We start from the raw sequence: 113,269 nt of genomic DNA on the forward strand, positions 1-113,269 counted from the left end.
GACGCAGGGCTCGATGTTCATCCGCGGCATCGTGGGGGAGCGCTTCCTCGTCCGCAACTCCGGCGCGACCGCCGTGGTCGAGGGCGTGGGCGACCACGCGCTCGAGTACATGACCGGCGGACTCGCCGTCATCCTCGGCGCGACCGGACGCAACCTCGGCGCCGGCATGTCCGGCGGCACGGCGTACGTGCACGCGCTGCAGGAGTCGAGCGTCAACCGCGAGGCCCTCGCCTCCGGCGAGCTCTCGCTCCTGCCACTCGGCGCGGGTGACGCCGAGATCCTCACCGACCTGCTCCAGCAGCACGTCCGTGAGACCGACTCCGAGCTCGCCAAGCGCATGCTCGACGACATCGACGAGACCCTCGCACGGTTCGTCAAGGTACTGCCCCGCGACTACGCGGCCGTGCTGGCCACCCGCCAGAACGCCGTGGAGGAGGGGCTCGACCCGGATGGCGACGTCGTGTGGACGCGCATCCTGGAGGTGACAGGTGGCTGATCCCAGGGGCTTCCTGAAGACGCGGGAGCGCGAGCTCCCCGCCCGTCGGCCCGTCTCGCTGCGGCTCATGGACTGGAAAGAGGTCTACGAGCAGCAGGAGAGCGGCGTGCTCCGCCGGCAGGCCGGGCGCTGCATGGACTGCGGCATCCCGTTCTGCCACTCCGGATGCCCGTTGGGCAACCTGATCCCGGAGTGGAACGACCTCATCCGCCGCGGCCACGACCGCGACGCGGTCGAGCGTCTGCACGCGACGAACAACTTCCCGGAGTTCACCGGCAAGCTGTGCCCGGCGCCGTGCGAGTCGTCGTGCGTGCTCGGCATCAACCAGCCGCCCGTCACGATCAAGCAGGTCGAGGCGTCGATCGCGGAGATCGCGTTCAACAACGGCTGGATCACGCCGCACCCGCCGGAGCGACTCACCGGCAAGACCGTCGCCGTCGTGGGCTCCGGCCCCGCCGGCCTCGCCGCCGCCCAGCAGCTCACCCGTGCGGGCCACACCGTGGCCGTGTACGAGCGCGACGACCGTATCGGCGGCCTGCTGCGCTACGGCATCCCGGACTTCAAGATGGAGAAGCGCCACATCGACGCGCGCATCGCGCAGATGACCGCGGAGGGCACCCGCTTCCGCGCCGGCGTCGACATCGGCACCGACATCACGTGGGACGACCTCAAGCAGCGCTACGACGCCGTGATCATCGCGACCGGTGCCCTGGTGCCGCGCGACCTGCCGATCCCCGGCCGCGACCTCGACGGCATCCATTTCGCGATGGACTACCTGACGCAGCAGAACCGCGTCGTCGCGGGCGGCACCGTCGACTCGCAGATCACCGCGGAGGGCAAGCACGTCGTCGTCATCGGCGGCGGTGACACCGGCGCCGACTGCATCGGCACCGCGCACCGCCAGAAGGCGCTCGGCGTCACGAACCTCGCGATCGGCAAGCAGCCGCCGCACGAGCGCCCGGAGCACCAGCCCTGGCCGATGACTCCGACGATCTTCGAGATCTCCTCGGCTCACGAGGAGGGCGGCGAGCGGATGTTCCTCGCCTCGACCGTCGAGTTCCTCGGCAACGAGGCCGGCGAGGTGCGCGCCATCCGTGTCGCGGAGACCGAGTTCGTCGACGGCCGCCGCGTACCGAAGGCGGGCACCGAGCGCGAGATCCCCGCCGACCTCGTGCTGCTCGCCCTCGGCTTCACCGGTCCGGAGCGCCACACGATCGACCCGCAGCTCGGCCTCCGCGCCGACGAGCGCGGCAACATCGCCCGCGACGGCGACTACCAGACCGACGAGCCCGGCGTCTTCGTCGCCGGCGACGCCGGCCGCGGCCAGTCGCTCATCGTGTGGGCGATCGCCGAGGGACGTGCCGCCGCTAGTGCGGTCGATCGGTATCTTGAGGGTGAAACCCAGCTGCCCTTCCCCGTCAAGCCGACGGACCGCGCGCTCGCGCTCTAGTCCGTTCCCGGCAGCAACAATCAACGTAAGGAACTCATGAGACGAGCCAAGATCGTCGCGACGCTCGGTCCTGCGACCGCGAGCTACGACAACATCCGGGCCATCATCGATGCCGGCGTCGACGTCACCCGCATGAACCTCAGCCACGGGTCGTACGAGGTGCACGAGGAGGTCTACGCCAACGTCCGCCGCGCCGCGGAGGACTCCGGCCGTGCCGTCGCGGTGCTCGTCGACCTGCAGGGCCCGAAGATCCGCCTCGGCAAGTTCGAGGACGGCCCGTACCAGCTCGCCGAGGGCGACGTCTTCAAGATCACGACCGAGGACGTGCTCGGCACGAAGGAGCTGTCGTCGACGACGTTCAAGGGCCTGCCCTTCGACGTCAAGCCCGGCGACCCGCTACTCATCGACGACGGCAAGGTCGCGCTCGTCGTGACCGACAGCGACGGCACCGTCGTCACGACGCGCGTCGTCGTGCCCGGCCCGATCAGCAACAACAAGGGCATCAACCTGCCCGGCGTCGCCGTCAACGTCCCCGCGCTCAGCGAGAAGGACGAGGCCGACCTGCGCTGGGGCCTCCGCCTCGGCGCCGACATCATCGCGCTGTCGTTCGTGCGCAACGCCTCCGACGTCGAGCGCGTGCACGCGATCATGGCGGAGGAGGGTCGCAAGGTCCCCGTCATCGCGAAGATCGAGAAGCCGCAGGCCGTCGACAACCTCGAGGAGATCATCGACGCCTTCGACGGCATCATGGTCGCCCGTGGCGACCTCGGCGTCGAGCTCCCGCTCGAGGCCGTGCCGATCGTGCAGAAGCGCGCCGTCGAGCTGTGCCGCCGCATGGCGAAGCCCGTCATCGTGGCGACGCAGGTGCTCGAGTCGATGATCTCGAGCCCGCGGCCGACCCGCGCCGAGGCATCCGACTGCGCCAACGCCGTGCTCGACGGCTGCGACGCCGTCATGCTCTCGGGCGAGACCAGCGTCGGCGAGTTCCCCGTCATCACCGTGCAGACGATGGCCCGCATCATCGAGTCGACCGAGGACCACGGCCTCAGCCGCATTCCTCCGCTCGGCACGAAGCCCCGCACCCAGGGCGGCGCCATCACGCTCGCGGCCGCCGAGGTCGCGGACTTCGTCGAGGCGAAGTACGTCTGCGTCTTCACCGAGTCGGGCGACTCGCTGCGCCGCATGTCGCGCCTGCGCTCGTCGATCCCGATGCTCGCGTTCACGCCGAACGAGGAGACGCGTCGCCGGATGTCGCTGACGTGGGGCTCGCGCACGTGGCTCGTCGACCGCGTCACCCACACCGACGCGATGTTCCACCAGGTCGACGAGGTGCTGCTGCGTGAGGGCCTCGCGAAGCCCGGCGACAAGGTCGTCGTGATCGCCGGTTCCCCTCCCGGGATCGCCGGCTCGACCAACGACCTGCGCGTGCACCGCGTGGGCGACGCCGTCGACGGCACGGTGCCCGGCTACACCAAGGTCTAGCCGCACCACGAGCAAGGGCCCGGTCTCCGCGAGGAGCCGGGCCCTTTCGGTCGTCCGGGGTCAGTCGACCTGGAACGCGACCGTCGAGGTGAAGTACACCGTCGGGGCCCCCTCGAGCCAGACGAGGGTCAGCACGTGCTCGCCGGTCTCGAAGTCGTCCTGCGGGATCGTGACCTCGAGCCGACCGTCGGCGCCGGTCGTCGCGTCGACCTCCGTCATCTCGTTCTGGTCGTCGACGTAGTACGAGATCGACTCGGGGTCCGCGGAGGAGTCGGCGGGGAAGCGCACCGAGACCGGCTCGGAGGCGTCGAACTCGCCCGTGCCCTCGGAGTCCTCGGTGCCTGCGTCCGGGTTCACCCATTCCACGCCCTCACCCTCGGCGGGCGGCTGGGGCGACTGCAGGAAGTAGTCGACGCCCTCCTGGATGACGGGCCACGCGTCGGCCTCGGTGCCCTCCTCGGTCGTCGCCGTGACGAGGGTGTAGTCGGCGGCCTCGGAGAGCGTGATCGTGTAGCTCAGCTCGGCATCCGTCTCGAGGAGCGCGGGGTTGATCACGGCGCCGGTCGTCGCGGCCTCGGCGAAGGTCTCCTCGTCGCCCCAGGTGGTGCGGGCATCACTCGTCAGCTGGGCGAACGCGGTGGCGTAGTCGCCCTCGCGCAGCAGCTCGATGTACTCGGCGACCGCCTCGCTGCCGGGGTCGCCGGGCGTCGCCTCGTCCGGCTGCGCGCCCGGGCCGTCGTTCGCCTCGTTGCGCACCTCGCCGAGCTGAGTGCGAGCGGGGTCGCAGGCCGTGAGGGTCAGGCCGAGACCGAGGGCGAGGACGGATGCGGTGATGCCGGTGCGCAGACGAGACGTGGTCATATCTCGACGCTAGGCCGCGATCCCCGTCCGACAGGCGATGTACACCGTCGGCTCAGGGCCCTCAGAGGGACGCTTCAGCGGAACCCCGAAGTACGACGCGCTCCCACAGCACCCCGACGAGCGCGAACACGAACGCGAGCACCGCGGCGGAGGCGGTGAGGAGGAACGCGCTGCGCGCCTCGCCGTGCTCGATCAGCAGGCCGGCGACCGCGCTGCCCACCGTGACGCCGAGCCCGAGGCCCGTGGCGGGCCAGGTGAGGAGCTCGGTCAGGCGCTCGCGCGGCGAGCGGGACTCGACGAGGGCGGTGCCGAGGATGAGCACGGGGCAGATGCTGAGCCCGGCGACGAGCGAGAGCCCGATGAGCGCCGGAATGGTGTCCGCGAGCAGCACGGTCGGCAGCAGCAGGGCGAACGCGGCCGCGGCGACGAGCAGCCGCAGCGAGGGCGTGCCGGGCAGCGTGAGCGAGCCGAGCACGACGCCCGCGATGACGCTGCCGACGGCGAAGATGCCGAGCGCGACGCCGGAGCCGGCGGCGAAGCCCCGCTCCTCGGCGAAGGCGACGACGCCGACGTCGAGCGAGCCGAACACGAGGCCGACGGCGAGGAAGACGGTGACGGGCGGGAGGATGCCGCGCACGCGCCCCCGCGGGCGCTGCTCGGCGGTCGCGGTACGCACCGGCGGCTCGGTGGCGCGCTGGGGGAGCAGCGCGAGCGCACCGGCGACCCCGATGCCGACGCCGGTCAGGAACCCGAGCGCGGGCCAGACGGCGGTCGCGAGCAGCGTGACGAGCGGGGGGCCGAGCACGAAGGCGAGCTCGTCGGCGACCGACTCGAGGGAGAACGCGGTGTGCCGGTCCCCGTCGTCGTCGAGCGTCGCGAGCCACCGGGCACGCGACAGCACGCCGAGATCCACCGCGGTCGCGCCGACGGCGAGGGCGAGCACGATCCAGGTCCAGGCAGGCGCGCCGAGCACGACGACGGCGACGAACGCGAGCGCGGCGGCCACCTGCACGGGCAGCGCGAGAGCGAGCACGCGCCGCTGACCGAGCCGGTCCACAGCACGCGACCACTGCGGCCCCGCCACCGCGACGGAGATCGCGATCGCGCCGGCGACCGCTCCCGCGATCGCGTAGTCGCCCGTCTCGCCGGCCACGAGCAGCACGGCGGCGATGGCCATCGTGGCCTTCGCGAAGCGGCCCACCCAGGCGGCGCCGGCGAACGAACGGGTGCCCGGGAGGGCGAGGATGCGACGGTACGGCCCGACGAGGGACGGCATGAAGCGCTGCTCCGAATTCCGGCCGCGCGAAAGCGGGGCTGCCCGGCTGGCGGATCGCACGACCCCGACAGAGTACCGCGGAGGTGTTTGAGCAGGGGGAGGGGGAGGGGACAGTAGGGAGCGCCGGATGCCGCGGGCATCCGGCATCCGATCGACGGAAGGACCAGCATGACGAGCGACGACGACAACCAGCCGCACGGCGAGAACCCCTCGGTCGGCGAGGCCTCGGGCGAGGGCATCGACAAGCCCTCCCAGGCCGAGGGCGAGGACTTCGACCAGGACAGCGCCGACGAGACGACCACCGACGGCAAGGGACCGGGCGACAAGCCCTCGCAGGCCGAAGGCTGACGACGACCGATCAGATCAGGGGCGGGATGCTGCGGCGTCCCGCCCCTCTTCTTCGAGCGCGAGCCGGTAGCGGTCGAGCACCTCGCCCCGTCGTTCCTCGCTCCCGTCGGGCTCGAACCCGAGCCGGGTGAGCAGCGAGACCGACCGCTCGTTGCCGGGCACCACGACGGCCAGCACGACCGCGACGCGCCACTCCCGCGCGAGCGCGAGCATCGCCCGGCACGCCTCGGACGCGACTCCCCGCCCCCACACGGCACGGGAGAACGCGAACCCGAGCTCGCTCGACGCGGCATCGCGCCTCAGCAGCACCTCGCCGACGACGTGGGCGGTGGCCGCCTCCTCGACGGCGAGCACGAGCCAGTCGCCGTCGCGCTCGGCGCGGTGCTGGGTGAGCTTGCCCCGGAGCGTCTCCTCGACGGCGGCGCGGTCCCGCACCGGCCAGGGCAGGAAGCGCACGACCTCCGGATCCGAGTGGGACTCGAGCAGGTCGTCGGCGTCCGTCCACTCGTGCGCCCGGAGCACCAGACGCTCCGTGCGCAGCGGCTCGGTCACGTGCCAGGGCTCGATCGTCACGAGGACATCGTGCCCGAAGACCGACGCCTGCCGACCCGCTGCACAAGACACGTCACCTCATCGCGACGTGCGCGCACGACCCTCCGGGTCGCACCCGCACGTCGCACTGGTGCCGGATGTGGGACTTGAACTCCGCCCCATCCGCACGGCCGTGCCGCAGCGCTGCGCGCCGCGCCCCGGAACCGGCGGACGGGGACCCCGGTGTGTGCCGGCGCCCACCTCTGTCGTCATCGCGACGTGCGCGCACGACCCTCCGGGTCGCACCCGCACGTCGCACTGGTGCCGGATGTGGGACTTGAACCCACACGCCCGAAGGCAAAGCATTTTGAGTGCTCCGCGTCTGCCATTCCGCCAATCCGGCGCACGAGGGTGACGATGAGGACGATACCTCAAGGCTAGGATTTATCCGTGAGTGACGTAGAAACCACCCCCGCCGCACCCCGTCGTGTCGTCGTCGCCGAGGACGAGTCGCTCATCCGTCTCGACATCGTCGAGACCCTGCGCGACAACGGCTTCGAGGTCGTCGGCGAGGCCGGCGACGGTGAGACGGCCGTCGCTCTCGCGACAGAGCTGCGCCCCGACCTGGTCGTCATGGACGTGAAGATGCCCCAGCTCGACGGTATCTCCGCCGCCGAGCGGCTGACCAAGGCGCACATCGCCCCCGTGGTGCTGCTCACGGCGTTCAGCCAGAAGGAGCTCGTCGAGCGCGCGAGCGAGGCCGGCGCCCTGGCCTACGTCGTCAAGCCGTTCACGCCGAACGACCTGCTGCCCGCGATCGAGATCGCGCTGAGCCGCTATCAGCAGATCATCACGCTCGAGGCCGAGGTCGCCGACCTCGTCGAGCGCTTCGAGACCCGCAAGCTCGTCGACCGCGCCAAGGGCCTGCTCAACGAGAAGATGGGCCTCACCGAGCCCGAGGCGTTCCGCTGGATCCAGAAGGCGTCGATGGACCGCCGCCTCACGATGCACGACGTCGCCCAGGCGATCATCGAGCAGCTCGCCCCCAAGAAGGGCTGATCGGCGCCGCCGCGTCCGGAGCGGCAGCGCATTCCGATCAGCGCTTCGGGTCAGTGCGAGCGCCGCTTGACGCCTCCCGCCGCGGCGGTCGCCCGCTCGAGCTCGCCGGGCGGGTGGGCGGATGCCGCGAGGCGCGCCCTCCGCGCGACGGCGTCCTCTCCGGTCGCGACGGCACTCGCGAGCAGCGCGGCGCGGGCCAGCCACACGGGACCGTCGACGGCCCACCGGTCGAGCACGCCCTCGGCGCGTTCCCGGTCCCGGCCGTCGAGCCGGGCGACGAGCGGACCGGTCACGTCGACCGCGAGCGGGTCGACGAGTTCGTCGATGCGCGCTTCGCGCACGAAGCCCTCGATCCGGGTCAGGTCGTGCGCGTCGAGCTCCTTCACCCTCGACTGCAGGAGCACGATCGCGGCGAGCCGTCGCTCGAACACGGGAAGCCCCCACAGCTCGGATGCGAGTGCGACGACCTCGTCGCGACCCAGCCCGCGGAACTTCCGCCCCGCGTCGCGCACGACGCCCCGCACCGCGCCCACGGACGCGCCGTAGTGCGCGAGGCCGGAGCCGAGGCGGCGGCGCTCGTCCTCCCCGCGCTCGGGCGACCCCTCGTACTGCAGGGTCTCGTTGATGAACCGGGCCGGCTCGGTCACGCGGCTCAGCGGTCGCGCAGCATGTTCGTCATCCGCACGGTCGAGAGCCGGCGGCCCTCCTCGTCGCGCATGACGATCTCGTGCGTCGCGAGCGTGCGCCCGAGCACGAGCGCCTCGCAGGTGCCGGTCACCCAGCCGGATGTCACGGAGCGGCTGTGCGTCGCGTTGATCTCGATGCCCACGGCGTACCGCCCGGGTCCGGCGTGGATCGCCGACGACACGCTGCCGAGGCTCTCGCCGAGCACGACGTGAGCGCCGCCGTGCAACAGCCCGATCACCTGTGTGTTCCCCTCGACCGGCATGCGGGCGACGCTGCGCTCGGCCGAGAGCTCGAGGAACTCGATCCCCATCTTCTTCGCGAGGGCACCGCCGCCGGAGGCGACGATCCTCTCGTACAGCTCCGGGTCGAGGTCGTCGGGGAAGACGGTCATCGCGCTCCTTGCGAGGCGGTCGGACGGCGGTGGCAGTCGGTCGGGCGACGTCGGAGGGCGCGGTTAGGCTGGCTCCGTGCCGGACAGCTCGAAGCCTACCCTCATGGTCATCGACGGGCATTCGCTCGCGTTCCGGGCGTTCTACGCCCTCCCCGTCGACAGCTTCGTCACCCGTGACGGGCAGCACACGAACGGCATCCACGGGTTCATCTCGATGCTGCTGCTCCTGCTGCAGAACGAGAAGCCGACCCACCTCGGCGTCGCGTTCGACATCTCGCGGTTCTCGTTCCGCACCCGGGACTACCCCGAGTACAAGGCCACCCGCAGCGAGACCCCGCCGGAGTTCTCGGGACAGGTGCCGCTCCTGCAGGAGGCGCTCAAGGCGCTCGGCGTCGCGACCCTCACCAAGGAGGACTACGAGGCCGACGACATCCTCGCGACGCTCGCGAAGAAGGGCGCAGACGAGGGCTACCGGGTGCTCCTCGTCTCCGGCGACCGCGACACGATCCAGCTCGTCAACGACGACGTGACGCTGCTGTACCCCAACGCGCGCGGGGTGTCCGAGCTCAAGCGCTACGACCGCGACGCGGTCATCGAGCGTTACGGCATCGAACCGCACCAGTACCCCGAGATCGCGGCCCTCGTCGGCGAGACGAGCGACAACCTCATCGGCATCGACAAGGTGGGCGAGAAGACCGCCGTCAAGTGGATCAAGCAGTACGGCTCGCTCGAGAACCTCCTCGAGCACGCCGACGAGATCAAGGGCGTCGTCGGGCAGAACCTGCGCGACCAGAAGGAGAACGCGGTCCGCAACCGCCGCCTCAACCGCCTGCTGACCGACGTCGAGCTGCCCTTCGGGCCGGACGACCTCGAGCGGCGCCCGATCGACGAGAACGCCGTGCGCGAGATCTTCGGCCGGCTGCAGTTCCGCACCCTGCTCGAGCGCGTGATGAAGCTCGAGGGCAACGGAGCGACCCCCGCCGGGGCGCCGCCGGTCGCCGACGAGCTCGCCCCCAAGGCCCCGGCCGTGCGCACCCTCGTCGACGAGGAGCTCGCGCACTGGCTGCAGACGGTGTCGAAGCAGGGCACGGAGCCGGTCGCGCTGCGCGTCGAGACCGGCATCAACGGAGTCACCGGCTTCGGCCTCGCGACCGAGCACGAGTCCGCCTACGTGCCGTGGGCACCCGGTCGCCCCGACTACACGGCTCTCGAGGAGTGGCTCGCGAGCGACGCCCCGAAGCTGCTCGTCGACGCGAAGGCGCAGTACAAGGCCCTCGCCCGCGCGGGCCTGCCGCTCCGCGGTATCGCCTTCGACACCGGCATCGCGGGCTGGCTGATCCGCCCGGGGCAGAAGGCTCCGGACCTCGCGACCCAGGTGTACGACCTGCTCGGTGAGAACCTGCCGCAGGGCGACCCGAACCAGCTCGTGCCCGAGACCGACGAGACGAGCATCGCGACCGAGGCCTGGTACGTCGTCCGCGTCGCCGAGCAGCTCTCGATCCAGCTCGAGGAGGGCACCCGACGGGTGCTCGACGAGATCGAGCTCCCGCTCGTCCCCGTGCTCGCCCGCATGGAGCTCGACGGGGTCGCCGTCGACCACGACCTGCTGAAGCGCCTCCTCACCGAGCTCGGCGACAAGGCCAACGACCTCGCCCAGCAGTCCTTCCAGGTGCTCGGTCACGAGCTCAACCTCGGCTCGCCCAAGCAACTGCAGCAGGTGCTCTTCGAGGAGCTCGGCATGCCGAAGACCCGCGCCAACAAGAGCGGGTACACGACGGATGCCGCAGCGCTGGCCGACCTGCAGGAGCAGCATCCGCACCCGTTCCTCGACCTCCTCCTGCAGCACCGCGACGCCTCGAAGCTCCGTCAGATCGTCGAGACGCTCGAGAAGAGCGTCGACCGCGACAGCCGGATCCACACGACGTACGACCAGACGGGCACGAGCACGGGCCGCATCTCGTCGAACGACCCGAACCTGCAGAACATCCCCGTGCGCACGGGCGTCGGTCGCGACATCCGCCAGGCGTTCGTCGCCGGGCCCGAGTTCGACACGATGCTCACCGCGGACTACTCGCAGATCGAGATGCGGATCATGGCGCACCTCTCCGGCGACGAAGGCCTCATCCGTGCCTTCAACGAAGGCGAGGACCTGCACCGCTTCGTCGGCGCCTACGTCTTCGACGTCGACCCCGCGGACGTCACGCCGCTCATGCGCACCAAGGTGAAGGCGATGTCCTACGGGCTCGCCTACGGCCTCAGCGCCTTCGGCCTATCGAAGCAGCTCCGCATCGACACGAGCGAGGCGAAGCAGCTCATGGCCTCGTACTTCGCGCGCTTCGGCGCGGTGCGCGACTACCTGCGCAACGTCGTCGAGCAGGCGAGGATCGACGGCTACACCGAGACGATCTTCGGCCGCCGCCGTCCGTTCGGCGACCTCACCTCCACGAACCGGGTGCTGCGCGAGAACGCCGAGCGCGCCGCATTGAACGCGCCCATCCAGGGCTCCGCCGCCGACATCCTGAAGCGCGCGATGCTCGACATCGCGGCCGACCTACGGCAGCGGGATCTCCGCTCGCGGATGCTGCTTCAGGTGCACGACGAGCTCGTGTTCGAGGTCGCCACCGGCGAGCTCGACGCGCTCACCGAGGTCGTGCGCAGCCGCATGGCCGGCGCCGCGGAGCTCAAGGTGCCGCTCGAGGTGCAGGTCGGCACGGGCGCGAACTGGGACGCCGCCGCGCACTGAGCCTCGCCCGACCGGAACGGCCGGCCGCTCGACTCCGGCTCGGGCTCTCGTTGCCGACTCCCGGCTCTCGCTGCCCTGCTCGCGCTCGAGCGGCCGGCGAACTGCAGAGCGCTTCGACGTAGAGGGCTCCCACCAAGCTCGGCGGACGATGGGTCGCACCGCGCCCGCTAACAGGACCGGGTGTCATCCGCAATCTCTTCCGTGCCGCCTCGCCGCGGCGAAGTGTGGGAAGCAACAGCAACGGAAGTTCGACTCGACCCACAAGTCCGCTCCGCTCACCGACGGACGCGGAAGTACGGGCAACACGCCGTTCCCAGGGAATTGACATACAGACACAAACGGACTTGCATAGGCGGGAACAGACACCGAAACGGACACGTCCGGTGACTGCCGCCGACCTGAGAACCAACGACAACGGAGTCCGCCCTTGTACGCGCCGGAGCGTCACCAGCAGATCCTCGACACCGCTCGCTCGCGCGGCCGTGTCGAGGTCGCGGGGCTCGCGCGCGAGCTCGCGGTCACTCCCGAGACCGTCCGCCGCGACCTGACCGCCCTCGAGCGCCGCGGCGTGCTGCGTCGCGTCCACGGCGGGGCGATCCCGGTCGAGCGGCTCGGCGTCGAGCCCGCCGTCGCCGAGCGTGAGGGCAAGGCCCCCGAGCAGAAGGACCGCATCGCCCGCGCCGCTCTCGACGAGCTGCCCGACGGCGGCTCGCTCATCCTCGATGCCGGCACGACGACGGTGCGGCTCGCGCACCTGCTGCCCAGCGACCGGGAGCTGTCGGTCGTCACCAACTCCATCGCCGTGGCATCCGCCCTCATCGCGAAGCCCAACGTGACGCTGCACATCCTCGGCGGCACGGTGCGCGGCCGCACAGAGGCCGCCGTGGGTGCGTGGACGCGCGCGCAGGTCGCCGAGCTCTTCGTCGACGTCGCCTTCATGGGCACGAACGGCATCAGCCTCGAGCGCGGGCTGACCACCCCCGACACCGCCGAGGCCGCCGTCAAGCGCACGCTCATGGACTCCGCCCGCCGGGTCGTCGTGCTCGCCGACTCCAGCAAGTTCGGCCGCGAGGACTTCGCGCGGGTCGCGCCGCTCTCGGCCGTCGACACGATCATCACCGACGACGGGCTCGACGCCGAGCTCGCCGGCGACGTCGAGAACGCCGGCCCGAGGCTGGTGATCGTGTGATCGTCACCGTCACGCTCAACCCCAGCCTCGACCGCACGCTCGAGATCGACAGCCTGGAGCCCGGCGGCGTCATGCGCACGGGGGCGCCCCGCCTCGAGGCCGGCGGCAAGGGCGTCAACGTGACCCGCGCCCTCGCCGTCAACCACGTGCCGAGCGTCGCGGTACTGCCGCTCGGCGGGGGAGAGGGCGCCGACATGATCCGGCTGCTCGAGCTCGACGGCATCGTCGCGCGCGTCGTGCCGATCGCCGGGCGCACCCGCTCGAACATCACGATCGCCGAGGCCGACGGCACCGTCACCAAGCTCAACGAACCGGGACCCGAACTCGGGATCGACGACGTCGCGGCCATCGCGGCGGCCATCACGGCCGCAGCCGGCGCCGGCGACTGGCTCGTCTTCTCCGGCAGCATGCCTCCGCACTGCACCGAGGCGGCCCTCGCCACCCTGCTCGACGCCGCTGCCGAGACCGGCGCGCACCTCGCCGTCGACACGAGCGGCCCCGCACTGCACTCCTGCGTCAAGGCACGGCCGCGCCTCGTGAAGCCCAACCGCGAAGAGCTCAGCGAGCTCGTCGGCGAGCCGCTCGACTGCCTCTCCGACGTCGTGTCGGCGGCCGAGCGGGTCCGCGCCCAGGGCGTCGAACGCGTGCTCGTCAGCCTCGGCTCCGACGGCGCCGTACTCGTCGGCCCGAGCGGCGTGCTCGTGGGGGAGTCGCGCGTCGACTTCGCCCGGAGCACCGTCGGCGCGGGCGACTGCTTCCTCGCGGGGTTCCTCGCGAGGTTCTCCCGCGACGAGGCCGACGAGCCCGCCGCGCTGCTCGAGGCCCTCGCCTGGGGCGCCGCCGCCGCGACCCTGCCGGGGAGCGCCGTGCCTGGCCCCGACGACCTCGACTACACGAACGTCCAGCTGGTGAGGCAACCAGACCTGGATCGGCCACTCGTGGCCGGCTGACCCACCCCACCCCGCACCATCCGCTGCATCGAAGGAGCACCTCAGAAATGTCCGAATACACGCCCACGGTCACCGGGACCGGCTGGCGCGCCCGAGTACAGAAGTTCGGCGCGTTCCTCGCCGGCATGATCATGCCGAACCTCGGCGCGTTCATCGCCTGGGGCCTCATCACCGCCCTGTTCATCCCCGACGGCTGGATCAACGAGATCGCGCGTCTCGTGAGCCAGAACCCCGACGCGACCGTGCCGTTCGCGACGACGACCGCGGCCCTCGTCGGGCCGATCATCGTCTTCCTCCTGCCGATCCTCATCGGCTACACCGGTGGACGCATCGTGCACGGCCAGCGCGGCGCCGTCGTCGGCGCGGTCGCGACGATCGGTGTCATCCTGACGCCGCTCGCCTACGGCCAGGCCGAGTCGATCGCCGACCTGGGACCGCAGTTCCTCGGCGCGCTCGTCATCGGTCCGCTCACCGCGTGGATCCTCAAGCAGTGGGACAAGCTCGTCGAGGGCAAGCTCCGCTCCGGCTTCGAGATGCTCGTCGACAACTTCTCGGCCGGCATCATCGGTGGCGCCATGGCGATCGTCGGTCTCTACGGCCTGGGCCCGATCGTCACGGCGATCAACAACGGCTTCGCCGCCGCCGTCGGGTTCCTGATCTCGAACAACCTGCTCCCGCTCGCCGCGATCATCATCGAGCCGGCGAAGGTGCTGTTCCTCAACAACGCGATCGGTAACGGCATCCTCGTTCCGCTGGGCGCCGACCAGGCCCAGGAGGCCGGCAAGAGCATCCTGTTCATGCTCGAGTCGAACCCCGGCCCCGGTCTCGGCATCCTCCTCGCGATGATGCTCTTCGGACCCCGCGCCGTCCGCCCGACCGTGCCCGCCGCGATCGTCGTGCAGTTCCTCGGCGGCATCCACGAGATCTACTTCCCGTACGTGCTGATGAAGCCGGTGCTGTTCGCCGCCGCGATCCTCGGTGGCGCCTCCGGCATCGCCGTCTTCGCCCTCACCGGCGTCGGCCTCCGCGGCCCGGCCTCGCCCGGCTCGATCATCGCCTACCTGCTGGTTTCCCCGCCGTCGGACATCGTCTTCATCCTGCTGGGTATCGTCGTTTCTGCGGCGGTCGCGTTCGGCGTCGGCGCCCTTCTCCTCGGCTTCGGCCGGAAGGAGCCGGCGATGGACCTCGACGAGGCGAAGGCGCAGAGCAAGCGCAACAAGAACAAGCCCGAGGCAGCGACCGCCTAGTCCTCGGACTCGACACAAGGAGACACCATGGCAACCATCGACGGTTCGAGCATCAAGAAGCTCATCGTGGCGTGCGACGCCGGTATGGGCTCGAGCGTGATGCTCGCCGGCACCCTGAAGAAGCAGCTCGCGAAGACGGGCGTCACGGTCGAGCACTCGCCCGTGGCCAACATCCCGGCCGACGCGGACGTCGTCGTGACGCAGGCCGGCCTCGCCGACCGCGCGCGCTCGACGGTGCCCGGCGTGCCCGTCGTGCCGTTCCAGCTGTTCATGGGCGACCCCGCCGTGACGAAGGTGGTCAAGGCCATCCAGTCCGGCGAGACCGTCGAGGTCTGAGGATGACGGACGGTAGCCCCGCAGCGCTGACGGACCTCATCGCGCCGGAGTCCATCCGGCTCGACGAGCGTGCCGCGAGCCGCGACGACGCGATCCGCCAGGTCGGGCAGGTCCTCCTCGAGGCCGGCGCGATCGAGGAGTCGTACGTCGACGCGATGCTCGAGCGCGAGAACAGCGTCTCCACGTTCGTCGGCGAGGGTGTCGCGATTCCGCACGGCACCCTCGCCGGCAAGGAGTCCGTCAAGAAGGACGCCCTCGTCGTGCTCCGGTACCCCGAGGGCATCGACTGGGACGGCAACGACGTGCGCGTCGCGATCGGCATCGCCGCGAAGGGCAACGGGCACATCGCTCTGCTCTCGCAGCTCGCCACCGTGCTCCTCGACCCCGAGAAGGCCGAGGCGCTGCGGAACGCGACGACGAACGACGAAGTCTACGCGCTCCTCGAGTCCTCCGACGAGGACGACGCGGAGTAGCGAGACGGACACGACCGACAGGTGAAAGCAGCGACGTTCTACGCGCCGGGAGACATCCGGCTCGAGGAGATCCCCGAGCCCGCCGTCTCGGCGGGCGAGGTGAAGCTCCGGGTACGCAACTGCTCCACCTGCGGTACCGACCTCAAGATCTACCGCTCCGGGCATCCGAACATGTCGGCGCCCCAGGTGATGGGTCACGAGGTCGCCGGCGAGATCGTCGAGATCGGCGCCGGGGTTGAGGGCTGGAACGTCGGGGACCGCGTGCAGATGATCGCCGCGGTCCCCGACGGGACCTGCGTCGAGTGCCTCTCGGGGCACCCGACCGTGTGCCTCAACCAGCGCTCGACGGGCTACCAGTTCCCCGGCGGCTTCGCCGAGTACCTCGTCGTGCCGGAGCAGGTGCTCCGCGTCGACGGGCTCACCCGCATCCCCGACACGCTCGGCTTCGCCGAGGCGTCCCTCGCCGAGCCGCTCGCGTGCGTGCTCAACGGCCAGGAGCTCGCCCGGGTGGGGGAGGGCGACACGGTCGTCGTGATCGGGGCTGGCCCGATCGGATGCCTGCACGTGCGCCTGGCCCGCGCCCGCGGCGCCGCCCGCGTGCTGCTGTTCGACATGAACGCGGAGCGACTCGCCGCGGCGACCGCCCTCGTCGCGCCCGACCTCGCCCTCGCCGCGGGCGACGACCCCGTCGAGGCCGTCCTCGAGGCGACCGGTGGCCGTGGCGCGGACGTCGTCATCACCGCCGCCGCCTCGGCCGCCGCCCAGGAGCAGGGACTTCGGATGCTCGCGCGCCGCGGCCGGCTCAGCCTCTTCGGCGGTCTGCCGAAGGACGCGTCGACGATCACGGTCGACGCGAACCTCGTGCACTACCGCGAGCTCACGATCGTCGGCGTCAACGGCTCGAGCCCCGCCCAGAACAAGGCCGCCCTCGAACTCATCGGCTCCGGCCGCGTGCCGGTGGCCGACCTCATCACCCACACGCTTCCCCTCGACCGCCTGCTCGACGCCTTCGCGATCGTCGAGCGCGGCGAGGCGATCAAGGTCACCATCGAGCCGTAGCGCTCACCATCAACGGAAGGAATCCCATGGCAGAACGCACCGTCACCGTCGCTTCGAGCGTCGGTCTGCACGCCCGCCCCGCCTCGCTCTTCTCGCAGGCGGCCGCGAAGACCGGCGTGCCGGTCACCCTGACCTCCGCCGCGGGCAAGAGCGTCAACGCCGCCAGCATCCTGGGCGTGCTCTCGCTCGGCATCGGCCACGGCGAAGAGGTCACCCTGAGCGCGGAGGGCGACGGCGCGGACGCCGCCCTCGACAGCCTCGTCGAGCTGCTGAACACCGACCTCGACAAGCAGTAGCACGACGGAGCCCACGGGCCCCGCGGCATCGGATTCCCAGTTCCGGATGCCGCGGGGCCCGTGCCGTTCGCGGGCACGGTGCTCGAGCGTGGTCAGGGCCCGTACGAGCGCTCGCTCGGCGCCGATCTCGATCGCCTCGGCCCCGCGCCCGCTACTCCCGCCGGATCCCGGCGGCCGCGGCGACTTCCGCTGCTGCCGCCCGCGCGGGCCGGTGTTCCGGACAGCCCTACTGTTGAGTCATGACCACTGACCGCACTCCCACGCCGATCGACGCCGTCGCGGAGCGGTGGGTCGACACCCTCGTCGACCTCGAGCCCACCGTCGGCACCTACATCGGCCGCCGTGAGAACGACCACCGCTTCGGCGACCTCTCGCCCGCCGGACACGAGACCTACATCAGCGCCGCGAAGGCGGCCCTCGCCGACCTCCGGGCGGAGCAGCCCGTCGACGACGTCGACCGCGTGACCCAGACCGACCTCGGCGCCGAGCTCGAACTGGCGATCGAGAAGTCCGACGCCCTCACCCACCTCTCCGACGTCAACGTCATCGCCTCGCCCGCGCAGGAGCTGCGCGACGTGTTCGACCTCATGCCGACGGCCACCGAGGAGGACTGGGGCACGATCGCGCGCCGCCTCTCCGCCGTGCCCGCCGCCGTCGAGGGCTGGATCGAGACCCTGCGGCTCGGCATCGAGAAGGGCTCGACGCCCGCCCGCCGTCAGGTCGGCGAGGTGCTCCAGCAGCTGCGCAAGAACGCCGCGTCCGACGGGTTCTTCGCGACCTTCGCCGCGGGCGCCGCGCCCGAGCAGGGCGAGCTGCCGGAGAGCCTCCGCGCCGACCTGGCGAAGGGCGCCGGCGCCGCGGCATCCGCCTACGGCACCCTCGCCGAGTTCTTCGAGACCGAGCTGCTGCCCGCCGGGCGCGAGCAGGACGGCGTGGGCCGCGAGCTGTACGCGCTGCACTCCCGCGGTTTCCTCGGCGCGACGATCGACCTCGACGAGACCTACGAGTGGGGCATCGAGGAGCTCGCGCGCATGGTCGCCGAGCAGGAGTCGATCGCGAACGAGATCAAGCCGGGCGCGAGCGTCGAGGAGGCCGTCGCGTACCTCGACGCCGACCCCGCGCGCAAGCTCGTCGGAACCGAGGCGCTGCAGCGCTGGATGCAGGAGACGAGCGACCGCGCCGTCGCCGAGCTCGGGGCCACCCACTTCGACATCCCCGAGGAGATCCGCACCCTCGAGTGCATGATCGCCCCCACCCAGGAGGGCGGGATCTACTACACCGGCCCGACCGACGACTTCTCGCGGCCCGGCCGCATGTGGTGGTCCGTCCCCGCCGGCGTCACGGAGTTCGCGACCTGGCGCGAGCTCACGACCGTGTACCACGAGGGCGTGCCCGGCCATCACCTGCAGATCGGCCAGGCCGTCTACAACCGCGCCAAGCTCAACACCTGGCGGCGCCAGCTCGCCGGCACCTCGGGTCACGCCGAGGGTTGGGCGCTCTACGCCGAGCGCTTGATGGAGCAGCTCGGCTACCTCGACGACCCGGCGGACCGGCTCGGCATGCTCGACGGGCAGCGGATGCGCGCCGCCCGCGTCGTCCTCGACATCGGCGTGCACCTCGGCAAGCCGCTGCCCGACGGCTCCGGCACCTGGACCGCCGAGTACGCCTTCGACTTCATGGGACGCAACGTCAACATGTCGAAGGAGTTCGTGCACTTCGAGGTCAACCGCTACCTCGGCTGGCCCGGACAGGCGCCGTCGTACAAGGTCGGCCAGCGCCTGTGGGAGCAGATCCGCGACGCCTATCGCGAGCGCGAGGGCGACGCCTTCGACATGAAGCGCTTCCACCGCAACGCCCTCGACCTCGGGGGAGTGGGCCTCGACACGCTCCGTCAGGCGCTGCTCGGCTGACCCGCCGCGACGGGGCGGGCGGAATACCGGTTCGGCCCGCCCCGTTGCATCGGTTGCCGTCTGTGTCACAGGCGGTTGTGACCGGCCGGATCCACCGGCTAGTCTGGGCTGTCGCTTGCTTAGCGACCCCTATCCGCCTGCCGTGCGGCAACAACAAGCACCACCGTCGTCACGGCCCGATCATGTCCATATCTGGAGCACCCACTACATGACCACCATTACGACCGAGAAGGCAGCCAAGCAGGTTGCGATCAACGACATCGGATCTGCTGAAGATTTCCTTGCCGCGGTCGAGAAGACTCTGAAGTTCTTCAACGACGGAGACCTCATCGAGGGCACCGTCGTGAAGATCGACCGCGACGAGGTCCTCCTCGACGTCGGTTACAAGACCGAGGGTGTCATCCCCTCGCGCGAACTTTCCATCAAGCACGACGTCGACCCGAGCGAGGTTGTTCAGGTCGGCGACAGCGTCGAGGCCCTCGTCCTCCAGAAGGAGGACAAGGAGGGTCGTCTCATCCTGTCGAAGAAGCGCGCTCAGTACGAGCGTGCCTGGGGCGACGTGGAGAAGATCAAGGAGGCCGACGGCGTCGTGACCGGTTCGGTCATCGAGGTCGTCAAGGGCGGCCTGATCGTCGACATCGGACTCCGCGGCTTCCTCCCGGCTTCGCTCATCGAGCTCCGCCGCGTGCGCGACCTCACGCCGTACCTCGGCCAGGAGATCGAGGCGAAGATCCTCGAGCTCGACAAGAACCGCAACAACGTCGTGCTGTCCCGCCGCGCCCTGCTCGAGCAGACGCAGTCGGAGAGCCGCACCACGTTCCTCAACAACCTGCACAAGGGTCAGGTTCGCAAGGGCGTCGTCTCGTCGATCGTCAACTTCGGTGCGTTCGTCGACCTCGGCGGCGTCGACGGTCTCGTCCACGTCTCCGAGCTCAGCTGGAAGCACATCGAGCACGCCAGCGAGGTCGTCGAGGTCGGCCAGGAGGTCACCGTCGAGATCCTCGAGGTCGACCTCGACCGCGAGCGCGTCTCCCTGTCGCTCAAGGCGACGCAGGAGGACCCGTGGCAGGTCTTCGCCCGCACCCACGCGATCGGTCAGGTCGCGCCGGGCAAGGTCACGAAGCTCGTGCCGTTCGGTGCGTTCGTCCGCGTGGCCGACGGCATCGAGGGCCTCGTGCACATCTCGGAGCTGTCGAGCAAGCACGTCGAGCTCGCCGAGCAGGTCGTGTCGGTCGGCGACGAGGTCTTCGTCAAGATCATCGACATCGACCTCGAGCGTCGCCGCATTTCGCTGAGCCTCAAGCAGGCCAACGAGGGCGTGGACCCCGAGGGCACCGAGTTCGACCCGGCGCTGTACGGCATGCTCACGGAGTACGACGAGCAGGGCAACTACAAGTACCCCGAGGGCTTCGACCCGGAGACCAACGAGTGGCGCGAGGGCTTCGAGGCCCAGCGCGAGAAGTGGGAGCAGGACTACGCTGCCGCCCAGGCTCGCTGGGAGGCGCACAAGCGCCAGGTCGCCGCGGCCAACGCCGAGGAGGCCCGCGACAGCGGCACCACCTCGTACTCCGCGGAGTCCAGCTCGGCCGGCACGCTCGCCGACGACGCGTCGCTCGCGGCGCTTCGCGAGCGGCTCTCGAGCAACTCCTAAGCAGTACCCCTGGAGGGCCCGGCGTTCCGACGCCGGGCCCTTCGGCGTTCCCGGACCACGAAGACCACGAGCACGACGAGTCCGGCGAGCAGCACGACCACGAGCAGGGGCAGCAGCACCGCGGATGCCGCCAGCGCGACGCTGCCCACGTCCTCCAGAGCGCTCACGGCGGGGGCCGCGAGGCCGCCCGTCATCGCGTTGAGCGCCGGTCGCGCCGCCGCCTTCACCAGGTGCACGACCAGCGCGAGCACGACGCCGGTGACGACCGGCACCCACGCGTTCGAGGAGAAGAACTCGGCGGGGTCGCTGACGGTCGTTGTCTGGGCCGCGGTTCCGGAGCCGAAGACGATGCCCCCGGATGCCGGGCGCACGACGGTCTGCAACAGGTCGTTGACGCTGTCGACGGCGGGCACCTTGTCGGCGACCACCTCGAACACGAGCAGCACACCCAGGATGACGAGCACCCACTCGTTCGACAGCCACGCCCAGGCGTCCGGCAGCGCGACGAGACCCGTGAAGCGGTCGAGCAGTCCGAGCAGCAGCATCGGCACGTAGGCGTTCAGGCCCGCCGCGGCGGCGAGCCCGGCTCCCGTGAGGAACTCCACCATGACCCGATGCTAGCCTCGGCCCTCGTGTACCTGATCGGGCTCACCGGCGGAATCGCCTCGGGCAAGTCGGTCGTCGCGGCCCGTCTCGCGTCGCACGGCGCCGTGCACATCGACGCCGACGTGATCGCCCGGCAGGTGGTCGAGCCCGGCACTCCGGGCCTCGAGGCCATCCGGCGCGAATTCGGCGAGGCCGTGATCACGGCCGAGGGCACGCTCGACCGTCCTGCACTCGGCGCGATCGTGTTCGCCGACGAGGAGCGCAGGCTCGCGCTCAACGCGATCACCCATCCCGCCGTGTGGCGGCGCGTGAAGGAGCTGATCGCCGACGCCGCCGCGGACGACCCGCACGCGGTGATCGTCTACGACGTGCCGCTGCTCGCCGAGGGCCGCGCGGAGCGACAGCTCGAGTTCGACCTCATCGCGGTCGTGCACGCGCCGGCACCGACGCGGGTCCAGCGCATGGTCGAGCTGCGCGGCATGGCGCGCGACGAGGCGGAGCGGCGCATCCGGGCTCAAATCGACGACGACGCGCGCCTCGCGATCGCCGACGTCGTGATCGACTCCTCCGGCACCCTCGAGCACACGCTCGAGCAGGCCGACGACCTGTGGCGGCGGGCGCGCGCCGCGGCGTGACGCGGCAGCGGGCACGCCCGCGTCATGACCTGGCCCGCGTCGCTCGTCCTGCGACCGGCACGGGGCCGCGCCGACTCAGCCGGGCTGGTCCGCGGGGATCAGACGGGCTCGCCCGTCGGGTCGTCCGCCCCGATGTCGGCGAGCTGCAGCCCGCCGATGGGGTCCTCGCTCCAGCTGCGCACGTCCCAGCCCGAGTCGGGGTCACCCTCGAGCACGACCATGCCGGTGTTGTCGAGCTCCCGTCCCAGGGCGTCCTCGAGGCCGAGGTTGCGTCCGCGCCCGGCGACCCACGCTCGGATCGCGGCGCCGTGGCTGAACACGGCGACCGCCTCGTGCCCGTCGACCGCCTCGGCGATGGCCCGGTCGTAGCGGGCGAAGAACTCGTGGCCGCTCGGGCCGCCCGGCATCCGGGGCGCCATGTCGTCGCGCCACGAGAGCACCGTGGAGATGTACAGCCATTGCGCCTCGCGGTCGGTGCGCATCTCGAGGTCGCCAGCCTCGATCTCCTCCAGCCCGGGCACGACCCGGGGCTCGAGTCCGCGCTCCTCGGCGAGCGGCGCGGCCGTGTGGTGCGTACGCACGAGCGGACTCACGGCGATCGCGTCGATGCGCTCTCCCTCGAGCGCGTAGGGGATCGCGGCGGCCTGGCGCTCACCGAGCTCGGTGAGGCCGGGGCCGGGCGCCGCGGTGTCGAGGGCGCCAAGGACATTGCTGGGGGTCTGGCCGTGCCGGATGAGGAGTAGTCGCATTCTCCTTCGACCATAGATCGTCCAGCCGGGCGGACGCCGGGCACGGACGGAAGGGGTTGACTCCTGCGTCATCCGTCCGCCTGCGGTGAACGCCCCGGCCGCTGTCGGTGGCCGTTCCTACACTGGGAGCCATGAAGACCACTCGTTCCGTGCGCCCGTTCGAGGTCGTGAGCGAGTACGCCCCGAGCGGCGACCAGCCCGCGGCGATCGAGGAGCTCGCGCAGCGCATCAACGCCGGTGAGACCGACGTCGTGCTGCTCGGCGCGACGGGTACCGGTAAGTCGGCGACGACCGCCTGGCTCATCGAGAAGGTGCAGCGGCCGACGCTCGTGCTCGCGCACAACAAGACGCTCGCGGCTCAGCTCGCCAACGAGTTCCGGGCCCTCATGCCCAACAACGCCGTCGAGTACTTCGTCAGCTACTACGACTACTACCAGCCAGAGGCCTACGTGCCGCAGACGGACACCTTCATCGAGAAGGACTCGTCGGTCAACGCGGAGGTCGAGCGGCTGCGGCACTCGACGACCAACTCCCTGCTCAGCCGGCGCGACGTGGTCGTCGTGTCGACGGTGTCCTGCATCTACGGCCTCGGCGCCGCGGAGGAGTACCTCGAGGCGATGGTCGCGCTGCAGGTCGGTCAGCGCATCGACCGCGACCGCCTCGTCCGCGCCTTCGTCGGCATGCAGTACCAGCGCAACGACATCGACTTCTCGCGCGGCAAGTTCCGCGTGCGCGGCGACACCATCGAGATCATCCCGATGTACGAGGAGCACGCGATCCGCATCGAGATGTTCGGTGACGAGATCGAGGCGCTGTACTCCCTGCACCCGCTGACGGGCGACGTGCTGAAGCAGATGGACGCCGTGTCCGTGTTCCCCGCAACGCACTACGCGGCGAGCCCCGAGACGATGCGCCGCGCGATCACAACGATCCAGGAGGAGCTGGGGGAGCGGCTGCGCGAGCTCGAGTCGCAGGGCAAGCTCCTCGAGGCGCAGCGCCTCCGCATGCGCACGCAGTTCGACATCGAGATGATGGAGCAGATCGGCTTCTGCAACGGCATCGAGAACTACTCTCGGCATATCGACGGCCGCGCGCCCGGTGAGGCGCCGCACTGCCTGCTCGACTACTTCCCCGACGACTTCCTCGTCGTGATCGACGAGTCGCACGTCACCGTGCCGCAGATCGGCGCGATGTACGAGGGCGACGCGTCGCGTAAGCGCACGCTCGTCGAACACGGCTTCCGCCTGCCGAGCGCGATGGACAACCGCCCGCTCAAGTGGGAGGAGTTCCTCGACCGCGTGGGCCAGAAGGTCTACCTGTCGGCGACCCCCGGCCGGTACGAGCTCGGCATCACCGACTCCGTCGTGGAGCAGATCATCCGTCCGACGGGCCTCGTCGACCCCGAGATCGTCATCAAGCCCACGAAGGGGCAGATCGACGACCTGCTCGAGGAGATCCGCCTGCGCGTCGAGCGCGACGAGCGCGTGCTCGTGACGACGCTGACCAAGAAGATGGCCGAGGAGCTCACCGACTTCCTCGGCGAGCACGGCGTCAGGGTGCGGTACCTGCACTCCGACGTCGACACGCTGCGCCGGGTCGAGCTGCTCACCGAGCTGCGCGCCGGCGTCTACGACGTCCTCGTCGGCATCAACCTGCTGCGCGAGGGCCTCGACCTGCCGGAGGTGTCGCTCGTCGCGATCCTCGACGCCGACAAGGAGGGCTTCCTCCGCTCGTCGACGTCGCTCATCCAGACGATCGGCCGCGCGGCGCGCAACGTGTCGGGCCAGGTGCACATGTACGCCGACACGCTGACCGACTCGATGGCGCTCGCGATCGACGAGACGAACCGGCGCCGGGCGAAGCAGATCGCGTACAACGAGGAGCGGGGCATCGACCCGCAGCCGCTGCGCAAGAAGATCGGCGACATCACCGAGTTGCTCGCCCGCGAGGGCGCCGACACGGCCGCCCTGCTCGCGGGGCGCGACGGCGGCAAGAAGAAGTCGCCGACGCCGAACCTCCGCACGACAGGGCTCGCCGCCCAGGGCGCGAACGAGCTCGAGTCCGTCATCGCCGACCTCAACGAGCAGATGCTGCAGGCGGCGGCCGAGCTCAAGTTCGAGCTCGCCGCGCGACTCCGCGACGAGGTCTCCGACCTCAAGAAGGAGCTGCGGCAGATGAGCGCGGCCGGCCACATCTAGCCGACGAGCGGATGCTGCGGAGCGCGTGCGCCGTGGCATCCGCCGCCCCGCTTCTCTCCAGCCCAGCGAATGGGGCGGAAACGGCCCGCCCGGAGTCCGGCACCAGCAACCGGATGCCGCCGAGGGCGAACGTCCGGCGGCGATGTCGGTGGTCTTCGTACAATTGACAGAGTGTCGATCTCGTCTGTCGAAGGCTCCCACAAGCTCTCCGTGAGGGGCGCTCGCGTCCACAACCTCAAGGACGTCGATCTCGAGATCCCGCGCGACTCTCTCGTCGTGTTCACGGGGCTCTCCGGATCGGGCAAGTCCTCGCTCGCCTTCGACACGATCTTCGCCGAGGGCCAGCGCCGCTACGTCGAGTCGCTCTCCGCGTACGCCCGCCAGTTCCTGGGCCAGGTCGACCGCCCCGACGTCGACTTCATCGAGGGCCTGAGCCCCGCCGTGTCGATCGACCAAAAGTCGACCAACCGCAATCCGCGGTCGACCGTCGGCACGATCACCGAGATCTACGACTACATGCGTCTGCTCTGGGCGCGCATCGGCGTACCGCACTGTCCGATCTGCGGCGAGCGGATCGAGAAGCAGTCGGTGCAGCAGATCGCCGACCAGCTCATGGCCCTGCCCGAGCGCACCCGCTACCAGGTGCTGAGCCCCGTCGTCTCGCAGAAGAAGGGCGAGTTCGTCGACCTCTTCAAGGAGCTCGCGGCATCCGGGTACTCCCGCGCGATCGTCGACGGCGAGATGGTGCAGCTCACGAACCCGCCGAAGCTGAAGAAGCAGATCAAGCACGACATCTCGGTCGTCGTCGACCGTCTCGTCGCCGGCCCCGACATCCTGACCCGCCTCACCGACTCCCTCGAGACCGCGCTGCGGCTCACCGACGGGCTCGTGACGATCAACTACGTCGACGAGGAGGGCGACAAGGCCTGGCGCACGTTCAGCGAGAAGCTGTCCTGCCCGAACGGGCACCCGCTCCAGCTCTCCGAGATCGAGCCGCGCACGTTCTCGTTCAACGCGCCGTTCGGCGCCTGCCCCGAGTGCTCCGGCCTCGGCACCCGCATGGCGGTCGACCCCGACCTGCTGCTCGGCGACGAGGAGCTGAGCCTCAACGACGGCGTGATCCTGCCGTGGACCAACTCCGGCAAGGGCCTGTTCAACTACTTCGGCAAGCTGCTCGACGGACTCGCCCGCGACCTGGGCTTCTCGCTCGACACCCCGTGGCGCGACCTCAACGAGGACGTGCAGGAGGCGGTGCTCAAGGGCAACGACTTCGAGGTCGTCGTCAAGTGGCGCAACCGCTACGGCCGCGAGATGAAGTACTCCACCGGCTTCGAGGGCGTCATTCCCTACATCGAGCGCAAGTACCTCGAGGCCGAGACCGACACGCAGCGCGCCCGCTTCGGCGAGTACCTGCGCGAGGTGCCGTGCCCCGTCTGCAAGGGCAAGCGGCTGAAGCCCGAGGTGCTGAGCGTGCTCGTGCACGAGCGCAGCATCGCGGACGTTGCCGAGCTGAGCCTCGCCGAGACGTACGACTTCATGCAGATGCTCCGCCTCACCGACCGCGAGGCGCACATCGCCGCGGCCGTGCTGCGCGAGATCCGCGCCCGCCTCGAGTTCCTCATCGAGGTCGGGCTCAACTACCTCACCCTGTCGCGGTCGGCCGGGTCGCTCTCGGGCGGCGAGGCGCAGCGCATCCGCCTGGCCACCCAGATCGGGTCGGGCCTGACCGGCGTGCTGTACGTGCTCGACGAGCCCTCGATCGGGCTGCACCAGCGCGACAACCGCCGCCTCATCGACACCCTCGTCAAGCTCAAGAACCTCGGCAACACGCTCATCGTCGTCGAGCACGACGAGGACACCATCCGCACCGCGGACTGGATCGTCGACATCGGCCCCGGGGCCGGGGAGCACGGCGGCGAGGTCATCCACTCGGGCGACTACGACGCGCTCATCGCCAACCGCAAGTCGGTCACGGGCGACTACATCGCCGGCCGGCGCGCGATCGAGGTGCCGAAGAAGCGCCGCAAGATCGACCGCAAGCGGCAGCTGACGGTCGAGGGCGCCCGGGCGAACAACCTCCAGAACGTCTCGGTCGACTTCCCGCTCGGCGCGTTCGTCGCGGTCACCGGGGTCAGCGGCTCGGGCAAGAGCACGCTCGTCAACGACATCCTCTACAAGGTGCTCGCCAACAACCTCAACGGCGCCCGCCAGATCCCGGGCAAGCACACCCGGGTGCGCGGACTCGACGACCTCGACAAGGTCGTGCACGTCGACCAGGCTCCGATCGGGCGCACGCCGCGCTCGAACCCGGCGACGTACACGGGCGTCTTCGACCGCATCCGCACCCTCTTCGCCGAGACCGTCGAGGCCAAGGCCCGCGGCTACCTGCCCGGCCGGTTCAGCTTCAACGTCAAGGGCGGCCGCTGCGAGAACTGCTCGGGCGACGGCACCATCAAGATCGAGATGAACTTCCTGCCCGACGTCTACGTCGCGTGCGAGGTGTGCGGGGGAGCGCGGTACAACCGCGACACCCTCCAGGTGCACTACAAGGGCAAGAACATCGCCGAGGTGCTCGACATGCCAATCGCCGAGGCCGCCGAGTTCTTCGAGCCGATCAGCGCGATCCACCGCTACCTGAAGACGCTCGTCGACGTCGGGCTCGGCTACGTGCGGCTCGGTCAGAGCGCCACGACCCTCTCGGGTGGCGAGGCGCAGCGCGTCAAGCTCGCGACCGAGCTGCAGCGCCGCTCGAACGGGCGCACCGTGTACGTGCTCGACGAGCCGACGACGGGCCTCCACTTCGAGGACGTGCGCAAGCTCCTGATGGTGCTCAACGGGCTCGTCGACAAGGGCAACACCGTGATCACGATCGAGCACAACCTCGACGTCATCAAGAGCGCCGACTGGATCATCGACCTCGGCCCCGAGGGCGGCGCCGGCGGCGGCACGATCCTCGCGACGGGCACTCCGGAGCAGATCGCGCGGGTTCCCGAGAGCCACACCGGCCGCTTCCTCGAGGAGATCCTCGGCACGGAGCCGGTGCGGGTGCACGGCGAGCGTCAGAAGGCGGGTACGGCCGCCTGACATGGCTCGTTACCCCTCCGCAACAACCCTCCCGCGCACCCAGACCGTCGACTACCGGCCCCGGCCGGGAGAGATTCCGACCGATCCGGGCGTGTACCGCTTCCTCGACCCCAACGGGCGAGTGCTCTACGTCGGGAAGGCGAAGAACCTCCGGCAGCGGCTGAACAACTACTTCGCGCCGCTGTACAGCCTGCACGAGCGCACGCGCCGCATGGTGCTCACCGCCGCGAAGGTCGAGTGGACCGTCGTCGGCAGCGACATCGAGGCGCTGCAGCTCGAATACACCTGGATCAAGGAGTTCAACCCGCCCTTCAACGTCAAGTTCCGGGACGACAAGTCGTACCCCTACATGGCGCTGACGATGGCGGACGAGGCTCCCCGGGTCATCGTCACCCGCAATCACCGCATCAAGGGCGCCCGCTACTTCGGGCCGTACCCGAAGATCTGGGCGGTGCGGGAGACGATCGACCTGATGATCAAGGCGTTCCCGATCCGCACGTGCTCGGACGCCAGTTACAAGCGCGCGATGCAGACCGGTCGCCCCTGCTTCCCCGGCCAGATCGGCCGCTGCGGGGGGCCGTGCTCCGGCCGCGTCACGATCGAGGAGCACCGCCGCATCGTCGAGGAGTTCGCTTCGTTCATGGCGGGCAACGACCGGCGCTTCATCACCGAGCAGGAGCGCCTGATGAAACAGGCGGCCGCGGAGTTCGACTACGAGACGGCGGCGAAGGCCCGCGACCGCATCGCGGCGATGACCGCCGTGCTCGAGCGGAGCGCCGTCGTGCTGCGCAACAACGTCGACGCCGACGTCTTCGGCATCGCGGAGGACGAGCTCGCCGCCTCGGTGCAGCAGTTCGTCGTGCGCGGCGGCCGCATCCGCGGAACGCGCAGCTGGGTCGTCGACAAGGAGCTCGACATCGACACCGGCGGTCTCGTCGACTCGATCCTGCAGAGCGCCTACGAGGAGGGCGACGAGCCTGCGCGGGAGATCATCGTGCCGGTGTACCCCGAGGACCGCGACCAGCTCGAGGAGTGGCTCACCGACCGGCGCGACCGCGGCCGGGTCGAACTGCTCGTCCCGCAGCGCGGCGACAAGGTCGGCGTGCTCGAGACCGCGACGCAGAACGCCGCGCAGGCCCTCACGCTCTACAAGATGCGCCGCAGCGCCGACTTCACCGCCCGCTCCGAGGCGCTGAGCGCCATCCAGGACGCCCTCGGCATGGACGACGCGCCCCTGCGGATGGAGTGCTACGACGTCTCCCACCTGCAGGGCACCAACATCGTGGCGTCGATGGTCGTGTTCGAGGACGGCCTCCCGCGCAAGGACCAGTACCGCCGCTTCTCCATCGCCGAGTCGACGGATGACACCGAGTCGCTGTACCAGGTGCTCACCCGACGCCTCGCCTACCTCCGCGACCCCGAGGAGGAGAACCGCGACGAGGCCGCCGACGAGGGCAAGCCGAAGAAGTTCTCCTACCCGCCGAACCTACTCATCGTCGACGGCGGCCAACCCCAGGTCGCCGCCGCGAAGCGCGCCCTCGACGAGAGCGGCGTCGAGGGGATCACCCTCTGCGGCATCGCGAAGCGCCTCGAGGAGATCTGGCTGCCCGACAGCGACTTCCCCGTCATCCTGCCGCGCAACAGCGACGCCCTGTTCCTGTTCCAGCGCATCCGCGACGAGGCCCACCGCTTCGCGATCAGCTACCAGCGGCAGAAGCGCGGACGCGACATCTCGAGCGTGCTCTCCGAGATCCCCGGCCTCGGACCGGCCAGGGTCAAGGAGCTGCTGAAGCACTTCGGCTCGGTCAAGCGGCTGAAGTCCGCGACCGAGAGCGAGATCGCCGAAGCCAAGGGCGTCGGCCCCACCACCGCGAGAGCGATCTACGAGCGGCTCAGGGCCTGAGGCGCGATGACTAGAGTTGCTGCACGGGACGCCGGGCGCCGTGGGACGGGCCGCCGAGGCATCCGTTCCCCCTTACCCACCCCGATCGGGTCGCGAGAGGATCTATGAGCGAGGCGAAGGCCCAGCAGGAAGTGCTGATCGTGACCGGGATGTCCGGTGCCGGTCGCTCCACCGTCGGCAACGCGCTCGAGGACCTCGGCTGGTACGTCGTCGACAACCTGCCGCCGCAGCTCATCAACACGCTCGTCGACCTCGCCGAGCACGCCGGCGACACGCTGCCGAAGATCGCCGCGGTCATCGACGTCCGCGGCGGCGCGCTCTTCTCCGAGGCGCACGCCGCCGTGCAGGCGCTGCGCACCGGCGGAGCGAACGTGCGTGTGCTCTTCCTCGACGCCACCGACGCCGTGCTCGTGCGTCGCTTCGAGCAGGTGCGCCGCCCGCACCCGCTGCAGGGCGGCGGCACTCTGCTCGACGGCATCCTCGCCGAGCGCGCCCGGATGAGCGAGCTGCGCGGCATGAGCGACCGCATCATCGACACGTCCGACATGAACATCCACCAGCTCGCGAACGCGATCACGGAGGCGTTCCGGGAGGACGACACGCCCGGGGTGCAGGTGACCGTGATGAGCTTCGGGTTCAAGTACGGCACCCCGACCGACGCGGATGCCGTGGCCGACGCGCGCTTCCTGCCGAACCCGTACTGGGTGCCGGAACTGCGCTCGTCCACCGGACTCGACGCGGAGGTGAGAGACTACGTGCTCGGTCAACCGGGCGCGACGGACTTCATCGAGGCCTACGCGAAGGCGCTGACGCCCGTTCTCGCGGGATACCAGCGCGAGAACAAGCGCCACGCGACGATCGCGATCGGCTGCACGGGCGGCAAGCACCGCTCGATCGCCATGGCGGAGCGCCTCGCTCGCGAGCTGCGTGCCCTGCCCGGCGTGGCCGTCAACGTGAAGCACCGCGACCTGGGACGTGAGTGAGCCCGGCCGCGGTTGAACCCCGACCGCAGCCCGGGGGGAGGAGAGGATCGGCATGGCGCTGACAGCGGACGTGAAGGACGAACTGACCCGCATCGAGGTCGGCAAGACGACGGTGCGCGCGGCGGAGCTCGCGACGGTGCTCCGGTTCGCCGGCGGCCTCCACCTGATCTCCGGCCGCATCGCGGTCGAGGCGGAGCTCGACACCGCCAACCTCGCCCGCCGCGTGCGGAAGGACCTCGCCGAGCTCTACGGCGTGCGCAGCGAGGTCTCGGTCATCTCGGCCTCCGGCATGCGCCGGTCCAGCCAGTACCTCGTCCGCGTCGTCGAGGCGGGGGAGACCCTCGCCCGTCAGACAGGCCTGCTCGATCAGCGCCGCCGTCCGATCCGCGGCCTGCCCAACCGGCTCACGACCGGCTCCCGCGAGGAGCTGGCTGCCGTCTGGCGCGGAGCCTTCCTCGCCCAGGGAACCCTCACCGACCCCGGCCGCTCGGCCGCGCTCGAGATCAGCTGCCCCGGCAACGAGGCCGCGATGGCGCTCGTCGGCGCCGCCGGCCGGCTCGGCATCGCCGCGAAGGCCCGCGAGGTGCGCGGCGTGCACCGCGTCGTCATCCGGGAGGGCGAGGCGATCAGCGCGATGCTCGTGCACATGGGTGCGCACGAGAGCGTCGCCGCGTGGGAGGAGATGCGTCAGCGCCGCGAGGTGCGGGCCACCGCCAACCGTCTCGTGAACTTCGACGACGCGAACCTCCGTCGTTCCGCGCAGGCCGCCGTCGCGGCGTGCGCCCGGGTCGAGCGGGCGCTCGAGATCCTCGGCGACGAGGTGCCGGAGCACCTGCGCTACGCCGGCGAGCTGCGCCTCGCCCACCGCGACGCGAGCCTCGACGAGCTCGGCCAGCACGCCGACCCGCCCATGACGAAGGACGCCGTGGCCGGTCGCGTGCGCCGCCTCCTCGCGATGGCCGACAAGCGCGCGAGCGAGCGCGGCATCCCCGGCACCGACGCGAACCTGCCGCCCGAGCTCCAGGACGTCTGACCCGATCACGGGCCGGACGTTCCCGCGTCAGGAAGCTTTCAGTCCGGGTTCGGGTTGCTCTCTCTAGACTCGAAGAGTCTCCCGGCGGACGGCCGTGTGCCGTGCCGGCCGGGCCGCTACGAGAAGGAGATCCTCTTGGCCGAGTACACGCTGCCGGACCTGCCGTACGACTACGCGGCGCTCGAGCCGCACATCAGTGCGCGCATCATGGAGCTGCACCACGACAAGCACCACGCCACCTACGTCGCCGGTGCGAACACGGCGATCGAGAAGCTCGCCGAGGCCCGCGAGAAGGGCGACTTCACCAACGTCAACAAGCTCGAGAAGGACCTCGCGTTCAACCTCGGCGGCCACGTGAACCACTCGGTCTTCTGGAACAACCTCTCGCCGGACGGCGGCGACAAGCCCACCGGCGAGCTCGCGGCCGCGATCGACGAGTACTTCGGCTCCTTCGACGGCTTCCGCGGCCACTTCACCGCCGCCGCGACCGGTCTGCAGGGCTCCGGCTGGGCGGTGCTCGCATGGGACGCCATCGGTCAGCGCCTCGTCATCCACCAGCTGTTCGACCAGCAGGGCAACACGGTGCTCGGCACCATCCCCGTGCTCCAGCTCGACATGTGGGAGCACGCCTTCTACCTCGACTACTTCAACGTCAAGGCCGACTACGTCAAGGCGTGGTGGAACATCGTGAACTGGGCGGACGCCCAGGCGCGGTTCGAGGCCGCCCGTTCGGGCGCTTCCGGGCTGCTGCTACTGTCGTAATCGATGGCACGCCCGGGGTCCATCGGATCCCGGGCGCCTGTCGTCCTCCCCTCAGAACAAGCGCCTGCCGGGGCGCATGACCCACAACCAGGAGTATTTGTGAGCGTCAAGATCGGTATCAACGGCTTCGGCCGCATCGGCCGGAACTACTTCCGCGCGGCTCTCGCCAAGGGCAGCGACCTCGAGATCGTCGCCGTCAACGACCTGACCGACAACAAGGCGCTCGCGCACCTGCTCAAGTACGACTCGATCACCGGCCGTCTCGACGCCGACGTGGAGCTCGCGGGCGACCAGATCATCGTGAACGGCAAGCCGATCACGGTGCTCGAGGAGCGCGACCCCGCCGCCCTCGGCTGGGGCGACCACGGCGTCGACATCGTCATCGAGTCGACGGGCCGCTTCACCAACGCCGAGGACGCGCGCAAGCACATCCAGGCCGGCGCCAAGAAGGTGCTCATCTCCGCGCCCGCCAAGGGCGAGGACGCGACCTTCGTCATGGGCGTCAACCACGAGTCGTACGACCCCGAGTCGCACCACATCATCTCCAACGCGTCCTGCACCACGAACTGCCTCGCGCCGCTCGCCAAGGTGTTCAACGACGAGTTCGGCATCGAGCGCGGTCTCATGACCACGGTCCACGCCTACACCGCCGACCAGAACCTCCAGGACGGCCCGCACTCCGACCTCCGTCGCGCCCGCGCTGCCGCAGTCAACATCGTCCCGACCTCGACGGGTGCCGCGAAGGCCATCGGCCTCGTGCTGCCCGAGCTGGTCGGCAAGCTCGATGGTTTCGCCCTCCGCGTCCCGGTCCCGACCGGCTCGATCACGGACCTCACCGTCACCGCGTCGAAGTCCGCCTCGGTCGACGACATCAAGGCCGTCTACCGGGAGGCCGCGAACGGCTACCTCAAGGGCATCCTGAAGTACACCGAGGACGAGATCGTCTCGAGCGACATCGTCACCGACCCGCACTCGTCGATCTTCGACGCGGGCCTGACCCGTGTGATCGGCAACCAGGTCAAGCTCTCGGCGTGGTACGACAACGAGTGGGGCTACTCGAACCGCCTCGTCGACCTCACCGAGTACGTCGCCGAGCGTCTCTGAGCCTCACCATGGCGCTCCGCACGCTCGACAGCCTCGGGTCGCTGCGCGGCAAGACGGTCGTCGTCCGGTGTGACCTCAACGTCCCTCTGAAGGACGGGGTCATCACCGACGACGGCCGTATCCGCGCGTCCCTGCCGACGCTCAACGCCCTGCTCAACGACGGCGCGTCCGTCGTGATCGTCTCGCACCTGGGTCGCCCCGACGGCGCCCCCGACGAGAAGTACTCGCTCCGCCCGGTCGCGGGCCGGCTCTCCGAGCTGCTGTCGAAGCCGGTCGCGTTCGCGGCCGACACCGTCGGCAGCGGCGCGCAGGAGACAGTCTCGTCGCTCGGTGAGGGCGAGGTCGCGCTGCTCGAGAACCTCCGGTTCAACCCGGGGGAGACGTCGAAGGATCCCGGTGAACGCCGGGCCTTCGCCGAGAAGCTCGCGGCCTTCGGCGACGCCTTCGTCTCCGACGGCTTCGGCGTCGTCCACCGTAAGCAGGCGAGCGTGTACGAGCTCGCGGAGCTGCTGCCGAGCGCGGCCGGCACCCTCATCGCCTCCGAGCTCGAGGTGCTGGAACGCCTCACCGAGTCGCCCGAGCGCCCCTACGCGGTCGTGCTCGGCGGCTCGAAGGTCTCCGACAAGCTCGGCGTGATCGAGCACCTGCTGCCCCGCGTAGACACGCTGCTGATCGGCGGCGGCATGCTGTTCACCTTCCTCGCGGCTCAGGGCCACAAGGTGGGCTCGAGCCTGCTCGAGGAGGATCAGCTCGACACCGTGCGCGGCTACCTCGCCGAGGCGGAGCAGCGGGGCATCAGCATCGTGCTGCCGACCGACGTCGTCGTGGCGTCGAAGTTCGGCGCCGACGCGGAGCACGTCGTGACCGCGGCCGACACGATCGAGGACACTCCGTTCGGCTCCGGCGGCCTCGGTCTCGACATCGGGCCCGACTCGGCGGCGCAGTTCGCCGAGATCGTCCGCGGCGCGAAGACCGTGTTCTGGAACGGCCCCATGGGCGTCTTCGAGCTCGAGCCGTTCGCGGCGGGCACGAAGGCCGTCGCGCAGGCGCTGACCGAGGTCGACGGTCTCGCCGTCGTCGGCGGTGGAGACTCCGCGGCCGCCGTGCGCGCGCTCGGCTTCTCCGACGACCAGTTCGGCCACATCTCGACCGGCGGCGGCGCGAGCCTCGAGTTCCTCGAGGGCAAGGAACTGCCCGGCCTCACGATCCTCGGATGGAACCAGTGACCACGCTCCGTACCCCGTTCATCGCCGGCAACTGGAAGATGAACCTCGACCACCTGCAGTCGATCGCGTTCGTGCAGAAGCTCGCCTGGGCTCTGAAGGACGCGCAGCACGACTACTCGGCCGTCGAGGTCGCCGTGTTCCCGCCGTTCACCGACCTGCGCAGCGTGCAGACGCTCGTGTCGGCGGACAAGCTCGAGCTCGGCTACGGCGCTCAGGACCTCTCGCAGCACGACTCCGGGGCCTACACCGGCGAGATCAGCGGTGCGTTCCTCGCGAAGCTCGAGTGCTCGTACGTGATCATCGGTCACAGCGAGCGGCGCACGCTGCACGACGAGACCGACGAGGTCGTCGCGGCCAAGACAGCCGCGGCCCTCCGCCACGGCATCGTGCCAGTGGTGTGCGTCGGCGAGACGGCCGAGGACCTCGAGAAGCACGGCGCGAGCGCCGTCCCCGTGGCGCAGCTCACGCGGGTGCTCGAGTCGGTTCCGGCGGACGCCGAGATCGTCGTCGCGTACGAGCCCGTCTGGGCGATCGGTTCCGGTCAGGCCGCAACGCCGGAGCAGGCGGAGACCGTCTGCGCCGCCCTGCGCGACACGCTGCGTCCCGCGCTCGGCGAGGAGTTCGCATCGAGGACGCGCATCCTCTACGGCGGTTCGGTCAAGGCGGCCAACATCGCGAGCTTCATGCGCCAGGCGAACGTCGACGGGGCTCTCGTCGGCGGGGCGAGCCTCGACGTCGACGAGTTCTCGAGCATCGCCCGTTTCCAGAAGCACGTCGGCATCTGACCCGCCGGAGGCGGTCTCTCGGCCGTCTTTCAGCGCTCCGTTATACTGACATCCGTTTCACTACGGTTCGAAAGGCTCTTCGTGGAGATTCTCGCAGTCGTCCTGCAGGTCATCCTGGGCATCACCAGCCTGCTGCTGACCCTGCTCATCCTGCTCCACCGCGGACGCGGTGGCGGCCTCTCCGACATGTTCGGCGGCGGCGTCACCTCCAGCCTCGGTGCGTCGGGGGTGGCCGAGCGCAACCTGAACCGGATCACCATCATCCTCGGGCTCGTCTGGATCACGTGCGTGATCGTGCTCGGGCTCATCACCAAGTTCAACGCGGGAGCGTAGCCATGGTCGCAGGAAGCAGCGCAATCCGGGGGTCGCGCGTCGGCGCCGGCCCGATGGGGGAGCAGGACCGCGGGTTCCACGCCGAGCGTGTCGCCGTGTCGTACTGGGACGCCCTCGGCAACGAGACGGTCCGCTACTTCGCGGCGAACCTGCCCACGGAGGAGATCCCCGACGTCATCGATTGCCCGCAGTCGGGTCTCCCGGCCGGTCGTGACAAGGAGAACCCTCCACTCATGCCGAAGACCGAGCCGTACAAGACGCACCTCGCCTACGTGAAGGAGCGCCGCACCGACGAGGAGGCCGCCCAGCTCCTCGAGGAGGCGCTGCAGCAGCTGCGCGCCCGTCGCGGCACGACGGCCCCGTAAGCGCTCGCAACGCAACGAAGAAGCCCCGCGGATGATTCATCCGCGGGGCTTTCTCGTCGTGTGCGCCGGTCAGTAGCTCGGCGCGATGAGGTTCTCGGGCACCTCGGCGGCTGCGTCCTTGTCGACGAAGAACACCGTGCGCTTGCGTCCCTGCGCACCCGCGGCAGGCACCTCGTGCACGCTCGCGCCGGCGAGGGCGAGGCCGAGTGCGCCCGCCTTGTCGCTGCCGGCGAGCACGAGCCAGATCCGGTCCGCCGAGTTGATGACGGGCAGGGTGAGGCTGAGCCGCTCCGGCGGCGGCTTGGGGGAGTTGCGCACCGAGATCACGCACTCCTCGGTCACCTTCGGTCCGCTCCGCTCCGGGAAGAGCGACGCGATGTGCCCGTCGGGTCCGACGCCGAGGAACAGGATGTCGAAGACAGGCGCCTTCTTGCCCTCGGGCGCCGCGGCACGGAGTTCGGCCGCATACTGCGCGGACGCCTCGTCGAGGCCGATGCCGGCGTCCGACGCCGCGAAGGGGTGGATCTGCTCCGGCGCGAGCGGCAGGTGGTCGAGCAGCGCTGCGCGCGCCTGCACCTCGTTGCGCTCGGGGTCGCCGGCGGGCAGCCAGCGCTCGTCACCCCACCAGAAGTGCACGCGCGACCAATCGAGGGTGTCCCGCGCGGCCGAGGCGTTGATCGCCTCGAGCACCGCGGAACCCATCGTGCCGCCGGTCAGGGCGACGTGCGCGAGTTCCTTCTCGTCGAGGATGTCGATCATCTTCGTCAGGAACCGCGCCGCCACCGACCCGGCCAGGGACGCCTTATCCGGGTGAACCAGCACCCGCCGTTCGTTCGTCATCGGGAGCCGACCTCGCCTCCCGCTAGAAAGCCACTCACCCTTCCGAGGCTACCGTGCTCGGAACCTCCAGTTGACCGACGCCCTGACGAACGACGGCACCGAAGAGGTCGTCCGGGCCCATGCGGCGCAGCTCCTCGGCGAGGCAGTCGCGGAGGCTGCGGCGCGGCAGGGAGATGTCGTGGGTCGGCTGGTTGGGCTGCGAGAGGGTCGCGACGTTCGGCACGGAGCGCTCGAGCTCGACGATCCCGGATGCCCGGTGCAGCCGCACCCCGTGGATGCCGCTCGACCCGGTCGCCCGGCTCGTGAACTCGAGGTGCACGGGCACCTGCAGCTGCAGCTGCAGCCACGCGGCGAGCAGGAGCGTCGAGGGGGAGTCGGCGGCGCCGCTCACCTCGACCGCGGTGATCTGCTCGTACGGCGGCTGGTCGAGCACCGCGGCGAGCTGGGCGCGCCACAGCGTGAGCCGCGTCCAGGCGAAGTCGGTGTCGCCCGGCGTGTACGAGGAGCCGAGAGCACGGATGGCCTCGTCCGGGTCGGGCGCGCTGGCGGCATCCGTGATCCGGCGCTGAGCGATGCGCCCGAGAGCGGACCGGCCGATGGACTGCGGCGCGGGGCCGGGCCACCAGGCGACGACGGGAGCGTCGGGCAGCAGCAGCGCCGTGACGAGCCCCTCCTCGTCGCTCGCGGTGTCCCCGTAGGCGCGGAGCACGATGACCTCGCTCGCGCCGGCGTCGCCACCGACGCGGATCTGGGCGTCGAGGCGCCCCTCCTCGTTCTTGGTGGCGCCGGTGCGGTCGGCGGAGACGACGATGACCCGCATGGGGTGCTCGCGGCTCGCGTCGTTCGCGGCCTCGATCGCCTCCTCCTCCTCACCGAGCGTCGCGGCGATGACGAGGGTCAGCACGCGACCGAGGGCGACGGCGCCGCCCTCCTCGCGGATCTTGACGAGGGTCTTCGAGACCGCGCTCGTCGTGGTGTCGGGCAGATCGACGATCACGGACGCCTCCAGACTCGGTTGTCCCGGGCGAGGAGCTCGTCGGCGGACGACGGGCCCCACGTACCGGGACGGTACTGCTCGGGCTGACCCTGGGTCGCCCAGAACTCCTCGATCGGGTCGAGGATCTTCCAGGAGAGCTCGACCTCCTCGTGGCGGGGGAACAGGGGCGGGTCGCCGAGGAGCACGTCGAGAATGAGTCGCTCGTACGCCTCGGGGCTCGCCTCGGTGAACGCGTGGCCGTAGCCGAAGTCCATCGTCACGTCGCGCACCTGCATGCCCGCGCCCGGTACCTTCGAGCCGAAGCGGATCGTGACGCCCTCGTCGGGCTGCACGCGGATGACGAGGGCGTTCTGCCCGAGCGCCGCCGTCTGCGCCTCGGCGAAGAGGTACTGCGGCGCGCGCTTGAAGACCACGGCGATCTCGGTCACGCGGCGACCGAGACGCTTGCCGGCACGCAGATAGAACGGCACGCCCGACCAGCGCCGGGTGCCGATGTCGAGTCGCATGGCCGCGAAGGTCTCCGTCGTGGACTCGGGGTTCATCCCCTCCTCCTCGAGGAAGCCGGGCACGCGCTCGCCACCCTGCCAGCCGCTGGAGTACTGGCCGCGGGCCGTCGCCGTGGCGAGGTCCTTCGGCAGCCGCACGGCCGAGAGCACCTTCTCCTTCTCGGCCCGCAGGTCGGCCGCGTCGAAGGAGACGGGCTCCTCCATCGCGGTCAGCGCGAGCAGCTGGAGCAGGTGGTTCTGGATGACGTCGCGCGCAGCGCCGATGCCGTCGTAGTAGCCGGCACGGCCGCCCACGCCGATGTCCTCGGCCATCGTGATCTGCACGTGGTCGACGTAGTTGGCGTTCCAGATCGGCTCGAACAGCTGGTTGGCGAACCGCAGCGCGAGGATGTTCTGGACCGTCTCCTTGCCGAGGTAGTGGTCGATGCGGAACACCGAGTCCGGCGGGAAGACGCTCTCGACGACCGCGTTGAGCTCGCGGGCGGTCTTGAGGTCGCTACCGAACGGCTTCTCGATGACGACGCGCCGCCACTTGCCCTCCACCTGGTCGGCGAGCCCCGACTTGCGCAGCTGCTCGGTGACGAGCGGGAACGCCTTCGGGGGGATCGACAGGTAGTAGGCGTGATTGCCCATCGTGCCGCGCTCGCGGTCGAGCTCGTCCACGACCTCGCGCAGGTGCTCGAACGCCTCGTCGGAGTCGAACTCGCCCTGCACGAAGCGGATGCCCTGTGCGAGCTGCCGCCACACGTCCTCGTCGAACGGGGTGCGGGCGTACTGCTTGACCGCCTCGTAGACGACCTTCTCGAAGTCCTGGTCCTCCCAGTCGCGCCGTGCGAAGCCGACGAGCGCGAAGCCCGGGGGCAGAAGCCCCCGGTTCGCGAGGTCGTACACGGCGGGCATCAGCTTCTTGCGCGACAGGTCGCCCGTCACGCCGAAGATGATGAGGGCGCTGGGCCCTGCGATGCGGTTCAGTCGGCGGTCGGAGGGCAACCGCAGCGGGTTGTACTCCGGCGTGATGTCCACCGGTGGCATGGAGTGTGGGTTCTTCTTTCTCTGGGGGATGTCAGAGCGCGCGTCAGAGCGCCGCGAGCAGGGCCCGGATGCCGCTCTCGGCGTCGGTCAGCGTCAGCGTGAGCACCGGACGACCGTGGTCCTCGAGCACCGACGCGTCACCCGAGGCCTGAGCCTGGATGAGCTGACCGAACGTGAACGGACGCTCCGGGATCTCGAGGTCCTCCGCCGGCGTGCCGGTGATCTGGAGGAAGACGCCGATCGCGGGGCCGCCCTTGTGGTACTGGCCGGTCGAGTGCAGGAAGCGGGGGCCCCACCCGAAGGTGACGGGACGCCCGGTCGCCGCGGCGAGCTTGTCGCGCAGCGCCTCGAGCTCCGGGTAGCGGAGCCGGTCGAGGTAGGCCTGGATCGAGACGTAGCCGTTCTCGGGCAGCTGCGCGAGCAGCGCCTTCACGGCGTCCTCGACGCTGTCCACGCCCGAGACGACGGACTCCGTGCCGCGCACCTCGATGCCGCTCGCAGCGAACGCCGGGGCGGCGGGCTCGGGGCGCGCGTCGAGCAGGCCGCGCGCGGCGACCTTGGCGGACTCCACGTCGGGCTGGTCGAACGGGTTGATGCCGAGGAGACGGCCCGCGACGGCGGTGGCGTACTCCCAGGTCAGCATGAGCGCGCCGAGCTGACCGGTCATCTCGACCTCGCCCTCGGCCACGTCCTCGGTCGCGCGCGGGTCGGCGACGAGGCGCACGACCTGCAGGTCGGCCGGGGGAGCGGCGAGCTCGGGGGCATCCGTGCCGAAGACGACCGGCAGCAGGCCGCGGCCGATCTTGCCCGTCGACTCGGCGATGAGCTGCTCGGCCCAGTCCGCGAAGCCGACGATGTGGGTGCCGTCGGCGACGATGGCGAGCTTGTCCTTGAGCGGCTGCGTGCCGGCGATCGCGGCGCCGAGGATGAGCCCCGGGTTCGAGGCGTCGTCCTGCGTGAGCGACGGCAGCGCCGACTCGGCGGCGTCGAGCAGCCCGCGGATGTCGGCACCCGCGAGCCCGCTCGGCACCAGGCCGAACGCGGTGAGCGCGGAGTAGCGTCCGCCGACGGTCGGGTCGGCGTTGAAGACGCGGTAGCCGGTCGCGCGGGCCGACTCGTCGAGCGGCGAGCCCGGGTCGGTCACGATGACGATGCGCTCGGTCGGGTCGATGCCGGCGTCGCTGAACGCCTTCTCGTACACCCGGCGCTGGCTGTCGGTCTCGACGGTCGAGCCCGACTTCGACGACACGACGAGCGCGGTGCGCTCGAGGCGGTCGTTCAGCGCGGAGAGCACCTGGCCGGGGTCGGTGGAGTCGAGCACCGTGAGCTCGACGCCCTCGGTGCGCGTGATGACCTCGGGCGCGAGCGACGAGCCGCCCATGCCCGCGAGCACGATGTGGTCGACGCCCTTGCCGGCGAGCTCCTCGCGCAGGGCGAGGATCTCGTCGACGAGGGGACGGCTCACGGCGACGGCCGACGTCCAGCCGAGGCGCTTCGACGCCTCGGACTCGGCGTCCGGACCCCACAGGGTCGCGTCGAGCGCGGTGATGCGGCTCGCGACCTCGTCCGCGATCAGCTGCGGGACGACCCGCTCGACGGCTTCACCGGCCGCGCCGGTGGCGTGGATCCAGACGGTCACTTGGCGGCCTCCAGGGCGGCGGTCACGGTGTCGAGCAGCTCGTTCCAGGAGACGACGAACTTCTCGACGCCCTCGCGCTCGAGCAGCTCGGTGACCTCGTCGTACGAGACGCCCTGGGCGGCGACGGCGTCGAGCACCTGGTTCGACTCCTCGTAGGTGCCGGAGATGGTGTCACCGGTGATCTCACCGTGGTCGAAGGTGGCCTCGAGGGTCTTCTCCGGCATGGTGTTCACGACGTCGGCGGCCACGAGGCTCGTCACGTACAGGGTGTCGGGCAGCGACGGGTCCTTGACACCGGTCGAGGCCCACAGCGGACGCTGCTTGTTCGCGCCGGCGGCGAGGAGGGCCTGCGCACGCTCGGTCGCGAAGCTCTGCTCGTAGACCTGGTAGGCGAGGCGGGCGTTCGCGACGCCGGCCTTGCTCTTGAGGGCCTTCGCCTCGTCGGTGCCGACCGCGTCGAGGCGCTTGTCGATCTCGCTGTCGACGCGCGACACGAAGAACGAGGCGACCGAGTGGATGGTCGACAGGTCGATGCCGGCCTCCTTGGCCCGCTCGAGACCCGTGAGGTAGGCGTTGATGACCGCGCGGTAGCGCTCGAGGCTGAAGATCAGGGTCACGTTGACGCTGATACCCGCCGCGATGGTGTCCGCGATCGCCTCGAGACCCTCGACCGTCGCCGGGATCTTGATCATGACGTTCGGGCGGTCGATCTTCTCCCACAGGCGCTTCGCCATGGCGGTGGTGCCGGCGGCGTCGTGGGCGAGACCCGGCTCGACCTCGATCGACACGCGGCCGTCGTAGCCGCCGGTCGAGTCGTAGATCGAGCGGAAGATGTCCGCCGCGTTGCCGACGTCGGCCGTCGTGATGTCGAAGACGGCCTGGTCGACGTCGGCGCCGGCCTGGGCCAGCTCGCGCACCTGCTCGTCGTAGGCCTCGCCCTTGGCGAGAGCCGACGCGAAGATCGTCGGGTTGGTCGTCACGCCGACGACGTTGCGACCCTCGATGAGCTTCTCGAGGCCGGCGGCCTTGATCCGCTCACGCGAGAGGTCGTCGAGCCAGATGCTGACGCCGGCGGCCGACAGAGCCGCGGTCGGGGTGTTCTGAGTGGTGTCCGTGTTGCTCATGATTCCTGCTCCCGGTCGCCCTGGGCGGCCGTCGTTCCGTGTCTTCTGGTTCTTCCGGAGGGCGGTCGCTCAGAGGGCGGCCAGCGAGTCCTTGGCGGCGGCGACGGCGGCTTCCGTCGTCATGCCGAACTCGCGGTACAGCGTCTTGTAGTCGGCGGAGGCACCGAAGTGCTCGATCGAGACGCTGCGGCCGGCGTCGCCGATCCACGGGCGCCACGACAGGCCGAGCCCGGCCTCGATCGAGACGCGTGCCTTGACCGACGAGGGCAGCACCTGCTCGCGGTACTCGTCGCTCTGCTCGGCGAACCACTCGAGGCTCGGCGCCGAGACGACGCGGGCGTTGATGCCCTCGCCCTTGAGCTGCTCGCGGGCGTCGACGGCGATCTGCACCTCGGAACCGGTCGCGATGAAGATCACGTCCGGGGTGCCGTTGGGGGCCTCGGCGAGCACGTACGCGCCCTTCGCGACGTTCTTCGCGCTCGCGAAGGTGTCGCCGGATGCCTCGCCGTCGCCACGCTCGAAGACGGGGATGTTCTGACGGGTGAGCGCCAGGCCGGCCGGGCCCTTGCGACGCTCGAGGATGGTCTTCCACGCCCAGGCGACCTCGTTGGCGTCGGCGGGACGCACGACGTCGAGACCCGGGATCGCGCGGAGCGCGGTCAGCTGCTCGATCGGCTGGTGCGTCGGCCCGTCCTCGCCGAGGGCGATGGAGTCGTGCGTCCAGACGTAGATCGTCGGCGCCTGCATGAGCGCGGCGAGACGGACGGCCGGGCGCATGTAGTCGCTGAAGATGAGGAAGGTGCCGCCAAACGGACGGGTGTTGCCGTGCAGCACGATGCCGTTGAGGATCGAGCCCATCGCGTGCTCGCGGATGCCGAAGTGCAGCACGCGGCCGTAGGGGTCGCCCTGCCACATCTTGGTGGAGCGGTCGGCGGGGACGAAGGACTTGGCGCCCTCGATGGTCGTGTTGTTCGACTCCGCGAGGTCTGCGGAGCCACCCCAGAGCTCGGGCACGACGCCGGCGAGGGCGTTGATGACCTTGCCGGAGGCGGCGCGGGTCGAGACGTCCTTGCCGGGGGCGAAGACGGGGAGGGCCTCCTCGATGCCCTCGGGCAGCTCGCCCGAGAGGAGCCGGTCGAGCAGCGCCTTGCGCTCGGGGTTGGCCTCGGCCCAGGCGTCGAAGTCCTTCTTCCACTCGGCGTGGGCGGCCTGACCGCGCTCGACGGCCTTGCGGGTGTGGGCGATGACCTCGTCGGAGACCTCGAAGGTCTTCTCGGGGTCGAAGCCGAGCACCTCCTTGACCGCGGCCAGCTCCTCGCCACCGAGGGCGGAGCCGTGGATCTTGCCGGTGTTCTGCTTGGTGGGGGAGGGCCAGCCGATGATCGTGTTGAGGATGATCACGCTGGGCTTGTCGGTCTCGGCCTTGGCGGCCTCGATCGCGTCGTAGAGGGCCTGGATGTCCTCGACGTACTCGCCCGTCTTCTTCCAGTCGACGTGCTGCACGTGCCAGTGGTTGGCCTCGTAGCGCTTGGCGACGTCGTCGGTGAAGGCGATGTCGGTGTCGTCCTCGATGGAGATCTGGTTCGCGTCGTAGATGACGACGAGGTTGCCGAGCTTCTGGTGACCGGCGAGGGAGGCCGCCTCGTTGGTCACGCCCTCCTGCATGTCACCGTCGCTCGCGATGACGTAGATGGTGTGGTCGAAGACGCTCTCACCCGGGGCGGCCTCGGGGTCGAACAGGCCGCGCTCGTAGCGGGCGGCGTAGGCGAAGCCGACGGCCGAGGCGAGGCCCTGGCCGAGCGGGCCGGTCGTGATCTCGACGCCGTCGGTGTGGCCGTACTCGGGGTGGCCCGGGGTCTTCGAGCCCCAGGTGCGCAGCGCCTGCAGGTCCTCGAGCTCGAGGCCGTAGCCGCCGAGGTAGAACTGCACGTACTGGGTCAGCGAGCTGTGGCCCGCCGAGAGGATGAAGCGGTCGCGCCCGATCCAGGTGCTGTCGCTGGGGTCACGGCGCATGACCTTCTGGAAGAGGAGGTATGCGGCGGGCGCGAGGCTCATCGCGGTGCCGGGGTGCCCGTTTCCGACCTTCTCCACCGCGTCGGCGGCGAGGATTCGAGCGGTGTCGACCGCCTTGTTGTCGATGGGTTCCCACTGGAGAGCAGTCACTGGTGCTGATGACCCTTCTTGATCGGGTCGCGTGGGATAAGACGCGACCGCTACGGCTCCTGCCTTCACGTCGTCGTCACGGCCGCGCGCGTAAGCGATCTCTCGGAAGCACGTGGGCGCGGCGGCAGGCATCTCTCAGCATAGTGAAGCCCGGGAGGCACCGGATGACACTCCCGGCACACTGTGCAACAAAGGGCCGATTAGACTGGCTGCGCTCCCCACCACCTTCGAAGGATCCATGGACGCCGCCATCACCACGACCTCGCGCGACGAGGGCACCCGCGGCACGGAACCCAGGTTCCGCCGCAAGGTGAAGGCCTACATCTCCCTGACGAAGCCCCGTGTGGTCGAGCTGCTGCTCGTCACGACCGCACCGGTCATGATCCTCGCGGCCCAGGGCATCCCGAACCCGTGGCTCGTCATCGCGACGCTCGTCGGCGGTGCCATGAGCGCCGGCTCGGCCGGAGCGTTCAACTGCTACATCGACCGCGACATCGACCGGCTGATGAAGCGCACGAAGAACCGTCCGCTCGTCACCGGCGAGCTGAGCGACCGCGAGGCCCTCGTATTCGCCTGGGTGCTCGGGCTCGCCTCGATCGCCTGGCTCGCGGTGTTCACCAACGTCGTCGCCGCGGCCCTGTCGCTCGCCGCGATCTTCTTCTACGTCGTGGTCTACACGCTCGTGCTCAAGCGCCGCACTGAGCAGAACATCATCTGGGGCGGCATCGCCGGCTGCTTCCCGGTGCTCATCGGCTGGTCGGCCGTGACCGGCTCGATCGACTGGGCGCCGCTCGTGCTCTTCGCGGTGGTCTTCCTCTGGACGCCCCCGCACTACTGGCCGCTGTCGATGAAGTACCGCGACGACTACCGCGCCGCCCACGTGCCGATGCTCGCCGCCGTGCGCGCGCGCACCGTCGTCGGCCTGCAGGTCGTGCTCTACACGTGGGCGACGGTCGCCTGCTCGCTGCTGCTCGTGCCGATCGCCGGGATGGGCCTCGTCTACACGGTGACCGCGCTCGCCTCGGGCGGCTGGTTCCTCTACGAGTCGCACCGCCTCTACGCGACCGCGATCCGCGACGAGGAGGTCAAGCCGATGCGCGTGTTCCACGCCTCGATCAGCTACCTGACCCTTCTCTTCGTCGCCGTCGGCGTCGACCCGCTGCTTCCCTTCTAGCCCGGCGGCTCGCCCGCAGCCGGGCACCGGGGATGCACTGCGTCCTCGTGACGTGCCGCTGCGAGCACGCCCAGACACGGACGAAGGACTCAGCGCGTCCGCTGATCCGCCGGGCCAAGGACCGCACGCCGTCGAGGCAGGATCGGGTCAACGGTCGAGCGCTAACCCGCGGCATCCGGATGTCACGCGCCGCCGCGTCTCGTTCTGCGCTTGTTCGGAGTGCGTGATCGGGATCCAGGCGGCGCGCGCAGGACCGTCGCTCGATGGCGCAGGGAGCGACGGCGGGGACGTCGCCCCGCAATTCACGGGCGAGCTACACCGGAGGGCCGAGAGAGGCCCCCGCTCGGCGACGGCGGGCGGCGTCCGCTACTGCGCGGTCGTCGTCTCGGGCAGCAGCTCGTCCTCGGTGGCCGCGGTGACCTTGCCCGCCGGCTCCTTGAGCGAGAGCACGACGGCGGTCATCGCTGATACGAGCACGCAGGCGAGCACCATGTGCACGCCGACCAGCAGCTCGGGCAGGCCGAGCCGCGCCTGCGTCACGCCGACCACGATCTGCACGACCTCGACGGCGAGCAGCAGCAGGGAGTAGCGGGCGAGGCTCGCGTTGCGGCCGGCCGGGCGGGTGCCCTCCTCGCGGGAGGGGAAGGTGCGCGACGCGACCACGAGCACGAGGGTGAGCGCGAGGGCGATGTAGGCGGGCCAGCTGTGCACGTGCTGCATCAGCTCGGGGTCGAGCCCGTTGCGCGCCGCGGCGTCGTCGCCCGCGTGCGGCCCGGACCCGGTCGTCAGGGCGCCGGCGAACACCGTCACCGCGACGAAGAAGCTCGTCACGTGCGCCGTGATCACGAGCCAGAGCGGCGCGGCGCGGTGCGACGAGCGCGGTCCGACGTAGACGCGGAAGACCAGCACCGTGGCGAGCACGACGAGCACGATCGAGACGAGGAAGTGGGCCTGCACGTAGTTGGGGTCGAGCGTCGTCAGCACCGTGATGCCGCCGATGACCGCCTGCAGGATGATGCCGAAGCCGAGTGCGAGACTCAGCCGGAACAGGTCGGGCCGGCGGTCGCGCACGCGCACGACGAGCAGGAACGTGACCGCCGCGATGACGATCAGCAGGAACGTGAGCAGGCGGTTGCCGAACTCGATCGCGCCGTGGATGCCCATCTCGGGCACCGCGACGAGCGAACCGGGCCGGCACTCGGGCCAGGTCGGGCAGCCGAGCCCGGAGCCCGTGAGGCGCACAGCACCGCCGGTTCCGACGATGAGCACGTGACTGATCAGCGAGAGCCAGGCGAAGACGCGGATGCCCTTGCCGAGCCGGTCCGGCAGTCGCCCGTAGAGGCGGGCGAAGGGTCCCTCGCGGCGGGCATCGGTCTCGGTCACTGTGCTGTCCCTCATCCTGTCCGCTCCTCCCAATTCCGGGCGGGGGACCTGTAGAATCATGCGGACCGTGCGTCGACCGCACGGCTCCGGCGCCACCGATCCGTCCCGTTGGGACGGCGAGGGGCGGGGGACCGCCGATCGGTGCCCGTCCAGTGTAGGCAGCGAGGCCCCGCGACATTCGTTCTCGACCACCGAAGAGTGGCCGATGATCACGCGCGCGGAATGCCCGTACCGACCCGACGGTTGTAATCGGCAGAAAGAGGTGCACATGTCAGACGTTCTGATCGACCGACCCGAACTCGAGAGCCTCGGGCAGTACGAATTCGGCTGGGCCGACTCCGATGAGGCCGGCGCTTCCGCGCGACGGGGGATCTCCGACGAGGTCGTCACCGACATCTCGCGCAAGAAGAACGAGCCCGAGTGGATGCTCAAGAACCGGCTCAAGGGCTACCAGCTCTTCCAGCGCAAGCCGATGCCGACGTGGGGCGCCGACCTCTCGGGCATCGACTTCGACAACATCAAGTACTTCGTGCGGTCCACGGAGAAGCAGGCCCAGAGCTGGGAGGACCTGCCCGAGGACATCCGCAACACCTACGACCGTCTCGGCATCCCCGAGGCCGAGCGCGCCCGCCTCGTGGCCGGCGTCGCGGCTCAGTACGAGTCCGAGGTCGTCTACCACCAGATCCAGGAGGACCTCGAGCGTCAGGGTGTCATCTTCATGGACACCGACACCGCGCTCAAGGAGCACCCGGAGTTCTTCGAGGAGTACTTCGGCACCGTCATCCCGGCCGGTGACAACAAGTTCGCCGCGCTGAACACCGCCGTCTGGTCGGGCGGCTCCTTCGTCTACGTGCCGAAGGGCGTGCACGTCGAGATCCCGCTGCAGGCCTACTTCCGCATCAACACGGAGAACATGGGCCAGTTCGAGCGGACGCTGATCATCGCCGACGAGGGCAGCTACGTCCACTACATCGAGGGCTGCACGGCGCCGATCTACAAGTCGGACTCCCTGCACTCGGCCGTCGTCGAGATCGTCGTCAAGAAGAACGCCCGCGTTCGCTACACGACGATCCAGAACTGGTCGAACAACGTCTACAACCTCGTCACCAAGCGTGCGGTCGCGCACGAGGGCGCGACGATGGAGTGGATCGACGGCAACATCGGCTCCAAGGTCACGATGAAGTACCCGTCCATCTACCTCACCGGCGAGCACGCCAAGGGCGAGACCCTCTCCGTCGCGTTCGCCGGCCCCGGCCAGCACCAGGACGCGGGCGCCAAGATGGTCCACCTCGCGCCGTACACGACCTCGTCGATCGTCTCGAAGTCGATCGCGCGCGGCGGCGGCCGCGCTGGCTACCGCGGCGAGATCCGCGTCGCCGAGAACGCGCACCACTCCGCCAACACGGTGCGGTGCGACGCGCTGCTCGTCGACACCATCTCGCGGTCCGACACCTACCCGGCCATCGACATCCGCGTCGACGACGTGCAGCTCGGTCACGAGGCCACCGTCTCCCGCGTCAGCGAGGAGCAGCTGTTCTACCTCATGTCCCGCGGACTCGAGGAGGACGAGGCCATGGCCATGATCGTGCGCGGCTTCATCGAGCCGATCGCCCGCGAGCTGCCCATGGAGTACGCGCTCGAGCTCAACAAGCTCATCGAGATGAGCATGGAAGGCAGCGTCGGCTGACCCCCGGCCGGCCACGGAAGGACCACACCGTTACATGACCACGGCAGAGACGACGCCCGCTCAGCACGGCTTGACCGAGCACAGCCACGGCGGCTGGGGGAAGGGCACCGTCCCGGTGCAGACCCGCTCCGAGCGCTTCACCTCCACCGACCCTTCTGCGTTCCCGGATGTCACGGGGCAGGAGTTCGAGTGGAAGTTCATGCCCGTCCGGCGGATCACCGAGCTCACCTCGGGATCCCCGGACGGCAGCCCGGCCGACATCGACGTGCAGGCTTCGGCCGGCGCCTCGGTCGAGTGGGTCGGCATGGACCACGCGCTCATCGGCACGGCGGGCATCCCCGAGGAGAAGGCGGCCGCGCTCGCGTGGTCGACCGCTCAGAAGGCGCTCTCCGTCGCGATCACCGGTGAGGAGGGCGAGCACGTCGTGCTCACCCGCTCGTCGCTGCCCAGCACCGCGACGAGCGCGCACACGGTGATCTCCGCCGCGCCGAACAGCCGCGGCACGGTCGTGCTGCAGAACCGCGGCAAGGCGCTCCTCACGGAGAACGTCGAGATCGTCGTGGGAGAGGGCGCCGACCTCACCGTGGTCTCGGTGCAGGAGTGGGACGACGAGGCGATTCACCTTTCGAGCCACTTCGCGCGCATCGGCCGCGACGCCAAGCTCAAGCACTTCGTCGTGTCCCTCGGCGGCAGCGTCGTCCGGGTCGTGCCGACCGCGCACCTCGCGGAGCAGGGCGGCGACGTCGAGCTCTACGGCGTGTACTTCGCCGACGCGGGGCAGCACCTCGAGCAGCGTCCGTACGTGAACCACGACGCCCCGCACACCCGCAGCCGCGTCAACTACAAGGGCGCGCTGCAGGGTGAGGGCGCCCGCACCGTGTGGGTGGGCGACGTGCTCATCGGGCGCGAGGCCACCGGCACCGACAGCTACGAGCAGAACCGCAACCTCGTGCTCTCCGACGGCACGCGTGCCGACTCGATCCCCAACCTCGAGATCGAGACCGGTGACATCGAGGGCGCGGGTCACGCGAGCGCGACCGGCCGCTTCGACGACGAGCACCTCTTCTACCTCGCCTCGCGCGGCATCCCGGAGGACGAGGCGCGCCGCATGGTCGTGCTCGGCTTCCTCGCCGAGATCGTGCAGCAGATCGGCGTCCCCGATCTCGAGGAGCGCCTGATCGAGGCGATCGTCGAGGAGCTCGCCCAGGGCGGTGCCCTGTGAGCGATCTCGTCAAGGTGTGCAGCGAGTCCGAGCTCGGCGAGAACGAGGCGCTCCGCGTCGACGTCGCCGGCACCGCGGTCGCGGTGGTGAAGGACGCCGCCGGCGCCATCTTCGCCATCGGCGACACCTGCACCCACGGCGACATCTCGCTGTCGGAGGGGTTCGTCGAGGGCGACACCCTCGAGTGCTGGGCGCACGGCTCGAAGTTCGAGCTGAAGACCGGCAAGCCCCTCAACTTCCCGGCCTACGAGCCGGTCCCCGTCTTCGCGGTGTCGGTGGTCGATGGCGACGTGTTCGTCGACCCCACCCCGCGCACCCCCGAAAGCCTGTAAGGAACGCAGAATGTCCACTCTCGAAATCAAGGACCTCCAGGTCAGCATCGACACCGACCAGGGCAGCAAGCCGATCCTGCGCGGCGTCGACCTCACCATCAACGAGGGCGAGATCCACGCGATCATGGGCCCCAACGGCTCGGGCAAATCGACCCTCGCGTACACGATCGCCGGTCACCCCCGCTACAACGTCGACGGCGGCTCGATCCTCTTCGACGGGCAGGACGTGCTCGAGATGAGCGTCGACGAGCGCGCCCGCGCGGGTCTCTTCCTCGCGATGCAGTACCCGGTCGAGATCCCCGGCGTCACCGTCGCGAACTTCCTCCGCACCGCCAAGACCGCGATCGACGGCGAGGCGCCGGCGATCCGCACGTGGGGCAAGGAGCTGCGCCAGCACATGACGGACCTCCGCATGGACCCGTCGTTCGCCGAGCGCAACGTCAACGAGGGCTTCTCCGGTGGTGAGAAGAAGCGTCACGAGATCATGCAGCTCGAGCTGCTCAAGCCGAAGTTCGCCGTGCTCGACGAGACAGACTCCGGTCTCGACGTCGACGCGCTGAAGATCGTGTCCGAGGGCGTCAACCGCGCCAAGGCGAACACCGGCCTCGGCGTGCTCCTCATCACGCACTACACGCGCATCCTCCGCTACATCAAGCCGGACTTCGTGCACGTGTTCGTCGCGGGCAAGGTCGCCGAGCAGGGTGGACCGGAGCTGGCCGAGCGCCTCGAGAACGAGGGCTACGACCGCTACGTGTCCGCGGCCGCGGCCGCGGCGGAGGCGTAGTCCCCATGGTCAGCGCGCTCGCTCCCGAGCTCTTCGACCAGGTCGAGGAGGCGCTCAAGGACGTCGTCGACCCCGAGCTCGGGGTCAACATCGTCGACCTCGGGCTGATCTACGACCTCACCTGGGACGACGAGAACAACGCCCTCATCATCTCGATGACGCTCACCTCGGCGGGCTGCCCGCTGACCGACGTCATCGAGGACCAGACGGCCCAGTCTCTCGACGGCGTCGTCGACGCCTTCCGCATCAACTGGGTGTGGATGCCGCCGTGGGGTCCCGAGCGGATCACCGAGGACGGCCGCGACATGATGCGCGCCCTCGGGTTCTCGATCTGACCCAGCCAACGAAGAAGGCCGGCCGAGCGTGATGCTCGAGCCGGCCTTCGTCGTTGTGGGGGCGGACGTCAGGCGCGACGGTCCCGACGGCCGAAGTAGGCCCAGCCGGCGCGCACGACGCCCGCGGCGATCGCGGCCTTGATCGCACCGCCGATCAGGAACGGCCAGAGACCCGCGGCGAGGGTCTGCTCGAGGTTCAGCTGGAGCGCCCAGGCGAGCCAGGGGAGACCGAAGGCGAAGGGCATGACCGTGCCCGCGGCGAAGGCGACGACGGCGCGGAGCACGGTGCGGTCCCAGGCGCGCTCGGCGAGCCATCCGGTGAGCGCCGCGGCGGCGACGAAGCCGATGATGTAGCCGCCCGTGGGGCCGGCGAGCACCTGGAAGCCGCTCGACGCGTCGCTGAAGACGGGGAGCCCGACGATGCCGAGCACGGCGTAGAGCGCCATCGAGAGGGCGCCGCGCTTCGCACCGAGCGTCGCGCCGACGAGCAGCACCGCGAGGGTCTGACCGGTGATCGGCACGGGCCACAGCGGCACGGCGACCTGAGCGGCGGCACCGGTGATGGCGGCTCCACCGGCGACGAGGAGGGCGTTGGTGGCGAGCGAGCGGGGGAAGACCCGGTCGGCGAGGACGGCGGCAGGGGCAGCCGGAGTGATCGTCGTCATAGCGCCTACAATAGGGCGTCCCTTTTTCCCGTTACGTCGGCCCGGCCGACGTACGCTCTCCCATGCGAGGAAGTCCCTGTGCTCGCCGTGCACGATCTCGAGATCCGCGTGGGCGCACGCCTGCTCATGGACGGGGTGGACTTCCGGGTCGACCGCGGCGACAAGGTCGGCCTCGTCGGCCGGAACGGCGCCGGCAAGACGACGCTGACGAAGGTGCTCGCGGGCGACCTGCCGCCGGCCGGAGGAAGCGTCGACCGCACCGGCGAGCTCGGTTATCTGCCGCAGGACCCCCGCTCCGGCAACCCGGAGGACCTCGCCCGCACCCGCATCCTCGACGCCCGTGGGCTCGGCCAGCTCGTACTCGGGATGTCCGAGGCGACGATGCAGATGGGCGACGCCGACCCCGCCGTCAGCGAGAAGGCGATGAAGCGGTACGCGAAGCTCGAGGACCGCTTCCTCGCGCTCGGCGGCTACGCGGCCGAGGCGGAGGCCGCCTCCATCGCGAGCAACCTCAACCTGCCGGACCGCATCCTCGACCAGCCGCTGAAGACGCTGTCGGGTGGTCAGCGCCGCCGCATCGAGCTCGCCCGCATCCTGTTCTCCGGCGCCGACACGATGATCCTCGACGAGCCGACGAACCACCTCGATGCCGACAGCGTCGTCTGGCTGCGCGAGTTCCTCAAGGCGTACAACGGCGGCGTCATCGTGATCAGTCACGACGTCGACCTCGTCGAGGAGACGGTGAACCGCGTCTTCTACCTCGACGCGAACCGCCAGGTCATCGACATCTACAACATGGGGTGGAAGAACTACCTCAAGCAGCGCGCCGCCGACGAGGAGCGCCGCAAGAAGGAGCGCGCGAACGTCGAGAAGAAGGCCGCTGCGCTCCAGCTGCAGGCTGCGAAGTTCGGCGCGAAGGCCACGAAGGCCGCAGCGGCGCACCAAATGGTCGCGCGCGCCGAGCGGATGCTCGCGGGCCTCGAGGAGGTGCGCGAGAGCGACCGGGTCGCGAAGCTGCGCTTCCCTGACCCGGCACCGTGCGGTCGCACGCCGCTCATGGCATCCGACCTCTCGAAGAGCTACGGGTCACTCGAGATCTTCACCTCCGTCGATCTGGCGATTGACCGCGGCTCGAAGGTCGTGGTGCTCGGCCTGAACGGCGCGGGCAAGACGACCCTGCTGCGCATGCTCGCCGGCGTCGACAAGCCCGACACGGGGCAGATCGAGCCCGGCCACGGCCTGCGGATCGGCTACTACGCGCAGGAGCACGAGACGATCGACGTCAACCGCACCGTGCTGCAGAACATGATCTCGGCCTCACCGGCCCTGACGGAGACCGAGGCGCGTCGCGTGCTCGGCTCGTTCCTCTTCACCGGTGACGACGGGCACAAGCCTGCCGGAGTGCTCTCGGGTGGCGAGAAGACCCGCCTGGCTCTCGCGATGATCGTGGTCTCGGGCGCCAACGTGCTGCTGCTCGACGAGCCGACCAACAACCTCGACCCGGCGAGCCGCGAGGAGATCCTCGGCGCGCTGGCGTCGTATCAGGGCGCGGTCGTGCTCGTCAGCCACGACGAGGGTGCCGTGCAGGCGCTGAACCCGGAGCGCGTGCTGCTGCTGCCGGACGGCGTCGAGGACCACTGGAACCCGGACTACGCGGACCTGATCACACTCGCCTGATCCCTCAGACGCGGGGAGCGAGTCGTTGTCGCGGGCCCGACTCCGACTTGAGACTCGAGTTCCGGGAGAGTCGTCTGCGGCGGCCGGATGTCAGGTGCCGGCGCGGTCGAGCGCCTCGTCCTCTTCCGCGGAGTCGCTGCGCTTGAGCGCCCGCTTGCGCTCGCGCTCGGCGGCGCGGCGCTGCTCCTCGGGGTCGTCGGCGTTGAGCTGCCGTACCTCCTGGCGCAGCAGGTAGACGTAGAAGACGAAGCCCATCAGGGCGAAGACGAACCACTGCAGCGCGTACGAGAGGTGCGGGCCCTCGTCGAGCTCGGGACGCCCCTCGGCGATCGGTCGTTCGGCGGGGGCGGGGCTCTCCTCGGCCAGGAGTCCGTAGGCACCGGTGTAGACGGGCCGGTCGAGGTCCGCTGCGATTTCCTCTAGCTGAATGGACGAGATCTGGCCCTGCGGCGCGGTGCGTCCGGGAAGGGTCGATTCGCCGCCCTGCAACCGGGCGACGACCGTGACGGTGCCCTCGGGCGCGGCCGGGACGACGTCTGGGGAGTCCTGCTCGCGGCCGGTCGGCACCCACCCCCGGTCGATGATGACGATCTCGCCGCTGTCGAGCAGGAACGGAACGAGGACCTCGAAGCCTGGCTGACCGCCGAGGGGGCGGTTTCGCGCCAGCAGCTGCTCGTCCGTCAGGTACCGGCCGGTCACCTCGACGGGCGCCCACTTCTGCGACTCCTCGAAGGAGTCGAGGTCCGGCAGCAGCGACTCGATGGGCTGCGGCTCGGCGTCGTAGTTCGCGACGATGCGGTCGATCTCCGCCCGCGCCTCCGCACGGCGGGCGAATTGCCACACCCCGAAGCCGCTGCAGACGATGGCGAACACGATCGCGACCGCGAGGTAGCCCAGCCAGCGTCGTGTGCGGAGGAGGGCCCAGGCGGTCACGCGCGCGCTCCCGGGAGTGCGCTCGGTGCCGTTCCCGCGTCCGAGCGGTCGGGGACGAACTCGACCGACTCGGAGACGGGCGTCACCACGAGCGGGAACTCCCGGGCGTCGAGGTAGTCGGAGAGGAAGCCGCGGTGCTCGTCACAGGCGAGCCACGTCTTGACCCGCTCGCGCGGGTGGATCTTCGGGTTGCGCCAGTGCAGGGCCCAGGCGGCATCCGCGTCGCATCCGGCCCTCGAACAGATGACCGTCGAAGGACCCTCGAGCCCAATCACGGCCGGGGCTCGTCGTCGGGACGCGCGGGGAAGGCGTCGTCGTCGACGATCGTCGGGCGCAACGGCTCGCCGTCCACGGTCGGCCGGTAGAGCTCGATCGAGCCCGGACGCTCGACGGCACCGCCGGGCTGCGGTCCGCCGACGTTCGCCAGAACGACCGCGATGTAGGGGAGCACCACCGCACCGGCGATGCAGAGCGCGAGCCACCATCCGGTGACGAAGAGGCACGCGACGATGCAGACCAAGCGAATGCCCATCGCCAGGGCGTACTTGACCATGCGGTCGTGTCGGTCATCCTGAGGCGATCGCGGGAGCGTGGTGATTGAGGCCGTCTTCTTCATGTGCCGGGGTCAACTCTACGTCCGACCACTGACATATAGCCTGGTGTGGTTTGCATCTCGGCGACTCCGGAGGTTCCATGACCACGCGCACCGTTCTCGTGACCGGCGGCAACCGAGGCATCGGTCACGCCATCGCTTCGGAGTTCGTCGCGCAGGGGCACCGCGTGGCCGTGACGGCCCGGTCGGGGGAGGGCCCCGAGGGCTCGCTGACGGTGCGCGCAGACGTCACAGACGCGGCATCCATCGACGCCGCCTTCAGCGAGGTCGAGGCTCAGCTCGGCCCCGTCGAGATCGTGATCGCCAACGCCGGCATCACCCGCGACACGCTCCTCATGCGCATGAGCGAGGAGGACTTCTCGACCGTCGTCGACACCAACCTCGGCGGCGCGTTCCGCGTCGTCAAGCGCGCGTCGAAGGGCATGCTCAAGGCGAGGTACGGCCGCATCGTGCTGATCTCGAGCGTCATCGGACTCTTCGGCGGCGCCGGCCAGGTGAACTACGCGGCGTCGAAGGCGGGCCTCGTCGGCATCGCCCGCTCGCTCACCCGCGAGCTCGGCGCCCGCGGCATCACCGCGAACGTCGTCGCACCCGGTTTCATCGAGTCGGACATGACGGCTGTGCTTCCCGAGGAGCAGCAGGCCGAGTACAAGAAGTCGATCCCGGCCGGCCGCTTCGCCACCCCGGCCGAGGTCGCGAAGGTCGTGGCCTGGATCGCCGGCGATGACGCCGGGTACATCTCCGGCGCCGTCATCCCCGTCGACGGCGGCCTCGGAATGGGTCACTAGCCTTCCTCGCGCCACCTGTGGAGAGATCCGCGAGGAGAGGCGACGGCTGCCCTAGCGTGTAGCCATGCGCTCCTTGGTCGGATGCCTCGCTGCGGTGCTCCTGCTCGCCGGCTGCACCGCGGAGCCCGCGCCCGAGCCGACAGGAACGGTAGACGCCGCGCCGAGCTCTCCTGCTGCAGAACCGGAAGAGGCCGAAAGGATTGCTGCGGCGGCCTACGCGCGCTACCTCGCGCTCGCTAATGAGATCTTGAACGAAGGCGGTGCCGAACCAGACCGCATAGACCAGGTGGTCGCCGAAGGCATGGCCGAGAGCGAGAAGGCTGGTTACGAGCAGTACGCAGAGCGTGGCTTGCGAACAGTGGGTGAAGCGACGTTCGACTCGTTGAGCATCCAGAGCTACCAACCCGGCGCGGAGGCAGGCGAGACGGCCATAGTCGCTTACCTCTGCTCCGACAGCAGCGCGGTAGACGTCGTGAACGGTGCAGGCGACTCCGTTCTGGAGCCGGATCGAGATTCGCGATCACCCTTCGAGGTGCACTTCGCTTACGACCGCGAGGGCCAACTTCTCGTCTCTGCACGAGAGCCATGGTCTGGCGAGAACTTCTGCCAATGAGGGTGTTCGCTTTTGTTGCTGTGAGTCTTGTGCTGGCACCAGTTGCCGAATCACTGGTGTCCGCCTCGAACTGCGATCTCGCTTCCGAGCTCGCCAGCATATGTGGCGGGGGTTCCGGAGACCATGTGGTGGTCGAGGCTTGGCACCGTTGGCCAGGTGGCGGCGGAGGAGGTAGCTCGTCGAGGACCGTCCCAGAACCACGTCAAGCTGATTCGGCGCCCCGGCCCACCGACCCACCCTGCGACTCCACCATCCGCGCCTGCTACACCGTCACCGCGCCGGGCGAGGCGCCTCCCGGCACGCCCGCGATCACGCTGAGCGACCTGGCGTCCTTCCGTCCGGCGGTGGGGGAGCAGCGCATGGAGCCCGACGGCTGGGCGGTCACCGGCCTCGACGCCAACTTCCTCGGCGACGGCCAAGCGCGGGTCGTGGCCGGGCAGCTGCTCGGGCAACCCGCCTCCGTGCGGTTCGAACCGGTGGGCTGGACCTGGGACTACGGCGACGGGAGCAGCCGTACGAGCGCGAGCCCCGGCAGCACCTGGCAGCAACTGGGCCTCGACGAGTTCGAGCCCACCCCGACGAGTCACGTCTTCGACGAGCCGGGCACCCACACGGTGACGCTCACCGTGTCCTACTCCGCCGCGTACTCCTTCGGAGGCGGCGGATGGGTAGCGGTCAGCGGCGCGGTCACCGCGGCCGCAGATCCCATCACCGTCGTCGTGGGGAACGCCGACACCGTGCTGGTGGAGCACCCGTGCACGGTCGACGCCGCGGCGCCTGGCTGCTGAGCTAGCCGCGCAGCCCGAGCACGGGCAGCAGCTGGGAGAGGTCCCGCGTCGCGAGCGCGACATCCGCCTGCCGACGCACGACCGGCTTCGCGCAGAACGCCACCGACAGCGCGGCCGTTTCCATCATCCGCAGGTCGTTCGCGCCGTCTCCGACCGCGATCGTCCGGGTGACGGGCACGTCGAACTGCACGGCCCACTCGGCGAGAGCGAGCGCCTTCGCCTCGGCGTCGATCACACCGCCGTCCACCTCGCCGGTCAGCGTGCCGTCCTCGACGCACAACCGGTTGGCGCGCCACACGTCCAGCCCTAGCGACTCCGCGAGCGGATCGAGCAACTCGTGGAACCCGCCGGAGACCACGGCGACAGCGCCGCCCGCACGGTGCACCGACTCGACGAGCTCGGGCACTCCCGGCGTTACGCGAATGCGCTCGCGCGCGGCCTCGACGGCCTCGACCGGCAGCCCCTTCAGAGTGCCGACGCGCAGGCGCAGGCTCTCGGCGAAGTCGATCTCGCCGCGCATGGCACGCTCGGTCACGTCAGCGACGAGGTCGAGCGAGCCGGCGGCATCCGCGAGGAGCTCGATGGCCTCGTTCTCGATGAGCGTGGAGTCGACGTCGAGCACGACGAGGAACCGGGCCGAGGTCATGCAGCTCCTGGTGGTGCGGGGTCAGTCGACGTGAACGCCCTTGCCCACCACGGTGATGCCGGACTCGGTGACCGTGAGACCGCGGGAGCGGTCGAGCTCCGCGTCGACTCCGATCTTGGCGCCGGGGGCGACTACGACGTTCTTGTCGAGGATAGCCTTCTGCACCACCGCGTCCGCACCGATCTTCGATCGCTCGAACACGACGCTGTCGACGACCTTCGCACCGGAGTCGATCGTGGTCCACGGGCCGAGCACGCTGCGCTCGACGTGACCGCCCGACACGACGTCACCGAGGGAGACGATCGAGTCGATGATCGTGCCGAGGTTGCCCCGCGCGTCGCGCACGAACTTCGCCGGCGGCGCGTTCAGCTGCTGCGTGAAGATCGGCCAGTCCTCGTTGTAGAGGTTGAAGATCGGCAGCGCGCTGATCAGGTCCTGGTGCGCCTCGAAGAACGAGTCGATCGTTCCCACGTCGCGCCAGTAGTACCGGTCGCGGTCGGTGGCACCGGGCACCTCGTTGCGGTTGAGGTCGTAGACGCTCGCCTCGCCGCGGTTCACGAAGTCGGGCACGATGTCGCCGCCCATGTCGTGGTTCGAGTCCGACTTCTCGCCGTCGCGGATGACCGCGTCGATCAGCACGTCGGCGTCGAAGACGTAGTTGCCCATGGAGGCGAGCACCTCGTTGGGGGAGTCGGCGAGACCCTGCGCGTCCTTCGGCTTCTCGCGGAACGCCGCGATCTTCGTCGGGTCGCTCTCGTCGAGCTCGATCACGCCGAACTGGTCGGCGAGCGACAGCGGCTGCCGGATGGCGGCGACGGTGCAGCCCCGGCCGGACGCGATGTGCGCGTCGATCATCTGACTGAAGTCCATGCGGTAGACGTGGTCCGCACCGACCACGACCACGATGTCCGGCTTCTCGTCGCGCAGCAGGTTGAGCGACTGCAGGATCGCGTCGGCGCTACCCGCGAACCATCGCTTGCCGAGCCGCTGCTGCGCCGGGACCGACGCGATGTACTGGTTCAGCAGGCCCGACAGGCGCCATGTCTGCGAGACGTGACGGTCGAGGCTGTGCGACTTGTACTGCGTCAGCACGACTATCTGATGGAAACCGGAATTGATGAGGTTCGACAATGCGAAGTCGATGAGCCGGTAACTGCCGCCGAACGGTACGGCCGGTTTCGCCCGGTCCGCCGTGAGTGGCATGAGGCGTTTGCCCTCACCTCCGGCGAGGACGATGCCGAAGATCTTCTTTGATGCCATAACCCCACAGTAGAGGCATAACCACACCGCTGTACTACCGTCTGAAACATGCGAGTCGATCTGCTTACCCGTGAATATCCGCCGGAGGTCTACGGGGGAGCCGGCGTGCATGTCGCAGAACTGGTCAAGGCGCTCCGCAACGACATCGACGTCGTCGTGCGCGCGTTCGGCCAGCCCCGCGACGAGCCGAACGTGCACTCCTACCTCGTTCCCGCCGAACTCAACTCGGCGAACCCCTCCCTCGCGACGCTCGGCGTCGACCTCCAGATGGCCCGCGACGCCGCGGGAGCCGACCTCGTCCACTCGCACACCTGGTACGCCAACGCCGCCGGTCAGCTCGCGAGCCTGCTCCACGGCATCCCGCACGTCGTCACCGCGCACAGCCTCGAACCGCTGCGCCCGTGGAAGGCGGAGCAGCTCGGCGGCGGGTACCGCATCTCCAGCTGGATCGAGCACAACGCGTTCGCCGGGGCGGATGCCGTGATCGCCGTGAGCGACGGCATGAAGCGCGACATCCTGCGCTCCTACCCGTTCCTCGACGAGGCCCGCGTGCACACGGTGCACAACGGCATCGACCTCGAGCGCTGGAAGCCGGTGCGCGACGACGAGCTCGTCCGCTCGTTCGGAATCGACCCCGACCGGCCCTCCGTCGTGTTCGTCGGCCGCATCACCCGGCAGAAGGGCCTGCCCTACCTGCTGCGCGCGCTGTCGGCGCTGCCGACCGACGTGCAGGTCGTGCTCTGCGCCGGCGCACCCGACACCCCGGAGATCATGGCCGAGGTGCAGGGCCTCGTGCGCGAGCTGCAGGAGACCCGCAGCGGCGTCATCTGGATCGAGGAGATGCTCCCGCAGCCGCAGCTGTCGGCGATCCTCTCGAGCGGCACCGTCTTCGTCTGCCCGTCGGTGTACGAGCCGCTCGGCATCGTGAACCTCGAGGCCATGGCGTGCGGCCTGCCGGTCGTCGGCACGGCCACGGGCGGCATCCCGGAGGTCGTCGACGACGGCGTCACCGGACGTCTCGTTCCCATCGACCAGGCGGATGACGGCACGGGCACGCCCCTCGACCCCGACCGCTTCGTCGCCGATCTCGCCGCCGCCCTCACCGAGGTCGTCGCCGACCCCGAGCGGGCCCGGCAGATGGGTGAAGCGGGACGCGCGAGGGCCGAGGCGCACTTCGGCTGGGACCGCATCGCGGCGCGCACGCGCGAGGTCTACGCGACGCTGTTCTGATCCGCGCACTGGATAGGCTGAAGAGCATGAGCACCGTCCTCGATTTCTCCGACCTCGCCGTCGTGCGCGACGGCAACAGAATCCTCGATTCGGTGACGTGGGCGGTGCAGGACGACGAGCGCTGGGTCGTGCTCGGACCCAACGGTGCGGGCAAGACGACGCTGCTCCAGGTCGCGGGCGCTCTCATGCACCCGAGCGCGGGCAGCGCGAAGGTGCTCGACGCGACGCTCGGCTCGGTCGACGTGTTCGAGCTCCGTCCGCGCATCGGCATCGCCTCCACAGCGATGGCGCGCCGGATCCCGGGCAACGAGACCGTGCTCGACTCGGTGATGACGGCGGCGTACAGCGTCACCGGCCGCTGGAACGAGCGCTACGAGGACATCGACGTGCGCCGCGCCCACCGGGTGCTGCGCGAGTGGCGGCTCAGCGACCTCGCCGACCGCCGCTTCGGCAGCCTCAGCGACGGCGAGCAGAAGCGCGTGCAGATCGCTCGTGCGGTCATGACCGATCCGGAGCTGCTGCTGCTCGACGAGCCCGCCGCGAGCCTCGACCTCGGCGCGCGGGAGGAGCTGCTGCAGCTGCTCGGCGGCTACGCCTCGTCGCCCGAGGCCCCCGGCATCGTCATGGTGACCCACCACGTCGAGGAGATCCCCGTGGGCTTCACGCACGCGCTGCTGCTCGCCGACGGCGGCATCCGCGCGGCCGGCCCGATCGACGAGATCATCACCTCGCAGCAGCTGAGCGACGTCTTCGGGCTCGCGCTCAACGTCGAGAACGAGAGCGGACGCTACACGGCGCGCGCCGCCTAGCCCGGAACCGCCCTCTCTGCTATTCTCGATAGCTGGCTTCCGCGCTTTCCACGCGTGTTTCAGACCACCCCTCTATTAGGACGATCCATGAAGACTGAGATTCACCCCGAGTACCGCGCCGTCGTTTTCCGCGACCTGGCTTCCGGCGAGACCTTCCTCACCCGTTCGACGGTGTCGAGCGACAAGACGATCGAGCTCGACGGTCAGACGTACCCCGTGATCGACGTCGAGATCTCCTCGGCCTCGCACCCGTTCTACACGGGCAAGCAGCGCATCATGGACTCCGCCGGTCGCGTCGAGAAGTTCAACTCGCGCTACAAGAACTTCGGCGGCAGCAAGTAAGCACCGCTTCGAAGGAAGGGCGATCGGCTTCGGCCGGTCGCCCTTCTCGCGTTTCGGGGGGCCGGATGACTCGCGCTGACGGCTTCCGAAGGGCGCACGCCGGAGGGGGCGCGACGACGCATCGGCACAGCGCATGACCGGCGCGTGTCGCCGGCCCCACAACCCCTACGCGGCGACGACCGCCTCGGCGAGCTTCGCAGCCCGCAGCGGCCACGCGCCGTCCGCGACGAACTCGGGGTCGCGCACGCGCCGCATGTACTCCTGGAAGCTCTCCGCCTGGTCGCGGCACCAGCCCACCTGCATCTCGTGCAGCACGTCGAGGTCGACGAGCACCTCGACGGGGTAGCGGCGCGCGATGGCCTGGGCGACGCGCCCCGCGGCCACGGCGTCGCTGCGCGCGTCGTGCGCGTCGTCGAGCCGGATGCCGTAGTGCTCGGTGGCCGCGGTCAGCGTCCGCTTGCCACGGCGGTAGCGGTCGACCGCCTTGTCCAGCACGAGCGGGTCGATGATCGGCCCGTGCACGAGCGGGGAGACGCCGTGCCGTGCGGCCTCGCGGTCGAGCAGGCTGAGGTCGTAGGGAGCGTTGTAGATCGTGACGGCGAGGCCACGGGCGAACAGCGTGGTGAGCCGGTCGACGATCTCGGCGACGACCTCGGCAGCGGGGCGGCCCTCGCGGCGTGCACGCTCGGTGGTGACGCCGTGCACGGCGGTCGCGCCGGCGGGGATCTCGATCCCGGGGTCGGCCATCCAGCTCCACGACTCGAGCTGGCGCCCGTCGGCATCGAGCACGCCGACGTGGGCCGTCACGATGCGGGCCGTCTCGACGTCGACTCCGGTGGTCTCGAGATCGAAGACCCCGAGGGTCTCGGTCCACGCGCTCGTCATGCCTGAACGCTAGAGGCGGCCACCGGCATCGCCGCGGAGGCGCTCCGAGGAGGGAAGAGCCCGCCCCGGAAGGAGCGGGGGAGGAGGGGGCGGATGCCTCAGCGGCATCCGCCCCCTCTGCTCAGTTCGCCTGGAACGTCGGCTGCCCGATGTGCAGCCAGTAGAACGACTGCGAGCCGAGCGTGAGCGTGACCTTGCCGTCCTCGCCGATGGTCGGGAACTGCCCGCCGCCGAAGAGGTCGTACAGGGCCGCGCCCTCGTAGCCGGTCGCGTCGATCTCGAACGCGGCAGGGTTGTGCGCGAAGTTGAACACGCACATCACCTGCTCGGGGCTGTCGCCGAACTGCTCGCCGGAGCCCTCGTACGAGCGCACGAAGGCGAGCACCGAGCCGTGGTTCGTGTGCAGCACCTTCAGGTCGCCGAGGCCGAAGACCGGGTGACGCTTCCGCACGTGGATCACGTTGCGGATCCAGTGCAGCAGCGAGCGCGACTGCGCGAGCTGCGACTCGACGTTGATGAGCGAGTAGTTGTAGACGAGCGACTGCACGACCGGCAGGTACAGCTTGCCGGGGTCCGCGGTGGAGAACCCGGCGTTTCGGTCGGGCGTCCACTGCATGGGCGTGCGCGAGCTGTCGCGGTCGTTGAGCCAGATGTTGTCGCCCATGCCGATCTCGTCCCCGTAATAGAGGAACGGGCTGCCGGGCAGCGAGAACAGCAGCGCATGGGCCAGCTCGATCTCGTCGCGCGAGTTGTCGAGCAGCGGGGCGAGGCGGCGCCGGATGCCGATGTTCGAGCGCATCCGCGGGTCGTAGGCGTACCAGCCGTACATCGCCTGGCGGTACTCCTCGCTGACCATCTCGAGCGTGAGCTCGTCGTGGTTGCGCAGGAACACGCCCCAGGCCGCCGACTTCGGCACGTCGGTCTGCTCGGAGAGGATCTGCACGAGCTCGTCGGCACGCTGCGCACGGAGCGAGTAGAAGATGCGCGGCATCACCGGGAAGTCGAAGGCCATGTGGCACTCCGGCTCCTCGTCGGTGCCGAAGAACGCGGCGACCTCACGAGGCCACTGGTTCGCCTCGGCGATCAGGATGCGGCCGGGGTACTCCTCGTCCACCATCGCCCGCAGGCGCTTGATGAACTCGTGGGTCGGGGGCTCGCCCTCGCCGTTGCCGTCCTCCGACTCGAAGAGGTAGGGGATCGCGTCGAGCCGCAGCCCGTCGACACCCATGTCAAGCCAGAAGCGGACGATGTTGAAGATCTCCTCCTGCACCGCCACGTTCTCGAAGTTGAGGTCGGGCTGGTGGGAGAAGAAGCGGTGGAAGAAGAACTGCCGGCGCACCGGGTCGAACGTCCAGTTCGACTCCTCCGTGTCGACGAAGATGATGCGGATGTTCTCGTACTTCTCGTCGGTGTCGCTCCAGACGTAGTAGTCCCCGTAGGGGCCGTCCGGGTCGGACCGCGACTGCTGGAACCACTCGTGCTGGTCGGAGGTGTGGTTCAGCGGGAAGTCCATGACGACGCGCATGTTGCGCTCGTGGGCCTTGGTGACGAGCTCACGGAACTCGTCGACCGTGCCGAAGTCCGGCAGGATCTGCGTGAAGTCCGACACGTCGTACCCGCCGTCGCGGAGCGGCGACTGGTAGAACGGCGGCAGCCAGAGCGCGTCGACGCCGAGCCACTGCAGGTAGTCGAGCTTGCCGATGAGTCCAGCGATGTCGCCCGAGCCGTCGCCGTTGGCGTCGACGAACGATCGCACCATCACCTCGTAGAAGACGCTGCGCTTGTACCAGAGCGGATCGAGCGTCAGGCCCGGAAGCTGGATGGGTGCGGTGAAGCTCACCGTGCTCCTCTCACAAGGCGAAAAGAAAAAGGGCGATCTGCCCTCTTCAGCATCATATGGTCGGCGCTCCTCGCGCTGTCCAGGCGGCGCGGGCGTTGCCAGCGTCGGCTCAGGATCCCGGATGACCCGGCGCCGCGCCCCCGCCCTGGTCGACCCTCCGGGTCGGGCAGACTTGCTGCACGATGCCTCCTTCGCCCTACGCCGACCGCCTCGCCACGATCCCCGTCGAGAGCCGCGACGTCGTCGCGCTCGGCGCCCGCACGCGGTACTGGGTGTACGGACCGAAGGACGCCGCGACGACGATCGTCGTGGTGCACGGCTTCCGCGGCGAGCACCACGGGCTCGAACCCGTCGTGGCGCACCTGCCCGAGTACCGCGTCGTGAGCCCGGACCTGCCCGGCTTCGGCGAGTCCGAGCCGCTGCCGGGGCGCGAACACTCGATCGAGGGGTACGGCGACTGGCTCGCGGCCTTCCTCGACGCCACCGGCCTCGCCGACGGCACGGCCGTCGTGCTGGGTCACTCGTTCGGCTCGATCGTGGTCTCGCACGCGATCGCCCGCGGCATCGTCCGGACCCCGAAGCTCGTGCTCGTGAACCCCATCGCGAAGCTCGCGCTCGAGGGGCCGAAGCGCGCCGCGACCGCGGCGGCGATCGCCTACTACCGCCTGGGCGCTGCGCTGCCGGACCGGCTCGGGCACGCCCTGCTGAAGAACCCGCTGATCGTGCGCGTGATGAGCGAGACGATGGCGAAGACGCGCGACCGCGAGCTGCGGGCGTGGATCCACGGCCAGCACCACTCCTACTTCAGCCTCTTCGCCGATCGGCGGATGCTGCTCGAGGCCTTCGCCGCGTCGGTGAGCACCGACGTCATCGCGGCCGCACCCGGCATCCGGATCCCGACGCTGCTCGTCGCGGCCGACCGGGACGACATCGTGCCGCTCGCCGCGGTCGAGGAACTGGCGGACGCGCTGCCGGGTGCGAGGCTGCGCGTGCTGCCGGGCGTCGGGCATCTCATTCACTACGAGCTGCCGGGACTCGCCGCCCAGCACATCCGCGAGTTCCTCGCCGAGGACGGGCGCTAGGCGCTCAGGACTCGAGCGGGTTTTGCTCGCCGAGCTCCCCGGAGGCGAGGGTCAGCGACGCCTCGTCGAGCCGGTCGTCGAAGGCGAGGAAGGTGAGCGCGTCGTTCTCGACGCGGAAGGTGTGGATCGATCCGTTCGGGATGCGCTGACCGCTGTGGGCGAGGTCGTCCGGCGCGGTGGCGTGGAGGATCGAACGGATGACGCCGCCGTGCGTCGCCACGACGAGGGTGCTGCCCTCGTGGCGCGCGGCGAGCTCGCGGAGCGCCCGCAGCGCGCGGTGCGCGACCTGGCGCCTGCTCTCCCGGCCGGGCACCCGCCCGTCGGGGAAGCGCGCCTCGAGCTCCTGCTGGGTCAGACCCTCCGCATCGCCGTAGTTGCGCTCCGCGAGTTCGCGGCGTCGCCCCGGGGCCCCGAGACCGAGCCGTGCCGCGATGATGTCCGCGGTCTCGGCCGCCCGCGAGAGCGGGCTCGAGTAGACGGCGTCGACCGTCCGCCTGGTGAGCAGCTCCCCGGCTGCCGCCGCCTGCTCGCGACCGAGGTCGTTGAGGGGGATGTCGGTGCTGCCCTGGATGCGGCCGGCGCGGTTCCAGTCGGTCTCGCCGTGGCGGACGAGGTGGAGCATGGTCATGCGGAGGTCCTCCGGGCGCTCGGGCGGCGCGGGATCAGGGGGAGCGGAGATCAGAGCCGCTCGGCGAGGGCGGTCAGCAGCTGCGTGGCGCCCGCGTCGATCTTAAGCGTCGCGCGCCGGTCGCCGCGGGTCTCGCCGCGGTTGACGATGAGCACCGGCAGCTTGCGCTTGACGGCCTGATCGAGCAGGCGGATGCCGCTGTTCACCACGAGCGACGACCCCGCGATCACGAGCGCGTCGGCGGCCAGCACGAGCGCCTTCGCCTCGTCGTACTTCACCGGCGGGATGAACTCGCCGAAGAAAACGACGTCGGGCTTGAGCATGCCGCCGCAGACGGTGCAGACGGGGATCTCGAAGCGCTCGACCCCGCGCACCTCCGCGTCGCCGTCGGGATTGATCGTGACCACGTCGGGCTGCTCGAGCCACGGGTTCGCGCGGCTGATGCGGTCGGCGACCGAAGCTCGCGCGAAGAACTGGTCGCAGGCGAGGCAGCGCACGCGGTCGAGCGTGCCGTGCAGGTCGACGACCTTGCCGCTGCCCGCCCTCTGGTGCAGACCGTCGACGTTCTGCGTGATGACGCCGTTGACGTGCCCGCGCCGCTCGAGCTCGGCGAGCGCGCGGTGGCCCTCGTTCGGCTGCGCCGCGTCGAACGTGCGCCAGCCGAGGTGGCTGCCGGCCCAGTAGCGCTGCCGGTAGGAGTGGTCGGAGAGGAACTGCTGGAACGTCATCGGGTTGCGGGGCGTCGCCCCTTCACCGCGGTAGTCGGGGATCCCGGAGTCCGTGCTGACGCCGGCGCCGGTGAGTACCGCGACGGCGCGCCCGGAGAGGAGCTCAACGGCCGCGTCGAGGTCTTCCTCGGCGACCGGGCGACCCTGTCCGAGCGAGGTCAGCGTGACATCCGACACAGACTCTCCTTCTCGCTCACGCAAGACTAAACAACGCGCTTTTCGGATATGTTTCCTCGTCGGCCCCGACGGCGGGCTGACAGTTCTGCCCACAGCTGATTCCGGGAGGTCCCGTGCGGATCGTGCGCGTGACCGATCTGACGGCCGAGGGGCTCGAGGACTACTCCCGACTGACCGACGTCGCGCTCCGCCGGGTGAGCGAGCCCGCCGGCGGCCTGTACATCGCCGAGTCGACCAAGGTGATCGAGCGCGCACTACGCGCCGGACACGAGCCGCGATCCGTACTGGTGCAGGAGGAGTGGCTCGGCGACGTCGAGGCCCTGCTCGGCGACCGCGACGTGCCGGTCTTCGTCGGCGAGTCGGCCGTGCTGGAGAAGCTAACGGGCTACCACCTGCACCGTGGCGCCCTCGCGTCGATGCACCGGCCGCCGCTGCCGACCGTCGCCGATCTCGTGCGCGACGCGCGCCTGGTCGTCGTGCTCGAGGACATCGTCGACCACACCAACGTCGGGGCCGTCTTCCGGTCGGTCGCCGGGCTCGGGGCCGACGCCGTGCTGGTGAGCCCGCGTTGCGCCGACCCGCTCTACCGCCGCAGCGTGCGCGTCAGCATGGGCACGGTCCTCCAGGTGCCCTGGACCCGCCTGCCCGAGTGGGGCGAGGGCGACCGCGTGCTGCACGAGGCCGGCTTCGAGCTCGCCGCGCTCGCCCTGGCCGACGACGCGGTGCCGCTCGACGAGTACGCCGCGTCCGCACCGGAGCGCGTCGCGCTCGTGCTCGGCACGGAGGGCGACGGGCTGTCCCGTGCCGCGATCGCGGCGGCGGACCGCGTTGTCACGATCCCGATGCTGCACGGCGTCGACTCGCTCAACGTCGCGGCCGCGAGTGCCGTCGCGCTGTGGGCGATGACGCGCCGCTAGCTCTCACCGGGATTACCCGCGACGTCGGCGGGCGCGCCTAGCATGGGCGGGTGCCGCCGACCCCGCAGACGCTCAGACGGCGTCGGCTGCTGGCTGTCGTCGTTGTGTTGCTCGTCGTGGCATCCGTGCTCGTGTACCTGCCGCTGACGCTGCTCGCGCCGCTGTCGGCCGTGCGGGCCGAGGTCGACGAGTGGGCCCCGCCCGAGGCGACGAGCACCTCGATCACCTGGCCGGCGGCGACCGCGACCGCGGTGGGCGCGCTCGGCTACGAGGGCGTGCTCGACTCGGCCGGCAGCACCGACGCGCTGCCGATGGCGAGCATCACCAAGATCATCACGAGCCTCGTGGTGCTCGAGCGTCACCCGCTCGCGAGCGGGGAGGACGGGCCGTCGATCTCGTTCGACGACGCCGACGTCGCGCGCACGACCGAGCTGCAGAACACGGGTGGCGCGTTCGCCCCGGTCACGGCCGGGTACAGCCTCCCGCAGCGCGAGGTGATGGAGGTCGTCCTCATCGACTCGGCGAACAACTACACCGAGTCGCTCGTCGACTGGGCCTTCGGCGACGACGACGCCGCGTTCGTCGCCGCGGCCGACGCCTGGCTCGACGCCCACGGCCTCGTGCACACCACGGTCGTCGAGCCGACGGGGCTGTCCTACGACAACCGCAGCACGGCGAGCGACCTCGTCGAACTCGCGCGCATCGCGCACGCCGACCCGCTGATCCGCGAGATCACCTCGACGAGGGCGATCGACATCCCCGGCGTGGGTCTCGTCGAGAACTCGAACGAGCTGCTCGGCCTCGCGGGGGTGACGGGCATCAAGACCGGCACGTTGCGGATGGCGGGCGCGAATCTCCTGTTCAGCGCCGAGTACCAGGTCGGGTCGAGCACGGTCACGCTCATCGGGGTCGTGCTCGGCAGCGTCGACCACGTCGTGCTCAATCGGGAGCTCGAGGCCACGCTGGCGAGCGTCGCGGCATCGTTCCGCGAGGTGCAGCTGGTGAGCGAGGGCGACGCGTTCGCGAGCTACACGACGCTGTGGGGCGAGGAGGCCTCGGCGGTCGCCGCGGACTCCGCGAGCGTGCTCGTTTGGCGCGACGAGGCGGTCGAGGGCGAGGTCGTCGCCGACGAGGTCGCGGTCGGCGACGAGGACGCGCGGGCCGGTGACATCCGCTTCACCGTCGACGGCGAGGAGGTCGCCGAGATCCCGCTCGTGCTCGACGACCCCCTCGAAGACCCGGGCGCGCTCTGGCGCCTCACCCACCCGGCGGAGCTGCTGGCGCCCGCCGCCTGAGTCACTCGGTGCCGAGCCCCTGGCCGTGCGACGTGCTCGACCCCGCGGTCTCGAGGAACACGCTGCCCGGCTCCGGACGCTTGGGCGTGATGCCGTCGCCGGAGGACTGGTGACGGATGCGGCGGAGCACCCACGGCACGAGGTACTCGCGCGCCCACCCGATGTCGTCCACCCGCGCCGACCGCCACGGCGTCGGGGGCAGCGGCTCGGGCGACCACGGCTCGAGGTCGTTCTCGACGTTCAGCACCTCGAGCACCATTCGGGCGATCGTGTGGTGACCGGTGGGGGAGAAGTGCAGGCGGTCCGGCGCCCACATCCGCGGGTCCTTGAGCTCCCGCAGCGCCCACATGTTGGCGACGACCGCGTTGTGCCGCAGCGCGATCGCAGCGACGTTCTCGTTGTAGATTGCGACCTTGCCGCGGATGCGACCGAGCACGGGGGTCGAGCCGATGTCCGGCCCGTTGAACATCACGACCGTGGCACCGGCGGAGGAGAGCCGCTCGATCGCCGTCTCCAGCCGGGACGCGACCTCGTCGGGGTCGGTGTTCGGCCGGATGATGTCGTTGCCGCCGGCCGAGATCGAGATCAGGTCGGGACGCAGCTGCAGCGCGGGCTCGATCTGCTCGTCCATGATCTGCTGCAGCAGGCGTCCGCGGATGGCGAGGTTCGCATAGGCGAAGTCGTCGTTCTGTCGCGCCAGCACCTCCGCGACCCGGTCGGCCCAGCCCCGGTTGCCGCCGGGGGAGCGGGGTTCGGGGTCGCCGATCCCCTCCGTGAAGGAGTCGCCGATCGCGACGTAGCGAGACCAGGGATGTTGCTGCGCCATGGGTCCCAGGATGCCTCTTCCTCAGGCTTCCAGCGAGCGGAAAGAGGGTGTTTCCGACCATCCGGTCAGTCCGGGAGTTAGCTGAGAGCTAGGTCAGAAGGGGTACAAAATCCGTACCCCGTTGGTTGCTGGAGGTTCCCTGACCGGAGTAAGCCTGAAGGTGCGGAACTGAGATCCAGGACCGCGCACTTCATTGACCGACTGGGAGGTCGATTACCAATGGGCATCATCGGATGGATTGTTCTCGGATTGCTTGCGGGTGCCATCGCGAAGCTGATCCTGCCGGGTCGTCAGGGCGGCGGATGGCTCGCCACGCTCCTTCTCGGCGTCGTGGGCGCACTGCTCGGCGGGTTCCTCGGTAGCGCCATCTTCGGCGTTGGCCTCGAGGACTTCTGGAGCATCCAGACCTGGCTGGTGGCGATCGTCGGAGCGATCATCGTCCTGCTGATCTGGGGCTTCATCACCGGCCGCCGCGGTCGCACCTCGCGGGCGTAGCCTCGGCGTCATCGCGGGAAGCATCGCTAGCGTTGCCGGCGTGACTTCCCCCGAGACACCGATCATTACCGACGGGCTGCTCGACTCCATCCGGAGTCGGGCAGCCTTCGTCGATTCCGGCAACGTCTTCCCGCACGACGACCTCGCGGACCTCGCCGAGGTCGGCTATCTGCGGATGTTCGTTCCCGTCGAACTCGGCGGGCACGGCTTCGGCCTCGAGCGCGTCGCCCGGGAGCAGGTGCGACTCGCGACCGCCGCCCCCGCCACGGCCCTAGCCGTGAACATGCACCTCATCTGGACCGGCGTCGCAAAGGCCCTGCGCGACCGCGGCGACTCCTCGCTGGAGTGGGTGCTGACGGATGCGGCGCAGGGCGAGATCTTCGCCTTCGGCGTCTCCGAGCCGGGCAACGACCTCGTCCTCTTCGACTCCGTCACCCGGGCTGAGCCCGTGGGCGACGGCGGCTTCGCCTTCACCGGCACCAAGATCTTCACCTCGCTCTCACCGGTCTGGACGCGCCTCAGCGTGTTCGGCAAGGACGAGTCGGGCGACACCCCAGCCCTCGTGCACGGCTTCCTGACCCGCGACGACGCGGGCGTGTCGAACGCGGGCGACTGGGACACCCTCGGCATGCGCGGCACCCAGTCGCACACGACGCGGCTCGACGGCGCCGTGGTGCCCGCCTCGCGGATCTTCCGTCGGCTCCCGGTGGGCCCGAACCCGGATCCGCTGATCTTCGGCATCTTCGCCAACTTCCTGCCGCTCATCGCGAGCGTCTACGTCGGCATCGCCGAGCGCGCTCTCGAGCTCGCCGTCGCGGCGGCGAAGCGGCGCACCTCGCTCAAGGCGGGCGGCGCAAGCTACGCCGAGGACCCGGACATCCGCTGGCGCGTCGCCGACGCCGCACTCGCCCTCGACGCGCTCTACGCGCCCCTGTTCACGATCGCTCGCGACGTCGACTCGCTGGCGAACCACGGCGCCGCCTGGTTCCCCAAGCTCGTCGGAGTGAAGATCCGCTCGACCGAGACGGCGCGCGTGGTCGTGGACCAGGCGATCCGTGTGTCGGGCGGCTCGTCGTACGCGAACTCGTCGGAGCTCTCGCGGCTCTACCGCGACGTGCTCGCCGGCATCTTCCACCCCTCGGACGCCGAGAGCGCCCACAACACGATCGCCAACTACTGGCTGGGGCCGCTGCCCTCGTAGCCGCACACCCGGCGGTCGAGTAGGCGGCGCAGCCGCCGTATCGAGACCTACGCACCCCCACCCGGCGGTCGAGTAGGCGGCGCAGCCGCCGCGTCGAGACCAGCGCAGCTGCAGGACCCGACACCCCGAGCCATCCGCCCTCCCGCAGCCGGATGTCCCCGGCACCAGGCACAATGCCTGCGTGAGCAAGCAGGACGGTCGGGGCAGGCGCGTGACCACCGCGCCCGTCGACGACGGGCGCGCGAACATCATGCATCTCGACATGGACGCCTTCTTCGCTTCGGTCGAGCTGCTCGAGCATCCGGAACTCGTCGGCAAGCCCGTGGTCGTCGGGCACCCGTCGGCGCGGTCCGTCGTCACGGCCGCGACCTACGAGGCGCGCAAGTACGGGGTGAACTCCGCGATGTCGATGGCGGAGGCCAAGCGCCGCTGCCCGCAAGCGGTCATCCTCGAGCCGCACTTCGAGCGGTACTCGCACTTCTCGGGCGTCGTCATGGGGATCCTCGACGAGGTGACGCCGCGCGTGGAGCGGCTCGGGCTCGACGAGGCCTTCCTCGACGTCGCCGGTGCGCGCAAGCTCATGGGCACCCCGTACGAAATCGCCACGAAGCTGCGCGAGACGGTCTTCGAGCGCACGGGCCTCCGCTGCTCGATCGGCGTCGCGGCGACGAAGTTCGTGGCGAAGCTCGCGTCGGGGCTGTCGAAGCCGGACGGCCTGCTGGTCGTGCCGGCCGCCGAGACGCTCGCCCTGCTGCATCCGCTGCCCATCTCCGCTCTGTGGGGCGTCGGCCAGGCGACGGGGGAGCGGCTGAGCCGACTTGGCCTCCGCACCGTCGGGGACCTCGCGAACACTCCGCTGCCGACGCTCGTGTCGGCGATCGGCGAGGCCGGCGGGCACCGCCTGCACGACCTGGCGTGGGGGCGTGACGCGCGGTCGGTCACCTCTGGACGGGCCGAGAAGAGCATCGGCCACGAGATGACGTTCGAGACCGACATCTCGACCGTCGAGGAGGTGCGCCGGCATCTGCTGCGGCTCTCGGATCAGGTCGCCGTCCGCGCTCGGAAGCAGGGCATGAGTGGCCGCACGATCGCGCTCAAGGTGCGCTACCGCGGATTCGAGACACTCACCCGCTCGCGCACGCTGGGCGAGCCGACCGACCTCGGCCGGCGCATCTACGAGGAGGCGATCTCGCTCTTCGACACGGTCGGGACCCGCAACGGGGTGCGCCTGGTCGGCGTGCGCCTCGAGCAGCTCGAGGAGGCCGGGGGCGGCAGCATGCTGTGGGACCCCGACGAGAACTGGCGCGAGGCGGAGAGCGCGATGGATGCCGTGCGCGCGAAGTTCGGGCGCGGCATGGTGCGACCGGCGAGCCTCGTGACCTCGAAGGGCGTCGTCGAGCGGCCGACGCACGGCGACGATTGAGCGCGACTGAGGCGGACGATGCGGGCTCGCCGTCATCGTCGCGACACGCCGCGTCGTCCCGCGCGGACTCGCCGAGCCGCTCCGAGCGATCCCGACCGCCGGTAGAATCTGTTCGAGTGAGCAGCTCCTTCGCCCCCGATCATCCGATCGGCGGAACCGTCGCAGAGCACCTCCCTCCCGCCTTCCCCGACCGCGCTGTGCGCGGCACCGCGCAGTCGCTGCGCGCCTGGCAGCAGGAGGCGCTCGAACAGTACTTCCGCGAGGAACCGCGCGACTTCCTCGCCGCCGCGACCCCCGGCGCCGGCAAGACGACCTTCGCCCTGAGGCTCGCCAAGGAACTCCTGGCGCAGCGCAAGGTCGACCGCATCACGGTCGTGGCGCCGACCGAGCACCTGAAGCACCAGTGGGCTGAAGCGGCGCACCGCGTCGGCATCCGTCTCGACCCGACCTTCACCAACCGCGACCGGCGCGCCGGGCGGCACTACCACGGCGTCGCCGTCACCTACGCGCAGGTCGCCGTCAACGCCGCCGTGCACAAGGAGCTCACCGAGAGCGAGCGCAGCCTCGTCATCCTCGACGAGGTGCACCACGGCGGCGACGCGCTGAGCTGGGGCGACGCGCTGCGCGAGGCGTTCCAGCGCGCGACGCGGCGCCTGCTGCTGTCGGGAACGCCGTTCCGCTCCGACACCGCGCCGATCCCGTTCGTGACCTACCTGCCGAACGAGAAGGGCATCCGCATCTCGCGGACGGACTACTCCTACGGCTACGACAAGGCACTCGCCGACGGCGTCGTGCGTCCCGTGATCTTCCTCTCGTACGCGGGACGGATGCGCTGGCGCACCAAGACGGGCGACGAGATGGAGGCCCGGCTCGGCGACCCCGACACGAAGGACGTCACGTCGCAGGCGTGGCGCACGGCGCTGTCGCCCGAGGGGGAGTGGATCCCCGCTGTGCTGAAGGCGGCGGACCGTCGCCTCACCGAGGTGCGGCAGTCGGTTCCCGATGCCGGCGGGCTCGTGATCGCGACGGACCAGATCGCCGCCCGCGCCTACGCGAAGATCCTGCACGAGGTCACCGGCGAGAAGCCGACGGTCGTGCTCTCGGACGAGAAGGAGGCGGGCGACCGCATCTCCGAGTTCAGCGCCGGCGACTCCCGCTGGATGGTCGCGGTGCGGATGGTGTCGGAGGGCGTCGACGTGCCCCGGCTCTGCGTCGGCGTCTACGCCACGTCGGCCTCGACCCCGCTGTTCTTCGCGCAGGCGATCGGTCGCTTCGTGCGTGCCCGTCGCCGCGGCGAGGTCGCGTCGGTGTTCGTGCCGAGCGTGCCCGTGCTGCTCGCGCTCGCGAGCGAGCTCGAGCGGCAGCGCGACCACGCGCTCGACCGCGACAGCGACAACCCCGACCCGTTCGCGCCCGAAGAGGACATGCTCGACGAGGCGAACCGTGCCGAGAAGGCGTCGGACTCGCTGCTCGAGGAGTACACGTGGCAGGCCATCGAGTCGGAGGCGACGTTCGAGAAGGTCGTCTTCGACGGGGACGAGTTCGGCCAGCTGGTCGAGCCGGGCACGCCCGAGGAGTTCGACTTCATCGGCATCCCGGGGCTGCTCGACCCGGAGCAGGTGAGTGAGCTGCTCAAGTCGCGCCAGCAGCGGCAGGCCCGCCGCGTCTCGGACCGGCAGCGCAAGGAGCCCCCGCAGCCGGAGAAGACCGACACGGGCCCGCTCTACCGCGACCTGAAGGAGCAGCGGCAGCTGCTCAACTCGCTCGTGGGTATCTGGGCGCGCACGACTCAGCAGCCCCACGGCGCGGTGCACAACGAGATCCGGAAGATCTGCGGCGGACCGCCGGTCGCTCAGGCGAGCGTGCACCAGTTACAGGCGCGGATCGATCTGCTGCGGAGGCGGATCAACCGCTAGGGGTGCTGCGGCGGCGGACGTTCGGGCGGATCAGTGCGGCGAGGTTGCATCTGAGCAGGCGACTGCCGTGATTGCTGCTGCCGCAGCTCCCGCGGCTTCCGCTGCCGCCAAGGCCGCGTGCTCACCGCTGTCGCAGGCTTCGCCTCCCGTCGACGTGACGCCCTTCGATCTTCGAGCGACGCTCTTCCGTAGTCACGAGAAGTGCCGCTGATCTGCACTTCGCTGGCGTTCGTAATGTCGGTGGTTCCTGATTGTCTCTCCTCATGACGACGGAGACCCCGCTCGCGGCCGCGACCCCCTCGGGGTCCGTGGCCGAGCGGTTGGACGCCCGCCGCTTGGAACGCGAGAGGCTCGTCGCGGAGCTGGTCGAGGCCGATGCCGCAGTCGCCCGAGCGGAGGCGCGCCGCCTCGACGTCATCCGCCGACTGCGTCGGAACGGCGAGCAGTTGACGGTGGCCGACGACATCCGCGGGGTCCATTTCCGGCCGTCCTCCGAACTGACACTGCGGTCCGATCGCGCCGAGGTCTCGGCCGCGCTGCGCGTCACCGAGCGCCAGGCCGAACTCTGGATCACCCTCGCCGAGGCGCTCACCGATCTGCCGGTCACGGCCGAGGCTCTCGCCGGGGGAGCGATCTCGAGCAGGCACGCCGCCGAGATCGCCTCGGCGACGTCGGCGCTCGAGCCCTCGCCCCGTGAGCAGATCGAAGCCAGGGCTGTCGAGCTGGCCAGCTCGCTGACTCCCCGCCGGCTGGCGCGCCGCCTTCGCGAGCTCACGGATCGCGTGGACGAGTCCGCTGCCATCGAGCGGCACCGGGCGGCGTCGGACGAGCGCGGGGTCTGGGTCGACCCGGGCCAGGACGGCATGGCCTATCTCACCGCGCTGCTGCCCGCCGTCGACGCGACGGCGATCCTCGACGGACTCGACACGGGCGCGGCTCGCCTCCGCGACGAAGGCGATGGGCGCTCGGTCAATCAGTTGCGAGCCGACATCTTCGCGGGCGCACTGCTCGCCGACCACGTCGGCGGGGCGGACGGCGCGCGTCTGACGGGCATCCGACCCACCGTGCATATCACGGTGCCGGTGCTCACCCTGCTCGGTCACTCGCACGAGCCGGCGGTCCTCGACGGCTACGGGCCGATCGACGCGGCGACCGCGCGCCGGCTCACGGCCGAGGCGCCGACCTTCCAGCGCCTGCTGACCCACCCCGTCACCGGAGCCGTGCTCGCGATGGATCGCAGCAGCTACCGCCCGCCCGAGGAGCTCCGCCGCTGGCTCCGGGTGCGTGACGAGACCTGCCGCTTCCCGACGTGCGGCCGCGCCGCCCGCCGCTGCGAGGTCGACCACTGCCGGGACTGGGCCGCGAACGGTGCCACCGACCACGACAACCTCGCGCACCTCTGCAAGGGACATCACGATCTGAAGCACCAGTCGGGGTGGCGCTACCGGCATCTCGACGACCGGGGCCGCCTCGAATGGACCGCACCGTCCGGCCGCCGCTACGTCTCCCAACCCGCGCGGACCATGGGCAGCGCGTCACCGGGCGCAGCCGAAGCGGGCACGCCACCGGGTGCAGCCGAAGCAGGCACCCCACCGGGGGATGCCGGCGCTTGGCTCAGCGCAACCGCGTCCACGGCCGACACTGACCACCCCTCCGGCTCGGTCGGATTCGCATCCAGTGCGACGGCGCAGATGCTGGCTCAGGTCGACGAGGAGTTGCTGGACTACCTCGACGGGTCCGACTTCGACGACGCCGACCTCGAGCACTGGGACGACGAGTGGCGGGCGCTCTGGTGGGCGAACGAGGAACTGAAGGACGAACTGCGCGAGATGGTCCGCCTGATGGAGTAGCCGCGCCGGCGAGATGCTCGCCCGACGGCGGCCGCCTCGCCCCACAGACGGCGAGGGGGTAGGTCGGCGCGGTCTCTGGGGTGAAGCAGGACGGCGGCGGGCGCCCGCCGCCGTGGGGGCTTCCCACGACCGTGAGAAGACTGCGCGAGTCCGCATCCTCGCGCCGTGATCACTCCTCGCCGCACCACGAGTCCGCCTGACACCCAGGCATGCGGGGTACGGATGGAGGATGCAGACGTTCCTGCCGTACGCCGACTTCGTCGACAGCGCCGCCTCCCTCGATGCGCCGCGCCTCGGCAAGCAGCGCGTCGAGACCCTGCAGCTGCTGCGCGCCATCGTCATCCCCAGCTACGGCTGGCAGAACCACCCCGTCTCGCACATGTGGCGCGGGTACGTTCCGGCGCTCACGCGGTACGGGCTCGACATGACGGATGCCTGGGTCGAGCTCGGCCACGGCGACACCGTGCGCCCGCAGATCCTCGAATTCGCGCCCTGGGTCGACGGCGTGCCCATGGACGACATCCCGCTGCCGTCCTGGTTCGGCATGGAGGAGCTGCACGTCAGCCACCAGTCGAACCTCATCCGCAAGGACCCCGAGTACTACGGGCCGAAGTTCCCCGGCGTGCCCGACGACCTGCCCTACCTCTGGCCGGGCCCCGACCCGCACATCGTGCTGCCCGATCCGGAACAGGACCTCACCTGGGTCATCCGCACCCGCGACCAGGCCGAGTTCGACGAGTGGATGCGGGAGGGCATCGTGCGCCTGGGCGAGGTGTCGCCTCTCGGCCGCCGCTCGAAGCAGTGGGTCGAGCAGCTCACGCAGTTCGGCGAGTCGATCGACGTCGGCGACACCGTCGCGGTGCTGCACCCCGACGGCTCGCGCCTCTCGATCGCCTTCGTCGTCGGCTCCCCGGTGCCGCACGAGAACGAGCGCGGCGAGCCGGGCCTCGCCCGCCGCATCACCCCCGACTCAGAGCTCGACCGAGGTCGCGCCCGGCGACCGGAGCTGCTGCAGAACCCTCGGAGCCTCTTCCTCGCGCCGCTGTGACGCCCGACGGGCGGCGGAGCCCAGCGACACCGGATGGAGATCGGGGCCGGCGTGCCCGCGAGCGCTGCGCGCAGTGCAGCAATAGGTCCGGCGCAGGCGCGGCTCTACGCTGGTGCCGTGACCGCAAGCGCCTCGACGACAGCGCAGACGGACGCGCCCCGCACCTGGTCGTGGAAGCTCGCGCCCGCGATCCTCGTGTCGCTGTCGGGGCTCGTCGGCTTCGCGTTCGAGCAGCGGCTCGTGGCCCTCGCGCTGCTGCTGGCCGGGCTCGCCGTGGCATCCGTCGTCGACCGCCGCCTGCTGCGCGACCTCTCGCTCATCGCGATCGGCCTCGTGCTGATGGGCCTCGTGCCGATCACGACGGACATCAGCTTCGAGCACATGGCCGTGATGGGCGCCGCGATGATCGGCGCGATCGCGATCCCGTACTCCCTGTCGCGCTGGGTCTACCGCGACCGCACGGTCAGCTTCCCGCTCGTGCGCGGGCACGCCTGGTCGCGCGCCGAGAAGTGGTGGCTCGTCGCCGTCGTCGTGCTCGGCTACCTGCTGCTGCCGGTGTACATGATCCCGACCGGGGTGTACGAGAACTGGCCGGCCGCGACCTCGCCCGACGAGATCTTCCGCCTGTTCCTCGGCACGAACGCCCTCGGCATCTGGGACGAGCTCTTCTTCATCTGCACGAGCTTCGTCGTCTTCCGCACCCACCTGCCGTTCTGGCAGGCGAACGTGCTCCAGGCGGTGCTCTTCACGTCGTTCCTGTGGGAACTCGGCTTCCACGCCTGGGGCCCGCTGCTGATCTTCCCGTTCGCACTCGTGCAGGGCTGGATCTTCACCAAGACGAAGTCGCTCACCTACGTGATCGTCGTGCACCTCACGTTCGACTTCGTGCTCTTCCTCGTGCTGCTGCACGCGCACACCCGCGACTGGTTCCCGATCTTCCTGTACTGACTCCTCCCGCAGGAGCGGGGCGACCGGCGGATGCCTCGGGCTCAGCCCTTCCCACCGCTGAGCGCGAGCACGACGCCGAGCAGGATCATCATGACCCCGCCGGCCACGGCGAGGTGGGCGAGCCGCCGCGGCGACCCCGAGAACCACTCTCGCGCCGTGCCCGCTGCCAGCGCCCACACGGTGTCGCAGGCGCACGCCAGCACGACGAACACGGCACCCAGCACGAGCATCTGCGCCGCCGGGGCCGCCGCGGCCGGATCGACGAACTGCGGCAGCACCGCGACGAAGAACGCGATCGTTTTCGGGTTGGTGACCCCCACGACGAAGCCCTCGGCGAGCAGCCGCGACGACGTCCGTGGGGGCGGTTCCACGTCACCGCGGACGGCGTCGTCGCGGTGCCGGATCGCCCGGATGCCGAGCCAGACCAGGTACGCGGCGCCGACGAGCCGGATGACGGTGAGCGCGACCTCCGACGACGCGACGAGCGCTCCGACACCCACGGCGACGAGCGCGGCGAGTGGCAGCATCCCGGCCGCGTTGCCGAGCACGCTCAGCACCCCGCCCGTCCGCCCGAGCGAGATGCTCCGCCCGATCACGAACAGCACGCTCGGCCCCGGCACGACGATGATCACGAGCGACGCGAGGGTGAACGCGAGCAACGAGTCGAGCGGCGGCACCACCACAGGCTAGGACCAGGGGCATCCGCCTCCGACCCGGCCCGTTGCCCACGCCCGCGGACAGGCGGAGGATGCCGTCATGGAGATCACCCGACAGACCGTCGTCTTCGACACCGCCGACCTCGCCGCCGAGAGCGGCTTCTGGTCGAAGCTGCTCGGCGGCACCGTCGACGCCGACGACGACTGGCACACCGTGCTCGTCGACGGCGAGCCGCGCGTCGCGTTCCAGCTCGCGCCGAACCACGTCAAGCCCGAGTGGCCCGACGGGCAGCCCCAGCAGGTGCACCTCGACCTCTACGTGACCGACATCCGCTCGGCCCACGAGGAGGCGGTCGCGGCGGGCGCGACTCTACTCAAACCCGCAGACGACCTCGACGCCGAGGAGGGCTTCCAGGTCTACGCGGACCCGTCGGGGCATCCGTTCTGCCTGTGCTGGTGACCGCACCGCGCCCGTGACCGCCGGGCCGGTGATGCGTCGCGGTGGCGAGCCCGCTTCGCCGCTGTCCTGGCGGCACGATGACGTCGGGCGTCGCCGCCGGGCGAGCGAGCTCAGCGGAAGTCGCGGCTGACCGTGTGCGGCACGAGCGGCAGCACCGCCAGGTGGTCGGCGACGACGTTCGTCACGCCCTCGTCACTCCGCTCGAGCGTGCCGCGCACGACCATCGCGGGCGCCTCGCGCGCCACCCGGCGGTAGCGGTCCCACACGCCGACGCTCACGATCACGTTGACGAGGCCGGTCTCGTCCTCGAGGTTCAGGAACGTGATGCCGCTCGCGGTGGCCGGCCGCTGCCGGTGCGTGACGACCCCCGCGACCTGGATGCGCCGCCCCGGCTCCGCCACCCGCAGCGCCGCGGCCGTCTGCACGCCCCGCCCGTCGAGCTCGGCACGCACGTGCCGCAGCGGATGGTCGTCGGTCGACACGCCGGTCGCCCAGATGTCCGAGACGAGGTTGTCGAGGTCCGTCGGCATCGCGAACAGGGGCATCGGCACCGATGCCACGGTGCCGGCGAGGAACTCCGCCCGGTCCTGCGCCGCGGTGCCCGCGTTCCACAGCGCCTCGCGGCGCCCGAGCTCGAGCGACGAGAACGCGTCCGCGGCGGCGAGGGCCTCGAGCTGCACCGTGGTCAGGCCGCACCGCCGCACGAGGTCGCTCATGTCGCGGAAGTCGCCGTTCGCCTCGCGCTCGGCCACGATCGCCTCGGCCTGCTTCTTGGTGATGCCCTTCACCTCGCTGAGCCCGAGCCGCACCGCGACGTTCCCGTCGCGCCGGTGCAGGTCGTCCTCGACGGGGGCGTCGCGGTCGAAGGGTCCGATGGGCGGCTGGGTGAAGTCGAGGCACGAGGCGCGGCCGGTCGCCTCGACGGTCGCGCGGCCGGGGGCGAAGAACGGCCGCCCCGAGTCATCCGTCCGCACCCGGGTTGGGTCGTCGGGGTCGACGGCCTCGAGGCTCGCGTCGGCCATCGAGCGCAGGATGTCGGGACGCAGCACGGTCACGCCGTGCCGCCGGGCATCGGCGATGAGCGTGGCCGGGGAGTAGAAGCCCATCGGTTGCGCGCGCAGCAGCGCGGCGAGGAACGCCGCGGGGTAGTGCAGCCGGATCCACGAGCTGGCGTAGACGAGCAGCCCGAACGACAGCGAGTGGCTCTCGGCGAAGCCGAAGTTAGCGAACGCCTGGATCTTGCCGTAGATGTCGTCGGCGACGTCGCCCGTGATGCCGTTCGAGGCCATGCCCTCGTAGAGCTTCTGCTTGAGCGACTCGATGCGCTCGATGCCGCGCTTCGACCCCATGGCGCGGCGCAGCAGGTCGGCGTCCTCGCCGGTGCATCCGCCGACCGCCATCGCGACCTGCATGAGCTGCTCCTGGAACACCGGCACCCCGAGCGTGCGCTCGAGCGGTTCCACGAGCTTCGGATGCAGGTAGGTGACGGGCTCGTCGCCGAGCTTGCGCCGCACGAACGGGTGCACCGCGCCGCCCTGGATGGGTCCGGGCCGCACGAGCGCGATCTCGACCACGAGGTCGTAGAACTTGCGGGGCTGCAGGCGCGGGAGCAGCCCCATCTGGGCTCGGCTCTCGACCTGGAACACGCCCACCGAGTCGGCGCGGCACAGCTGGTCGTAGACGCCCTGCTCCTCGCGCGGGATCGTCTCGAGCGCCCACTTCTCGCCGAGCGCCCCCTCGATGAGGTCGAACGCGTACTGGATCGCGGCGAGCATGCCGAGCCCGAGCAGGTCGAACTTGACGAGCCCCATCCAGGCGCAGTCGTCCTTGTCCCACTGCACGACGGTGCGCTTCTCCATGCGGGCGTGCTCGATCGGCACGACCTCGCCGACGGGCCGGTCGGTGAGCACCATGCCGCCGGAGTGGATGCCGAGGTGCCGCGGGAAGCGCAGCACCTGGTGAGCGAGGGAGACGACGAGCGGCGGGATGTCGTGGTCGGACGCGGTCGAGACGTCGCTGCCCCAGCGCTCGACCTGCTTCGACCACGCGTCCTGCTGGCCCGTGCCGTAGCCGAGCGCCTTCGCCATGTCGCGCACCGCGAACTTCGGCCGGTACGTGATGACATTGGCGACCTGCGCGGCCCGGTCGCGCCCGTAGTGCTCGAAGACGTGCTGGATGACCTCCTCGCGCCGGTCGGAGTCGAAGTCGACGTCGATGTCGGGCTCCTCGTCGCGCATGCTCGAGAGGAACCGCTCGAAGGGCAGGTTGTAGAAGATCGAGTCGACCGCCGTGATGCCGAGCAGGTAGCAGACGGCGCTGTTGGCGGCCGAGCCGCGTCCCTGGCAGAGGATGCCGCGGCTCTTCGCGAACTGCACGATCTCGTGGACGATGAGGAAGTACCCGGGGAAGTCCTTCTCCTCGATGACGGCGAGCTCCCGCTCGATGCGGCGCCGGTTCTCCTCGCTGAGGCCGGGGTACTTCGTCGGCACGGCGTCCCAGACGAGCTTGCGCAGCCACGACATGGGCGTGTGCCCCTCCGGCACGGTCTGCTTGGGCAGACCCGGCTTCGCCCGCCGCAGCTGGAAGCCGAGGTCGGATGCCAGGGCGACGGTGTTCTCGATCGCGCCCGGGTACCGGGCGAAGCGCGCCGCCATCTCGGTGCCCGAGCGCAGGTGCGCGGCGCTCGAAGAGGGCAGCCAGCCGTCGAGCTCGTCGAGGCTGCGTCGCGCCCGCACGGCCGAGAGGGCGGAGGCCAGGGGGAACCGCGAGGGCTGGGCGTAGTGCACGTTGCCGGTCGCGACCATCGGCAGCCCGCGGCGCAGCGCGAGCCGGGCGAGGGCGTCGTTGACCGCGCCGTCGGTCGGGTTGCCGTGGTCGAACAGCTCGACGACGACGTTGCCCTCGCCGAAGAGGTCGACGAGGTGCTCGAGCTCCCGCTCCGCGGCATCCGGACCCCGCTCGGCGAGAGCCCGGCGCACGCGGCCCTTGCGGCAGCCGGTGAGCACGACCCAGTGCCCGTCGGCGGTGTCGGCGAGGGTCTGGAGGTCGTAGACCGGCCGGCCCTTCTCGTCGCCCCGCAGCTGACCGTGCGTGATCGCCGACGCGAGCCGGTGATAGCCCTCCTCGCGCCGGGCGAGGACGAGCAGGTGGTCGCCCTCCGGGTCGGCCGCGCCGTTCTGCGGTGCAGAGAGCCCGAGCGAGAGCTCGGCCCCGAACACTGTCGTGATCGGGTACTTCTCGGCCGCCTCCGCCATCCGGGCGATGCCGTAGAGGCCGTCGTGGTCGGTGATCGCGAGGCCCGTGAGACCGAGGGCGACGGCCTCCTCGAGCAGCTCCTCGGGGCGCGACGCGCCGTCGAGGAAGCTGAAGTTGGAGTGCGCGTGCAGCTCGGCGTACGGCACCGTCGCACGCGGCTCGGGCGGGGCGAGCTCGGCGGGCGGCTCGTACGCGTCGCGCTTCGGCGACCAGGCGGGGCTGTCGCCGCCGTCGCCCGGGGGCTTCGACCCGGGGCGGCGCACGTCGGAGAGGATGCGCTCGAGCTCCGACCACTTGATAGGCGGGTTGGTCCAGGCCATGTCAGCGGCACCCCGTCTCGCGAAGGACGGGCGAGATGAGCCGTGTGGACGGCAGGAACCGGGTGGCGGGTGGTGCGGTCATCAGTCGTACCTCGCCTCGGCCACCCAGCGGCCGTCCTCGAGCACGAGCAGCCAGGCGGTGCCCTCGGAGTCGACGACCTGGAAGCGGTCGGCCGCGCGGGCGGCATCCGCGTCCCACCAGCGCTCCGTCACGCGCCACGGCCCCGCCCACGAGACGACGTCGAGCACGTGCTCGGGGGCGGCCGCCGGGGCGAACCGCGTCGGCGGACCTGACACCTGCCCGCGCTCGTCGACGGTGACCTCGTCGCCGGTCGGGGCGTACACGTGCACCGGCCGGGGCACCTCGAACACTGTCGTCGGCGGGGGAGTAGGCAGCGAGCCCGGCCACGGCTGGGTCGCGTCGCGGGTAGGCACCGGCCGGTCGCCCCAGGGCACGAGCCGCGAGCGGTCGGCGAGGGTGCGGCCGCCGGTCAGCTCGATCGTGACGACGCCGTCGTGGCCGAGCATGCTCTGCACGCGCGATAGGCCGTGGTGGATGCGCTCGTCGGGGGCTGTACCCCACAGCCCCTGCTCGTGGTGGGCGATCTCGTCGACGGCGTCCGGCACGATGCGCACCCGGATGACGGGGGAGCGCAGCCCCTCGCCCGAGCCCGACCCGCCCTGCAGCTGCCAGCGGATGCGGTCGACGACGTCGGCGGCGGTGAAGCTGCGCGGGTGCAGCCACACCCGGTCGGAGAACTCGCCGTTCTCGGTGTCGATCTCGAGCCGGATCGCGGTGGCGACGAGCCCCGCGGCGGTGAGCCCGTCGAGGAAGCGGTCGGCGGCGGTGCGCGAGCCGAACGCGATCTGGTCGATGCGGTCGAGCCCCTGGTCGAACTGGGCGACGCTGTCGAGCTCGCGGGGCGGCGTGCGCGAGAGCACGCGGCGGGAGTCGAGCCCACCCGCGAGGGCGTGCAGCAGGGCGCCGTGCTCGCCGAAACGGCCCTCGACGTCGCCGGGAGCGAGCGCGGCGAACTCGCCGAGCGTGCGGATGCCGAGGCGCCGCAGCAGCACGACGAGGTGCGGGTCGTCGAGGATGCCGACGGGCAGCGGCGCGAGGAACTCGGCCGAGCCGCCGCCGGGCACGACGCGGACGAGGTCGTGCCCGGTCGAGCGCGCGGCCTGCTCGGCGGTGAACGGTCCGTCGGCGATGCCCATGCGGGCGAGCACGTCGAGGTCGGCGAGGGCGTCGAGCAGGGTCAGCGCGGCCGCCTTCTCGCCGCCGTAGAAGCGGGCGGGTCCGCGCGAGCGGATCGCCGCCATGCCGGGCCGGAGCACCTGGACGCCCGGGGTCAGACTCTCGAGCCGCTCGAGCACGGGCTCGAACGCGCGATTGTCGAGACCGGGGTCGTAGTCGGCGACGACGAGGCCGGGGCAGCGGGACTGCGCCTCGCGGATCTTCAGCCCCCGCGAGATCCCGTCCCGTCGAGCGGCGGGGGAGCAGGCGAACACCTCGCCCTTCGACACGAGGGCGATGGGGTCGTCGTGCTCGTCGAGCCGGCGGCCGTGTTCGCGGGCGAACTCCTCGGAACGCGCGAGCGCGACCGTCGGCCAGTCGGGGCACCAGACGACGATCGTGCGGGTCGGCGACTGCGGCTCGAGCCGCACGCCCGGCGACGTCGTGGTCTGCGAGGAGTGCGCCGTCGCGATGCGGGCGCGGGCGACCTTCGACTCCGAGCCCCTGCCCGCGAGCGGCGAGGCGACCTTCCGCGTGCGCGGCATCAGCCGGCCCTCCGGTCGGTCGGTGGCACGGTCGCGCGGTCGGTCGACGGCACGGTCGCGCGGTCGGTCGGCGGCACGGTCGCGGGCGTCGTGCGGCCCAGCTTCTGCGCCGCCTCCTGCGCGGCCGCGAAGGCCCGCAGCGCGCGCTCCTGCTTCGCGTCGAAGCCTCGGCGCTGCTTGTGGCGGTCGGTCGCGGCGGGGGTGGCGGCCCCCGTGCCGGCCCGCTCGGCGGCGGCGCGGGCCTCGCGCTGCTCCGCCGCCCGTCGCATCCGCTCCTCCTCGGCGCGCTCGGTCTCGGGGCGCCGCTCGATCGCGAGCAGCCGGTCGTCGACCGGATCACCGACGCCGCGGTACCGGATGCCGCGCCGCCCGGTCTCGTGTGCCGGTCCGCCCTCGTCACGGCGCCCCTCGTCGTGGTGCCGGTCGTCGCGGTGCCGCTCGCCGCGGTGCCGGTCGTCGTGGGTCGCGCCCGGCTCGGCCGCGGCACCGCGGTCGCGCTCGGTCTCGAGGTGCATCCACTCGATCGGCTCGCCCCGCTCCGTCACGGGGTCGAGGAGGCTCACGGGGTCGAGGAGGCGGAGCGGCTTCGCGCCGCCGTCGCGCTCGTGATCGGGGCGCGGCGGCAGCGGCCGCGGCTCGAAGGGGTGCGTGGGTTCGAACGGCAGCTCGGCGGGGTCGAGCTCGCCCGCGGCATCCGTCGCCCGCTCGAGTCGCGCGAGCTCGGTGGCGGCGTCGAAGGGCGCGACGATCTCGAGGGACTCCGCCGGGTCGACCGTGCGGATGCGCGCGTCGGCGTCGGGCAGCCACAGCCGGGCGGACCGGGGCCGGCCGGCCGCGTTCTTGGCGAGGGCAGTGACGGTGACCTGGCGGGCGGCGAGGTTGCCGTGGCCGAGGCCGAGCCCGCCCCACGCGCTCGAACTCACCGACAGGCGCGCGTCGCTGTGCGGCCAGGCGCCCTGCACGATCAGCACGGCGCCGCGCTCGCGGAGCCGGGCCTCGAGACGGTTGAGCACGCCGGGGGAGACGCGGCCCGCGGCGCGCACCACGACGACCGTCACGACGTCGGCGACCGCCGCGGTGACCGTGAGCCAGTGGTCGCCGGGGTGCGGCACGAGCACGAGCCGGTCGAGGTCGATGCCGAAGCGGGCGGCCGCCTCGGCGCCGAAGTCGGGCAGGCCGACGACCGCGACCCAGGATCCCGCGGCGGAGGGCCCGGCGAGCATGGCCATGAGCAGCGCAGTCGAACCCTCGACGGTGTAGGTCGCCCCTTCGCGCAGGCCGCCCGGCAACACCTGGGTGAGGGCAGGCAGCGTCGGCAGCGCCTTGGAGTCGAGCTTCGTCGCCTGCATCGAGCGGATGCGGCTCTGCAGCTCGGCCACGCGGTCGGCGGTGCCGAGGGACTCGAGCCGGTCGGCGGCATCCGATGCCCGACGCGGCGGCGTAGGCTGCGGGGCCAGGGCGGCGGTGCCCTGCACGGGGAAGTCGTCGAACTCGTCGCCCGGCCCGTCGAACCCGCCCGAGAACACGAGCTCGTCGAAGTCCGCGCGAGCGCGGAGGGTCGACGAGGTGGCGGGCATGCCCTCATGTTCGAACATATGTTCGAGTGTGTCAATCGCCGCCGACATCGCTACGGCGTGTCGTGATTCAACCTTCACCTGAGGTCAAAAGCGCTGATCAGCGGTGGCGAGTAGACCGTATCCGTGACCACCGTCGACGTCGCCCGGGCCATGATTACCGCCTACCGCGAGCAGGATGCGCAGCGGGCGAGCGACCTGCTCGACGAGTCGTTCGTCTTCACCTCGCCGCAGGACGACCACATCGACAAGGCGACGTTCATGGAGCGCTGCTTCCCGACGGCGTCGCGCTTCGTGCGGCAGGAGCTGCTCGCCGCCGAGGAGACCGCGGCGGGGGTGGTCCTGTTCTACGAGTACGAGCTCGAGTCGGGCGAGTGCCACCGCAACGTCGAGGTACTCACGGTGCGCGACGGTCGCATCGTGGAGACGCAGGTGTTCTTCGGCGGTCGGTACTGACTCAGCCCGCGAGCACCCGCGTCTCGCCGGGCAGCGGCTTCTCCCACCAGTGGTGGTGGCGCCGGTACACGTCCGGCTCCCGGTCGGCGAGGAACCGGGTGAGCGCCCGCGCCTCCGCGGCGAGCGCCTGCCACACCTCGTCCGGCAGCGGCTCGAACGCCGTCGCCTCGATCCGCCCCTCGGTCGCGCGCCAGACGCCGGCGACGTGGCCGTCCACCAGGAGCGTCGGCAGCACGTCCCCGTTCACCCGGGTCACCAGCTTCCGGTGTCGCGCCGGGATCAGGCGAGACCGGTCGGAGTAGGCGAGCAGGATCTCCTCCCACATGCCGAGCAGGCGGGGCGGCGCGGGTGTGTCCGCGTCGGGCCGGATCCCCCCGGGCACGTCGAAGAGTTCCACGCCGTCGGGCCCGGTGAAGCGGTCGAGCTCCCCGGCGAGCGCGGCGAGGGCCGTGCGGGCGCGGGCCCGAGGCACGAGCGCGAACTGGGCGAGATCGGCGGCGGACGCCGGGCCGAACCCCTCGAGGTAGCGACGCGCGAGCACGACGAGGTCGGCGTCGCTGCGCTCCGGGTCGCGCCGGTAGCCGGGCGCGGCGGCGACGAACACGTTCCGCTGCCCGAAGCACCAGACCGCATCCGGCTGCGGGGCATGAGCGAACGGCCCGTACGTGCGCAGCGCCCACCACAGCCGCGGGCTCGCATCCCTCACGTGCTCGGTGAGCCACGCCTCCATCTCGGCGGACGTCCGAGGCTCCGCGGCGTGGGCGAGGAGCGCCGGCAGCGCGGCGTCGGCGTCGGCCGCCGTGAGCCCGGTCGAGGTGAAGCGCTCGTCGTGGAGCCTCGACCCGCGCAGCGAGGGCTGCATCGCACTGTGGAAGGTCGCGTGATCGTCCCGGTGAACCGTGTGCAGGGTGATCCGCACGGAGATCGAGCGGACCACCGTGCCGTCGCGGTAGGCCTCGTCGAGGGCGGCGGCCTCGAAGCCGTCGACGCGGTTCCACAGGGCGAGGTACGGCGAGGCCGGATGCTGCGCCTGCAGCGCGACCAGGCGACGCACTGCCTCACCAACGCCGAGGGCTTCCCGACGTAGGAGCAACTGTCTCGCGAGCGTCGCGCGGTTGAGCTGCCCCGGCGTGAGTTCGCTCACCTCGGCACGTCGGCCGGCATCGTCCCCGAGTGCCGCCCGTGCCCCGAGCGTCCCCTGCCGGCGAGCAGCGAGACCGACGCCCCGACCGCGAGCACCGACAGGAACGACCCGATCGCGAGCACCGAGCCGAAGGACCCGAGCGACAGCACCGAGCCGAACGAGCCGACGGACCCGATCGACAGGGCGGACCCCGCGGAGCCCACCGAGAGCACCGAGCCGTAGGAGCCGACGGAGAGCACCGAGTGGCGCGATCCGATCGAGAGGAACGAGCCGCGCGACCCGCGCGAGCGCTTCGAGGCCATGCGGCCACTCTCGCACCGGCTCGTCGCCCGGGCCAGACCCTTGAGCGCGGGCCTGGCTGGGTACATCCGGGATATGGCGAAGACGAGCGAACCGGGCGCCGAGGCCTGGGTGCCCGAGACGAGCGAGATCGAGGTGCTCGCGCACGCGGCGAACGGATGCCGCGGCTGCGAGCTCTACCGCGACTCGACCCAGGCGGTGTTCTCGGCCGGGCCGAGCGACGCGCGACTGATGCTCGTGGGGGAGCAGCCGGGCGACCGTGAGGACATCGAGGGCAAGCCGTTCGTGGGACCGGCGGGCAAGCTGCTCGCCGAGGCGCTCGACGCGGCCGGCATCCCGCACGATCAGGCGTACGTGACCAACGCCGTGAAGCACTTCCGGTTCGAGGAGCGCGGCAAGCGGCGCATCCACAAGAACCCGGGCGTCACCCACATCAACGCCTGCCACCCGTGGCTCGAGGCCGAGCTCGCGATCGTGAAGCCGGAGGTCGTCGTGGCCCTGGGCGGCACGGCCGGGAGGGCGGTGCTCGGCCGCACCGTGAAGGTCACGACCGAGCGCGGACACGCCCTCGAGGGCGGACCGGACGGGGCGACGGTGTTCCTCACGACGCATCCGTCGGCCGTGCTGCGCCTGCGCGGCGAGCCGGAGTTCGACGAGGCGTTCGACGGACTGGTGCGAGACCTCGCGCGGGCGGTCGCAGCCCTCACCTGAGGCGCGAGGGCATCGGCGTCAACTCAGAAGATGACGCGCCACGCGGCTCGCGCTAGTCGTCGCCGCCGTCTCCCAGCGCCATGAGTCGCGCGACGTCCTTCACGTCGGGCTCGAACCCGGCCTCGGGGTCGATCATCAGCCGCTCGGTCAGCAGGGCGTGCCGGCGCACCCCCTCGGCGCGGTCCCTCTTCGCGCGTTCGAGCACGGGCGTGGCGGCGTCGCCGAGGGCGAGGAGTGCCCGGCTCAGGCTGAGCTGCAGGCGATGATCGCCGCGGGCGAGCTGGGTCGCGAGGATCTCGGCGAGCCGTCCGCGCTCCGCCTCCGGCGCCAGCACGACGCCGGCCCGCCATGCGGTACGCGCGACCTCGTCGTGAGGCGAGGTCAGCAGCTCCGGCGTGATCGCGTGCCAGGCGGCGGGGTCACCGATCTTCGACAGGGTGTGCAGCGCCTGGCTCTGCACCTGCGGCACGTCGGATGCCAGGCGCGCGATCAGCCGCGGCACGGTCGCCGTGGCCGGCAGGCGGGTCAGCGCCCACGTGAGCATGTCGCGCACGAAGAAGTCCGGCTCGACGCCGGAACGCTCGATGAGAGTGTCGGCGAACGAGTCGTCGGCCCGGGTCCCGAGCGCGAGGGCGGCCCGCAGCCGCACGGACGAGTCGGGATGCTCGAGCGCGAGCCACGTGCGCGGGTCGAACGATGCCGTCATGGGATACCTCCTGCCGCAGGCAACGAGGGTGACACCGTGACCTGGTCGAGCGCCAGAAGATGACGACCTCACGCGGCGATGAGGCGGCGGTAGGAAGCCCACGAGAACACAGCGCCCAAAAAGAAGAAAGGCCCCGCTTCCGCGGGGCCACAGCGCTCTCAAAGAAGAAAGGCCCCGCTTTCGCGGGGCCACAGCGCCCTCAAAGAAGAAAGGCCCCGCTTTCGCGGGGCCTTTCGCACTGTCTCAACACAGTGTGTCCGAGGGGGGACTTGAACCCCCACGCCCTATACGGGCACTAGCACCTCAAGCTAGCGCGTCTGCCATTTCCGCCACCCGGACAGGTGACCCGAGACCCAGAGGATCTCCGGTGGAATAACCCCGTTCGCCGGGGCCGAGGTAAGACATTAGCACGTCCTGAGAGGGTGCTCGCGCACCTCCGGCGGCGCGCGTCGTCCGGGCATCCGAAGTCGCTCGCGAGTGGGATCCGGGCGTCGTCGGCGCCGACTACCGTGGAAGCCATGACCGACGAGCTGGACCTCGACGAAACCGCCCGCATCGCCCGCGACCTCATCCGGTTCGACACGACGAACTACGGCGAGGGCCGCTCGAACGGCGAGGCTGACGCCGCGGAGTACGTGGAGGCCCACCTCTCGCAGCTGGGGCTCGAGCCGCAGTTGTTCGAGTCCGACCCGGGGCGCGTCAGCGTCGTCGCCCGCATCGAAGGCGCCAACCGCGACAAGCCCGCGCTCGTGGTGCACGGCCACACCGACGTCGTGCCCGCCGATCCCGCGAACTGGAGTGTCGACCCGTTCGGCGGCGTCATCAAGGACGGCATGCTCTGGGGCCGCGGCGCGGTCGACATGAAGAACATGGACGCGATGATGCTCGCCTCGGTCGGCGACATCCTCCGAGCCGGCAAGCAGCCGGAGCGCGACATCGTGCTCGGCTTCTTCGCCGACGAGGAGGCCGGCGGCATCTACGGCGCCGGCTGGCTCGTCAAGCAGCACCCCGAGCTCTTCGAGGGCGCGACGGAGGCGATCAGCGAGGTCGGCGGCTACTCGATCACCGTCGGCGGCACGCGCTCCTACCTGCTGCAGACGGGGGAGAAGTCCCTCGTCTGGATCCGCCTCGTCGCGACCGGCGTCGCCGCCCACGGCAGCCGCCTCATCCGCAACAACGCCGTGACGAAGCTCGCCGAGGCGGTCGCCGCGATCGGGCGCGAGGACTGGCCGATCCGCCTCACCGACACGACGACGGAACTGCTGCAGGAGCTCGGCCGGCTGACGGGGCTCGACCCGCAGCAGGTCGCCCCCGACGAGATCGTGCTCGCCTCCGGCACCGCGGCCGGCTTCATCCAGGCCACGCTGCGCACCACGACGAACCCCACTCTGCTCAAGGCGGGGTACAAGCACAACGTGATCCCCGACCGGGCCGAGGCCCTCGTCGACATCCGCACGCTGCCGGGCGAGGAGGACCAGGTGCTCGCCCGAGTGAAGGAGCTCGTCGGCCCGGAGATCGAGGTGCAGATCGTGCACCGCGACATCGGGCTCGAGAACCCGTTCGACGGCGTGCTCGTCGACCACATGGTCTCGCTGCTCAACCGGCACGACCCCGGCGCGCCGGTGCTGCCGTACCTGCTCTCGGGCGGCACCGACAACAAGTCGCTCGCACAGCTCGGCATCACCGGATACGGCTTCGCACCGCTCAAGCTCGGCGACGACCTCGACTTCCCGGCGATGTTCCACGGCGTCGACGAGCGTGTACCGCTCGATTCGCTCGTGTTCGGCCGTAAGGTGCTCACCGACCTGCTGCTCGAGTACTGAGTCCAGCTTCTTCCCGGCGGCGCCGCCGACCGCGGCATCCGCCTGCCCTCTTCCCCCTTCAAGGAGTCACGTGAGCTTCGTCGAGGCGATCATCCTCGGTCTCGTCCAGGGACTGACCGAGTTCCTCCCCATCTCCTCGAGCGCGCACCTGCGCATCGTCGGCGAGTTCCTGCCGAGCGCGACGGACCCGGGCGCGACCTTCACCGCCATCACGCAGCTCGGCACCGAGCTCGCGGTGCTCATCTACTTCTGGGGCGACATCAAGCGCATCATCGTGAAGTGGGTGGCGGCCCTCGGCGGCCGCGTGCCGAAGAACGACCCCGACGTGCGGATGGGCTGGCTCATCATCATCGGCTCGGTGCCGATCGTCGTCGCCGGATACCTCGCGCAGGAGTACATCCGCAGCGTCTTCCGCTCCCTGTGGCTCGTAGCGATCGTGCTGATCGTCTTCGGCATCCTGCTCGGGCTCGCCGACCTCTTCGGTCGCCGCACCCGCGAGCTGAAGGACCTCACCTATCCGCACGGCCTGTACTACGGGCTCGCGCAGATGCTCGCGCTCATCCCGGGCGTCTCGCGCAGCGGCGCGACCACCACGATGGGTCTCGCGCTGGGCTACACGCGGCCCGCGGCCGCGCGCTACGCGTTCCTCCTCGCCATCCCCGCCGTGTTCGGCAGCGGCCTCTACGAGCTCGTGCAGGGCATCGGCGAGCCGAGCGTCTACGGCCCGCTCGAGACGCTCGTCGCGACGGTCGTCGCCTTCGGCGTCGGCCTCGCCGTGATCGCGTTCCTCATGAACTACATCTCGAAGCGCAGCTTCCTGCCGTTCGTGATCTACCGGCTCGTGCTCGGCGGGGCGCTGCTCGTGCTGCTCGGCGCGGGCGTGCTCCAGCCCCTGTAGCGGGCGCGGACTAGGCTCTCCTGGTGCGTTCCTGGCCCCGACCGTCCGTCCCCCCGGTCGCCGTCGGCGAGAAGCGGATGCCGCGGCTGCACGACACCGCGAGCGGCGCGCTCCGCGATGCGGCGCCCGCCGGTGACACCGCGACCCTCTACGTCTGCGGCATCACCCCGTACGACGCGACCCACCTCGGCCACGCGAACACGTACCTCGCGTTCGACACCCTGCACCGGCTGTGGCTCGACGCGGGCCTCGCGGTGCGGTACACGCAGAACACGACCGACGTCGACGACCCGCTGCTCGAGCGCGCCGCCGCGACGGGCGTCGACTGGCGCGAGCTCGCCGCTGAGCAGACCGAGCTGTTCCGCGAGGACATGGCCGCCCTCCGCATCGTGCCGCCGACCGACTTCGTCGCCGTGACGGACGTCGTGGGCGACGTCGCCTCGGCCGTCGCCCGCCTCGTCGAGGACGGCACGGGATACCGCGTCGAGGACGACGTCTACTTCGACGTGAAGGCCGCGAGCAACGGCACCTGGAGTCTCGGCGACGTGTCGGGTCTCGGGCACGACGAGATGCTCGCGCTGTCGGCCGAGCGCGGGGGAGACCCCGACCGCCCCGGCAAGCGCGACGGCGTCGACCCGCTGCTCTGGCGTGCCCACCGCGACGGCGAGCCCTCCTGGGACGGCCCCGTCGGCCCCGGCCGCCCCGGCTGGCACATCGAGTGCAGCGTCATCGCGGCGTCCACGCTCCGGCTGCCGATCACCGTCAAGGGCGGCGGCAACGACCTCGTCTTCCCTCACCACGAGCTGAGCGCCGGCCACACCGCCGCGCTCGAGGGCACGAGCCTCGCGTCGCTCTACGCGCACGCCGGCATGGTCGGCTACCGCGGCGAGAAGATGTCGAAGTCGCTCGGCAACCTCGTGTTCGTGTCGAAGCTCCGAGGGCAGGGCGTCGACCCGCGCGGCATCCGGCTCGCGCTCCTCGCGCACCACTACCGCGAGGACTGGGAGTACACCGACGCCGACCTCGAGCGGGCGCTCGCCCGTGTCGAGCGCTGGTCGGCCTGGGCCGGACGGGGGACGGGTGACCCGGGCAGCGCGCTCGTGGACGAGCTGCGCGCCGCCCTCGCGGCGGACCTCGACACGCCCGCCGCCGTGGCCGCGGTCGACGCGCGGGTGGACTCGGGGCAGCCGCCGACCGCGACGGACCTCGCCGCGATCGACGCGCTGCTCGGGATCGACCTGGCGTAGAGCGCAGCCCCACTCGGCGGTCGAGTAGCGACGGGCACCAAGACCTGACGCGTCGGTCGCAATACGCCGCTCCGCGGCTACTCGAGCGCCGGGTGGTCAACCACTCGGCCGCGGGAGTGCCCGGGAGGCTAGTCGCGCGGGCCGCGCCAGGGCTCGTCGCCGCCGCGGCCGTTGCGTCGGTCCTGACGGCGGAGGTAGCGCTCGAACTCCTGCGCGATCGCCTCGCCGCTCGCCTCGGGCGCGTCGACCGTGTCGCGCGCCTGCTCGAGCTGCTCGATGTAGGCGGCCATCTCCTCGTCCTCGCCGGCGAGCTGGTCCACACCGGCCTCCCACGCGCTCGCCTCCTCGGCGAGCTGAGCGCGCGGCACGTCGATGCCGAGCATGTCCTCGAGCTTGTCGAGCAGCGCGAGCGTCGCCTTGGGGGAGGGCGCGTTGTGCACGTAGTGCGGCACCGACGCCCAGATCGACATCGTCTGGATGCCCGCCTCCTGCGCCGCGACGGAGAGGGCGCTCAGGATGCCGACCGGTCCCTCGTACAGGCTCCGCTCGAGACCGAGCTCCTCGCGCACCGCGTCGTCGTCGCTCGAGGCGAACACCGAGATCGGCCGCGTGTGCGGCACGTCGGCGAGCATCGAGCCGAGGAAGACGATGCCCGTGATGTCGAGCTCGCGCACGTGGCCGAGGATCTCGGCGCTGAACGCGCGCCAGCTGCGCGAGGGCTCGGTGCCGAGCAGCAGGTGGAAGCGGGAGTCGTCGCCGGAGTTCGGGGCGGTGGGGCCGTACAGCGTGACGCCGGGCCAGATCAGGATGCGGCGCCCCTCGTCATCCGTCGTCGTGACGGGGCGGCTGAACTGGAAGTCGAAGTAGTCCTCGGGGTCGACCTCCGCCACGGGGTACACGTCGAGGTGGTCCTTGAGCGCCCGCACGGCGTTCGACGCGGCCTCGCCTGCGTCGTTCCAGCCTTCGAACGCGACGACGAGCAGCCGTCCGTCCGCGAACCGCTTCTCGGGCACGGGGTACCTCGCCTCTTCGTCCATCCGTCTCAACAATAGACTTGCTGGTCGTGAACGCTCCGACTCCCGCCGCCGTGCTCTTCGACATGGACGGCACCCTCATCGATTCGGAGCCGTACTGGATCGAGGAGGAGACCGCCCTCGTCCACGCCTTCGGCGGCACCTGGTCCCACGAGGACGCCCTCAGCCTCGTCGGCAACGGCCTCTGGGACTCCGCCGCGGTGCTGCAGTCGCGCGGCGTCGACCTCACCGCCGACGAGATCGTCGAGCGGCTCGTGAACGGCGTGCTCGGCCGCATCCGCGACGAGGTGCCGTGGTTGCCCGGCGCGCAGGAGCTGCTGCGCAGCGTGCGCGACGCGGGCGTGCCGACCGCCCTCGTGACGATGTCGACCCGCGACCTCGCCGAGGTCGTGGCGGATGCCATCCCGTTCCCCGCCTTCGACACGCTCGTCACCGGCGACGACGTGCCTCAGCCGAAGCCCCACCCGGCGCCCTACCTGACCGCGGCCGAGCGCCTCGGCGTCGACATCGAGCGCTGCATCGCGATCGAGGACTCCGTGCCGGGAGTCACCTCGGCCGTGGCATCCGGCGCCCTCACCATCGGCGTGCCGCTGCACTCGACGCTCGACGAGGACGCCGGCCACGTGCGGTGGAACGGGCTCGCCGGCCGCACGATCGACGACCTCGCCGAGCTGATCTCGGCACGCACGACGGGAGCCCTGCGATGACCGAACGCCGCCAGAGAGGCGAGTTTCGCGCCGGCGACCGCGTGCAGCTCACCGGGCCGAAGGCCCGTCTGCACACGATCACCCTGACGCCGGGCGAGGTGTTCCACACCCACCGCGGCGGTCTCGAGCACGACAGGATCATCGGACTCCCCGACGGCAGCGTCGTTGCCGCGTCGAACGGGGTGGAGTACCTGGCGCTGCGCCCGCTGCTCAACGACTTCGTCATGTCGATGCCGCGCGGCGCCGCGATCGTCTACCCGAAGGACGCCGCGCAGATCGTCGCGTTCGCGGACATCTTCCCGGGCGCCCGCGTCGTGGAGGCGGGCGTCGGCTCCGGCGCCCTCTCGCTCTGGCTGCTGCGCGCGATCGGACCCGAGGGCACCCTCCTCAGCTTCGAGCGCCGGCAGGAGTTCGCGGACATCGCGACGGGCAACGTCGACTCGTTCCACGGCGAGCACCCCGCCAACTGGACCGTCACCGTCGGCGATCTCGTCGAGGAACTGCCCGCCGCCGTCGAGCCCGCGAGCGTCGACCGCGTCGTGCTCGACATGCTCGCGCCCTGGGAGTGCGTCGACGTCGTCGCCGACGCCCTCGCGCCCGGCGGGCTCGTCGTCTGCTACGTCGCGACCGTCACGCAGCTGAGCCGCGTCGCCGAGGCGCTGCGCGCCCACGGAGGGTTCACCGACCCCGAGCCCTTCGAGACGATGGTGCGCGGCTGGCACGTCGAGGGTCTCGCCGTGCGCCCCGACCACCGGATGATCGGGCACACCGGCTTCCTCATCACCGCACGCCGCCTCGCCCCCGACACGGTGCTGCCGCAGCTCAAGCGCCGCCCGTCGAAGACGGAGTTCAGCGAGGAGGACGTCGAGGCGTGGACCCCGTCGGCCCTCGGTGAGCGCGTCGCCAACGACAAGAAGCTGCGCAAGACCGCCCGCGCCGCCTCCGCCGCCGCCGAGCGCGCGCGGGTCGACGAGGACTGATCCAGCCCACCACTAAGCTTGTCGCCGTTCGCTCCGCCGACGGGAGAAAGAGGATCCGTGCGCATTCCCACCGCGCTTCTCATCACGGGTGGCCTCGTGGCCTCGCTCACGGCGTGCTCCACGACCGTTCAGCCCGGTGCCGCCGAGTGCCAGCCGAGCGCCGTCGCCGGTCCCGCGTCGACGCTCGTCGAGGCATCCGGTGAGGTCGGCAGCGAACCCCGCGTCGACTTCCCGACCCCGATCGAGACCGACGAGACGCAGCTCTCGGTGCTCACCGCGGGCGACGGCGACGTCGTGCGCGCGGGCCAGCCGGTGGAGCTGGAGTACACGATTCTCAACGGCGAGACCGGCGAGATCTACGAGCAGACCGCCTACAGCGGCGGCGCCCTCGTGACCGTCGGCGAGTCCGCAATCCCCACCCTGACCGAGAGCCTCGAGTGCGTCCGCACGGGCTCGCGCGTCGCGATCACGACCTCCGGGGCGCAGATCCTCGAGGAGAACCCGCAGGTCGGCTTCGACCCGGATGCCTCGGTCGTGTTCGTCGTCGACGTGCTGAAGAGCTACCTCGGCCGCGCCGACGGCACGGATCAGCTGCCGCAGTCGGACATGCCCTCCGTCGTCCTCGGTGTCGACGGCACCCCGGGCGTGACGATCCCGAGCGGCGTCGAGAAGCCGACGGAGGCACGCACCGCCGTGCTGAAGCGCGGCAGCGGCGAGACGCTCGCCGAGAACGACGTCGCGGTGCTGCACTACTCGGCGATCAGCTGGGACGACGAGGAGACCCTCGCCTCGACCTGGAACCAGGGCCAGGCCGCCCTCGAGTCGCTCGCGCAGCCGCAGGCGCTGCCCACCCCCGTCGTCGACGCGCTCGTCGGCCAGCCGGTCGGCTCGCAGGTGCTCGTCGTCGTGCCGAGCGAGCAGACGGAGGACACGCTGATCATCGTCGTCGACATCCTCGGCATCCAGTCCTCCGGCGAGTAGGCCGCACGCGGCCCGTAGGATTCGACTCGTGGCGGTTGCGCAGCAGAGGGTGCCCGTCGAGGAGCGCCTGTTCAGCCTCGTGCTCGCGCTGCTCGCGACCGAGATCGGGCTGACCAAGAGCGAGATCCTCTCGACGGTGCAGGGGTACCGGCAGCGGTACGTCGCCGAGGGCGACAACGCGAACCTCGAGCGCCAGTTCGAGCGCGACAAGGACGACCTGCGCGAGCTCGGCGTGCCGATCGAGACGCTCGACAGCCCGGGGCAGGCCGGCAACAACCAGCAGCTGCGCTACCGCATCCCGCGCGGCTCATACGAGCTGCCGCTCGACGTGCGCTTCACCCCCGAGGAGACGACGCTCCTCAACCTGGCCGGTCGCGTCTGGCGCGAAGGGTCGCTCTCGACCGAGTCCCGGCGCGCGCTGCTCAAGCTGCGCTCCCTCGGCGTCGACCCCGACGAGCCGCTGCTCGGCTACGCGCCCCGGGTCCGGGTGCGCGACGCGGCCTTCGAGCCCGCCGCGACCGCGATCGAACGCCGCCAGATCATCAGCTTCCCGTACCTCAAGCCGGGGGAGCGGCAGGCGCAGCTGCGGCTCGTGAAGCCCCTCGCGCTCATCGCGCACGAGGGGCGCTGGCACCTCTTCGCGGAGCAGGTCGAGGGCGGCGAGACCCGCACCTTCCTGCTGCGCCGCATCGTCGGCCCGATCAAGGCGACCGGCAAGACGTTCGTGCCGCCGCCCGGCGACCAGAGTCAGCGAGGGCTCGACGAGCTCGAGGAGATCTGGCGCAGCCGGGTCGCGGTCGTCGACGCGGATCCGGGCACGGATGCCGCGATGCGTCTCGCCAACCGCCGCGGCACCGTGCGCGACGACGGCCGGCTCACGGTGCACTACGCCGACCTCGCGATCCTCGCCGACGAACTGACCGGCTACGGGCCGGAGGTGCGGGTCGTCTCGCCGCCGGAGCTCGTGTCGGCCGTGCAGCAGCGGCTCGAGCGGATCGTCGCCGACCACGGGGGTGCGGATGCCTGAGAAGACCCCGCAGCCCGGAGCCCGCGACAAGCTCGCGTTCCTGCTCGCCCTCACCCCGTACCTGCTCGACCACGAGCACGTCACCGTGCGCGAGACCGCGCGGCACTTCGGCGTGCCCGAATCGCAGGTGCGCGAGGCGGTGCGGCTCATCGCCGTCTCCGGCGTGCCCGGGGAGACGAGCTTCTACCAGCACGAGGACCTGTTCGACATCGACTGGGACGCGTTCGAGGAGCACGACGAGATCGCCGTGACCAACCGCGTCGCGATCGACGAGGCGCCGAGGTTCTCCGGCAAGGAGGCCGCTGCGCTCATCGCGGGCCTCCAGTACCTCTCGTCGCTGCCCGAGATCGCCGACCGGGCGGCCGTCGGGTCGCTGCTCGCGAAGCTGCAGCGCGGCTCCTCCGCGCAGCCGAGCCCCGTCGCCGTGCAGTCGCAGGACCCGGATGCCACGCTCGCCCTGCTCCGCCGGGCCGCCGCCGAGGGACGCCGCGTCGAGTTCGACTACGTCGGCGGCCGCGGCCAGCTCGAGCACCGCTCCGTCGACCCGCTCCGCGTCGAATCCGCGGACGCGACCTGGTACCTGCGCGGCTGGGACCACTCGCGGGAGGCCGTGCGCACCTTCCGCCTCGACCGGATCGGCGAGGCGCGCCTGAGCGAGGAGGCGAGCACGCACCGGGCGGCGGAGGTCGCCCTGCCCGAGACGCTCTTCACGGCGACCGACGACGACCTCTTCGTCACGATCGACGTCGACCCGTCCGCGCTGCCGCTGCTCGCCGACTACCTGCCGGAGGGCACGACGACGGAGGGCGAGAACGGACGGCGCCGCGCGACGGTGCGCGTCTCCCACCACGCGGGGCTCAAGCGGCTCATCGCCTCGATGCCGGGTCTCGCCACCGTCGTGTCGCCTGCGGAGGCTCGCGACGCCGTCGCCGAGTGGGCCCGCGCCGGGCTCGACCGCTACCGCGAGGCGGGGGAGTAGTGCTGCCCGACGGGGTGTGGCCCGTCGTCTGGATCGGCCTGTCCGTCGCGCTCGTCGTGGTGCTCGCGCTCTGCACGTGGCGGGTGCTGCGCGCCGGCATCCGTCTGCTCCGCGCGCTCGGCGACCTCGTGCTCGTCACCGCGAAGCTCGACGCCGTGGATCCCTGGGCCTCGGTGGAGCGTCCCGCACCGGCGATCTCCACCCCGTTCGCCGAGCTGATCGGGCGCCGGAAGGCCGTCGCCGACCGGCGGAAACTGCGGAAGCGCCGGAGATTGGCCCGGGGTAGACTGCTGCTACGTCACGGCTCGACCCGAAGGATGTAACCGATGCCATTCGCGAATGCCTTCCAAGGCTGGCACCTCCTGATCATCCTGCTCGTCATCATCCTGATCTTCGGTGCGCCGAAGCTTCCGGGGCTTGCGAAGAGCCTCGGTCAGTCGATGAAGATCTTCCGCAACGAGGTCAAGGATCTCCGTAGCGACGACAAGAAGCCGACGACCGGCGGCACCGACTTGTCGACCGACCGCTCGACGACCTCCGCCGACGGAAGCACCGACGGGCAGTCGCCCCGCACGTCGGGCAGCGGCTCGACGCCCACCTCCTAGGCGCTCATGCCTGCCCGCAGCTGGCGGGGCGCCAATCCGGAGGGGCGCATGTCCCTCGGCCAACACCTCGTGGAGTTGCGCCGCCGACTCCTGATCAGCGCCCTCGCGATCATCGCCGGTCTCGTCGCCGGCTTCATCTTCGCCGACATCGTCATCGACGCCCTTCGCGGCCCCCTGACCGATGTCGCCGAGACATCCGGACGCAACGCCGGCATCACCTTCGGCGGCGTCACGACCGGCTTCGACCTCAAGATGCAGATCGCCGTCACGATCGGCATCGTCGTCGCGAGCCCCGTCTGGCTCTACCAGATCTGGGCGTTCGTCGTGCCCGGGCTCGTGCGCAAGGAGAAGCTCTACGCGTTCGGCTTCCTCGCCGCCGCGATCCCGCTGTTCCTCGCCGGCTGCTACGCGGGCTGGATCGTCTTCCCGCACATCGTCGAGCTCATGCTCGGCTTCGTCGGCCTCGAGGACAACATCCTGCTCACGGCGAAGGAGTACTACGACTTCGTCCTCAAGCTCATGCTCGCCGTCGGCGTCGCCTTCGTGCTGCCGGTCTTCCTCGTGCTGCTGAACTTCGCGGGCGTACTCTCCGCACAATCGATCATCAAGGGCTGGCGCATCGCGATCCTCGTGATCACGCTGTTCACGGCGACCGCGACTCCCGCGGCCGACATCGTCTCGATGTTCCTCCTCGCGATCCCCATGGTGATGCTCTACTTCGCCGCGTACGGCGTCGCCTACCTGCATGACCGTAGAGTCGAGAAGAAGTCGCAGGCACTGGACGCCGAACTCGCGGGGTGACATGACCGATCAACTGAGCCCGGCGGAGCGTTTCGCTGCCGCCCGCTCCCGCCGCAGCCTGCCCAGGCTCGAGTCGTTCCGGGAGGGTCTCGGCTTCGACCTCGACCCGTTCCAGCGCACGGCCTGCGCCGCGCTCGAGGAGGGGCGCAGCGTGCTCGTCGCGGCCCCGACCGGCGCGGGCAAGACGATCGTCGCGGAGTTCGCGGTCTTCCTCGCCATGGGTTCGACCCGCGACAAGGTCTTCTACACCGCGCCGATGAAGGCGCTGAGCAACCAGAAGTTCCAGGAGTTCGTCGCCGAGTACGGGCCCGACGAGGTCGGCCTGCTCACCGGCGACTCGAACATCAACTCGACCGCGCGCATCGTCGTCATGACGACCGAGGTGCTGCGGAACATGCTCTACGCGGACTCGCCGCTGCTGCGCGACCTCTCCTACGTCGTTATGGACGAGGTGCACTACCTCGCCGACCGGTTCCGCGGGGCCGTGTGGGAGGAGGTCATCATCCACCTCCCCGAGTCGGTGCGACTCGTCTCCCTCAGCGCGACGGTGTCGAACGCGGAGGAGTTCGGCGACTGGCTCCAGGCCGTGCGCGGCGACACCGACGTCGTCGTGTCCGAGGACCGGCCCGTGCCGCTGCAGCAGCACGTGCTCGTGCGCTCGAAGATGCTCGACCTCTTCGACTCGTCGGGGCTCGCGGGCGCCAACCGGGTGAACCCCGAGCTCGTCCGCCTCGCCGCCGCCGGTGGGCGGCCGGCCTCGAAGTCGCGGGGCTACCACACCGGGCGCTACCGGCAGCAGGTGGGCTGGCAGTCCGGGCGGCTCGACCGGCCCGAGGTCGTCGCCGAGCTGCAGAGCAAGAACCTGCTGCCCGCCATCTTCTTCGTCTTCTCCCGCGCGGGCTGCGACGCGGCCGTCAAGCAGGTGCTGCACGCGGGCGTCAAGCTCACCAACTCGGGGGAGCGTCGTGAGATCCGCGAGATCGTGGAGTACCGCTGCCGCACGCTGCGCGACGAGGACCTCGCCGTGCTCGGGTACTTCGAGTGGCTCGAGGGCCTCGAGCGGGGCGTCGCGGCGCACCATGCCGGCATGCTTCCCGCTTTCAAGGAGGTCGTCGAGGAGCTGTTCCAGCGCAAGCTCGTGAAGGTGGTCTTCGCGACCGAGACGCTCGCGCTCGGCATCAACATGCCGGCCCGCACGGTCGTGCTGGAGAAGCTCGAGAAGTTCAACGGCGAGGCCCGCGTGCCGATCACGCCGGGGGAGTACACCCAACTCACGGGTCGTGCCGGACGCCGCGGCATCGACGTCGAGGGCCACTCGGTCATCCAGTGGCAGGACGGGCTCGATCCGCAGGCGGTCGCGTCGCTCGCGTCGAGGCGCAGCTATCCGCTCAACTCGAGCTTCCGGCCGACCTACAACATGGCGGTCAACCTTATCGAGCAGTTCGGGCGCGAGCGCACCCGCGAGATCCTCGAGACTTCGTTCGCGCAGTTCCAGGCCGACCGCGCCGTCGTCGACCTCGCGCGCAAGGTGCGCGGCCAGGAGGAGTCGCTCGCGGGCTACGAGAAGGCCATGCAGTGCCACCTCGGCGACTTCCGCGAGTACTCCGAGCTGCGCCGCGAGCTCAGCGACCTCGAGAAGGAGAACGCCCAGCGCGCCCAGGCACAGGGCCGCGCGGAGCGCGACCGCCGTCAGCGCCGCATGCAGCAGCTGCGCCAGCGGATGAAGCAGCACCCCTGCCACGGCTGCAGCGACCGCGAGCAGCACGCGCGCTGGGCCGAGCGCTGGTGGCGCCTCAAGCGCGACAACGACCGGCTCCGCTCGCAGATCAACGGACGCACCGGGGCGGTCGCGAAGCGCTTCGACCGCGTGGCCGAGGTGCTGCTCGAGCTCGGCTACCTGCAGCGGTCCGACACCGGCGAGGTCGTCGTCGCGCCCGAGGGGCGTCTGCTCCGCCGCATCTACGGCGAGCGCGACCTCCTGGCCGCCGAGTCGCTCCGGCTCGGGCTCTGGAAGCAACTGGATGCCGCAGGGCTCGCCGCCATGGCCACCTGCCTCGTCTACGAGCCGCGCCGCGACGAGGGCGCACCGGGGGAGCAGCAGTTGCCTCGCGGTGCGTTCCGCGACGCATGGGATCAGACGACCGACCTCTGGGCGCAGCTCGACGACCTCGAGCGATCGCACAAACTGCCCGGGTCCGAGCCGCTCGCGGCCGGACTCGCCATCGCGATGTTCCGCTGGGCCAACGGCGCGAACCTCGACTCGGTGCTGCGCGACGCGGACCTCGCCGCGGGCGACTTCGTGCGCTGGGCCAAGCAGACGATCGACCTGCTCGACCAGCTCTCGATCGTCGCCGAGGACGAGGTGGGCCGCACCGCCCGCAAGGCGCTCGACGCCGTGCGGCGCGGCATCGTCGAATACAGCTCCGTCGCATAGCAGGGCGGTGACGTAAGACGACAGCGCCACCCCTGACGCCGGAGGCGGGAACCCGCCGAGGGCGCCTCGCCTATGCTCCTAGCTTGATGAAGGGGCCCGACAGCGCACGCGAGCCGCAGTCGGGACTCCCGCTGTGGGGTGCGATCGTGCTCGCGATCTCGGCCGGCCCCGTGCTCGACGCGGCGTTCCCCGACCGCGGCTGGTGGCCGATGCTGTTCGTCGGCCTCCCCGCCATGCTGCTCGCGCTCGTCGGACGCACCTTCCGCCAGGGTTTCCTCGTCGGCCTGCTCGGCGGCTTCAGCTTCCTCGGCATCCACATCGAGTGGATCACCGTCTATCTCGGCCCGCTGCCCTGGATCGGCCTGAACGGCGTCGAGAGCCTGTTCTACGGGCTCGGCGGCGGCCTCATCGCCCTCGTCTACCGCTACACCCGACACCGCCGCGGGGCGTGGGTGCAGCTGGGGCTCGTACCCGCGCTGGTCGCCGGCATCTGGACCACCCGCGAGGCCGTCTCGAGCACGTTCCCCTACGGCGGTTTCGCGTGGGCGCGCATGGCGCAGTCGCAGTCCGAGAGTCCGCTGCGCGACCTCGCCGCCTACGTCGGCACCTCGGGACTGAGCTTCCTGCTCGTGTTCGTCTGCGCCGCGATCGTGCAGTTCCTCGTGCGACGCGACCTCGGCGCCCCGCTCCGCGCGGCCGTCGCGGTCGGGGCGGCCGCGGCCCTGTTCGCGGTGCCCGCCTGGTCGGTCACGCAGACCGGCACGATGCGCGTCGTCGCGGTGCAGGGCGACAGCGACGCGGGGCTCTTCGCGGAGTACACACCCGGGGAGATCCTGCTCGACCACTGGGAGGGCTCGCGGGCCGTCGAGGACGCCGAGGACGTGGACCTCGTCGTCTGGCCCGAGAACGCCTCCGACCTCGATCCGCTCCGCAACCCGGATGCCGCGCGGCTGCTCGACGACGTCACCGAGCGCTTCGGCGTGCCCCTGCTCGCCGGCACGATCACCGTGAACCCCGACGACGAGATCTTCAACAGCATGCTGCTGTGGCAGGACGGGGAGGTGCTCGACCAGTACGACAAGATCCACCCCGTGCCGTTCGCCGAGTACCTGCCCAACCGGGACCTGTTCTACCCGCTGGCGCCGGAGCTCTTCGACCTCGTGCCCCGCGACTACACGTTCGGCACCCGCGACAACGTCGTCGACGTCGACGGCGTCACCGCCGGGGTCGCGATCTGCTTCGACATCGTCGACGACGAGCTGATCCGGCAGATGGTGGCCGACGGCGCCGACGTCATCCTCGCCCCGACCAACAACGCCGACTTCGGCCGCACCGACGAGAGCATCCAGCAGCTCGCGATCGCCCGGCTGCGCGCGATCGAGACCGGCCGGAGCGTCGTCAACATCTCGACCGTCGGCACGAGCGCGATCATCGCCCCGGACGGCACCACGATCCGGCAGCTGCCGACGTTCGAGCCCGGGCAGATGGTCGAGGACGTACCCCTGAGCGACACGGTGACCCCCGCAACGGCCCTCGGCCGGCTGCCGGAGCTCGCGGCCGGGGCGTTCGGCCTCGTGGGGCTGCTCCTCGCCGGCCTGCGCTTCCGTCGTGAGGGCGGCGAGCCGGTCTTCGAGCACACGCTGCCCGCGGCGCGACGTGGCTGACGTCCTCGTCGTCGTGCCCACGTACGACGAGCGCGAGTCCCTGTCCGGCATCCTCGCGCGCGTGCGCTCGGCGGTGCCGGATGCCGACGTGCTCGTCGTCGACGACGCGAGCCCCGACGGCACGGGCGAGCTCGCGGACGAGCTCGCCGCCGACGATCCGGCCGTCTCCGTGCTGCACCGTCCCGGCAAGGACGGGCTCGGACGCGCCTACCTCGCCGGCTTCGCGCTGGCGCTCGAGCGCGGCTACGCGCACGTGGTCGAACTCGACGCCGACGGCTCGCACGACCCCGCCGAGCTGCCGGCGATGCTGGCGCTCGCCCGCGGGGGAGCGCACCTCGTGATCGGCTCGCGTTGGATCCCGGGCGGCCGCGTCGTCGACTGGCCGTGGCTCCGCCGGGCGATCTCTCGAGGCGGCAACGTCTACGCGCGTCTGCTCCTGCGCTCGCGGGTGCACGACCTCACGAGCGGCTTCCGCGTCTTCGATGCGTCGGCGCTGCGGCTCCTGCTGCGGCACGAGGTGGCCTCGCACGGCTACGGCTTTCAGGTCGAGACCGCGTGGCGGCTCGAGCGGGCCGGATGCCGCGTGCTCGAGCATCCGATCACCTTCGTCGAGCGACGGGCGGGCGCATCCAAGATGGGCCCCGGCATCGTGCTCGAGGCGCTCGTGCGCGTCACGGTCTGGGGTCTCCGGGCGAGGCTCCGCAGGCGCCGTTAACGAGCGACGCCCGCAGCGCTCTGGCGAGCGTGCGGGCGTCGATCGGTGGACGTCGGCTAGGCGCCGATCTTGTGCTGTCCCTTGCGTGCGCGGAGGTACTCCAGGCGCTCCTGGAGCAGTTCCTCGAGCTCGGCGCGCGTGCGGCGCTCGAGCAGCATGTCCCAGTGGGTGCGGGGGGCCTTCGCCTCGGCGGTCTCGCTCTGCACGAGCTCACCCGCCTCGTCGACCAGTCGGCCCTCCTGGCCCGTCTTGGGCGACTCCCACGTCTCGGGCACGTCCGCCTCGGCGGCGAACGTCACCTCGAAGGTCGTGCCCTCCGCGGTGCGGTAGGTGACCTTCTTCCGGGGGGAGAACTCGACGCCCTCCTCGCTCTGCAGACTCTGGGAGCCCAGTCGCATGCCGCGCAGACTACGGTCCGCCATAGTGGCCTCCTCCTCATCGTCAGGAATGTGGTCCTGATCTCCTGCGTTCCTCGATGTCTAACGTCGCAACCTCGGAAAACCTGCCCGGGCAGACCGTTTCCCAGAGCATTCCCACGAAGGTCGCACTGCTGATTCGGAGCGCTCGGAGCGGCCGCTCGGTGCGCATCCCGAGAAATGCTCAGCCCGTTCGGACGACCTCGAGCGCGAGGTCCGCGCGGTCGGTCACGAGCCCGTCGACGCCGGCGTCGAGCAGCCGGCGCATGTCGCGGGGGTCGTTCACCGTCCAGATGTGCACCTCGACGCCCGCACGGTGCAGACCCCGCAGCACGCGCGGCGCGGCGGTGTCGATCCCCGCCGCGCGCGGCGGGATCTGCACGGCCTGGACGCGGCGGAGCGCGAGCCGCGCGAGCGGGGTCAGCCCGAGCACGACCGCGAACAGGGCGACGGCGAACAGCGGGGCGGAGGCGCTCGTCGCGACGCCCGGCGCATCGCGGAGTGCGCGCCGGCGCCGTCGCTCGGAGAACGAGGTGAGGAGCACGCGCTCGGCGGCATCCGCCCGGTGGACGACGTCGCCGACGAGCCGGGCCGCCGCGGCGGACTTCACGTCGATGTTGAAACGGATGCCGGGAAAGGCGGCGAGCACCTCGGCGAGCGTGGGGAAGGTCTGCCCCTGCCCGAGGTCGACCGCCTGCAGTTCGACGAGGGTGAGGTCCTCGATCGTCAGCGCGCGCCCCGCGACCCGCTGCAGGTCGGGGTCGTGCGCAACGACGACCACTCCGTCCTTCGTCGCGTGCACGTCGGTCTCGACGATCGTGACTCCGGCGTCGACGGCCGCCTGGAACGCGGCGAGAGTGTTCTCCGGCGCGCTCGTCGCGAGTCCGCGGTGAGCGAGCACCCGGGGGAGCGGACCCGAGAGGAACGGATGCCGCGTCACCGCGGCTCGTCAGAGGCGGGACGCCCCTCCTCGCTCAGCACGCGGTCGACGCTCGCGACGTCGACCTCGTCGGGCACCATGTTCGTGACCTCGGCCTCGGCCGGCCGGCTGCGCTCGCGCTCCTCGGCCCCGTCGGAGAACGGCGTGAACGGCGTCGCCGACCGGGGGCGGTCGGGCCCGGAGGCGACGTTCCCGAAGGCGTTGCCGAGGCCCTGCAACGCCTCGGTCAGCTGGCTCGGCACGATCCACAGCTTGGACGCCTGGCCGTCGGCGAGCTTGGGCAGCGTCTGCAGGTACTCGTAGGCGAGCAGCCGCGGGTCGGGGTTGCCCTCGTGGATCGCGCGGAACACCGTCGTGATCGCCTCCGCCTCGCCCTGAGCCCGAAGCACCCGCGACTGGGCGTCGCCCTCGGCCTCGAGGATCGCCGCCTGCCGGGCACCCTCGGCGGTGAGGATCGCGGACTGCTTGGTGCCCTCGGCGGTGAGGATGAGGGCGCGCCGGTCGCGCTCGGCCCGCATCTGCTTCTCCATCGAGTCCTGGATCGAGGCGGGCGGGTCGATCGCCTTGAGCTCGACGCGGCCGACGCGGATGCCCCACTTGCCCGTCGCCTCGTCGAGCACGACGCGCAACTGCCCGTTGATGTTGTCGCGGCTCGTGAGCGCCTCCTCGAGGTTGAGCCCGCCGACGACGTTTCGGAGCGTCGTGACGGTGAGCTGCTCTACCGCGCTGAGGTAGTCAGCGATCTCGTAGGTCGCGGCCCTGGCATCCGTCACCTGGAAGTAGACGACGGTGTCGATCGAGACGACGAGGTTGTCCGAGGTGATGACGGGCTGCGGCGGGAAGCTGACGACCTGCTCTCGGAGGTCGATGAGCGGCCGCACCCGGTCGATGAACGGGACCAGGATGTTGAGGCCCGGCATGAGCGTCTTGTGGTAGCGGCCGAGGCGCTCGACGACGCCCGCCCTGGCCTGCGGGATGATCCGGATCGACCGGATCAGCACGACGACCACGAAGACGAGCAGGACGACGAGCAGCCCCACGACGAAGAACTGCCCGATCAGGTCGGTGAGGGACGTCATGAGGGTGCCTTCCGTAAGGAGGATCAGGGGGTGGATGCCGGAGCGGCGGGCCGCACGACCGCGACCGAGCCCGCGATCGCGGCGACCGTCACGTAGGCGCCCTGGGGCACCTGGGCTCCGATGGCGTCGGGGGAGAGGCGGGCGGTCCAGGTGTCGCCGTTGGAGAGCTTGACGAGGCCGCTGCCGTCGACGAAGTCGCCGAGGGCGCGGCCCTGGAGGCCAAGCAGGGCGTCGATGTTCGACGGCGTCGGGTCCTCGCCGCGGCGCAGCGTGCGCAGCAGCAGCGGCCGGATCGTCAGCAACAGGAGCACCGAGAGCACCGCGGCCACGCCGATCTGCAGCCACCACGGGCCGCCGAGCAGGTAGGTCGCGAGGCCGCCGAGGCTGCCGGCGGCGAGCATGAGGAACGTGAACTCGAGGGTGAGGATCTCGATGATCACGAAGATCAGAACGGCGGCGATCCACACGATCCAGATCACGTCTCGAAGGTCGAGCATCGTCGCCTCCCTCCGGTCAGCAACGAAACTAGCAGCCGGATGGCCGGTAGTCTCCTTCCCCGTGGAGAACCCCCTCGAGCCCGGCAGCCTCGCCGGCAAGACCGCCATCGTCACCGGATCCTCGCGCGGCATCGGAGCCGACACCGCGACCTACTTCGCCGAGGCCGGCGCGAACGTGGTCATCAACTACCGCAACAAGGCCCGGCGCGCCGAGCAGCTCGTCGAGAAGCTGACCGCGGCGGGACACTCGGCGATCGCCGTCGGCGCCGACCTCACCGACGCGGAGTCGGTGCAGGCGCTCGTGCAGCAGACCGTCGACACCTTCGGCGGGGTCGACATCCTCGTGCTCAACGCCTCCGGCGGCATGGAGACCGGCATGGGCGAGGACTACGCCATGACGCTCAACCGCGACGCTCAGATCAACGTCCTCGAGCAGGTCGCGCCGCACCTCGGCGAGGGCGCGCGCATCGTGTTCGTGACGAGCCACCAGGCCCACTTCATCCGCACCACCCCGACGATGCCGGAGTACGTCCCCGTCGCGCTGTCGAAGCGCGCCGGCGAGGACGCGCTGCGCGAGCGCATCCCCGAGCTCGCCGAGCGCGCCATCGGCTTCACCGTCGTCTCCGGCGACATGATCGAAGGCACCGTCACGGCGACGCTGCTCGACCGGGCGAACCCCGGCGCGATCGAGGCGCGGCGCGAGCAGGCGGGCAAGCTCTACAACGTCGGCGAGTTCGCCGCCGAGGTCGCCCTCGCGGCGGTCGAGCCGGTGCCCGCGGACAACACGCGCTACGTCGGCGACGTCTCCGGCTTCCAGGCCGGCTGACCCGGAGCGGGCGCCCCATCGCGGGTGCCTAGGCTGAGGGTGATGAAGCCGAACGACATCGCCCTGCTCACCTCCCTCGGCAGTCCCGCGCTCGACCCCGTCACCCCGCGTGCGGTCGTCGCCGTCACCCGTCCGGATGCCGGTGCCGACGCCAACGTCGGACAGCTCTGGTCGGTGCCGCTCGACGGCGGCCCCGCCCGGCGGCTCACCCGCGGGTTCCGCGACACGTCGCCGCGGTTCTCGCCGGACGGGAGCCTCCTCGCGTTCCTCCGCGCCGAGGCCGGGCGCCCGCCGCAGCTGCACGTCGTCGACGCCAGAGGTGGCGAGCCCGTCGCCGTGACCGAGCAAAAGCTCGGCGTCTCGGCGTTCGCCTGGTCGCCCGACGGCGCCCGCCTGGCGTTCGTCGCGCGGGTGCCGGAGCACGGCCGCTACGGCAGCGTGGAGGGGCTCGCCGCGAACGCCGAGCCGCCGCGTCGCTTCACGACGCTCAAGTACTCGGCGAACGGCGTCGGCATCACCACCGACCGCCGCAGCCAGCTGTTCGTCGTCGACGTTCCGGATGTCTCCGCCGAGCCGCTCTATCCGCTCTACCCCTCGACCGAGCCCGCCGAGCAGCCCGGCGCGGTGCCCGCGCCGCGGCAGCTGACCGACGGCCCGTACGAGCACCGTGCCCCGGTCTTCTCACCCGACGGGACGCGGATCGCCGTCGTCGCCGCTCGGCACGAGACCCGCGACCACGACCTGCGCTCCGATGTGTGGGCGGTGCCGGTCGACGGGGGAAAGCCCCAGCTGCTGACGCCGGGCGAGGGCGCCGCCGTGAACGCGGCCGACTTCACCCCGGCGGGCGACCTCGTCACCCTCGCGTCACGGATCGGCGAGGGCCGGGACTTCGTGGCGCACAACTCCGCCCTCGTGCTGCACCCGGCCGACGGAGCGGCGCCCGTCACGCTCACCGACCCGATCACCACCGGGCTCGTGCCGACCGAGGGCATCCCGTCGCTCGGCGAGGGCTTCGTCGTGCTCGCCGAGAACCGCGGCCGCGTCGAACTGCGCGTGGTCTCGCGCGACGGGTCATCCGAGACCCTGCCGCCGGCCGACGCGGAGGTCACGGCCGTCGAGGTGCTCGGCACGTCGGTCGTCGCCGTCGCCGGCACCGCCGACCGCTTCAGCGAGCTCTATCGCGTCACGGGCGACACGGCCTCGCGGATCACCGACTTCGGCTCCGGGCTCGCCGAGCGCGGCATCCTGCCCGGCGTCGAGACCACGATCGAGGGGCGCGACGGCTATCCCGTGCACGGCTGGGTGTTCACGCCGGAGGGGGAGGGGCCGCACCCCGTGCTGCTCAGCATCCACGGCGGGCCCTACGCCCAGTACACGGTGACGCTGTTCGACGAGTTCCAGGTGTACGCCGACGCCGGCTACGCGGTCGTCGCCTGCAACCCGCGCGGTGCCTCCGGGTACGGCGAGGAGCACGGCCGCACGATCCGGCAGAGGATGGGCACCGTCGATCTGCACGACGTGCTCGACTTCCTCGACGGCGCGATCGCGCAGAACCCGTCGTTCGACGCGGACCGCGTCGGCATCCTCGGCGGCTCCTACGGCGGGTACCTCACCGCGTGGACCATCGCGCACGATCACCGTTTCGCCGCGGCCATCGTCGAGCGCGGCTTCCTCGACCCCGACGGCTTCGTCGGCACGAGCGACATCGGCTCCTTCTTCGGCGACGAGTACGTCGGCACCGACCCCGAGCTGGTGCGGTCGCAGTCGCCGCAGGCCGTCGTCGACCAGGTGCGCACGCCGACCCTCGTGATGCACTCGACCGACGACCTGCGCTGCCCGCTGCCGCAGGCCGAGCGCTACTACGCCGCCCTCAAGCGCAACGGTGCCGAGGCGGAGCTGCTGGTGTTCCCCGGCGAGGACCACGAGCTCTCGCGCAGCGGGCGGCCGCGGCACCGCATCCAGCGCTTCGACGCGATCCTCGAGTGGTTCTCCCGTTACCTGCCGACCGACCGGAACCCCCGCCGATGACCGTCCGGCGCACCGCCCGCATCCTCCTGCTCGACGAGGAGGACCACCTGCTGCTGCTCAAAACTCACTGGGACAAGCACCTGCTGCCCGAACGTTGGCTGACGCCCGGCGGCGGGATCGACCCGGGGGAGAGCGAACACGACGCGGCGGTCCGCGAGCTCTTCGAGGAGACCGGGCTGCGCGTCGAGGCTCTCGGCGACCCCGTCGCCCGCACGCGCATCCGGATGCCGGAGGGGCACGAGTACGACTGGCGCGAGGCTGTCTACTACCTGCTGCGCACCACGCGCTTCCAGCTCTCCCGCGCCGACTGGACCGAGAGCGAGGTCGACGACATCGTCGACGTCCGCTGGTTCTCGCCCGAGGAGCTCGCCGCCTCGACGGAGGAGTTCGACCCGGAGGACGTGCGCGGGATCCTCGCGCAGGTGGTGCCGGGGCGCTGAGCCCCGACACCCGCTGCGGCTAGTGGTGAGTGCCGTGGTGCTCGGCGTGCTCGGCGTGCTCGCTCGAGTGCTCGGGCGCGGTGTGCTCGTCGTGGCTCGCGTGCCCTGCGTGCTCGGCCTGCTCCGGCTGCCCGTCGTGGCTGCTGTGCCCGTCGTGATCGTCGTGGCCGCCGTGCTCGCCGTGGTCGCCGTGGTCGCCATGCCCGTGGTAGGCGTGCACGACCGCGTGGCCCTTACCGCGTGACATCAGCCAGCGGTTGACGGGCGTCGTCACGACGAAGGCCAGCGCGAGCGCGACGGCCAGCGAGCCCCAGAAGTACCAGGAGGCCAGGCCCGCGTGCATCGCTCCCGGGATCGAGAGCATCGCGGCGTTGTCGATGATCTCCATCACCGTGATCGACAGGGTGTCGGCGGCGAGGGCGACCTTGAGCGCCTGACGGAAGCCGAGGCCGGCGCGCAGCACGCCGCGCATCGTCAGGGCGTACCCGAAGACGAACGCGAGGGCGACCGCCAGGGCGACGGTGGCCAGCTGCGGCAGCCCGAGCGCCGTGCCGATCACCATGCCGAGCACCTCGCCGATGGCACAGCCCGTGAGGCAGTGCAGGGTCGCGGATGCTGCGGAGCGCCAGGAGACGCCAGGGGAGTTGGTGTGGGTTGTCATTGCGATCCTCCTTCAGACGTCCGCAACCATACCCCCACGGGGTATATCCCGACAGGGGCTGCTTCAGGCTCGCGGCGGATC

General features: G+C 70.7%; 108 protein-coding genes and 2 tRNA genes (1 of these 110 cut by a window edge). 70 read left to right on the forward strand and 40 right to left on the reverse strand.

Translation table 11 applies throughout. The features are described from left to right. The 3 genes in view from gltB to pyk are tightly spaced (at most 36 nt apart) and all read left to right on the forward strand, a layout consistent with a single transcriptional unit that may run on beyond the window. Positions 1-496 carry the 3' end of a glutamate synthase large subunit gene (gene gltB, locus JUB10_RS11410; RefSeq protein WP_207456794.1) on the forward strand. The gene continues 4,082 nt to the left of window position 1, outside the view, so 496 of the gene's 4,578 nt are visible here — the last part of the coding sequence; the start codon falls outside the window, past its left edge; the stop codon is at positions 494-496. Beyond that, positions 489-1,946, forward strand: a complete 1,458-nt coding sequence (locus tag JUB10_RS11415) for a glutamate synthase subunit beta (protein WP_207456795.1) — start codon at positions 489-491, stop codon at positions 1,944-1,946. The genes gltB and JUB10_RS11415 overlap by 8 nt, the downstream gene beginning before the upstream one ends. Positions 1,947-1,982: 36 nt before the next feature. Further along, a complete protein-coding gene (gene pyk / locus JUB10_RS11420) occupies positions 1,983-3,428 on the forward strand; it encodes a pyruvate kinase (RefSeq protein WP_207456797.1) in 1,446 nt (481 codons plus the stop codon). Between the two features lie 60 nt (positions 3,429-3,488). On the opposite strand, the gene JUB10_RS11425 is transcribed toward pyk, so the two are convergent. Together JUB10_RS11425 and JUB10_RS11430 are read right to left on the reverse strand one after the other, a co-directional pair. Next, positions 3,489-4,289 carry a hypothetical protein gene (locus JUB10_RS11425; protein WP_207456798.1) on the reverse strand — a complete coding sequence of 267 codons (801 nt, stop codon included), beginning with the start codon at positions 4,287-4,289 and terminating at the stop codon, positions 3,489-3,491. A gap of 61 nt (positions 4,290-4,350) precedes the next feature. Further along, positions 4,351-5,565 carry an MFS transporter gene (locus tag JUB10_RS11430; protein WP_207456800.1) on the reverse strand — a complete coding sequence of 405 codons (1,215 nt, stop codon included), beginning with the start codon at positions 5,563-5,565 and terminating at the stop codon, positions 4,351-4,353. Between the two features lie 168 nt (positions 5,566-5,733). Here JUB10_RS11430 and JUB10_RS11435 point away from each other — a divergent pair, with 168 nt between their 5' ends. After that, positions 5,734-5,913, forward strand: a complete 180-nt coding sequence (locus tag JUB10_RS11435; RefSeq protein WP_207456801.1) for a hypothetical protein — start codon at positions 5,734-5,736, stop codon at positions 5,911-5,913. Positions 5,914-5,928: 15 nt separating this feature from the next. Here the strand turns inward: JUB10_RS11435 and JUB10_RS11440 are convergent, their stop codons facing one another. Both JUB10_RS11440 and JUB10_RS11445 read right to left on the reverse strand, forming a co-directional pair. Then, positions 5,929-6,486 (reverse strand): GNAT family N-acetyltransferase, encoded by a 558-nt coding sequence (locus JUB10_RS11440; RefSeq protein WP_207456802.1) that lies wholly within the window; start codon positions 6,484-6,486, stop codon positions 5,929-5,931. A gap of 277 nt (positions 6,487-6,763) precedes the next feature. Further along, a tRNA-Leu gene (locus JUB10_RS11445) sits at positions 6,764-6,847 on the reverse strand. A gap of 47 nt (positions 6,848-6,894) precedes the next feature. On the opposite strand from JUB10_RS11445, the gene JUB10_RS11450 reads away from it, so the two are divergent. Next, positions 6,895-7,503 carry an ANTAR domain-containing response regulator gene (locus JUB10_RS11450; RefSeq protein ID WP_207456803.1) on the forward strand — a complete coding sequence of 203 codons (609 nt, stop codon included), beginning with the start codon at positions 6,895-6,897 and terminating at the stop codon, positions 7,501-7,503. Between the two features lie 50 nt (positions 7,504-7,553). Here the strand turns inward: JUB10_RS11450 and JUB10_RS11455 are convergent, their stop codons facing one another. Continuing rightward, a complete protein-coding gene (locus JUB10_RS11455) occupies positions 7,554-8,150 on the reverse strand; it encodes a DNA alkylation repair protein (protein ID WP_207456804.1) in 597 nt (198 codons plus the stop codon). Positions 8,151-8,155: 5 nt separating this feature from the next. Next, on the reverse strand, positions 8,156-8,581 hold the full coding sequence (locus JUB10_RS11460) for a hotdog fold thioesterase (RefSeq protein ID WP_207456805.1): 426 nt from the start codon (positions 8,579-8,581) through the stop codon (positions 8,156-8,158). A 76-nt stretch (positions 8,582-8,657) separates the two neighbouring features. On the opposite strand from JUB10_RS11460, the gene polA reads away from it, so the two are divergent. The 10 genes from polA to rpsA all read left to right on the forward strand — a co-directional run bounded on the left by polA (position 8,658) and on the right by rpsA (position 20,435). Continuing rightward, the gene (gene polA, locus JUB10_RS11465) at positions 8,658-11,324 is read left to right on the forward strand and encodes a DNA polymerase I (protein WP_207456806.1); all 2,667 of its coding nucleotides are present in this window, start codon (positions 8,658-8,660) and stop codon (positions 11,322-11,324) included. Positions 11,325-11,751: 427 nt separating this feature from the next. After that, positions 11,752-12,513: a DeoR/GlpR family DNA-binding transcription regulator gene (locus JUB10_RS11470; RefSeq protein ID WP_207456807.1), complete on the forward strand. Its 762-nt coding sequence runs from the start codon at positions 11,752-11,754 to the stop codon at positions 12,511-12,513. Further along, positions 12,510-13,463, forward strand: coding sequence for a 1-phosphofructokinase (pfkB, locus tag JUB10_RS11475; protein ID WP_207456808.1), 954 nt, complete (start codon positions 12,510-12,512; stop codon positions 13,461-13,463). Before JUB10_RS11470 ends, pfkB begins: the two co-directional genes overlap by 4 nt. 47 nt (positions 13,464-13,510) lie before the next feature. Then, positions 13,511-14,710 (forward strand): PTS mannitol transporter subunit IICB, encoded by a 1,200-nt coding sequence (locus tag JUB10_RS11480; RefSeq protein WP_207456809.1) that lies wholly within the window; start codon positions 13,511-13,513, stop codon positions 14,708-14,710. A 27-nt stretch (positions 14,711-14,737) separates the two neighbouring features. Next, positions 14,738-15,046, forward strand: coding sequence for a PTS sugar transporter subunit IIB (locus tag JUB10_RS11485; protein ID WP_207456811.1), 309 nt, complete (start codon positions 14,738-14,740; stop codon positions 15,044-15,046). Positions 15,047-15,048: 2 nt separating this feature from the next. Continuing rightward, the gene (locus tag JUB10_RS11490; RefSeq protein WP_207456813.1) at positions 15,049-15,519 is read left to right on the forward strand and encodes a PTS sugar transporter subunit IIA; all 471 of its coding nucleotides are present in this window, start codon (positions 15,049-15,051) and stop codon (positions 15,517-15,519) included. Positions 15,520-15,540: 21 nt separating this feature from the next. Further along, positions 15,541-16,578: a zinc-dependent dehydrogenase gene (locus JUB10_RS14940; protein WP_207456815.1), complete on the forward strand. Its 1,038-nt coding sequence runs from the start codon at positions 15,541-15,543 to the stop codon at positions 16,576-16,578. Between the two features lie 26 nt (positions 16,579-16,604). Continuing rightward, a complete protein-coding gene (locus tag JUB10_RS11500; protein WP_207456817.1) occupies positions 16,605-16,874 on the forward strand; it encodes an HPr family phosphocarrier protein in 270 nt (89 codons plus the stop codon). Positions 16,875-17,113: 239 nt separating this feature from the next. Next, positions 17,114-18,784, forward strand: a complete 1,671-nt coding sequence (locus JUB10_RS11505) for a DUF885 domain-containing protein (RefSeq protein ID WP_207456819.1) — start codon at positions 17,114-17,116, stop codon at positions 18,782-18,784. Between the two features lie 208 nt (positions 18,785-18,992). Further along, entirely contained in the window at positions 18,993-20,435 is a 1,443-nt protein-coding gene (gene rpsA, locus JUB10_RS11510) for a 30S ribosomal protein S1 (protein ID WP_207456821.1), read from the forward strand. On the opposite strand, the gene JUB10_RS11515 is transcribed toward rpsA, so the two are convergent. Continuing rightward, positions 20,432-21,043, reverse strand: coding sequence for a DUF4126 domain-containing protein (locus tag JUB10_RS11515; RefSeq protein ID WP_207456823.1), 612 nt, complete (start codon positions 21,041-21,043; stop codon positions 20,432-20,434). The two genes, rpsA and JUB10_RS11515, sit on opposite strands and share 4 nt — an antisense overlap. Before the next feature lie 24 nt (positions 21,044-21,067). Here JUB10_RS11515 and coaE point away from each other — a divergent pair, with 24 nt between their 5' ends. After that, a complete protein-coding gene (coaE, locus tag JUB10_RS11520) occupies positions 21,068-21,676 on the forward strand; it encodes a dephospho-CoA kinase (protein ID WP_207457085.1) in 609 nt (202 codons plus the stop codon). Positions 21,677-21,774: 98 nt separating this feature from the next. On the opposite strand, the gene JUB10_RS11525 is transcribed toward coaE, so the two are convergent. After that, complete coding sequence (locus JUB10_RS11525) at positions 21,775-22,425, reverse strand: histidine phosphatase family protein (RefSeq protein WP_207456825.1); 651 nt, start codon at positions 22,423-22,425, stop codon at positions 21,775-21,777. A 131-nt stretch (positions 22,426-22,556) separates the two neighbouring features. On the opposite strand from JUB10_RS11525, the gene uvrB reads away from it, so the two are divergent. The 11 genes from uvrB (at position 22,557) to JUB10_RS11580 (ending at position 36,201) form a co-directional block, all read left to right on the forward strand. Continuing rightward, positions 22,557-24,623, forward strand: coding sequence for an excinuclease ABC subunit UvrB (gene uvrB / locus JUB10_RS11530; protein WP_207456827.1), 2,067 nt, complete (start codon positions 22,557-22,559; stop codon positions 24,621-24,623). Positions 24,624-24,794: 171 nt separating this feature from the next. Then, complete coding sequence (gene uvrA / locus JUB10_RS11535; RefSeq protein WP_307859204.1) at positions 24,795-27,707, forward strand: excinuclease ABC subunit UvrA; 2,913 nt, start codon at positions 24,795-24,797, stop codon at positions 27,705-27,707. Position 27,708: 1 nt separating this feature from the next. After that, the gene (uvrC, locus tag JUB10_RS11540) at positions 27,709-29,610 is read left to right on the forward strand and encodes an excinuclease ABC subunit UvrC (RefSeq protein ID WP_207456831.1); all 1,902 of its coding nucleotides are present in this window, start codon (positions 27,709-27,711) and stop codon (positions 29,608-29,610) included. A gap of 104 nt (positions 29,611-29,714) precedes the next feature. Continuing rightward, on the forward strand, positions 29,715-30,593 hold the full coding sequence (gene rapZ, locus JUB10_RS11545; RefSeq protein WP_207456833.1) for an RNase adapter RapZ: 879 nt from the start codon (positions 29,715-29,717) through the stop codon (positions 30,591-30,593). Positions 30,594-30,645: 52 nt separating this feature from the next. Then, entirely contained in the window at positions 30,646-31,626 is a 981-nt protein-coding gene (gene whiA / locus JUB10_RS11550) for a DNA-binding protein WhiA (protein ID WP_207456835.1), read from the forward strand. 135 nt (positions 31,627-31,761) lie between these two features. Beyond that, entirely contained in the window at positions 31,762-32,388 is a 627-nt protein-coding gene (locus JUB10_RS11555; RefSeq protein ID WP_207456838.1) for a superoxide dismutase, read from the forward strand. A gap of 99 nt (positions 32,389-32,487) precedes the next feature. Continuing rightward, positions 32,488-33,492, forward strand: a complete 1,005-nt coding sequence (gene gap, locus JUB10_RS11560; RefSeq protein ID WP_207456840.1) for a type I glyceraldehyde-3-phosphate dehydrogenase — start codon at positions 32,488-32,490, stop codon at positions 33,490-33,492. Between the two features lie 8 nt (positions 33,493-33,500). Next, complete coding sequence (locus JUB10_RS11565; RefSeq protein ID WP_207456842.1) at positions 33,501-34,718, forward strand: phosphoglycerate kinase; 1,218 nt, start codon at positions 33,501-33,503, stop codon at positions 34,716-34,718. Beyond that, the gene (gene tpiA, locus JUB10_RS11570; protein WP_207456844.1) at positions 34,706-35,503 is read left to right on the forward strand and encodes a triose-phosphate isomerase; all 798 of its coding nucleotides are present in this window, start codon (positions 34,706-34,708) and stop codon (positions 35,501-35,503) included. The genes JUB10_RS11565 and tpiA overlap by 13 nt, the downstream gene beginning before the upstream one ends. A gap of 81 nt (positions 35,504-35,584) precedes the next feature. After that, positions 35,585-35,836, forward strand: a complete 252-nt coding sequence (gene secG, locus JUB10_RS11575) for a preprotein translocase subunit SecG (protein ID WP_207456846.1) — start codon at positions 35,585-35,587, stop codon at positions 35,834-35,836. 2 nt (positions 35,837-35,838) lie between these two features. Further along, positions 35,839-36,201 carry an RNA polymerase-binding protein RbpA gene (locus tag JUB10_RS11580; RefSeq protein ID WP_207456848.1) on the forward strand — a complete coding sequence of 121 codons (363 nt, stop codon included), beginning with the start codon at positions 35,839-35,841 and terminating at the stop codon, positions 36,199-36,201. 69 nt (positions 36,202-36,270) lie between these two features. Here JUB10_RS11580 and pgl read toward each other — a convergent pair whose 3' ends face one another. The 6 genes from pgl to tkt form a co-directional block, all read right to left on the reverse strand. Beyond that, positions 36,271-37,041, reverse strand: coding sequence for a 6-phosphogluconolactonase (gene pgl / locus JUB10_RS11585; RefSeq protein ID WP_207456850.1), 771 nt, complete (start codon positions 37,039-37,041; stop codon positions 36,271-36,273). Between the two features lie 34 nt (positions 37,042-37,075). Further along, on the reverse strand, positions 37,076-38,038 hold the full coding sequence (locus JUB10_RS11590; RefSeq protein ID WP_207456852.1) for a glucose-6-phosphate dehydrogenase assembly protein OpcA: 963 nt from the start codon (positions 38,036-38,038) through the stop codon (positions 37,076-37,078). Then, the gene (gene zwf / locus JUB10_RS11595; RefSeq protein WP_207456853.1) at positions 38,035-39,576 is read right to left on the reverse strand and encodes a glucose-6-phosphate dehydrogenase; all 1,542 of its coding nucleotides are present in this window, start codon (positions 39,574-39,576) and stop codon (positions 38,035-38,037) included. The genes JUB10_RS11590 and zwf overlap by 4 nt, the downstream gene beginning before the upstream one ends. A 43-nt stretch (positions 39,577-39,619) precedes the next feature. Continuing rightward, positions 39,620-41,215 carry a glucose-6-phosphate isomerase gene (locus JUB10_RS11600; protein WP_207456855.1) on the reverse strand — a complete coding sequence of 532 codons (1,596 nt, stop codon included), beginning with the start codon at positions 41,213-41,215 and terminating at the stop codon, positions 39,620-39,622. Beyond that, a complete protein-coding gene (gene tal / locus JUB10_RS11605; RefSeq protein WP_207456857.1) occupies positions 41,212-42,339 on the reverse strand; it encodes a transaldolase in 1,128 nt (375 codons plus the stop codon). Before tal ends, JUB10_RS11600 begins: the two co-directional genes overlap by 4 nt. Positions 42,340-42,408: 69 nt before the next feature. Continuing rightward, positions 42,409-44,502 carry a transketolase gene (tkt, locus tag JUB10_RS11610; RefSeq protein ID WP_207456859.1) on the reverse strand — a complete coding sequence of 698 codons (2,094 nt, stop codon included), beginning with the start codon at positions 44,500-44,502 and terminating at the stop codon, positions 42,409-42,411. Positions 44,503-44,740: 238 nt separating this feature from the next. Here tkt and JUB10_RS11615 point away from each other — a divergent pair, with 238 nt between their 5' ends. Further along, positions 44,741-45,676, forward strand: coding sequence for a heme o synthase (locus tag JUB10_RS11615; RefSeq protein ID WP_207456861.1), 936 nt, complete (start codon positions 44,741-44,743; stop codon positions 45,674-45,676). 366 nt (positions 45,677-46,042) lie between these two features. On the opposite strand, the gene JUB10_RS11620 is transcribed toward JUB10_RS11615, so the two are convergent. Further along, on the reverse strand, positions 46,043-47,074 hold the full coding sequence (locus JUB10_RS11620; protein WP_207456862.1) for a COX15/CtaA family protein: 1,032 nt from the start codon (positions 47,072-47,074) through the stop codon (positions 46,043-46,045). Positions 47,075-47,327: 253 nt separating this feature from the next. Here JUB10_RS11620 and sufB point away from each other — a divergent pair, with 253 nt between their 5' ends. Genes sufB through JUB10_RS11645 form a run of 5 tightly spaced genes read left to right on the forward strand, consistent with a single transcriptional unit; the run spans position 47,328 to position 51,419 of the window. Beyond that, positions 47,328-48,746 carry a Fe-S cluster assembly protein SufB gene (sufB, locus tag JUB10_RS11625; protein WP_207456865.1) on the forward strand — a complete coding sequence of 473 codons (1,419 nt, stop codon included), beginning with the start codon at positions 47,328-47,330 and terminating at the stop codon, positions 48,744-48,746. Between the two features lie 34 nt (positions 48,747-48,780). Beyond that, entirely contained in the window at positions 48,781-49,968 is a 1,188-nt protein-coding gene (sufD, locus tag JUB10_RS11630) for a Fe-S cluster assembly protein SufD (protein ID WP_207456867.1), read from the forward strand. Beyond that, positions 49,965-50,300 (forward strand): non-heme iron oxygenase ferredoxin subunit, encoded by a 336-nt coding sequence (locus tag JUB10_RS11635; protein WP_207456869.1) that lies wholly within the window; start codon positions 49,965-49,967, stop codon positions 50,298-50,300. Before sufD ends, JUB10_RS11635 begins: the two co-directional genes overlap by 4 nt. A gap of 10 nt (positions 50,301-50,310) precedes the next feature. Continuing rightward, positions 50,311-51,084, forward strand: coding sequence for a Fe-S cluster assembly ATPase SufC (sufC, locus tag JUB10_RS11640; RefSeq protein WP_207456871.1), 774 nt, complete (start codon positions 50,311-50,313; stop codon positions 51,082-51,084). A 5-nt stretch (positions 51,085-51,089) separates the two neighbouring features. Then, a complete protein-coding gene (locus tag JUB10_RS11645) occupies positions 51,090-51,419 on the forward strand; it encodes a metal-sulfur cluster assembly factor (RefSeq protein ID WP_207456873.1) in 330 nt (109 codons plus the stop codon). A gap of 68 nt (positions 51,420-51,487) precedes the next feature. On the opposite strand, the gene JUB10_RS11650 is transcribed toward JUB10_RS11645, so the two are convergent. Beyond that, the gene (locus tag JUB10_RS11650; RefSeq protein ID WP_207456875.1) at positions 51,488-52,084 is read right to left on the reverse strand and encodes a biotin transporter BioY; all 597 of its coding nucleotides are present in this window, start codon (positions 52,082-52,084) and stop codon (positions 51,488-51,490) included. A gap of 78 nt (positions 52,085-52,162) precedes the next feature. Between JUB10_RS11650 and JUB10_RS11655 the strand changes: the two genes are divergently transcribed. Next, positions 52,163-53,761: an ABC-F family ATP-binding cassette domain-containing protein gene (locus JUB10_RS11655; protein WP_207456876.1), complete on the forward strand. Its 1,599-nt coding sequence runs from the start codon at positions 52,163-52,165 to the stop codon at positions 53,759-53,761. Between the two features lie 90 nt (positions 53,762-53,851). Here the strand turns inward: JUB10_RS11655 and JUB10_RS11660 are convergent, their stop codons facing one another. Genes JUB10_RS11660 through JUB10_RS11670 form a run of 3 tightly spaced genes read right to left on the reverse strand, consistent with a single transcriptional unit; the run spans position 53,852 to position 55,247 of the window. Beyond that, positions 53,852-54,694, reverse strand: a complete 843-nt coding sequence (locus JUB10_RS11660; protein ID WP_307859205.1) for an SURF1 family cytochrome oxidase biogenesis protein — start codon at positions 54,692-54,694, stop codon at positions 53,852-53,854. Then, positions 54,691-54,969 (reverse strand): hypothetical protein, encoded by a 279-nt coding sequence (locus tag JUB10_RS11665; RefSeq protein WP_307859206.1) that lies wholly within the window; start codon positions 54,967-54,969, stop codon positions 54,691-54,693. Before JUB10_RS11665 ends, JUB10_RS11660 begins: the two co-directional genes overlap by 4 nt. Next, complete coding sequence (locus JUB10_RS11670; protein WP_242682453.1) at positions 54,966-55,247, reverse strand: DUF3099 domain-containing protein; 282 nt, start codon at positions 55,245-55,247, stop codon at positions 54,966-54,968. Before JUB10_RS11670 ends, JUB10_RS11665 begins: the two co-directional genes overlap by 4 nt. Positions 55,248-55,387: 140 nt before the next feature. Here JUB10_RS11670 and fabG point away from each other — a divergent pair, with 140 nt between their 5' ends. The 3 genes from fabG (at position 55,388) to JUB10_RS11685 (ending at position 57,496) form a co-directional block, all read left to right on the forward strand. Beyond that, positions 55,388-56,095, forward strand: a complete 708-nt coding sequence (fabG, locus tag JUB10_RS11675) for a 3-oxoacyl-ACP reductase FabG (protein ID WP_207456880.1) — start codon at positions 55,388-55,390, stop codon at positions 56,093-56,095. A gap of 64 nt (positions 56,096-56,159) precedes the next feature. Next, positions 56,160-56,708, forward strand: coding sequence for a hypothetical protein (locus JUB10_RS11680; RefSeq protein ID WP_207456881.1), 549 nt, complete (start codon positions 56,160-56,162; stop codon positions 56,706-56,708). A gap of 344 nt (positions 56,709-57,052) precedes the next feature. Next, a complete protein-coding gene (locus tag JUB10_RS11685; RefSeq protein WP_207456883.1) occupies positions 57,053-57,496 on the forward strand; it encodes a PKD domain-containing protein in 444 nt (147 codons plus the stop codon). A 1-nt stretch (position 57,497) separates the two neighbouring features. On the opposite strand, the gene serB is transcribed toward JUB10_RS11685, so the two are convergent. Beyond that, entirely contained in the window at positions 57,498-58,142 is a 645-nt protein-coding gene (gene serB, locus JUB10_RS11690; RefSeq protein WP_207456885.1) for a phosphoserine phosphatase SerB, read from the reverse strand. Positions 58,143-58,163: 21 nt separating this feature from the next. Next, positions 58,164-59,402: a glucose-1-phosphate adenylyltransferase gene (gene glgC, locus JUB10_RS11695; RefSeq protein ID WP_207456887.1), complete on the reverse strand. Its 1,239-nt coding sequence runs from the start codon at positions 59,400-59,402 to the stop codon at positions 58,164-58,166. A 48-nt stretch (positions 59,403-59,450) separates the two neighbouring features. Between glgC and glgA the strand changes: the two genes are divergently transcribed. The 3 genes from glgA to JUB10_RS11710 all read left to right on the forward strand — a co-directional run bounded on the left by glgA (position 59,451) and on the right by JUB10_RS11710 (position 61,783). Beyond that, positions 59,451-60,632: a glycogen synthase gene (gene glgA, locus JUB10_RS11700; RefSeq protein ID WP_207456888.1), complete on the forward strand. Its 1,182-nt coding sequence runs from the start codon at positions 59,451-59,453 to the stop codon at positions 60,630-60,632. 26 nt (positions 60,633-60,658) lie between these two features. After that, positions 60,659-61,441 (forward strand): ABC transporter ATP-binding protein, encoded by a 783-nt coding sequence (locus tag JUB10_RS11705; protein ID WP_207456890.1) that lies wholly within the window; start codon positions 60,659-60,661, stop codon positions 61,439-61,441. A gap of 87 nt (positions 61,442-61,528) precedes the next feature. Next, the gene (locus JUB10_RS11710) at positions 61,529-61,783 is read left to right on the forward strand and encodes a type B 50S ribosomal protein L31 (RefSeq protein ID WP_207456891.1); all 255 of its coding nucleotides are present in this window, start codon (positions 61,529-61,531) and stop codon (positions 61,781-61,783) included. Positions 61,784-61,948: 165 nt separating this feature from the next. Here JUB10_RS11710 and JUB10_RS11715 read toward each other — a convergent pair whose 3' ends face one another. Next, positions 61,949-62,668, reverse strand: a complete 720-nt coding sequence (locus tag JUB10_RS11715) for a 3'-5' exonuclease (protein WP_207456893.1) — start codon at positions 62,666-62,668, stop codon at positions 61,949-61,951. A gap of 121 nt (positions 62,669-62,789) precedes the next feature. Further along, on the reverse strand, positions 62,790-64,508 hold the full coding sequence (gene treS, locus JUB10_RS11720) for a maltose alpha-D-glucosyltransferase (RefSeq protein WP_207456895.1): 1,719 nt from the start codon (positions 64,506-64,508) through the stop codon (positions 62,790-62,792). 182 nt (positions 64,509-64,690) lie between these two features. Between treS and JUB10_RS11725 the strand changes: the two genes are divergently transcribed. Continuing rightward, a complete protein-coding gene (locus JUB10_RS11725) occupies positions 64,691-65,590 on the forward strand; it encodes an alpha/beta fold hydrolase (RefSeq protein WP_207456896.1) in 900 nt (299 codons plus the stop codon). 4 nt (positions 65,591-65,594) lie between these two features. On the opposite strand, the gene JUB10_RS11730 is transcribed toward JUB10_RS11725, so the two are convergent. Both JUB10_RS11730 and JUB10_RS11735 read right to left on the reverse strand, forming a co-directional pair. Further along, on the reverse strand, positions 65,595-66,218 hold the full coding sequence (locus JUB10_RS11730) for a histidine phosphatase family protein (protein WP_207456897.1): 624 nt from the start codon (positions 66,216-66,218) through the stop codon (positions 65,595-65,597). A gap of 50 nt (positions 66,219-66,268) precedes the next feature. Next, positions 66,269-67,123 (reverse strand): Sir2 family NAD-dependent protein deacetylase, encoded by an 855-nt coding sequence (locus JUB10_RS11735; protein ID WP_374191699.1) that lies wholly within the window; start codon positions 67,121-67,123, stop codon positions 66,269-66,271. 113 nt (positions 67,124-67,236) lie between these two features. On the opposite strand from JUB10_RS11735, the gene JUB10_RS11740 reads away from it, so the two are divergent. Both JUB10_RS11740 and JUB10_RS11745 read left to right on the forward strand, forming a co-directional pair. Continuing rightward, positions 67,237-68,040, forward strand: a complete 804-nt coding sequence (locus JUB10_RS11740; RefSeq protein ID WP_207456899.1) for a TrmH family RNA methyltransferase — start codon at positions 67,237-67,239, stop codon at positions 68,038-68,040. Between the two features lie 50 nt (positions 68,041-68,090). Then, positions 68,091-69,335, forward strand: coding sequence for a D-alanyl-D-alanine carboxypeptidase family protein (locus tag JUB10_RS11745; RefSeq protein WP_207456901.1), 1,245 nt, complete (start codon positions 68,091-68,093; stop codon positions 69,333-69,335). A gap of 1 nt (position 69,336) precedes the next feature. Here the strand turns inward: JUB10_RS11745 and JUB10_RS11750 are convergent, their stop codons facing one another. Next, complete coding sequence (locus JUB10_RS11750; RefSeq protein WP_207456903.1) at positions 69,337-70,161, reverse strand: SGNH/GDSL hydrolase family protein; 825 nt, start codon at positions 70,159-70,161, stop codon at positions 69,337-69,339. A 219-nt stretch (positions 70,162-70,380) separates the two neighbouring features. Here JUB10_RS11750 and JUB10_RS11755 point away from each other — a divergent pair, with 219 nt between their 5' ends. The 7 genes from JUB10_RS11755 (at position 70,381) to JUB10_RS11785 (ending at position 79,042) form a co-directional block, all read left to right on the forward strand. After that, positions 70,381-70,656, forward strand: a complete 276-nt coding sequence (locus JUB10_RS11755) for a GlsB/YeaQ/YmgE family stress response membrane protein (protein WP_207456905.1) — start codon at positions 70,381-70,383, stop codon at positions 70,654-70,656. A gap of 40 nt (positions 70,657-70,696) precedes the next feature. Continuing rightward, the gene (locus tag JUB10_RS11760) at positions 70,697-71,857 is read left to right on the forward strand and encodes an acyl-CoA dehydrogenase family protein (protein WP_207456906.1); all 1,161 of its coding nucleotides are present in this window, start codon (positions 70,697-70,699) and stop codon (positions 71,855-71,857) included. Positions 71,858-72,038: 181 nt separating this feature from the next. Continuing rightward, a complete protein-coding gene (gene dinB / locus JUB10_RS11765; RefSeq protein ID WP_207456907.1) occupies positions 72,039-73,280 on the forward strand; it encodes a DNA polymerase IV in 1,242 nt (413 codons plus the stop codon). Positions 73,281-73,396: 116 nt separating this feature from the next. Then, positions 73,397-75,196, forward strand: a complete 1,800-nt coding sequence (locus tag JUB10_RS11770) for a DEAD/DEAH box helicase (RefSeq protein ID WP_207456909.1) — start codon at positions 73,397-73,399, stop codon at positions 75,194-75,196. Between the two features lie 263 nt (positions 75,197-75,459). Beyond that, positions 75,460-77,046, forward strand: coding sequence for an HNH endonuclease signature motif containing protein (locus tag JUB10_RS11775; protein ID WP_207456910.1), 1,587 nt, complete (start codon positions 75,460-75,462; stop codon positions 77,044-77,046). Positions 77,047-77,275: 229 nt separating this feature from the next. Next, positions 77,276-78,094 (forward strand): MSMEG_6728 family protein, encoded by an 819-nt coding sequence (locus JUB10_RS11780; RefSeq protein WP_207456912.1) that lies wholly within the window; start codon positions 77,276-77,278, stop codon positions 78,092-78,094. 117 nt (positions 78,095-78,211) lie between these two features. After that, a complete protein-coding gene (locus JUB10_RS11785; RefSeq protein ID WP_207456914.1) occupies positions 78,212-79,042 on the forward strand; it encodes a CPBP family glutamic-type intramembrane protease in 831 nt (276 codons plus the stop codon). Positions 79,043-79,083: 41 nt separating this feature from the next. Here JUB10_RS11785 and JUB10_RS11790 read toward each other — a convergent pair whose 3' ends face one another. Then, positions 79,084-79,719 carry a LysE family translocator gene (locus tag JUB10_RS11790; protein ID WP_207456916.1) on the reverse strand — a complete coding sequence of 212 codons (636 nt, stop codon included), beginning with the start codon at positions 79,717-79,719 and terminating at the stop codon, positions 79,084-79,086. A 79-nt stretch (positions 79,720-79,798) separates the two neighbouring features. Here JUB10_RS11790 and JUB10_RS11795 point away from each other — a divergent pair, with 79 nt between their 5' ends. Further along, positions 79,799-80,158, forward strand: a complete 360-nt coding sequence (locus tag JUB10_RS11795) for a VOC family protein (RefSeq protein ID WP_207456918.1) — start codon at positions 79,799-79,801, stop codon at positions 80,156-80,158. 110 nt (positions 80,159-80,268) lie between these two features. Here the strand turns inward: JUB10_RS11795 and JUB10_RS11800 are convergent, their stop codons facing one another. From JUB10_RS11800 to JUB10_RS11810, 3 genes are all read right to left on the reverse strand, one after another. Beyond that, complete coding sequence (locus JUB10_RS11800) at positions 80,269-83,733, reverse strand: error-prone DNA polymerase (protein ID WP_207456920.1); 3,465 nt, start codon at positions 83,731-83,733, stop codon at positions 80,269-80,271. Positions 83,734-83,814: 81 nt separating this feature from the next. Further along, complete coding sequence (locus tag JUB10_RS11805) at positions 83,815-85,515, reverse strand: DNA polymerase Y family protein (protein WP_207456922.1); 1,701 nt, start codon at positions 85,513-85,515, stop codon at positions 83,815-83,817. Then, a complete protein-coding gene (locus JUB10_RS11810) occupies positions 85,515-87,110 on the reverse strand; it encodes a hypothetical protein (protein WP_207456924.1) in 1,596 nt (531 codons plus the stop codon). The genes JUB10_RS11805 and JUB10_RS11810 overlap by 1 nt, the downstream gene beginning before the upstream one ends. Positions 87,111-87,215: 105 nt before the next feature. Here JUB10_RS11810 and JUB10_RS11815 point away from each other — a divergent pair, with 105 nt between their 5' ends. Then, positions 87,216-87,545, forward strand: a complete 330-nt coding sequence (locus JUB10_RS11815; RefSeq protein ID WP_307859207.1) for a nuclear transport factor 2 family protein — start codon at positions 87,216-87,218, stop codon at positions 87,543-87,545. Position 87,546: 1 nt separating this feature from the next. Here the strand turns inward: JUB10_RS11815 and JUB10_RS11820 are convergent, their stop codons facing one another. Further along, positions 87,547-88,689, reverse strand: coding sequence for a winged helix DNA-binding domain-containing protein (locus tag JUB10_RS11820; protein ID WP_207456926.1), 1,143 nt, complete (start codon positions 88,687-88,689; stop codon positions 87,547-87,549). Continuing rightward, positions 88,686-88,991, reverse strand: coding sequence for a hypothetical protein (locus JUB10_RS11825; RefSeq protein ID WP_207456928.1), 306 nt, complete (start codon positions 88,989-88,991; stop codon positions 88,686-88,688). Before JUB10_RS11825 ends, JUB10_RS11820 begins: the two co-directional genes overlap by 4 nt. 73 nt (positions 88,992-89,064) lie before the next feature. On the opposite strand from JUB10_RS11825, the gene JUB10_RS11830 reads away from it, so the two are divergent. Beyond that, on the forward strand, positions 89,065-89,700 hold the full coding sequence (locus JUB10_RS11830; RefSeq protein ID WP_207456930.1) for a UdgX family uracil-DNA binding protein: 636 nt from the start codon (positions 89,065-89,067) through the stop codon (positions 89,698-89,700). 52 nt (positions 89,701-89,752) lie between these two features. Here JUB10_RS11830 and JUB10_RS11835 read toward each other — a convergent pair whose 3' ends face one another. Both JUB10_RS11835 and JUB10_RS11840 read right to left on the reverse strand, forming a co-directional pair. After that, the gene (locus tag JUB10_RS11835) at positions 89,753-90,406 is read right to left on the reverse strand and encodes a HEAT repeat domain-containing protein (RefSeq protein WP_207456932.1); all 654 of its coding nucleotides are present in this window, start codon (positions 90,404-90,406) and stop codon (positions 89,753-89,755) included. A 254-nt stretch (positions 90,407-90,660) separates the two neighbouring features. Then, positions 90,661-90,745: transfer RNA gene (locus JUB10_RS11840), tRNA-Leu, on the reverse strand. Positions 90,746-90,924: 179 nt separating this feature from the next. On the opposite strand from JUB10_RS11840, the gene JUB10_RS11845 reads away from it, so the two are divergent. From JUB10_RS11845 to mshC, 3 genes are all read left to right on the forward strand, one after another. Beyond that, positions 90,925-92,229: a M20/M25/M40 family metallo-hydrolase gene (locus JUB10_RS11845; RefSeq protein ID WP_207456934.1), complete on the forward strand. Its 1,305-nt coding sequence runs from the start codon at positions 90,925-90,927 to the stop codon at positions 92,227-92,229. Between the two features lie 70 nt (positions 92,230-92,299). Beyond that, entirely contained in the window at positions 92,300-93,127 is an 828-nt protein-coding gene (locus tag JUB10_RS11850; protein WP_207456937.1) for an undecaprenyl-diphosphate phosphatase, read from the forward strand. 23 nt (positions 93,128-93,150) lie between these two features. Continuing rightward, a complete protein-coding gene (gene mshC / locus JUB10_RS11855) occupies positions 93,151-94,374 on the forward strand; it encodes a cysteine--1-D-myo-inosityl 2-amino-2-deoxy-alpha-D-glucopyranoside ligase (RefSeq protein ID WP_207456939.1) in 1,224 nt (407 codons plus the stop codon). Positions 94,375-94,502: 128 nt separating this feature from the next. Here the strand turns inward: mshC and JUB10_RS11860 are convergent, their stop codons facing one another. Next, complete coding sequence (locus tag JUB10_RS11860; protein WP_207456941.1) at positions 94,503-95,411, reverse strand: proteasome assembly chaperone family protein; 909 nt, start codon at positions 95,409-95,411, stop codon at positions 94,503-94,505. A gap of 26 nt (positions 95,412-95,437) precedes the next feature. Between JUB10_RS11860 and JUB10_RS11865 the strand changes: the two genes are divergently transcribed. From JUB10_RS11865 to JUB10_RS11915, 11 genes are all read left to right on the forward strand, one after another. Further along, positions 95,438-96,115 carry an HAD family hydrolase gene (locus JUB10_RS11865; RefSeq protein WP_207456943.1) on the forward strand — a complete coding sequence of 226 codons (678 nt, stop codon included), beginning with the start codon at positions 95,438-95,440 and terminating at the stop codon, positions 96,113-96,115. Further along, positions 96,112-97,095, forward strand: coding sequence for a tRNA (adenine-N1)-methyltransferase (locus tag JUB10_RS11870; protein WP_207456945.1), 984 nt, complete (start codon positions 96,112-96,114; stop codon positions 97,093-97,095). Before JUB10_RS11865 ends, JUB10_RS11870 begins: the two co-directional genes overlap by 4 nt. A 57-nt stretch (positions 97,096-97,152) precedes the next feature. After that, positions 97,153-98,076: an FKBP-type peptidyl-prolyl cis-trans isomerase gene (locus tag JUB10_RS11875; protein WP_207456947.1), complete on the forward strand. Its 924-nt coding sequence runs from the start codon at positions 97,153-97,155 to the stop codon at positions 98,074-98,076. Positions 98,077-98,104: 28 nt separating this feature from the next. Continuing rightward, on the forward strand, positions 98,105-99,103 hold the full coding sequence (locus tag JUB10_RS11880; protein ID WP_307859208.1) for a helix-turn-helix transcriptional regulator: 999 nt from the start codon (positions 98,105-98,107) through the stop codon (positions 99,101-99,103). Then, entirely contained in the window at positions 99,096-100,082 is a 987-nt protein-coding gene (locus JUB10_RS11885; protein ID WP_207456949.1) for a helix-turn-helix transcriptional regulator, read from the forward strand. Before JUB10_RS11880 ends, JUB10_RS11885 begins: the two co-directional genes overlap by 8 nt. Further along, entirely contained in the window at positions 100,082-100,405 is a 324-nt protein-coding gene (locus JUB10_RS11890; protein ID WP_207456951.1) for a hypothetical protein, read from the forward strand. The genes JUB10_RS11885 and JUB10_RS11890 overlap by 1 nt, the downstream gene beginning before the upstream one ends. Positions 100,406-100,408: 3 nt before the next feature. After that, a complete protein-coding gene (gene tatA / locus JUB10_RS11895) occupies positions 100,409-100,687 on the forward strand; it encodes a twin-arginine translocase TatA/TatE family subunit (RefSeq protein WP_207456953.1) in 279 nt (92 codons plus the stop codon). A gap of 48 nt (positions 100,688-100,735) precedes the next feature. Then, complete coding sequence (tatC, locus tag JUB10_RS11900; RefSeq protein ID WP_207456955.1) at positions 100,736-101,488, forward strand: twin-arginine translocase subunit TatC; 753 nt, start codon at positions 100,736-100,738, stop codon at positions 101,486-101,488. A 1-nt stretch (position 101,489) separates the two neighbouring features. Then, complete coding sequence (locus JUB10_RS11905) at positions 101,490-103,922, forward strand: DEAD/DEAH box helicase (protein ID WP_207456957.1); 2,433 nt, start codon at positions 101,490-101,492, stop codon at positions 103,920-103,922. 86 nt (positions 103,923-104,008) lie between these two features. Continuing rightward, the gene (gene lnt / locus JUB10_RS11910) at positions 104,009-105,586 is read left to right on the forward strand and encodes an apolipoprotein N-acyltransferase (protein ID WP_207457093.1); all 1,578 of its coding nucleotides are present in this window, start codon (positions 104,009-104,011) and stop codon (positions 105,584-105,586) included. Continuing rightward, positions 105,579-106,301, forward strand: a complete 723-nt coding sequence (locus tag JUB10_RS11915) for a polyprenol monophosphomannose synthase (protein WP_207456959.1) — start codon at positions 105,579-105,581, stop codon at positions 106,299-106,301. Before lnt ends, JUB10_RS11915 begins: the two co-directional genes overlap by 8 nt. Before the next feature lie 56 nt (positions 106,302-106,357). Here JUB10_RS11915 and JUB10_RS11920 read toward each other — a convergent pair whose 3' ends face one another. The 4 genes from JUB10_RS11920 to JUB10_RS11935 form a co-directional block, all read right to left on the reverse strand. After that, positions 106,358-106,723 carry an RNA polymerase-binding protein RbpA gene (locus JUB10_RS11920; protein ID WP_207456968.1) on the reverse strand — a complete coding sequence of 122 codons (366 nt, stop codon included), beginning with the start codon at positions 106,721-106,723 and terminating at the stop codon, positions 106,358-106,360. A 178-nt stretch (positions 106,724-106,901) separates the two neighbouring features. After that, positions 106,902-107,657, reverse strand: coding sequence for a glycerophosphodiester phosphodiesterase family protein (locus tag JUB10_RS11925; RefSeq protein WP_207456970.1), 756 nt, complete (start codon positions 107,655-107,657; stop codon positions 106,902-106,904). Continuing rightward, a complete protein-coding gene (locus JUB10_RS11930) occupies positions 107,654-108,736 on the reverse strand; it encodes an SPFH domain-containing protein (RefSeq protein WP_207456972.1) in 1,083 nt (360 codons plus the stop codon). The genes JUB10_RS11925 and JUB10_RS11930 overlap by 4 nt, the downstream gene beginning before the upstream one ends. Positions 108,737-108,759: 23 nt before the next feature. After that, complete coding sequence (locus JUB10_RS11935; RefSeq protein ID WP_207456974.1) at positions 108,760-109,233, reverse strand: NfeD family protein; 474 nt, start codon at positions 109,231-109,233, stop codon at positions 108,760-108,762. A 61-nt stretch (positions 109,234-109,294) separates the two neighbouring features. Here JUB10_RS11935 and JUB10_RS11940 point away from each other — a divergent pair, with 61 nt between their 5' ends. The 3 genes from JUB10_RS11940 to JUB10_RS11950 are packed head-to-tail and all read left to right on the forward strand — an operon-like array spanning position 109,295 to position 112,527. After that, entirely contained in the window at positions 109,295-110,059 is a 765-nt protein-coding gene (locus JUB10_RS11940; protein WP_207456976.1) for an SDR family oxidoreductase, read from the forward strand. 42 nt (positions 110,060-110,101) lie between these two features. After that, complete coding sequence (locus JUB10_RS11945) at positions 110,102-112,087, forward strand: S9 family peptidase (protein ID WP_207456978.1); 1,986 nt, start codon at positions 110,102-110,104, stop codon at positions 112,085-112,087. Beyond that, entirely contained in the window at positions 112,084-112,527 is a 444-nt protein-coding gene (locus JUB10_RS11950) for an NUDIX hydrolase (RefSeq protein ID WP_207456980.1), read from the forward strand. Before JUB10_RS11945 ends, JUB10_RS11950 begins: the two co-directional genes overlap by 4 nt. A gap of 19 nt (positions 112,528-112,546) precedes the next feature. Here the strand turns inward: JUB10_RS11950 and JUB10_RS11955 are convergent, their stop codons facing one another. After that, entirely contained in the window at positions 112,547-113,188 is a 642-nt protein-coding gene (locus JUB10_RS11955; RefSeq protein WP_207456982.1) for a DUF4396 domain-containing protein, read from the reverse strand. Positions 113,189-113,269: the final 81 nt, after the last annotated feature.

This window comes from Desertivibrio insolitus (assembly GCF_017355965.1).
Taxonomy (GTDB): domain Bacteria; phylum Actinomycetota; class Actinomycetes; order Actinomycetales; family Microbacteriaceae; genus JAFIQW01.

What these genes read in the sequence shown, in the direction of transcription:
- pyk (WP_207456797.1), top strand. Translation starts at nt 1,983, where the DNA reads ATGAGACGAGCCAAGATCGTCGCGACGCTCGGTCCTGCGACCGCGAGC.
- JUB10_RS11425 (WP_207456798.1), bottom strand. Translation starts at nt 4,289, where the DNA reads ATGACCACGTCTCGTCTGCGCACCGGCATCACCGCATCCGTCCTCGCC.
- JUB10_RS11430 (WP_207456800.1), bottom strand. Translation starts at nt 5,565, where the DNA reads ATGCCGTCCCTCGTCGGGCCGTACCGTCGCATCCTCGCCCTCCCGGGC.
- JUB10_RS11435 (WP_207456801.1), top strand. Translation starts at nt 5,734, where the DNA reads ATGACGAGCGACGACGACAACCAGCCGCACGGCGAGAACCCCTCGGTC.
- JUB10_RS11460 (WP_207456805.1), bottom strand. Translation starts at nt 8,581, where the DNA reads ATGACCGTCTTCCCCGACGACCTCGACCCGGAGCTGTACGAGAGGATC.
- JUB10_RS11480 (WP_207456809.1), top strand. Translation starts at nt 13,511, where the DNA reads ATGTCCGAATACACGCCCACGGTCACCGGGACCGGCTGGCGCGCCCGA.
- JUB10_RS11485 (WP_207456811.1), top strand. Translation starts at nt 14,738, where the DNA reads ATGGCAACCATCGACGGTTCGAGCATCAAGAAGCTCATCGTGGCGTGC.
- JUB10_RS11490 (WP_207456813.1), top strand. Translation starts at nt 15,049, where the DNA reads ATGACGGACGGTAGCCCCGCAGCGCTGACGGACCTCATCGCGCCGGAG.
- JUB10_RS11500 (WP_207456817.1), top strand. Translation starts at nt 16,605, where the DNA reads ATGGCAGAACGCACCGTCACCGTCGCTTCGAGCGTCGGTCTGCACGCC.
- JUB10_RS11505 (WP_207456819.1), top strand. Translation starts at nt 17,114, where the DNA reads ATGACCACTGACCGCACTCCCACGCCGATCGACGCCGTCGCGGAGCGG.
- rpsA (WP_207456821.1), top strand. Translation starts at nt 18,993, where the DNA reads ATGACCACCATTACGACCGAGAAGGCAGCCAAGCAGGTTGCGATCAAC.
- JUB10_RS11515 (WP_207456823.1), bottom strand. Translation starts at nt 21,043, where the DNA reads ATGGTGGAGTTCCTCACGGGAGCCGGGCTCGCCGCCGCGGCGGGCCTG.
- JUB10_RS11525 (WP_207456825.1), bottom strand. Translation starts at nt 22,425, where the DNA reads ATGCGACTACTCCTCATCCGGCACGGCCAGACCCCCAGCAATGTCCTT.
- uvrB (WP_207456827.1), top strand. Translation starts at nt 22,557, where the DNA reads ATGAAGACCACTCGTTCCGTGCGCCCGTTCGAGGTCGTGAGCGAGTAC.
- uvrC (WP_207456831.1), top strand. Translation starts at nt 27,709, where the DNA reads ATGGCTCGTTACCCCTCCGCAACAACCCTCCCGCGCACCCAGACCGTC.
- rapZ (WP_207456833.1), top strand. Translation starts at nt 29,715, where the DNA reads ATGAGCGAGGCGAAGGCCCAGCAGGAAGTGCTGATCGTGACCGGGATG.
- whiA (WP_207456835.1), top strand. Translation starts at nt 30,646, where the DNA reads ATGGCGCTGACAGCGGACGTGAAGGACGAACTGACCCGCATCGAGGTC.
- JUB10_RS11565 (WP_207456842.1), top strand. Translation starts at nt 33,501, where the DNA reads ATGGCGCTCCGCACGCTCGACAGCCTCGGGTCGCTGCGCGGCAAGACG.
- tpiA (WP_207456844.1), top strand. Translation starts at nt 34,706, where the DNA reads ATGGAACCAGTGACCACGCTCCGTACCCCGTTCATCGCCGGCAACTGG.
- JUB10_RS11580 (WP_207456848.1), top strand. Translation starts at nt 35,839, where the DNA reads ATGGTCGCAGGAAGCAGCGCAATCCGGGGGTCGCGCGTCGGCGCCGGC.
- pgl (WP_207456850.1), bottom strand. Translation starts at nt 37,041, where the DNA reads ATGACGAACGAACGGCGGGTGCTGGTTCACCCGGATAAGGCGTCCCTG.
- zwf (WP_207456853.1), bottom strand. Translation starts at nt 39,576, where the DNA reads ATGCCACCGGTGGACATCACGCCGGAGTACAACCCGCTGCGGTTGCCC.
- tal (WP_207456857.1), bottom strand. Translation starts at nt 42,339, where the DNA reads ATGAGCAACACGGACACCACTCAGAACACCCCGACCGCGGCTCTGTCG.
- JUB10_RS11615 (WP_207456861.1), top strand. Translation starts at nt 44,741, where the DNA reads ATGGACGCCGCCATCACCACGACCTCGCGCGACGAGGGCACCCGCGGC.
- JUB10_RS11620 (WP_207456862.1), bottom strand. Translation starts at nt 47,074, where the DNA reads ATGAGGGACAGCACAGTGACCGAGACCGATGCCCGCCGCGAGGGACCC.
- sufB (WP_207456865.1), top strand. Translation starts at nt 47,328, where the DNA reads ATGTCAGACGTTCTGATCGACCGACCCGAACTCGAGAGCCTCGGGCAG.
- sufD (WP_207456867.1), top strand. Translation starts at nt 48,781, where the DNA reads ATGACCACGGCAGAGACGACGCCCGCTCAGCACGGCTTGACCGAGCAC.
- sufC (WP_207456871.1), top strand. Translation starts at nt 50,311, where the DNA reads ATGTCCACTCTCGAAATCAAGGACCTCCAGGTCAGCATCGACACCGAC.
- JUB10_RS11645 (WP_207456873.1), top strand. Translation starts at nt 51,090, where the DNA reads ATGGTCAGCGCGCTCGCTCCCGAGCTCTTCGACCAGGTCGAGGAGGCG.
- JUB10_RS11650 (WP_207456875.1), bottom strand. Translation starts at nt 52,084, where the DNA reads ATGACGACGATCACTCCGGCTGCCCCTGCCGCCGTCCTCGCCGACCGG.
- JUB10_RS11670 (WP_242682453.1), bottom strand. Translation starts at nt 55,247, where the DNA reads ATGGTCAAGTACGCCCTGGCGATGGGCATTCGCTTGGTCTGCATCGTC.
- fabG (WP_207456880.1), top strand. Translation starts at nt 55,388, where the DNA reads ATGACCACGCGCACCGTTCTCGTGACCGGCGGCAACCGAGGCATCGGT.
- JUB10_RS11680 (WP_207456881.1), top strand. Translation starts at nt 56,160, where the DNA reads ATGCGCTCCTTGGTCGGATGCCTCGCTGCGGTGCTCCTGCTCGCCGGC.
- serB (WP_207456885.1), bottom strand. Translation starts at nt 58,142, where the DNA reads ATGACCTCGGCCCGGTTCCTCGTCGTGCTCGACGTCGACTCCACGCTC.
- glgC (WP_207456887.1), bottom strand. Translation starts at nt 59,402, where the DNA reads ATGGCATCAAAGAAGATCTTCGGCATCGTCCTCGCCGGAGGTGAGGGC.
- glgA (WP_207456888.1), top strand. Translation starts at nt 59,451, where the DNA reads ATGCGAGTCGATCTGCTTACCCGTGAATATCCGCCGGAGGTCTACGGG.
- JUB10_RS11705 (WP_207456890.1), top strand. Translation starts at nt 60,659, where the DNA reads ATGAGCACCGTCCTCGATTTCTCCGACCTCGCCGTCGTGCGCGACGGC.
- JUB10_RS11710 (WP_207456891.1), top strand. Translation starts at nt 61,529, where the DNA reads ATGAAGACTGAGATTCACCCCGAGTACCGCGCCGTCGTTTTCCGCGAC.
- JUB10_RS11715 (WP_207456893.1), bottom strand. Translation starts at nt 62,668, where the DNA reads ATGACGAGCGCGTGGACCGAGACCCTCGGGGTCTTCGATCTCGAGACC.
- JUB10_RS11725 (WP_207456896.1), top strand. Translation starts at nt 64,691, where the DNA reads ATGCCTCCTTCGCCCTACGCCGACCGCCTCGCCACGATCCCCGTCGAG.
- JUB10_RS11730 (WP_207456897.1), bottom strand. Translation starts at nt 66,218, where the DNA reads ATGACCATGCTCCACCTCGTCCGCCACGGCGAGACCGACTGGAACCGC.
- JUB10_RS11750 (WP_207456903.1), bottom strand. Translation starts at nt 70,161, where the DNA reads ATGGCGCAGCAACATCCCTGGTCTCGCTACGTCGCGATCGGCGACTCC.
- JUB10_RS11755 (WP_207456905.1), top strand. Translation starts at nt 70,381, where the DNA reads ATGGGCATCATCGGATGGATTGTTCTCGGATTGCTTGCGGGTGCCATC.
- JUB10_RS11775 (WP_207456910.1), top strand. Translation starts at nt 75,460, where the DNA reads ATGACGACGGAGACCCCGCTCGCGGCCGCGACCCCCTCGGGGTCCGTG.
- JUB10_RS11780 (WP_207456912.1), top strand. Translation starts at nt 77,276, where the DNA reads ATGCAGACGTTCCTGCCGTACGCCGACTTCGTCGACAGCGCCGCCTCC.
- JUB10_RS11795 (WP_207456918.1), top strand. Translation starts at nt 79,799, where the DNA reads ATGGAGATCACCCGACAGACCGTCGTCTTCGACACCGCCGACCTCGCC.
- JUB10_RS11800 (WP_207456920.1), bottom strand. Translation starts at nt 83,733, where the DNA reads ATGGCCTGGACCAACCCGCCTATCAAGTGGTCGGAGCTCGAGCGCATC.
- JUB10_RS11805 (WP_207456922.1), bottom strand. Translation starts at nt 85,515, where the DNA reads ATGCCGCGCACGCGGAAGGTCGCCTCGCCGCTCGCGGGCAGGGGCTCG.
- JUB10_RS11810 (WP_207456924.1), bottom strand. Translation starts at nt 87,110, where the DNA reads ATGTTCGAACATGAGGGCATGCCCGCCACCTCGTCGACCCTCCGCGCT.
- JUB10_RS11825 (WP_207456928.1), bottom strand. Translation starts at nt 88,991, where the DNA reads ATGGCCTCGAAGCGCTCGCGCGGGTCGCGCGGCTCGTTCCTCTCGATC.
- JUB10_RS11830 (WP_207456930.1), top strand. Translation starts at nt 89,065, where the DNA reads ATGGCGAAGACGAGCGAACCGGGCGCCGAGGCCTGGGTGCCCGAGACG.
- JUB10_RS11835 (WP_207456932.1), bottom strand. Translation starts at nt 90,406, where the DNA reads ATGACGGCATCGTTCGACCCGCGCACGTGGCTCGCGCTCGAGCATCCC.
- JUB10_RS11845 (WP_207456934.1), top strand. Translation starts at nt 90,925, where the DNA reads ATGACCGACGAGCTGGACCTCGACGAAACCGCCCGCATCGCCCGCGAC.
- JUB10_RS11860 (WP_207456941.1), bottom strand. Translation starts at nt 95,411, where the DNA reads ATGGACGAAGAGGCGAGGTACCCCGTGCCCGAGAAGCGGTTCGCGGAC.
- JUB10_RS11870 (WP_207456945.1), top strand. Translation starts at nt 96,112, where the DNA reads ATGACCGAACGCCGCCAGAGAGGCGAGTTTCGCGCCGGCGACCGCGTG.
- JUB10_RS11885 (WP_207456949.1), top strand. Translation starts at nt 99,096, where the DNA reads ATGCCTGAGAAGACCCCGCAGCCCGGAGCCCGCGACAAGCTCGCGTTC.
- tatA (WP_207456953.1), top strand. Translation starts at nt 100,409, where the DNA reads ATGCCATTCGCGAATGCCTTCCAAGGCTGGCACCTCCTGATCATCCTG.
- tatC (WP_207456955.1), top strand. Translation starts at nt 100,736, where the DNA reads ATGTCCCTCGGCCAACACCTCGTGGAGTTGCGCCGCCGACTCCTGATC.
- JUB10_RS11905 (WP_207456957.1), top strand. Translation starts at nt 101,490, where the DNA reads ATGACCGATCAACTGAGCCCGGCGGAGCGTTTCGCTGCCGCCCGCTCC.
- lnt (WP_207457093.1), top strand. Translation starts at nt 104,009, where the DNA reads ATGAAGGGGCCCGACAGCGCACGCGAGCCGCAGTCGGGACTCCCGCTG.
- JUB10_RS11920 (WP_207456968.1), bottom strand. Translation starts at nt 106,723, where the DNA reads ATGGCGGACCGTAGTCTGCGCGGCATGCGACTGGGCTCCCAGAGTCTG.
- JUB10_RS11930 (WP_207456972.1), bottom strand. Translation starts at nt 108,736, where the DNA reads ATGACGTCCCTCACCGACCTGATCGGGCAGTTCTTCGTCGTGGGGCTG.
- JUB10_RS11935 (WP_207456974.1), bottom strand. Translation starts at nt 109,233, where the DNA reads ATGCTCGACCTTCGAGACGTGATCTGGATCGTGTGGATCGCCGCCGTT.
- JUB10_RS11945 (WP_207456978.1), top strand. Translation starts at nt 110,102, where the DNA reads ATGAAGCCGAACGACATCGCCCTGCTCACCTCCCTCGGCAGTCCCGCG.
- JUB10_RS11950 (WP_207456980.1), top strand. Translation starts at nt 112,084, where the DNA reads ATGACCGTCCGGCGCACCGCCCGCATCCTCCTGCTCGACGAGGAGGAC.
- JUB10_RS11955 (WP_207456982.1), bottom strand. Translation starts at nt 113,188, where the DNA reads ATGACAACCCACACCAACTCCCCTGGCGTCTCCTGGCGCTCCGCAGCA.